The following is a 115,343-nucleotide window of genomic DNA, read 5'->3' as shown; positions in this document are numbered from 1 at the left end:
CAGCTACTAAAAAGAACAGCCATGATGTCATGGGCTGGCGCGTGACCAATGCTGGTCTTGAAGTCATCTTTTCAAAGCAGATTCCCGCACTCGTGCGGTCGTTCTGGCAGCAGCATATGACTACATTTTTACATAAATCACGGATTGAACCACAATCCATTCAATCGTACATAGCTCATCCTGGCGGCAAGAAAGTTCTTGAGGCTATGGCAGGCGTCGTGCAGGCGCCTTCTGATTTATTCAAGCATTCGTATGGTGTGCTCCAGGATCATGGAAATATGTCCTCTGCAACCATTTTATATGTGCTGGACAGATGGATGCAGGAGCCGGTCAGTGACAAGTTCCCGAGTATCTTATCAGCACTGGGACCGGGATTCAGTTCAGAATTATTATTATTGGAGTGGGATGAGAGATGACAATATGGATGTGGATTTTGTTAATAGCCATAGTAGGACAGCGGATTACAGAACTGCTGATCGCCAGAAGCAATGAAAAATGGCTTAAGCGATTTGGAGGCATTGAAAAGGGTGAAAAACATTATAAATGGTTTATTCTGCTTCATTGCAGTTTTTTTCTGGCAATCATCGCTGAAATATCACTGACGCAGTCACCCGCGCGTATTAATTTAACCCTGCTAAGTATCTTTTTGGCCGTTCAGGCCAGCAGGGTATGGTGTATTCAATCACTTGGCCGGTTTTGGAATACAAAGGTGATCGTACTCCCGGGAGTCGCCCGCATTAAAAAAGGTCCTTATAAATTTGTTAAGCATCCAAATTATATTATCGTGGCTGTTGAATTGTTTATTATTCCACTGCTCGTTGGAGCGCAAATAACGGCCTTTCTGTTTCCGGTTCTTCATTTATTATTAGTCCGCGTCAGAATCCCCCATGAAGAAGAAGCGCTGACCAGGACAACTTAACGGCCGTCTGTTTATTTTAAACGTGAGACAGTCAAATACAAAACGGCGGCAATCTATGTCAGATTACCGCCGTTATACAGAGACTCAGTCAGTTATTGTTTAGCAACGTTTGCAGCTTGAGGGCCACGGTCACCCTCAACAATATCAAACGTCACATTTTGGCCATCTTCGAGTGTTTTGAAACCTTCTTCCTGGATAGCGGAATAATGGACGAAGACATCATTTCCTTCCTCCACTTGAATAAAGCCATAGCCTTTTTCCGCATTAAACCACTTTACAACACCATTTTCCATTATTGAAATCCTCCTAAAGCATTCATGCAAAGCAGATAACCGGAATAAAAAACAGCCCCTGCAGAAGTGCTGGATCACGTTTACATCCAGTTTCATAGAAGCTGTTTGTCGTTAATGAATCCGCATCTTCTTTGCTTATATTTACTATAGCTCAATTAAATAGGGGAGTCAAGAAATGGAAATAAATTATGCCATATTTTCGCAATTAAACCATGATTACAAGAAATCATGCCTCATCGTTTTTAATCTAAAGGATGTTTTATATCATTGATTGCGTTACACTGGAACCAATAAAAGGCCCATGGCTCAAACAAACTTTAACAGGGCACATAGCACTCAGTTGAATCCCAGCTGAGAAGGAGTTGTCTTAATGATGGACAGACTGTTACTTATACGGAATTATGTGTTTAATTTATTTGACCGAGACGTGAGTGGTCATGATTTTTTTCACATGCAGCGGGTTGCCCAAATGGCCCAATCCATTGCGGTCCGGGAACAAGCTGATTTATTCATTACAGAAACGGCTGCATGGCTACACGACGCGGATGATCATAAGTTATTTACGGACGGCGAAAAACAGCAAAGGGAGATCACGGAACTGCTGCAATCAATTGCTTGTTCAAGCAACGAGATTAGTCAAATCAAAGAGGCTATTAGAGAGGTCTCGTTTACAAGAGGCGCGATACCAGCCTCATTGGAAGGAAAAATTGTTCAGGATGCAGACAGACTGGATGCGATCGGAGCGATTGGAATTGCCCGCGCTTTTGCTTATGGCGCAACAACCGGCCAAACATTTTGGGATGATCAGGAAACGCTGCAGCCATACACAACGATTCAGCATTTCTATGATAAATTACTCAAGTTAACAGACATGATGAATACGGATGCTGGTGAAGCGATAGCTGCTCAGAGACATCAGTTTATGACGCAATTTTTGCAGCAATTTTTCGCTGAGTGGCAGACATCGAATATCAGAATCGGGCAGCTGACGTAGGTCTGCCCGAACAATAACGGTAGCTTACCGGACGCTGCCTGCCCCTATATACCGTTCATTCCAATAAGAATTACTTAGTTTGCTTTTTTCCACGCCACGTGATTCGCCGGCGTGAATAAACTGATCGTTGCCAATGTAAATGCCCATGTGGGATGGTCCAGGTTTATATGTTTCAAAAAAGACAAGATCACCAATTGATGGACTGTTAACGTGTGCTGTAAAATTCCACATCTCGCTTACTGTGCGCGGTACAGACTTATCCTCCATTTGAAAAATGTATTGAATAAAGCCACTGCAGTCAAATCCGTCTGGTGATTCGCCGCCCCAGTCATACGGTGTCCCAATCTGGTTACGCGCCGCTTTGATAGCCTGCTGATGCTGATTATCCTGTCCCTTAACTTGTTTTGGTTCCTGATTCACTGTTTCTGCTGCTTTTTCTGACTTTTGATTTTTTTGTTCCTGTTCGTCTTGCGTTGACGTTGCTTTTTTCCCGTTGTTCGCGTTGTCATCTGGTTCACTGTTTTGGTTTTCTTTAGACAGCTCTTCCATAGCTTCTTGATCGATCAGATCCATATCAAGTTCTTCTTCAGCTGTTTTAACTGCTTTTTGAGTAAGCGGTCCATATAAACCATCAATGTTACCCTGGTAATAATCAAAATGATCAAGCGCCAGCTGAAGCGTTTTGACATCGGCTTGATCCATACTCGGCTGAACGGATCCCGACATGTTTTCTAACTGTGTTTTGTAGCGGTTGTCTTCGTTTTCAATAATCGTATTTAATATTTTTTGGTCTGCCTGTTCGGTGATTGTCAGGTCATGATGATCCTCGAAATTCTGCAGGGCACGTTCTGTCAAAGAAACAACATTACTTTCAATTTTCTGGTCAGAGGACGATGATTTGAGGCTTTTCTGCTGCAGCGTTATGGTTGCTTTATCATGATCAGCGTATTGCAGTTGTTCAGCTTCAGCCAGTTGCTCATGTTGCAGTGCAGGATATGCATCAGCATAAAAGGCGAGCGGCTGACTTAACACGCAGGTGTACAGGACCGATTGTTTTACAAAATGACGCATTGGCCCATTCAGCATGCAATAACCCCTTTCTTGTATGACTTTTTAAAGGTTTATGTCCTGTTCAGCGTGCTTATGCGGAACATGGGGGTTAAGATTGTGTTACAGTACATTAATTTGCTGTAATGTCGTATTTTATATTATTATTACTGGTGAGGTGGGAAAATGCTAACAGGTGAACAAAGTTATCTAAATTTATGTCAGGATATATTGAAGCACGGGACACAAAAAACAGACAGGACCAATACTGGTACCTATTCCGTATTTGGCCGGCAAATGCGGTTTGATCTATCCGATGGTTTTCCGTTATTAACAACCAAAAAAGTACCTTTCCGGCTTGTTGCCAGCGAGCTTCTCTGGTTTATGAAAGGGGATACCAATATTCGGTATCTTATCCAGCATGACAATAATATTTGGAACGAGTGGGCTTTTAAACAATGGGTGGAAAGCAGTGAATACGACGGACCTGATATGACAGATTTCGGAAATCGCAGGCAGAAGGATCATCAGTTTAGACAGCTCTATCAGGAACAGATGGCAATCTTTAAGAACAATATACTGAATGACCAGGCTTTTGCGGAAAAATTCGGCGATCTGGGTAACATTTATGGAAAACAGTGGCGTGCATGGCAAACAACGCGAGAGGAAACGATTGATCAGCTGTATAATGTTATTCAGTCAATCCAGCATAATCCGGATTCACGCCGTCATATTGTTTCTGCCTGGAATCCGGAAGATGTGCCATCTATGGCGCTTCCACCGTGTCACACGCTATTTCAGTTTGATGTCACGAATGGAACTTTATCATGCCAGTTGTATCAGCGCAGTGCCGATATGTTTATAGGTATTCCTTTTAATATCGCGAGTTACGCATTGCTCACGTATTTAATTGCCTATGAATGTGGTCTGGAACCAGGTGAGTTCATCCATACGTTGGGGGATGCTCATATTTATACAAACCATATTGAACAAGTGAAAACACAGCTCGGCCGCAGTCCCGGACCAATGCCGGCTCTCACGATCAACACTGATAAGTCATCGATTTTTGATTTCACGACAGATGACTTTTCACTTATTAATTACAACCCGCATCCTTCTATTAAGGCACCGATTGCGGTCTGATTAAAAAGGGGAGATAACGGATGATAGCACTGCTTGCAGCCATGGACCGAAACCATGTGATTGGTTACCAGAGTGAGATGCCGTGGCACTTACCGAATGATTTGAAATTTTTTAAACAAATCACGACTGGGCATACCATTATTATGGGACGGAAAACCTTCGAATCCATTGGTCGGCCGCTTCCCAATCGCAACAATATCGTTCTTTCCAGCCAAGTGAGATCCTTTCCTGAGGGAATTGAAATTGTTCGACGTCCCGAAACTGTCTTAAGCAGGCATGAACAGTCACTGACAGAATCGTTTTTTGTGATTGGCGGTGAAACGATTTTTAAACAATTTCTGCCATATGCAGACCGTATGTATATTACGTGGATTGATGATGTTTTTCCTGGTGATACATATTTCCCAGAATTTTCGCAACAGGAATGGCACTTGTCGTCTCAGGAAACTGGCGAGAAAAATGCCCGAAACCCGTATGATTATTACTTCCTGCAGTATGACCGGTATCAATCATGAAGCGCTGCTGGTTTCCCTGATCAGAAAATCCGGTCAGGCTGTACGAATATCTTTGTTCCTAACAGGACAAACTATGTGTGTGAACAGTCATGACATCCTGAGCACAGTTGATAAATAGTTGTTTTTACGTCGTTTGCCATGTTAAACTTGCCCTAGTATTAAAACTTTTTAGAAGTATGCCAGCAAGCGTGAAACGTTGTCCATACTTTGCCTTAAGAAGGTGTGTATTTGTGAATATCGGTTTTCCGGGATTGATCCTCGTATTGGTCATTGCTTTAGTCATTTTCGGGCCGAAGAAACTGCCGGAAATTGGCAAGGCCGCTGGCAATACCTTGCGTGAATTTAAGACATCAGCTCAGGACTTAACGCGTGACACATCTGATGGAGCAAATAAGACAGACAAAGATAAGCTGAAAAAATAAACATGTGGAGTGATAAATAATGGGTTTGGGCAGTATTGGTATCCCCGGTCTTATATTAATTCTGGTTATTGCTCTAGTCGTTTTCGGACCATCTAAATTGCCTGAAATTGGAAAAGCAGTCGGAAGTTCACTTAAAGAATTTAAAAATGCAGCGAAAGATATTGTATCCGATGATTCCGAGAAAAAATGACAATCAGCCAAAAGAGATGGGCAGATAAGAAAGGTGTAGGGGGCAGCCTTACATCTTCTTTATGCTTATATTAGGAGTGTGTACGCATGTCTGAGGATCAGCAAATCAGCGAAGATAAGGATATGGATGTGGTCGGTCATCTGTCCGAGCTCAGAAATCGTCTGATCGTTACAGCTGTTTTTTTTATTGTCTTTTTTGCCGTTGGCTTTATCTATATTGACAGGATTTATGGTTTCATTGAAGATGATCTGCCATTCAAATTAAGTGTGACCGGTTTAACCGATTTAATCTCAGTTTATTTAACTCTGGCAGGCGTTGCTGCGTTGATCGTGACGCTGCCGCTCCTATGTCTGCAGGTATGGCTGTTTATAAGACCGGGATTAACCAAGCCTGAGCGACGAACAAGTTTAATTTATATTCCAGTTATCTTTATTTTGTTTATTGCAGGCCTGGCTTTTGGCTACACCATTTTTGTGAAGCTGATTATCCCATTCCTTCTATCGTTAAATGACGGTATGTTCAATGAGATTTTTACATATGATCGTTACTTTAAATTATTATTCAGGATTGTCATTCCATTTGCTTTATTTTTTGAAATTCCGATTCTCGCGATGTTTTTAACCCGTTTAGGTATGTTAACACCGCAGTTTATGCGCAAATCAAGAAAGTATGCCTATCTAATACTTGTGATTGTCGGCGCATTGATCACACCGCCGGACTTCACCCTGCAGCTTGTAGCGATTGTTCCGCTCGTTTTATTGTATGAAATCAGTATTTATCTGTCCGGATTTGTATATCGCAAAAAGCTGAAACAGCACCAGGAATTCATGGAAGATAGTGATTCCTGACATCTAAACAGCATGGGGGATGGAAAATGCGTTCATTTTATCATTATGCGTTAACTTACCGAGGGGGAAAAGAGCCGAATGCCAAAAGCCGCTTGGCTGAGTGGCTCTTTTATGATCACAGCTTCCCAAAACAATCTACAGATTATTATGAAATTAGTAATTATCTGGAGTTTAATAGTCCTTTTCCCGATGCCTTAGCAGCATTTGATCAACTCTGGGAAGCCTATAAATTAGATAATCCGGATTAAGTCCTGAAAATCATTCTTTTCAGACAATATGGTCGTTTTTTCGTGATCATTTGCAGCAGAAGTGTCTTATTATGCTGACTTGCGCGGTTTCCCGGGCAATAATTTATCAGCGAAACTCAGGCTTATGTTTATATATGTTGGTCTGCACTTTCCTCTATATCACACGTACAATAACCTAAGTGATCAGTATAAGGGGAGGATATAAATGGTCTGGCCGATCCAACAGCAGCCAAATAATTTTATGACACCTAACCAAGGAGCGTTTCCTAATGGTATGCCTCAGCCTCCGCAAACGGAAGAAGGTGGTTTAAAACAGGTTTTTAAACCACAGGGGCAGGGCGGTCAAGGTCTTTTGTCGCCTGAACGAATCAGCGGTCTTTCACAAAAATTAGGAAATCTACAGCAAGTATTAAGTATGGTCCAGAGAACAGCCCCAATCATTCAGGAATACGGGCCCATGGTTAAAAACTTGCCGCCTCTCATAAAAATGATGCGAACATTAAGCAACGACAATAACGCTGATACAGGTGATCCAGAGGCAGAGGACGATGATGCAGATGACGTTATCCCCGATCTTCCTGAACAGGAGAATACCAGCATTGATCCTTTGGAAACAACGGCAGACACAGAAAATAGAGCAGAGACTTTTGATTCACCAGCTGCACCCAGAATTAAAACAGGTGAATCAACTCCTAAATTATTTATTTAATTCAAGCAGGCATAGTGGTTGATTTTTTTGGCTAAAAACGAAAAAATAGGGTTAGAGTGATCCTGAATCTATGGAGGTATTTTATGACGACCGAATTAGCGACATTTGCAGGCGGCTGTTTTTGGTGCATGGTCGAACCGTTTGATGAAAGACCAGGAATTGAAAGTATAGTTTCCGGTTATACGGGCGGACATGTGGAAAATCCGACATATGAGCAAGTCGCCTCAGATACAACAGGTCATGTGGAAACTGTTCAGATTGCATTTAACCCTGAGATAATGTCTTATGATGAGCTCCTTAATACATTCTGGCAGCAAATTGATCCGACCGATAGCGGTGGACAATTTAATGACAGAGGGGAATCTTACCAAACGGCTATTTTTTATCATAATGACAGGCAGCGTCAATTAGCCGAAAAGTCAAAAGAGCGATTAGCCGCAAGTGGTAAATTTTCCAAACCGATTGTGACACCCATACTGCCAGCTGAACCATTTTACCGGGCTGAAGAAGAACATCAGGATTATTATAAGAAACAATCATTTCACTATCGCCTGTATAAAAAGGGGTCAGGCCGTGAAGATTTTATCGAGAAGAATTGGCGCCAGACCCCCGATAAGGCTGAGCTGAAAGATAAGCTCACATCGACTCAGTATCATGTCACACAGGAAAATGGTACTGAGCGTCCTTTCGCGAATGCCTATTGGGACAATGAGGATGAGGGGATATACATCGATTTGATTTCAGGCGATGTTCTGTTTTCCTCACGTGACAAATTTGACGCGGCATGTGGCTGGCCAAGCTTCACGAAACCTGTAGATTCCTATCGCGTTGAGGAAAATACGGATACAAGCCATGGCATGGTTCGTACAGAAGTAAGGAGCAGGGATGCCGATTCACACTTAGGTCATGTTTTCGAGGATGGTCCAGAGGAAGCAGGGGGCTTGCGCTATTGCATGAACTCGGCAGCCATGAAGTTTATCCCGAAAGATGACATGAACGAACAAGGGTACGGAAATTATTTGTATCTGTTCGAATAAGGGTAACTATAATATGATTATGTAAACCAACACAGGAGCGAATAGCGTTGATACACTTGAATTGGGGAGACAGCAAACCCCTTAAAACAATTGAATGTGTCCATGCAACGGCTGACAAATTCATTGTTCATAATAAGCTAACACCAGGCAAACAGTACGCTGTGAAAAATGAAACAGATGAATTTTACTTTATTATTGATAACAGTCAGCGAGTCGGTGGATTTTACAAACATTATTTTAAAGAATTGGAGTAACGAGCCCCGCGAGGCCGGTTACTCCTCATCATGACTTGGGCATGATTGCGTGCCGAAGTCATGATACATATAAATTGGCCAGCATAATCCCCAAGGCTTCCTGATAAATGCTCTCAAACTGCTCAAATGATAGGGGATTGACACCAGCTCCCAGCTCTACGGTATAACCGGGACGTCTGAATTCCTGAATAAACCAGTCTTTAAAGCCTGCATAACTGTCTAAATTCTGTACTGGCCGGTATCCACTCACACGACAGTATTCTCGGGCTATGGCCTTCGCATCTGAGGGCTCCAAATCTGCAAATCCCCAATAAATTTCTTTGCCTTGCGTATGCAGCGCCGTAACACGTTTGAAATCGCGTTTCGCTGTCAACGCTTGCATTGCCAATGCTTCCGGCTCGGTTAGTGGATGGGAACCAGGGTAATCTCTTGGCTGGGGTGAATCTGGTTTTCGTTTTGCTTCTGTATCCCAACAGGCCGGGTACTGATTATTCAAATCAACGCCTGTTATATTTGCTTTCCAATTTGCAAAATCGTTACTCTGATTGTTTAAAGTGAGGACTTCGGTCTGGTAAGCACCGGCTGCTTCAACACCCTCTATAACCAGATCAACGCCATCTAAATTCACCATCGGGACAACTGATAAATGAGTTTGTAAAAAATAGGCGTGGAGGTTCATACCCCTAATGGGGAGCTGATTTGTCAAAGCTAGGAGATATTCATTTAAAAAACGCATAATAACAGCTGTTGTTATCCATTCATTAGCATGAAACGAACCATTGAGATGAACATGCGTTTCTCCGGTACCGATACCTAATTCAGGTATTGTTTTTCCCATGACCGTAGAACCGGCGGATTGTGAACGCATAAAAGGATAAACCGCCATAAGTTTCTGGATGTCACGCTCCAGCTTAGCCGATGTATAATGATCACAGTCAGTGATAATGAAATCGTTGACAGGTTCTGGTATAATAATCTGATCATAATGAGACAGTTCATCCGGGCTGACCAGCTGATTGGTTACTAATAGTTGATCAATGAGGATGTTTCGTTCAATAGCTATCGTTTTTAAGGTATGGCGTGGACTGGATTCAAAAAATAGGGCATAACCAGGAATCTGAACTGTTTGGCCACGCGGCAGCACCTCGGCATCGAATCCCTGATTGGCTTGTTCAAGCAAAATCAGAGGAACATCAAACAGCTTACTGTAATAGGTCAGCGTATCATTCGGGCGACTGACAATTTTCACATAGCATCACTCCTTGCTTTTATCGGCACATAACGATTATATGAACTAAAACAATTTTTATTAAAAGGGATGCCATGCATGTGGAGCTTATAGTGAAAAATTTTGAAAGCAGATTTTTTAAGCCGCTATCTGGCATATATGATAGCGGCTTAAATTTACTTTATAGAAAATCTGCGAAAACCCTGTTCTTTCTGCTGTGTTGTTACCTCGATGTCATGCACATGAATAGATGGACTGAACCCTTTTCTGAGTTTCTGCAGAAAAGATTCTACCTGACTATCTTCACCTTCTACTTCTAATTCGACGGAACCATCTGGCTGATTTTGCACCCATCCTTTTAAATTATACTGTTCGGCATGCTGTTGTGCCGTATATCGAAAGCCCACTCCTTGTACCTGGCCGGTAACAATCGCGTGTGCCAGCATCTTAAGTCACTCCTTTAAAAAAACGTTCTATCTTTGTATAACCGTTTAACCCCTTTTTTAAAACACATTAAACTGAATAAATTATCATTAGATGCCCAAAACTAAAAATCAGCATCTAAATTGTAGTGATACACGGAAGGATTGATATAAGATGGTTCAATTTCCGCAGTTTCCACAAGCACTCTGGCGAGATTCTGCAGAACTGCCTGATTTTCCAGACCTCAATAAATCAATTCAGACGGACATTGCCATCGTTGGGGGAGGCATCACCGGCCTGACAGCTGCTTATATTCTGACTAAAGAGGGCCGGAACGTAACGTTAATTGACGCCAGCAATGTATTAAACGGTGTTACCGGTCATACAACTGGTAAAATAACCGCTCAGCATGGTGTTATTTACGATGAACTCATCCAGCACTTTGGCGCGGAAAACGCATCTCTGTATTATGAGGCCTGCATGGATGCCAAACAATTTATTGCAGATACCATCAGCGCCCAAAACATCGCGTGTGATTATCAAGAGGAAGATGCTTATATTTTCACGAATTCAGAAGATTATACAGCTAAGCTGCAGGCCGAGAAAAACGCTTATGACAAGCTAAACATCTCAGGTGAACTAACTGACAGCATACAACTGGATATTCCTGTGAAATCAGTGCTAAAAATGAATGATCAGGCCCAATTCCATCCTGTGAATTATTTGAAAGGTCTCTTAAATGAAGCCATTCAAAATGGCTTGACTTTATACGAACAGACAACAGCAACCGATATCGAATACAATAAACATCCATCTATTGTGACACAAGACGGTCACCGGATTAACGCCAATTATATTATTCAGGCATCGCATTTCCCATTTTATGATGGGGAGGGTTTTTATCCGGTTCGCATGTATCCAGAACGTTCTTACGTCATTGCTGTTAAAGTGCCGGAGTCATTTCCAGGCGGTATGTATATAAGCGCTGAATCACCGGTGCGATCGATTCGGTCAGCCAGCATAAACGGCGAAACATTCTGGCTGATTGCCGGTGACAGCCATAAGACGGGACAGGCCGAATCAACAATTGAACATTATGATGCTTTACAAGCCTATGCTGAAAAACATTTTGGGATATCTGAATTTGTTTACAGATGGTCAGCACAGGATTTAACAACATTGGATAAATTGCCATATATCGGACCCGTCAGTAAACATGAGGAAAATGTATTTGTTGCAACCGGCTTCCGAAAATGGGGAATGACACACGGAACAATTGCAGCCAAAATAATTAGTGATCAGATTCTTCAATACGATAACCCTTATCAGGAGTTTTTCACGCCGTCACGATTCGAGGCAGATCCATCTGTTCGAGAATTCACAAAAATGACAGCGGACGTTGCTAAACATCTCATTAAAGGTAAACTTGAATACACCAATGATAATGTCAAGGATTTAAAACCAGATGATGCCGTCATAACTAGAGTTAGCGGAAAACGAACAGGCGTCTACAAAGACTCAGATAATCAGCTGTACGCTGTTGATACGACTTGCAAACATTTAGGATGCGAAGTTAACTGGAATTCAGGTGATCGGACATGGGATTGTCCATGCCACGGATCACGTTATGATGTTACAGGTGATGTTATTGAAGGTCCGGCAAAAGAATCATTAGATAAAGTTAATCTGGAATAATGAACATAAATCACGCTGCAACATATTAGATGCCAGCGTGATTTTTTGTCTTGTCTCACTATCACAAGCATACTTGTTATTGAGACGATGCTGACTTATTTTAATCATTACTTCCTATAATATATATTATGTAAACCCGGATATAAAACTCAGCGAGGCAATATCCTCGTTGCTGAACACGTGTATTGCCCCGCTCCATACCAATTCTACTCGCTTCCACCATAACTTTGCAACAGTCTATACTATTTAAATTTTATAACCCATTCGGATGAAACATGTTTTTGAACATTTTAGTTTAACTGCTTGCCTTTTTCATAAAATGTTTCCATATCATTTTTTGGTACAAGTGCTCCGCCAGTTGCCCAAGCGACATGTGTTACCTGATCCATAGCAATTTCCTGGTCACGGCAATATTCCAATACGTGTTCAGGACCGGTTATACCTGATGTTGCGGATGGTTCCAGCCAGATGTCTTCACTGTCAGCAAGCATTGACAGAAGACGGTATAACTCATCGTCATCAATTGTATAAATGCCGCTTACCAGCTGATCAGTAATCGGGGTTGCAAATTTAGACGGACGTCCTACTGCCATGCCGTCTGCCTCAGTCTTGTTATCAATGCCAAAATCCTGGACGCTGACATGGTCCATTTCCCCGGTTGCAAGGCCGATCAAAACCGATGGTGAATGCGTCGGTTCCACAAAAAAACAATGCGCATGATCACCAAAGATTTGTTTTAGGCCAAATGTCAGACCGCCTGGTGAACCACCGACGCCACACGGCAGATAAAAGAATAACGGATGTTCAGCATCAACCGGAATATTTTGTTCTTGTAACTGTTTTTCCAATCGCAGCGCTGCAACACTGTATCCTAAAAACAAATGTTTGGAATCCTCATCATCAACGAAGTAGCCCTTCGGATTGGCGTTTGTTTCTTCCCTGCCCGCTGCAATCGCCTTACCAAAATCACCTTTATATTCCAGAACATGGGCACCTTTTTCCCGAAGCAAGTCTTTTTTCCACCGTTTAGCATCTTCGGACATATAAACAGATACGTCAAAACCAAGTTTAGCACTCATGATACCGATACTTAAACCTAAGTTTCCGGTCGAACCAACACCAATCGAATACTGATTGAAAAACGTCTTAAATCGTTCGCTGCTGAAAACTGCATAATCATCACTCTTTTTTAGAATGCCTGCATCAAGTGCCAGCTTTTCCGCATGCTGCAGTACTTCATATATGCCGCCCCGCGCTTTAATTGACCCGGCGATCGGCAATTCATTATCACATTTCAGATAGAGTGATCCTTCTACTGCAGGCAGACGTCTTGCCTGCATATGAGGAATAGGCCGCAAAGGTGACTCAAGCACGCCATGTGTCTCATGCGTATCCGGGAATTCTTTTTCGATAAAAGGAGCAAAGCGCTGCCAAAGTTCTTCCGCAGCTTCTATATCATCACGCGTTATAGGCAGAGATGCTTCGTTTATACCTTTGAAATTTGGATTCGTCCAAAAGACAGGTTTTAAATTCAGGACATTTTTTAAGACCGGATACTCCCGTTGCCATTCAGCGATTTCTACTTGTGAATAAACGATTTAAATCACCTTCTTCAATTTAATAGAGACATTCCTAAATAAAAGTTTATCATGATATGCACGATTATGAAACTTAATTCTTACTTTCTATAAAAATTATGATAGCGTTTCAATTATTTTGACATAAGTCTGTCAAATGACAAATCAGCTAATTTCTGCCGCGCCGATTCCCCGTCATAATACCACTCAGCACGATCTGAGGCACATGCTACTGGAATATCACAATTGATTGCGGCAAGCTGCCGTGATAAATGCAGCATGCTTGCGTTTTGCTCTATCTTTGTGCGGCTGCCTTTTGGCAGCTCATCCAGATTTTCCAGCATTTGATCAACCGTTTCATATTCCTGTAATAGTTTAAGCGCCGTTTTTTCACCGATGCCCTTCACACCGGGATAGTTGTCCGAGGTATCACCCATTAGTCCTTTTAAATCAACAATTTGCTGTGGGTAGACGCCTTTTTTCTGAAAAAATGTTTGATAATCAAACATTTCATAGTTACCCACACCATTTCGCATGATCGCAACCTGGACACGATCATTAACAAGCTGCAGCAGATCCTGATCCCCTGTTAAGACCAGCACATTATGTTCTTCCGCGTATTGCTTTGCCAGTGTTCCAATGCAATCATCAGCCTCATAGTTTTCCAACCCGATGTTGGGAATACCAAACGCGTTAACGACTTCCTTAACAAGGTCAAATTGAGGCAGCAGGTCTTCCGGCGGTTCTGGCCGGTTTCCTTTGTATCCTTCATATAAGGCTGTTCGAAATGTTTTGCTTCCCATATCCCAGCAGCAAATAATATGCGTTGGTGAAAATCGATCAACGGCATCAAGAAAATAACGCATAAACTGATACACCCCATTGGCCGGGATACCACCAGGTGTTTTCATAACGCTGCCCCGGAATGCCGTAGCATAGAAGCCGCGAAAAAGCAAAGCCATACCATCAACCAGCATAAGTCTTTCATGTTGTCGGGTCATGTCTCCCCCTCCTTTTCGGCCTGGACAGTTGTAAGTGCATCATGCTTTTGTTCCAGCGTTTTAATATCTATCGAGGGATCATCGATCATTTGCAGCTGATTAGCGATGTAACTATCAATCTGCTGATAGATAAACTGTTTACTCTCATCTAATATATGAGACCACTGCTGCAGGTAAGCATCCCGCATTTTTTCCTCGTAAACAGCAATATAGTTTTGAGCATATGGATATAAGCGATTGAACAGCTCCGTCATCATTGTTTCTTTCTCGTTTTTAACAAAAAATGCTTTCGTTCCATTAAACTGTTTCAGTTCTTTAGCGAAATCAGAACTCTCAAGCTCTAGAAAAGCTTGCTGAAACTCTGGTGTCATCAATTCCGGCGGCTCAGCATCAGGCAGTATAAATGCTTCATCAATCGAGCTGCTTTGGGATTTATAATGCTCAAACAGTTCTTGCTGCATATCGCGAATCAATGATTCTATTCGAAGTGAGACGGCGCGTAATTCCTGTAATAAATCATAGCCCACGTCATCAAGCAGATTCATTAAATTATCAGCTAATTGCGTCTGCGCTTTACTGCCTGATTCAGTTATGGTCGTTGGATTAAATGAGTCCTTGAACCAGTCATGAAAACGAATGGACAGCCGTTCCAGAATATAGTACACCTGTTTTTGGAGTTTCTGGCTGATTTTTTGCTCATAAATGGCCGTTTCCATTGATTCAGTCGCTTGCTTGAGAGATTCTTGTTTACGTAATAAATCAGCACGGGCTTGTTCTTTTTCTGTTGCATCCATTTGCGCTGAATGGAGATAATGATCAACAGCTTGTTTAACCCGGCGTATATCCCGGTTCGCTGCCTGAACAGTCAGCGATGTGAGTTCATTATGAATGAATTGATTAAAGGATGCTTCAAATGCTGTCATCTGCTGATTTAAGGCATCGTTATTCATTTTATCTTTCAAAGATTGTTTGCTCGACACCGGAAATATACGCGGCATCCGAATACCAAGGCCTGTCAGTTGTTCTTTAATATATTGCTGCACCATGTTTTGTTCCGAATCATCTTCTGCTAAATCGGCTGCATTCATAATAAAGAACATTTTATCCAGATGGAACGCGTCCTTTACGCGGCCAAGCTGCATCAGAAAATGTTTATCTGCCCGGGAGAACGGATGATTGTAATAAGTGACATACAAAATGGCGTCAGCTTGTTTAATATAATCGAATGCGACATTTGTGTGCCGCGCATTGATCGAATCCGCGCCAGGTGTATCCACAAGGGTGATGCCTTCCCGGGTCAGTGAGCAGTCATAATAAAGATCAACAGATTCGAGATAACACGCTTTCTTCTCATCTGTCACATAATCCGCAAATTCCTCGAGGTGTGTCGTCAAAGACTCCCCAATGTATGGCTGACTGGCCTGATAGCCATCCAGCATCGCCCTCAGATAAGCTTGTTGGGTCTTCGCCAGCTGCTCATCCTGATATACAGCCTGCTCACGGATCCATGTCAACAAGGAATGCAGATCATTTGCTTGAGGTTTCAATGCACTAGTTATGGCTTTCAGATCATTCACCAGAGCTGCTTCATCTTTTAAATGCAGGACAACCGTCCCATGGGGGCAGGTCGATGTTACCGGTTGAATACGATTGATAGCAGCTGTTGTCGGATTGGGTGCTGATGGCAAAATATTTTCTCCAATCAGCGCATTGGCAAAGGTTGATTTGCCTGCGCTGAACGCACCAAATAACGCTATCGTATATGTGCGGTTCTTAAGCCGGTCACGCTTTTGCTGCAGATCCTCGATTAATGATTGAAAACCAGGCAAGCTGGAAACGGTTCTGATCGTCTTATCCAGATCATCCAGTATATGATCCCCCGTTATGACAGGCTCCTGGACTGGACGGTCATCAGTCTCAGTTGCCGCAGCTTCAGGTGATTCCAGGTTAGACAATTGTTCAGACGTACTAGCTCGTTTATATTTTTCTGCCGATGCACGCATCAATAGTTCCGGATCGTATGCTGCCGATTGAGGATCTTCTAAAAGATTAACCACTTCCTCCTCTTTTTCCTGCAAGGTATTCTGCCGCTGTTCTTCCTGCCTGTTCTTCTGACAAATTTGTTCTAACTGTTCTTGCTCTGGCGTATAGGCGGACAGTTCCTGTTGTGTCTTGTCAGCTATTTTAGCGTACAGGTCATCCCACAACCGTATAGCTTTTTGTTTGAATGATTGTTTCACATCAGAACTAATGTCTTCAGTGTAATGCAGAATATAGTCCCCTGTTACTTGAGCACCGGGTTTGATCAATTGTTTAAGAGAATCGGCATCATACGTTAGTGATAAATTCTGTATTTGCTGTGTCAACGCCTGGTCATGCAGATCATATTCCTGCAGCAATCGCAGCCATTTATCACGCACTTTCCATAAAATGGATGTCTCAATCGATTGCTGTAATTCAGTCAGGAACGTATTTGTCCGTTGTTCCCGTTCAGCCTCTGTCTTTTTCTTCGTGGCAAATAGACCTCGTTTAAAGTCGCGCTGCTGAGATTCTAAAAACGCTTGTGCTCTGTCACGTAATGCAGCCGGCATGACGTAGGCGTTTTTAAGCGTATTATTCAGTGTGTCGAAAAAATCCTGGCGCATTCTTTCAGGCTTTTGGTTTAAATCGTTTATTTGAGCATTAAGCTCTTCCAGCCTGGCCTCAGCATTAGCGAGTGATTCGTCTGCCGTCGCTTCACCGGGACTTTCCTCGCTCGCATAAGCTTCCTGTAAAAAAGTCTTGTGTTCATTAACGACTAAATGCACTGATTGACTGACCGAATCGACTTTATGCCAATCAGAGGCCATCATTGTCTGCAATGCCTGCTTAACATCAGTAAGCTGATTGTACGAGGCATGCAAATCCATAAGTGACGTATAATAGATTTCTCTTGGATTAATGTCCCATTGATCAAACGTTTGTTTAATTTTTTCGGTAAATGTCTGAAATGTTAATTCCTGTTCATCATGCTTATCAATCTGGTTAATGATTAAATAAACAGGTATCTTATAATCTTGCACTTTTTTCAGGAAATATAAATTAACATCCGACTGAACATGATTATAGTCCATGACATAAAACAGAGCATCTACAAGATGCAGCGATGATTCCGTGATCATTCGATCCGTATCATCAGCGGCATCAATCCCGGGCGTGTCTACAACAACAGCATCATTCACCAGCATCGTGTCTGGTGTATCAATCTCGAGTTCCTTAATCACACCCTTGTTTGTCGCATACGCTTTAACCATATCGATATTATAAGGCTCTTCATATTCCAGCAGCTGTCCATTATTCAAATAAATGCGGACCTTACCTTCGCCTGATCTGATTTTGACGATGTTCGCACTGGTTGGAATTGGACTTTTGGGCAATAGTGAACGATCCAGCAAATGATTAATCATCGATGACTTGCCCGCAGAAAAATGACCAGCAAAACTGATCATAAATTCCTGGCGCCGCCATTTTTCATAAATCTGCAAAATTTTATCAGCGCTGCTTGTATCACCATTTTTTTGCATCAGTTGATATAAACCGGCTAACTGTGCTCCATTCATTTCAGTTTGCATCATACTAGTCGTTTCCCTTCAATACGATCAATCATACTTAATTATACCAGAGAACAGTATCTGCGAACAGGTTAGCTGGCCTTATTGGTCGTTGTCATGTGTAATAATTTGATTAGAGATCATGCGCATAATATCGCCGCGGCTAACGACACCGACCACTGTATTGCTGTGATCAATCACCGGTATCTTTTTGAAGTGGTGACCAGCAAATATTGATAAAGCCTGCTCAATACTATCATCCGGGTAAACAGTGTAAATATTCTTTTTCATAATTTCCTGCACTTCTTGTTGCATGCGGGTTTCAACACTCTCTTCGAATGTCATTTTTTCATTAAAAAACACCATATAAAAAGCATCATAGATGTTACGCCCTTTTGGCTGCAAGTAACGTATAACGTCACCATCACTGGTCATTCCGGTTAAATAGCCATCCTGATCAATAACGGGCACACCACCAATATGATTCGTCACCAAGGTCTTTAGAAGTTCTTTTATTGCCGAGTCTTTTTTAACTGAAACGACATCTGTGATCATAACATTTTTAATTAGCATGGCTGCTCACTCCTTGTTAGCTGCGTTCTTAATTAGAATCGATTGTTTATCTTATCCCTTTGTTTAGTTTATCATATTTGGACCATTTCATTACACTCTTATCATTTTTAATTAACATAATATAATTATTGTTAAGTCTGTGGAATAAAAAAACTCTGGTCTATAAATTTAACCAGAGTTTTCAGCCCGTTAGACTGGGTATACACTATGTTTTCGGTCCGTGAATGTGATGTTTTTGGCTTCATAGACACGGAATCGTTTGACCAATTCATTTCTTAGATTATCAGGATTAATGACAGCATCCACAACCATTTCGGAAGCCAAACGATATATATCGATATCATCCTGATAGGCATCTTGTTTGTCTTTGATAAATTCAGCTCGTTCTTCTTCTGGCAATTCGGCTATTTTATTGGCATATACAGCATTTACAGCAGCTTCCGGTCCCATAACAGCAATCTGTGCTGTTGGAAGAGCCAGGCAGGCGTCAGGTTCAAAGGCAGGTCCCGCCATCGCATACAGACCGGCTCCATAAGCCTTGCGAACAACCACAGAGATCTTGGGAACCGTAGCTTCGCTCATAGCAGCCAGCATCTTGGCCCCATGACGGATAATGCCGGCTTGCTCAACTTGTGTACCGATCATAAAGCCTGGAATATCCATTAAAAATAACAATGGTATATTAAACGCATCACACAACTGGATGAATTTCGCTGCTTTGTCCGCTGAGTCAGCAAACAATACGCCGCCCTTCATTCGCGGCTGATTAGCTAAAATACCTACCGATTTTCCATTCATTCTCGCTAAACCGGTTATCAGCTCCGGAGCAAATTTCTTTTTAATTTCACAAAAACTATCTTCATCAATTATCTGATTGATTAAATCAGCCATATTGAAAGCAGCATTCTGATTTTCAGGGATCAAATCCGTTATGGATGTCTCGAACGACTTAGCATTCGCTGGCTCACCAGCAGCCGGTTTATGCCGAAAATTGGCTGGAAAATAAGTCAGATAACGACGTGTATAGGTGATGGCTTCTTTTTCAGATTTAACGAGAACATCACCAACACCTGAAACTGAGCAGTGCATATCAGCGCCGCCCATGTCTTCAAGACTCACCTGTTCGCCGATGACTTTTTCCGCCATTCGCGGTGATCCCAAATACATGGAAGCATTGCCCTGAACCATAACAACAATATCACAAAACGCTGGTATGTAAGCACCACCTGCTGCGGAAGGGCCAAAGAGCAAGCATACTTGCGGTACACGGCCGGACAGCTTAATCTGGTTATGAAAAATGCGGCCCGCTCCCCGCCGGCCGGGGAACATGTCAACCTGATCCGTAATACGTGCCCCAGCAGAATCCACTAAATAAAGCATTGGAATTTCGAGACTTAAAGCTGTTTCCTGTATACGGATGATTTTTTCCACAGTCCGTGCGCCCCATGAACCGGCTTTAACCGTTGAGTCATTCGCCATAACACAGACATCCTGACCATTAATGCGGCCAATCCCAGTGACAACACCATCTGCTGGCAAATTATCGTCCATATTATTGGCGAAAAAACCATCTTCTATGTCCATGTCATCGTCACATAATAATTCAAGACGTTTCCGGACAAATAATTTTCCTTTTTCACTGTTCTTTTGATGATATTTTTCTTTGCCACCCTGTCTGATTGTGTTGATTCTTTCATTTAAATCATCACTATAAGCCATTTGTCTCCTCCTTCCTCATCTTAGAAACCCTGATAAACAGGTTTTCGTTTGTCCCGGAATGCTTGAAGTCCTTCCAATCGATCGTCAGTCGTAATGGTTTCTTTGTAGCATAAATGTTCAATCGAAAGGGCTGTTCCTAAATCCGTCTGCGAGCCTTGATTAATCGCGGTTTTAGCCTGTTTTACCGCAACAGGACCATTTGCCGCAACGGCTCCTGCCATTTCCATAGCTTCGTCAAGCAGTTGAGCGGATGATGCAGTTTGTTCCACCAGACCCAGCTGTAATGCCTCAGCAGCAGTCATGCGAGCAGCGGTAAAAATCAACCGTTTTGTCTGTCCTGCTCCAATTAACCGCGTCATCCGCTGCGTTCCACCAGCCCCTGGTATAATAGCAAGAGACGTTTCGGTAAGGCCGAGTTTAGCATGGTCAGCAGCAATTCTGATGTCACAAGCCAGTGCCAGTTCAAGACCGCCGCCAAGTGCTGATCCATTCAAAGCTGCTATAACCGGCATTCCCATCATTTCGATTTTGCGCGCAACTTCACCAATCGCGGAAACAGCCGCAATGGTTTGCTGTTCACTCATACCTTTTCGCTCTTTAAGGTCTGCTCCGGCACAGAATGCTTTTTCACCGGAGCCTGTTATAATCGTGCAGCGAATTGAATCGGTTGCCTTGATATTATCAATGTGTGTGTTTAATTCATAAAGCAACTCTTCAGATAACGCATTCATGGCTTCCGGCCGGTTAAGTGTTAACACTGCTGTATGATCATACCGTATCTCATAGTTAACGTATTTCCCCACAATGATTCTCCTTTCTATGGCAAACAGGATAAAACATGTCCTCGCATGAAAGGATTTTACTCAATAACTGCTATAATATCACCCTGATTGACAAAGTCACCTTCAGCAACCTTCAGCTCTTTGACTATACCACTGTCTTCAGATGGGATGGGTATTTCCATTTTCATTGATTCCAGAATAACAATATCCTGATCCGCCTCAACCTTAGCGCCTTCACTGATTTCAATTTTCCATACACTTCCTGCCATTGATGCTTTTATTTCCGTCATGTCATCACCTCTGGTTTGATTTTTCGTTTGTCAAATAATAGTTTTCCACAAATGCTGTCGTCGTGTTGCCTTTCGCAAATTGCTCGTGGCCAAGAATCTCCATAAGCAGCGGAATATTCGTTTTAATGCCATCGACACGGTAGTCACGCAACGCTTCTTGTAATAGTTTGATAGCTTCCTGCCGGTCAGATCCCTTAGCAATCAGCTTCCCAATCAACGGATCATAGAAAGGGGTTACATCAAAATCTTTGGTAACTGTTAGTTCATTACGAATTTTCGAGCCTTCTGGAGGTTTAAATTCAGATATATAGCCTGGTGAAGGTAAAAAAGTGTCCGGATCTTCCGCATAGATACGCGCCTCAATCGCATGGCCATTCCTTGTGATAGAGTCTTGAGTGAACGGGAGCTGCTCGCCTTCAGCAATCAGGATCTGCAGCTTGACAATATCCAGACCAGTTATTTCCTCAGTTACCGGATGTTCTACTTGAATGCGTGTATTCATCTCCAGAAAATAAAAGTTTTCCTGCTCATCTACCATAAATTCAATTGTACCGGCACTGGCATATCCAAGTGTTTTAGCGGCTTTAACAGCAGCATCCCCCATTTTTTGGCGCGTCTGTTCAGATAAAACGGGTGATGGTGCTTCTTCAATCACTTTTTGATTCCGGCGCTGTATAGAACACTCACGTTCAAATAGATGGACAGCATTTCCATAGTTGTCTGCCAGCAGCTGTATTTCGATATGCCGCGCATTAGCCAGCTTTTTTTCCATAAACATCGCACCGTTACCGAAAAATGTGCGGGCACGTTTGGAATTACTCTCAAACGCCTTTGTTAATGCATCAGCAGAGTCGACAGCCTGCATTCCAATGCCACCGCCGCCGGCTGATGCCTTCAGCATGACAGGATAACCAATATCGCTGGCAGCCTGTATAGCTTCCTCTGCCGATTGGACAGCGCCATCTGTCCCCGGCACAACAGGAACGCCTGCTTGTTCCATCGCTTCTCTGGCAGCAATTTTATCACCCATTGTTTCTATAACGTTTCCTGAAGGCCCAATAAACCGAATTCCAGCTGCCTCACACTTATCAGCAAAAGCACCATTCTCACTTAAAAAACCGTACCCTGGGTGAATAGCATCTGCATGACTCTTTTCAGCAACTGACATAATTTTGTCTGCATTGAGATAACTTTCCTGAACACGCGATGGCCCGATGAAGTAACTTTCATCAGCCAGAGAAACAAATGGTGCCCCGCGATCAGCTTCTGAGTAAACAGCGACCGCTGTTATGCCCTGCTTATGACAGGTGCGGATAATCCGCGCGGCGATTTCGCCCCGATTGGCAATTACGCATTTCTTAATCATCTCATCCCCCCTAAATCGATAAACGTCACTTCCTGATTCGCACCGGATCGCAGAAGTTTCATCCATTCAGCAGCCTAATTGTCTGGCAATCACCATGCGCTGGATTTCTGATGTCCCCTCGCCTATTTCCAATAATTTAGCATCTCGAAGATACCTTTCAACTTCATATTCGCGCATATAACCGTAACCACCATGAATCTGAATGGCCTGATTGGCTGCCCTGACCGCTGTCTCAGTGGCATATAATTTCGCAAAGGCAGCTTCTTTAGAAAACGGCTTATCCTGGTCTTTCAGCCAAGCCGCCTTGTAGACCATATTCCGCGCAAGCTCTACTTCCATAGCCATATCAGCCAACTTAAATTGAATGGCTTGAAAATTAGAAATAGATTTGCCAAATTGGTTGCGTTCCGTAGCATAATTGAGCCCCTGATCCAGTGACGCTTGCGCAATTCCCAGGCCCAGTGCAGCAATCGAGATACGACCCCCATCCAATGTATACATAAACTGACTGAATCCTTTTTTCGGATCGCCCAATAAATTCGCTTTCGGCACGCGGACATTATCCAGTACAATTTCAGCCGTATCCGATCCGCGGACACCCATTTTGTCATAATTGCTCGTAATTTTAAGACCGTCCGTGTCAGAAGGGACAATAATGGCGGAGATAATATTTTTGTTATCATTTGTTTTTCCCGTGATAGCGGTTACAATAATAGTATCAGCGAAACTTGCATTGGTGATAAAACATTTCTCACCATTAATGATATAGTCATCACCATCTTCTGCTGCCGTCGTTGTCGTGCCACGGGCATCCGAGCCGGCATTTGGCTCCGTCAAGCCAAAGGATCCCAGCGCCTTGCCTTCAGCCATCGGTTTCAGGAACGTATTCTTCTGCTCTTCTGTTCCGAAATAATAAAGGGGGCTCGCACCGAGCGAAACAGTTGCTGCAAAGCTGAGACCAGTGCTTCCGCATGCCCTTCCCACCTCTTCAACGGCTATCGCATAAGAAACGGTATCACCGCCTGACCCTCCGTATCTTTCAGGGAATGGAATGCCTAATAAGCCAAGTTCTCCCATCTCGCGGAATGTGTCACGCGGAAACACAGCGTCGCGATCAATTTCGATTGCACGCGGTCTTATGGTGTTTTGAGCAAAATCATGCACCATTTCCCGTATCATCGCCTGTTCATTCGTCAGTTCAAAATTCAAGGCAGCTCTCTCTCCTTTATTTTTCGCTCTGATAAGACCGACTGGTTGGTCTGTTCAGGCGCTAAAAATTAGCCATCTAAATCCTTTTTAACACTCGCAAGCAGCAGATCCTGGTAGGTGCTTTCTGTCAGTGAATCCGGTTTCAAAACAGCGTGTAATATTAAATCAACATAAACAGAACCAATGTCATCAATCGACATCGCTCCAGATGGCTGATACCATTTATACGTCCAGTTGACCATCCCCAGAATGGCCATAGCTGTCATATCAACGGGGATACGATCCCTGAATTCACCAGTTTCCTGTCCTTCTTTTAAAACCTCTATAATGATTTGTTTAAACGAATCACGTTTCTCCCTTATGCGCCATTCATACTCATATTTCAAATAGATATCTTCCTGATAAAAAACCGAAATATAAGGTTTGTAAAGATCAAATGTTTTAACAAATTCCTTAACGATGGTCTGAAGTTTCTGAGTCGGGACGAAGTATGTTTTATTGGCAATCATCGCCTGTTCCAATGCATATGTGATGAACGTATCATGGATGACAAACAGGAGTTCATCTTTACTGTAAAAATGATGGTAAAAGCCACCTTTAGACGTGCCGGTTTGCGCTACAATCTCACTAACAGTTACCCCATGAAAACCATTTTTATCAAACAAGACTAAAGCCTCTTCCATAATCTTTTGTCTTAAGTTCGTCGTCAGCCTCCCTTCACTGTCATGATTAGTATAGCATATTTTTTTGAAAATACGAAGAAGTTTTAAAAACAAACAAGACAGGTCTGAATTTTGTAAACCTGTCTTGTTTAGCATCAGTCTTCAAAAGGTTTCTGATACGAAGCTTCCTTCCAAACCTCTGTTACCTCACCTTGATTGTCACTATTAATAACAAAGGAGCCATTGCTGTAGCGGGAACTCGCGGTCAGCTCAAGCGGATCTACATGGTGTATCTCGTCCTGGCTTGTCCGGAAATAAATCGTTTCACCACCTGTCACTGTATAAAGGCCCTTGAGACGGTGCGCCTTTGTTTTTAATTCTCGAAGCATAAGCTGGCCACGGCTGGCACGATCGAATTTGTCAAACTCACGCAGTCTCATCCGTTTAACAGCTCCACGTTGTGTTATCACTGCAATAGATGGTCCTTCCTGTTCTGCAAATATTTGTCCGCTGACAACTCTTTCGTTCTCTTTTAGCTTAATAGCTTTGACACCTGCAGCCCGCTGTCCAACGACAGATATTTCTGATTCATCATACCAAAGGCCAAATCCTGTATCAGTAGCAACAAAAACATGTTCCCGGCCATCTGTTTGCTGAACACTGACAACCTCATCATCATTCTTCAAATTAAGGGCAATCAGTGCCTTAGAATAACGTCTGGCCTTATATAAAGACAATTTACTGCGTTTAACCATACCGTTTTGAGTGAAAAAGATAAGATACTGGTTTTCTGTAAATGCCCGCACCGGAATAGCCTGGACAATCCGTTCGTCCTGATCGATCGAGACAAAGTTAGAAATATGCTGTCCCAGGTCCTTCCATCTGATATCTGGCAACTCATGGACAGGAATATAAATATATTTCCCCTTGTTTGTGAACAGGAGGATGTGGTCAGTTGTATTAAGCTCCAGTAACCCCGCAAGATGATCACCGTCTTTCATCCCGGGATCTTCCCCATTTGAAGCATTGTAGGAACGGGTGCTCGTCTGTTTCACATAACCATCACGTGTAACCGAGAAAACAACATCTTCTTTCGCGACTGTAACATCAATATCGAAGGTTAAGTCGTCAATCTCATTTTCTATAACGGTTCGGCGCTGATCAGTAAATGTGCGCTTGATCTGTTTCAAATCACGTTTGATATGCTGCAATAGTTTTTTGTCGCTGGCCAGCAATGTTTCGAGCTCCTGAATTTGTTTCGCTAACGTTTTTGCTTCTTCCTCAAGCTGTGAAATATCTGTATTCGTCAATCGATATAATTGCAGGGTTACAATTGCTTCCGCTTGTTTCTCAGAAAAATCATAATTAGCTATAATATGTTTTTTGGCATCCTTCTTGTCTTTAGATGCCCGTATTGTTGCAATCACATCATCAAGAATCGAAATAGCCTTAATCAGGCCTTCTACAATATGGGCACGATCGTTTGCCTTATTTAAATCAAAAACAGTTTGTCTTGTAACAACGTCTTTTTGATGTGCGATATAAGCATCAAGAATTTGCGGCAGCGACAGCTGTTCAGGCGTTTTTTCATGAATGGCTACCATATTGAAATGATAGGTTACTTGGAGATCCGTGTTTTTATAAAGATAATTTAGGATTCCGTCACTATCGGCACCTTTCTTTAGCTCCACAACTATCCGCAGACCAGTTCGGTCCGTCTCATCGCGTACTTCAGTTATACCTTCCACTTTACGGTCAATCCGCAATTCATCCATCTTTTTAACCATGGTTGCTTTATTAACATCATAAGGAATTTCATCAATCGCTAGCTGTTCGCGGCCGCCACGAATCGTCTCCACCGCTGTTCTCCCGCGGATTACAACCTTTCCTCTTCCTGTTTCATAGGCATTCCGGATGCCATCAGCACCTTGAATAATACCCCCGGTAGGAAAATCAGGACCTGGCATAACCTGCATTAATTCATCCACGGTAACAGCCGGGTTATCGATTCTTTTAACCACAGCGTCAATTACTTCACCCAGATTATGGGGCGGTATATCAGTTGCATAGCCTGCTGATATACCCGTCGATCCATTTATTAAGAGATTAGGAAATCTTGCCGGCAGAACGACCGGTTCTGAGATCGTATCATCAAAGTTAGGAATGAAATCAACGGTTTCTTTACCAATATCCCGCAGCATTTCTGAAGCAATTTCTGATAGTTTTGCTTCAGTATAACGCATGGCTGCAGGAGGATCTCCGTCAAGGCTCCCGTTATTGCCATGCATCTCTACCAGACTGCTGCGTTCCTTCCAGTCCTGGCTTAAGCGAACCATTGCTTCATAAACAGAACTGTCACCGTGCGGATGGTAATTACCAATAACGGTTCCGACTGTTTTAGCAGCCTTACGGAAATTCTTATCGTATGTATTGCCTTCTTCGTTCATTGCGTACAAAATTCTCCGCTGGACAGGCTTCAAGCCATCCCGGGCATCCGGAAGCGCCCGTTCTTGAATGATATATTTGCTATAGCGCCCAAACCGGTCACCCAGCACCTCTTCAAGCGGCAGATCCAAAAAATTTTCTGCTTTTGCCAAACCAATTCCTCCTGTGCACTTTATCCATTCCTTTGCATTATATTTCTATGAATGAATTTGATCATTTTCCAGTATGTTGGCATCGTCTTCCATTCCGAATTCGACGTGACCTTCAATCCATTTTCGCCGCGGTTCTACCTTATCACCCATCAGAGTGGTGACACGTCTTTCGGCGCGGGCCAGATCGTCAATGGTGACCCTGATTAATGTACGTGTTTCCGGATTCATCGTTGTTTCCCACAGCTGATCAGCATTCATCTCACCCAGACCTTTATAGCGCTGCACGGTATAGCCTTTTTTGAATTCATTAATCGTCTTTTGCATTTCTGTATCGTCCCAGGCATAAACAGTCTGCTCCTTATTTCCTTTTCCCTTGCTGATTTTATAAAGCGGCGGCAAGGCAATATACACCTTACCTTCCTCTACAAGCGGGCGCATGTACCGGTAGAAAAAGGTTAGGAGGAGCACTTGAATATGGGCGCCATCCGTGTCAGCATCCGTCATGATAACAATTTTATCATATTGGCTCTCGCTCAATGTGAAATCGCCGCCAACACCTGCGCCAATCGTATTAATAATTGTTGAAATTTCCTCATTTTTCAAAATATCCTGCAGTTTCGCCTTCTCCGTATTGATCACTTTGCCGCGTAATGGCAGGATGGCCTGAAATTTGCGATCACGTCCTTGTTTGGCCGATCCGCCAGCCGAATCACCCTCCACAAGATACAATTCATTATCCGCCGGGTTTTTGGATTGAGCCGGCGTTAATTTACCGCTTAAAAGTGTGTCTTTTCGTTTTTTCCTTTTTCCTGACCGTGACTCTTCCCGTGCCTTTCTGGCAGCATCACGTGCTTCCTTTGCCTTCATAGCCTTACGAATAAGGGTGCCGGCTGCTTCCGGATTCTCTTCTAAAAAGTAGGAGAGATTTTCCGATACGACAGCATCAGCGACCGACCTGGCATCTGGTGTACCCAGTTTATCTTTGGTCTGGCCCTCAAATTGCAGCTTTTCTTCCGGAATGCGAACAGAGACAAGCGCCGTCATTCCTTCCCTGATATCTGTACCTTCAAGATTTTTATCTTTTTCCTTCAGAAATGCATTTTTTCTGGCATAATCATTAAAGACACGCGTAATGGCCGTTTTTGCACCGGATTCATGTGTGCCGCCATCTTTTGTGCGTACGTGGTTGACAAACGACAGCATATTTTCCGCAAATCCATCGTTAAACTGAAAAGCAAAGTCCGTCTCAATACCTTCTTGCTCACCTTCAAACGAAACAACCGGATGTAATGCATCTTTTTCTTCATTCAAGTGTGTTACAAACGATTTTAACCCATCAGGAAATTGAAAAACTTCCTGCATATTGTCCCGCTTGTCTGTCAGTTCTATTTTTAAGCCTTTCAATAAAAAGGCCGCTTCTCTAAGCCGTTCCGATATTGTTTCATAGTTATATGTGGTCGTCGTAAAAATCGCAGGATCCGGTTTAAAGTGAATGATGGTTCCCTTTTTATTTGTTTGGCCTAATTTTTCCAAAGAACTGACAGGTTTGCCGCCATGTTCAAAACGCTGCTTATATCTATAGCCATCCCGAAAAATGGTTACCTCAAGCCACTCAGACAACCCGTTAACGACAGACGCACCAACGCCATGCAGACCACCGCTTGTATTATAGCCGCCCTGGCCAAATTTACCGCCGGCATGCAAGACGGTGAAAATAACTTCGGTTGTTGGTCTGCCGCTGCTGTGCAGACCAGTCGGAATGCCTCTGCCTGTATCTTCAACCGCAATACTATTATCATGGTGGATCGTCACTTTAATGACCGAACCATAGCCGGCCAGTGCTTCATCAACAGCGTTATCAACAATCTCGAATACTAAATGATGCAGACCACGCTGGTCAGTGCTGCCGATATACATACCAGGTCTTTTTCTAATCGCGTCAAGCCCTTCCAGAACATGGATCGACTCATCTGTATATTGTAATGGTTTGTTTGCCATGAAGCCCTGTCCCCTCTCTTTTACTTAATCAAGCATACACGTTATCCAATCAGTATTTCAATGATAGAACAAACGTTTCGGTTTGTAAACTGTATTTTAGCTTATGACCAATAGTAACGGGCATTTCAGCTATGCCGAAATGCTCATTAAGCCCACACCATGCGCTCTAGCTGCCGTTAATCGTCCAGCAAATCTTCTTGAGTCAAATAGTCACGGGCAACATCAGCCGGGTCCTTATCTTCATAATCCACACGGTAATTCAGCTGACGCATTTCATTATCTGTCATACGTCCGCCCAGTTTATTCAGAACGTCAGCAAGCTTCGGATGTTTCTTCAGCGTTTCATCACGTAATAACGGGGCGCCCTGGTAAGGGGGAAATAGATTTTTCGGATCGTCAAGGATCGTCAAATCCATATCAACCATATAACTGTCGGTAGCATAGGCATTAATCACATCAACTTCACCATTCTTCAGCGCTTCCTGTCGAATGCCTGGTTCCAGAGTCTGGACATCACTGATAGCAAGATTATAAACATCCTGCATGCCTGTATAGCCATCATAACGATCGTTAAATTCCAAAGTAAAACCGGCTGTTATATTACTTTCCACCTTTTTCAAGTCTCCGATAGATTCAAGATTATGCGTTTTAGCCAATTCCTGAGTTGTTGCAACCGCATATGTGTTATTATAGGTCATTGGTTTTAGCAGTGTCATATTGTATTGCTCTTCCATACCCTTCTTAGCTTGCTCATACACTTCCTTTTTGTCATTACTGGCCGGTTCTTGTTCCAGGTGAGTGACAATAGCGGTACCTGTAAATTCCGGATAAATATCAATACTGTTATTTTTAAGAGCACTGAAAACAAAGGCTGTTTTTCCCAAACCGGGTTCTAAATCAACTGTTAAGTCTGTTTCGTCTTCAATCAGCAGTTTATACATGTTAATTAAAATAGCCGGTTCCGCACCAAGTTTTCCGCCTATCGTAATATCTGCCTGTTTGGCAGGTGAATAGAAAAACGGTGCAGCTACAATTAAACCAGCTACAGTAAGCATAATAATAAATGATTTAAAACCCGCTCTTTTGGAAATGCGTTCAACGCCGCGCAAAATAACATCAAGCAATATAGCCAAAAGAGCAGCTGGAATAGCGCCGAGCAAAATGAGATTCAGATCGGCACCGCGGTCAATTCCAAGCAGGATAAGTTCACCGAGACCGCCCGCACCAATAAGTGCCGCGAGCGTCGTTGTCCCGACAATCAATACCATAGAGGTCCGGATGCCTGCCATAATTACCGGCATGGCAAGCGGCAGTTCTACTTTTGTCAGCCGTTTAAATGAGTTCATCCCCATACCGGTTGCTGCCTCTTTTAACGCGGGATCCACTTCTTGAATACCCGTATATGTGTTGCGTAAAATCGGAAGCAGCCCATAGATCGTTAACGCTATGATAGCAGGTGTCGTTCCTATTCCAAAAAACGGAATTAAGAACGCCAGGACCGCCAGACTGGGAATTGTCTGCAAGATGGCTGACAGCCCAATTATGGGTTCCGCAATCCGGTGATACCGGGTAAGAATCAATCCCAGCGGCACAGCAATGACAATGGCAATAATAAGTGATAATAGTGATATTTGCAGGTGTTCCCAGATCGTCTCTAAAAGCATATCCTGTCTGTTGCGAAAAACCGAAAGAAAATCTTTCATGACCGGACCACCCCATCTTTTCTCGCGGTTTCATGTTTCAGAAATGCCACGATATCAGAGTAGGTTAAGGTGCCGATAAGCTCACTGCCTTTCAGGACGGGATATACCGATTGCCGATTTTCCTGCAGTTTTACAGCCGCCTGATCCAGAGTCATATTATTTTCCAATGTTAAAATCGTATTCACTGTCTGACCATCGATGACAGCACCAGCAAACTGATCAGCCGTATCATATATGATATAGGTTCCTTTTTGCGGAAAGTCGCTGTTTTCATATGCTGCAACAGTTATCGAATGGTTCCCCGATCGATCGGCAATGACATCAATCGCTGTTTGCCATGGCGATTTGCGTTCACCAATAAAGGTTTTCACAAAATCGGTCTGAGGATTAAGAACCAGCTGCTGCGGTGTGTCAACCTGGACCACCTGCCCTTCTTTCATCAGACAGACTCGGTCACCGAGCGCCAGAGCTTCATCCATATCATGCGTTACAAAGACAATCGTTTTCTGAATTTCCTGCTGTATTTGCCGGATATCCTGCTGCAGCTGTTCACGGCTGATTGGGTCAAGAGCACTGAATGGCTCGTCCATTAAAATAATATCCGGGTCAGCAGCCAGAGCACGAATGACTCCTGCACGCTGTTGTTCACCACCGGACAGTTCACTTGGTTTGCGTTGTTTGTACACAGACGGATCCAGCCCAGCCATGTCCAGCAGTTCAGCTGTTCGCTGCCGAATGGATGACTGCCTCCATTTTTTCATTTCTGGTACAACAGCGATATTTTCCTCAATCGTCATATGCGGAAATAGGGCGATTTCCTGAAGCACATACCCAATATTCCACCTGAGTTCATGAATATGATAATCCTCTACGGGCGCGTCGTTTATGTATATTTTTCCTGATGACGGTTCCTTCAAACGGTTAATCATCTTCATCGCTGTTGTTTTGCCGCATCCGCTCGGGCCAATAAGCGTCATCAGTTCACCATCATTTATTTTTAGGGAAAAATGATTAAGTGCCTGCGTGCCATCCGAATAAACTTTTTGCACATCCTCAAATTGAATCATAGATTTCTCCTTCAGAGAGTTTTCTTATCATTATAGCACAATTTTTTGTGTCTTTGTCTGAAATATTTTGAATCTATGACGTATTAATGGTTCTATGTATCATGACTTCGTGGTAAAATAGTCTGGAGTTATTATTACTTGGAAAGTAGGTTTGCTATGGAATTTCTGGCTTACGCTGTTATCGCTTACTTATTAGGGTCCATACCCTCTGGCATTATTGTGGGGAAACTGGGCTACAATCTGGACATCCGACAGCACGGGAGCGGCAATCTTGGTGCTACCAACACGTTCCGAATCCTGGGTATAAAAGCCGGAATTATTGTCGTAACAGCTGATATTCTAAAAGGTACGATTGCAACAGCACTCCCGTTAGTGTTCGATGCCGGGATATTTCGCCTGGGAGTGGGCTTATTCGCGGTGCTTGGCCATACATATCCGTTGTTTGCCAGATTCAAAGGCGGAAAAGCCGTTGCTACATCCGGCGGTATTTTCCTTGGTATAAATCCAATTTTATTTGCTATTATGGTGGGATCGTTTCTTGTAACTTTATATATTTCTAAATATGTTTCCCTGGCATCAATGCTTACTGGCATTATCGCCACTATTGCTTCCGCTGCCTTTCACGACTGGACTTTGTTCATCGTCACAGCCATTGTAACTGTTTTTGTGTTTTATCGCCACTGGGAAAACATTAAACGCATTAAAAATAAAACGGAACCGAAAATTACCTGGATGTAATGATAAAGCCGATAAATTGAATCCTGCTTCATTTGTTTAGTATACTGATATTGTAATTTAGTTACGAATTGGAAGGGGTCACAGATCGTTATGGATAAAGCTAGACAATTTGCTCAAAAACAGCTGCCGGATAAAGCACAGCGTCATAAACTATTTGGTTCTGTCGAGCCCGGTCCCAGAACAAAACCAAACGAAAAAAGCGGCATGACTGATGTACAGAATACAAAAAAAGACTTTTTATTTGACCTTGATGCTGTCGGGATTGCGAATGTACAGCACCCAATCACCATTGCCAGTAATCTGGAACCGGAAACCCAAACAACAATCGCTTCATTCGAGTTTTCCTCAGCTATAGATAAATCCAGCAAGGGAACGAACATGAGCCGTTTCACAGAACAGCTGCAGACACTTCAGGAGAGTGGCTTCAGTATTAATATCGAAACGCTCAAGCATTTTGCAAGAGACTTGGCAATACGTCTGGATCAAAATGATGCTGAGATAAAAGTGAGTTTTCCCTGGTATTATGAACGCCGCGGTCCTCAATCAGGCCTCACTGGCATGAATCATGCAGACGCATCAATCCGGGTACACTATGATGCCGTCTCAGGCCATACCATTGATGTTTCCCTTGCACCGTTTGTTACGACACTCTGCCCGTGTTCTAAAGAAATTAGTGAATACGGCGCACACAATCAGCGCGGAGAAGTAAGCATGACTGTATCACTCGCAGAAGACTTTGATGAAACATCAATCGATTGGAAAGAACAGCTTCTGGAAGCGGCAGAAAGCAACGCCAGTGCCAGACTGCACCCCGTCCTCAAACGGCCTGATGAAAAGACGGTAACCGAACAAGCCTATGAAAATCCACGTTTTGTTGAGGATTTGGCACGTCTTGTAGCTGCAGATTTATATGAAATGCCGTTTGTCAACCGGTTTCAAATTCAATGCCGCAACGAAGAATCAATTCATATGCATGATGCCATTGCATCAGTATCATTCGACAAACAGAGCCAAAGCTGATCGCCTATGAAAAATATTGCGATCGGACTGATAACGTTTTACCGTAAAGTTATCAGTCCTATTAAGCCCCCAACGTGCCGTTTTTTTCCGACATGTTCTCAATACGGATTAGAGGCTTTTCAGCGTTTTGGCTTCTTTAAAGGCGGCTATCTGACCATCAAGCGTATCAGTAAATGCCATCCGTTTCACGCAGGCGGACTTGATCCTGTACCGGAAAAGGACGAAAAATAGTAAAAGGCGCTGATTGATGTCAGCGCCTTTTACTATAATTTAAAGCGTTTAATTTGGTCCCACTGTGCTTCCTGCCGCAGGATAAATGCCTGCTTATCCCCAAAAAGATCAAAATGCGGATAAGCATCATCCATATCAATCCACTCAGCCCGTAAACCATACTGGTTCCCCCAGGCTGTCAGTTTGTCTATATCACGGCAGCCGGCTTTTGTAACTGTATCACAGCCGGGAAATCGTTCATCGATCCAGTAATGCGTTAAAAAGCTGACCGTATCCTGCGAAACAGCTGTTTTCCACTTGTTTAATTCCTGTCTGTTAATACCAAATGCCATCACGCTTCACCGTTCAATTGCTTTAAATAAGCTTGATGCCATTCAGGATAAGCCTTACGCAATGGCATTGGACGGAAGGATACCTTATGTACAATCACATGTGTGGTTGTTCCAGTAACAGCTGTCTCACCATTTTCCTTCACAATTCGATAACCATAAACCGTTCGAACACCATCGTAAGCATCCAGCCATGTTTCAACAGCTGCTTCTTCACCGTAGCGAACGGGCTGTTTAAATTGAACCTGCGCATCAGTGACCGGGGATACAATATGATTGTTTTCCATATCCATATAAGTAAAGCCGAGACTCTCGATATATTTGGTGCGGCCAATTTCAAACCAGATGAGGTAATTAGCATGGTAAACGACACCCATTTGATCAGTTTCCTGGTATCTTACCTCGATTGGCGTATTTGTTTTATGCAATCTTGTTTCCCCCTTTTATGATGTCTAAAGCCATATTACCACATATCACTTTAAAACAGGAATCAAGCGCTTTGCCCGTAAGTGTTAAAAGCCCCAAGCCATTAAAGCATGACCTGAGGCAAGCATGTAGTCCTTATGCGGGTATTTGTCCATCATAATTGCTCCTGTTCCAGGGTTAGTAAGACCACATGTCACGTTTTCAATTTTTTACGAAAACCCAGGAAATATGTATACAGACAAAAACGCCATTTTTGCTCCTAATCAGGCGCTCTTTCATCGATTGGGGGATTCACGTTCGCTTTCATATTTTGCTCGATCTTCTCAAGCACTGATTCATCCTGCAACATTTGCTGACGATTTTCCTGTACAAGTTCATCAAAGGATAATTGTCTTTTTAAAGCCATTGATACCACTCCTCTTAAAGCTTTATTGAATGTTAAAAAGCATATATTAAGAATAGTGTTGCCATTTTTATAAAAATTTATTCAGAAGATGGCAGGCATTAAAGATTAAGACAGAATGGCCAAAACTTGTCATTCATTCAGAAATTAAAAAGGCCAATACACCAGAAATATCAGGTGTATTGGCCTTTTCTAATGACCGCTTATTGGGCAATGCTATCTGATTGCAGCTTATTCCGCAATACCATCTGCAGAATACCCCCGTGACGATAGTAATCAACTTCCACATCACTATCGAAACGCGCAATAACATGAAACTCAGTTTTGTTATCAGCTTCATCAATAGCCGTGACCTTAATGCGATCGTGCGGTTTGACATTTTCATCAACTTCAACATTAAACGTTTCTTTGCCTGTAAGGCCAAGTTTATCAGCGCTGTCACCCTGTTCAAATTGTAATGGGAGGACACCCATCATAACCAGGTTGGAACGGTGGATACGTTCAAAACTTTCTGCAATGACTGTCTTAATGCCTAAAAGATCCGTACCCTTAGCCGCCCAGTCACGTGACGATCCCATGCCATAATCTTTGCCGGCCATCACAAGCAGATCTGTGCCATCTTCCTGATACTTCATAGCTGCATCATAAAACGGCATCAGTTCACCAGTCGGCCAGTAAGTCGTATAACCGCCTTCCTGTCCCTGGGCCAGCAGATTGCGAATACGGATATTAGCAAACGTTCCCCGCATCATCACTTCATGGTTCCCCCGGCGTGAACCATAAGAGTTGAAGTTCCTTGGCGATACGCCTTTTGAGCGCAGGTACTGACCAGCAGGCATATCCTTAGGGATAGCGCCGGCAGGTGAAATATGGTCTGTTGTAACAGAATCACCAAACTTGCCGATTGCCCTAAGATTATTTAATGGCTTGACGCTTCCCGCCTCTTCTGGCAATCCTTCAAAAAATGGCGGATTTTGAATATATGTGGATTCACTGTCCCACGCAAACAAAGGTTCATCGGTAGTTTGAATGTTATTCCATTTCTCATTGGAATGAAAAACAGATTCATATTCTTTGCGGAAGATCTCTGGTTTTACAACAGTTTGGACCGTGCTCTTAATATCCTCCATTGAAGGCCAGATGTCTTTCAGATAGATTGGCTCTCCGTTACCATCGGTTCCCAGACGATCTTTTGTCAAGTCAATATCGACAGTTCCAGCAAGTGCGTACGCTACGACCAATGGAGGTGATGCCAGATAGTTAGCTTTAACAAGCGGATGGATACGCCCTTCAAAGTTCCGATTGCCGGATAGAACAGACGAAACCGTTAAATCTTTTTCTGAAATGGCTTCTTCGATTTCCGGGCGCAACGGACCGGAGTTACCGATACATGTCGTACAGCCATAACCCACCAGATTAAAACCAAGCTGATTCAAATATTCCTGCAGCCCAGAATCAGCCAGATACCGTGTCACAACTTTCGAACCTGGCGCAAGCGACGTCTTGACATATTCCGGAACTTTTAACCCTTTTTTGACTGCCTCTTTCGCAAGAAGTCCGGCACCAAGCATGACATAAGGGTTTGACGTATTGGTACACGATGTAATGGCCGCAATTGCCAGAGCGCCTGTTTTCATAACCGACGTTTTGCCATCAGGATGATTCACTTTAGCTTCTTTTGCAAATTCTGATTGATCAAGGCCTAATCCCTGGTTGCCTAATGGTGCTGTAACAGCTTGATTAAATGATTGTTTCATATCGGATAAAGCGATTAAATCCTGTGGACGCTTGGGACCCGACAGATTCGGTTCAAGTTCTGACAGGTTAATTTCCACAACCTCACTGTACTCAGGATCCGCCTGATCAGGCGAATACCACAGATCATTTGTTTTGCAATATGTTTCAACGAGTTCAATCTGTTCTTCACTTCGTCCCGTTAAGCGAAGATAGTTCAGTGATTCTTGATCAACTGGGAAAAAACCGCATGTAGCTCCGTATTCAGGAGCCATATTAGAAATTGTAGCGCGATCAGCAAGCGGCATATCTTGCAATCCAGGCCCGAAATACTCCACAAACTTTCCGACCACATTTTTTTCACGCAAAACTTGCGTTACTTTTAATGCCAAATCTGTTGCTGTGGTGCCCTGCGGAAAGCTGCCGGTAAACTTAACCCCGATCACTTCCGGTGCAGGGAAATAAGATGGCTGGCCAAGCATACCTGCTTCAGCCTCGATGCCGCCAACCCCCCAGCCAAGCACACCTAAACCGTTAATCATCGTTGTGTGCGAATCAGTACCGACCAGTGTATCAGGGAATGCATCATACGTTCCATCTGCATTTTCAATCCCGTGAACAACGTTTGCAATATACTCCAGGTTGACCTGATGCACAATTCCGGTGGCGGGCGGGACAGCACGATAATTATCAAATGCCTTTTGCGCCCAGTGCAGAAATTCATAACGTTCCATGTTGCGTTCAAATTCTAAATCCATATTAGCTGCTAAAGCGTTCTGTGTCCCATACTGATCCACTTGTACTGAGTGGTCAATGACTAAATCCACAGGCACTTCCGGATTGATTTTGTCTGGTTCACCGCCCATATCAACCATGGCTTTGCGTAACGAAGCCAGATCAACAACAGCCGGAACACCAGTAAAATCCTGCAAGATTATTCGTGACGGTTTAAACGGCACATCAGCTTCCTTACCGGTGTCTGCCCCCCATTTAGATAAACTTTCCACATGTTCGTCCTTAATAACATGCCCGTCTTGCTGACGCATGAGTGACTCCAACAGCACGCGAACTGAGAAAGGCAAACGGGATACGCTGCCTAATTGAGCATCTTCAATTGCTTTGAGCTGATAAAAATTATACGTTTTGCCATTAAGCTCAAACTGCTTTTTAGCATTAATTTTCATAAGGATGACCCCTTCCCATTACCATTTTGCCAATTCCATCCCTTTAAATATATCGTACTCGAAATCAATCTATAAGACAATTGATTTAAGAAAAATAAACCTATATAAAAAAATTATGATATCTGATAAGCAATCCTTATAAGTTACTAGTCTATCTGCAAACGTTTAGTTATTATTAAGCTTCTGGAATATGACGCGAAATGTACTGCCAATAGTGTTATTTCGGAAAATATCCAGACGTCCATTATGATTTTTGAGAATCTGCTGGGTAATCATCAGTCCAAGGCCCGTCCCATTTTGTTTCGTTGTAAAAAAAGGGTCCCCAAGTTTATGTATGACATCCTCATGTATGCCAGAACCTTCATCGATAACATCAATTATAATATTATCCTGATCCGATTGATCCTTTACAGTTATGTATCCAGGATTGTCCATGGCCTCAATGGCATTTTTAAATAGATTAATAAACACTTGTTTAATCTGGGAACGATCACATTCGATCATGCCTCCTGGATTCTGTTCTTGCAGAATAATAATATTTTTCAGCCCTGCCTGTGGTTTTAAAAGGGTTGCAACATCGTCTATCATTTCTGAAAGATTCTGTAGTTCCTGCTGATCAGTCATGGGTTTGGAAATAAACAATAACTCTGATGTGATAGTCTCCATCTTTTCAATTTCATCAATCATAATAGGATAAAACGCTTCTTCGTTCTTTACACCAGCTTGCAATAGCTGCAGGAAACCCTTCAGCGATGTAAGCGGATTCCGGATTTCATGAGCAATGCCCGCCGAAAGCTGGCCAGCCACGGACATTTTTTCTGAGTGAACCATCATATCTTCGGCTTCTTTTTTATCGGTCCTATCCTTGGTTGCAACTATATAAAACAATTTTTGGTTATCATCTTTTACAGACGTCAGCAAGTTAGCTGTTGACATACGTTTCCCTTCGCAAGTCTGCAGCTCGAGATTAAACGTTTTTTGTTCCTGCAGTGTCTTATCAACATTTGCTTCTAAATAGGTTGCATTTTCCTCCGAAACCCATTGATGCCATGTCGTACCTATCAGATCCTCTGCTGCAAGACCCAATATCGGCTCAACGGTTTTCGAAATATATCGAATAATACCGTATTGATCAAGTACTGTAATGAACCCACCCATATTCTGATCAATCCACTGGAGAATTGGTGCAGGTAACGAAGCCAGATTATTGAATATGGGTGATGGCGATAATGCCGAATGATGATAGTCTCTTGAATGGTGTCCTGGTGATTGCCAGTAGTAGCGATTAGTCATTCTATTGCCTCCTCTCTCGAATTTCGTCAGTTATTCATATGACAAAAATACGGAAAATATGCTAATATGTAATATAAAAGAGTTGTATGTATATAAACTTTGTACAGATAAAAATGTAGAAATTTTACACTTTATGGGAATATTTGCATACTCCTATCATATCCTACAAATACCAAAATATAAAGGGAAATAATATTATATATCAGATTAACAAACAAAAACAGGTGATAATATGGGTATTATTGGTGAGTATCTGATTGTTTTATGGGGATTTTTACTGATTATCCTGATGGGAATCGGCGGGTTCTTTATGTTCCGCAAATTCCTCAAGCAATTGCCAAAACAAGACGGTCATTCTAACATGGACTGGGAAACATATTATGTCAATGAAACAAAATATATGTGGGGAAAAGATCAAAAACTGCTATTAGAGGAATTAGTCAGTCCTGTCCCTGAGCTGTTCCGCGATGTAGCCCGGCATAGGATTGTCGGCAAGATTGGTGAGGTTGCGCTGGCCAAACAATACAATACAATTACGTCTGACATATTAATTGAAGGGTACATTTTAGCAACACCGAAACGTGATCATAAATTTTTAAGGAAAAAATTAAAAGAAAAGGAAATCAACGTTGCTCCGTATGAGCATTTATTCCCTCTGTCACGATCTGACTACGCTAAAAATTGGCGAAACCGTTATAACAAAAACATTTAAAAAGGCTGACCATACGGGGTCAGCCTTTTTAAATGTTTATGTCGACTCAGGTTGATTGAGTTTCTTTTCCAGCTTTTTATACTTATAGAGCATAGCCAGACGCCATGATATAATCATACCAAAGGCTAAAAGGAAGAACATGCCGCTCGTCTCCCCTACCGAAATCGTTGCGCCTATAATAACTTTAATAATAATTCTAACCAATAGTAAACCAATCAAAACAAAAACAAAAGCTTTTGACGGGATCAAATAAATTTGTTCACCTTTTATTTGAAATTTGGATGTCTTGATTAGGAAAACAGAAAAGATAATGCCAACTATGAGTGCTTCAGCAATCTCGGACAAATCCAGCCGAAAAGCTGGCACAAGATACATAAATGCTCCTGTACTCATAAATATCGGCGGCAATATGATTTTTTTAACGGATGCCGGCTGCTTGGAAGCTTTAAGTCGAAGAACCATCATAGCAGTTGCCATCATTGCTGCAACCAGCGTACTTGCTATTAACCAAAACATGATTAATCAACTCTTTCCTAAAGGCAAATTATTCAGCTTTGACAAGTTATCTAAAGAGACTTAAATTTACAGCCGGTTAACGATCGTCTGCAATAGTCAAAATAATGGTGATTGTTACGCCTAGAACAGTCAGATAAACACCAAAATCAAAAATTGTTGCAGTCGCAAGTTCCATTTCACCAATAACTGGTATATGCACTTCAGCAAATGTATGGGATAAAAATGGCTGTTTAAACAGAAAAGATCCCACCCCTGTTACAGCTGCAATCAACAGGCCGAGAGGCGCCATTTTAAGAAAGTTTACCGGTAATACCTTTTTCATGATATTGGAGCCATAAGCCATATACATAAGAACAATGGCAGCAGATGTCATTAAACCGCCTATAAATCCACCGCCTGGTGAATTATGGCCTGCAAACAGCAAATAAATTGAAAATCCTAATAATATGAAAGCAATAAGTGATGTCATTGTTCTCAGAATCAAATCATTCGGCTTATACATGTCAGATAAAACCTCTTTTCCATCATTTGCTTCACTAAATGGCTCTTACAATCCAGAAAAGCCAAATAAGCTGGCTAAAAACCGCGTCAGATCTCTCATCCAATCAAAGTACAAAGCGACGCCCATGAAGACCATAATATAACCGCCTATTTTAACAATCTTTGCACTGTGCCGTTTAATCCATGCCATCTTACCAACAAAAAATGACAGGATAAAAAACGGAATGGAAAAACCGAGTATATAACTAAGCATCATAACCATGCCGATATCCGGATTGGATGCCGCCAGCGATATCACAATGACCAGAATAGGACCCATGCAAGGCGTCCATCCCAACGAAAAAGCAAGACCTATAATAAAGGAACCTACATACCCAGCTGGGCGATTTTTAATGGTTATTGTCCGGTCTTTCATAAGAAATTGGAAATTAAAGACACCAACAACAACCAATCCAAAAAACACAATTAAAACGGCACCAATCTGCCTAATGACAGCCTGATTCGCTTTAAGAAACTCGGAAATAGCCGACGAACCGAAACCCAGCATAATAAACACAAGTGAAAACCCGAGCAGAAAAAAAGCAGTGTGCAGTAAACTTTTCCGTGTCAGCATTTTATTTTCATTGGTTAATTCATTAACACTCATACCGGTAATATAGGAAAGAAACGCCGGATACAACGGCAGGACACAAGGCGAAATAAACGACAAAAAGCCTGCACCGAATGCAATGAAGACATTAATCTCTTCTGACATGCCCATCCCCCCTTACAGTAGGAACTGCTTGCATTTTACCAAAAACAACCGCACATAATGTTCTTGGTTTTGACAACAATCCAACATTTTCACGTTAAACAATTAAAGATTGTGTTGCTGATTGAAGAGGAATGGTCGCTGTCGATATACAAGCATACGGGTTAAAACCCCTGCTATAACATCCTGCACAGGGGTTGTACAACTTATTATCTTATATAAATAAGTCCGATTATTTACCTTGCTGCTGATTGTTCATTTGACGCATCATCTGATTAATTTTCTTCTTGGATGGTTAACTTCTAAATTAACCATAAGCCTATCATATCAAGGTTGAACCGTTATATACAACACTCTTAACTGGTAGTGACAACTTTACCATACATGATATATTCTTGTCTAATATTGATATGTCATATTAAAATTTTGGTTTATCTTACATGGATTATCAATTCCGTCTGAAAATTAAATAATTAATAATTGTTATTAATCTATAGGTTACATAGATCATGCTCAAAGACTTTTTTATATTAAGTTAGACCAATTAGTCGTGAAAGTACAAAAAATCTCTCAGCTTGATCTGTGTAATCTGTGTGGATTACGGTTAAAATAAAAGGAAAATAGGGGCTAAATATACCCCTATTATACCTGCTTGCCGTATTTACCTGTTATGTAACCTAACTGACCATCGTATTTAACTTCCCAATAGCCACTAGAACTATTTTTACCTTTAACTGATCCATTAAGTGGCAATGTACTACCTAAACTAGCCGTACCTAAGTTATTACTATTATTACGATTAGGACTATCCATAACAATAGCTGCGTTACTTACACCGACAATTTTCAGCTTACCTGCATTACCAGATTTGCTATTATTAGATAATACATTACCATTTACAATCTCTGCATTCGTATCAGGAGCTACGTATATATTACGTTTACCTTTGCTGGTGTCGATTGTAACGACATTATTATAAGGCTCATCAAGTATTTTATATTCTAGTCCATCATACCTTGCAGGTGTCAAACTCCAGTCACTATTCTTAGATACAGGTTGTACATTTAATTTATATGTTTTCCACGTATCAGCACTAGCTGGTAGCTTAACCATTTTAGCACCACCATTATTATTGTCTGAATGATGATTAGATTTAGATGCACTATGTTTAACTGATACATCTTTACTGTCCATTGATGCTTTAACCTGATCAATCAAATCAGATACTGAGACACCATGCGATTTAAGATAAGCTACAGGGTCTTGATGATTTGTTCCACCTAGATTTTCTGACACATCTTGATGCGTATAGAATGTGCCTAGATGCTTAAATTTTAGATTACGTCTATTGAGTAGCCATGCTATTAATTGAGTATAATATTTCATAGACTGTTCAAATTCATCTTCATTTGACCGTCTACATAACTCTACATGGACTGCCATACTGTTAGCAGGTTGACCTGCGCCCCAAGCTTGATAATCTAATGAAGCACATTGCCATATACCAGTATGGTCTACAAAGAAATGTGGATATGCCGACATGTCCTGCCAGCCATTATTACCAAAAACCCCTTTATTGCGTTCAATTGAATCATCATCTACGGCTGTCTCATGAGCTACAACCATTTCATAATTACCTTTTCCATTTTCAAATGTATCTTCTGGTAGTCCTGTTAAGAAATCTTTATCAATATTAAGATTCATTTTAAACGTTTCCTTTCATATTATTTTGTTGTTGTTTATGTTTTCTTTTCTGTGCTTTCATCCAGTTATCAGCGTGTTGTGCTTCAGGTGTCATGTTATTATTTTTCCACCAAGTCCAGATTGTGCCAATAACTGTAGCTACACTAGATACACCTTCATAAATCTGATCTTGTGAAAATGGTAGTGAATCAAATCCTATTGTTGTAAGTATCTGATTAATTAATAAAATAGCTAATACAACTAATCTTATAATTGCTTTTTTCATATTATTATCTCCTTTTATTTCTATAAATTAACTATAAATCTAGATATTAATATACCTAGAGTGACTAGACTAAATATAACTGCACCCCAATCACGTATACCTTGTCCAACTGTTTTTTTACCCTTTTGTTCGGCTTTAATATTTTCAATTTGATTTTGTACATCATCAATTTTTTTACGTGTTTTATCTATTTCTGATCTTGTATTATTCACTTCATCTCTAAGACCGTTGTATTGTTTCATGAGTGCTCGTGTTTCTTTCATCTCAGTTCTTAAACTACTTACAGCGTCTTTCATGGATATCAATTGATCAAAAATTTCTCGTTTTGAATACCAATCATTGTTGTTATCCGACATTTAAATACCTCCAACATATATGTATATCTAGTCCTCCTTTAATTTCATAAAAAAAGACAACCCAATTTATGAGTTGTCTTGATTATTTGTTTGGTTTTGTTGGTCTGATTGACTAACTTCATTTTCATATTGTGATACCAATGATTGAAGCATAGCTTTTTCTTTTGTTAATTCCGATACCTGTTGTGATAAGCTATCAATTACCTGCTGTGCATCTACTTGCTTTTGTTGCATTAATTAGCCTCCTGATATTTGTTTAATTTTGTTTCAAGTGTTTCTATTCTGCCTGAAAGTTGCTGTACAGCTTTCCAAAGTATGCTTGATTTATCGCCGATACTAATGCTTGATTCATTTGAATCACTAACAGCTTTAGCTTCATTAGCCATTAAGCCAATTTTGAAGTCTTGGTTTTCGTCTTCATGATTGTATCTAAATCTGTAAACTTGTGAACTATTTACTATGTTAAGTGCATCTTCATCATATTTGCTGATATCTTTCTTAACATCAGGTGATGATCTCTCATGAAATCCTTCAGCGTGAATCCGTGTGTTAGCATTAACACCATCATCTGCATCAAGATGTAATGTGCCCTTCGCTACAAGTCCAATACTTCCGTTATAGTTGAATTTAATTCTTGATGTGCCACTGCTCGTAAGGTAACGCATATAGAAATATTTTGAACCTTTTTCCATTATCATTTTGTCTTTGCTGAGATTGTTACCGTAACCCCAGATCATGTAAGGTTTATTTGTTCTGCTTCCGTCTTCAGCTCGGAATCCAATGTGCATTTTATCTTGTTCTTCACTTAATAAACCTTCACCTTGATACAGTGTTATTTCTTGTTCAGTGACACTCATTCTTGCATCATATTTTGTGCCTGTCTTGATTGTGACACCTTCAATTTCACCGCCTTCAATATTACCTGCTTTAACAGTACCATCAAACGTTCCTGTTGCACCGTCAAGTCGTCCTGTGATCTTAGCGTTCCTAATGTCAGCATCAAGAATTTTACTTTTAGCAATTGTCGTATTTAAGAATTTAGCATCAACGCCTTTAATGTCACCAACAATGGTTGCATCTTTAATCGTTGCATTAAGTGCTCTCATATTTTTTGTAGTCAAGTCTTTAATTGTTGCAAGTTTACCCTTAAACTCACCTATGATTGTTGCATCTTTGATGAATGCATCAAACGCCCTCATATCTCGAACAGTTAAATCATTAAATGTCGCATCATCTGCATTAAAGTCACCTGTAACTGTTGCATCTTCAATTGTTGCATCAACAGCTTTCATGTTTTTCGTTTCAATATCCTTGAGTGTTGCATGATTTCCGTCTAATGTTCCAGATATTGTTGTGTCACGCATTGTTGCATTAATGGCAGTCATGTTTTGTGTTTTCAGGTCTTTGATTGTTGCTAATTTACCATTCAGGATACCTGTTATTGTGGCATCATGAATAGTTGCATCCTTAATTTTCGCATCAATTGATTCCATGCTTTCAGTTGTTATATCTTTAATAGTTGCATGTTTTGCACCTATCGTTCCAGTAACAGTTGTATCACCATTAATAATTAGATTTTTCCCAAGTATTCTTGAATTATTCTTGTTTATATCTTTGGCTGAATTTCCAACTGTGACTTTATTATCAAGTGCACGGTCTAAGTCATTCAATTCACTGTAAACATCATTAAAGTCGTCATCTCTGTTTGCCAAGTCTTTTTCAAGATCGTCAATGCTGCTTTCAGTTGAATTGATACGTTTTTCTGCATCTGTTAAGTTATGTTCAAGATTATTTAAATCACTTTTTGTTGATCTTATGTCTCTGTTAGCATCTGATAGATTATCATTTAAGTCGGATATGTCTGATTCTGCTGATGATAATTTACCTTTAGCTTTATCCAAGTCTTTATCAAGCTGGTCAAGTTGATCTTCAGCATCATCAATTCGTTTCTTGCCTTTAGCAACATCTTCAACCGTATCAGCTAATTCTTTTTCAGCTTGATCTAAATTGTCTTCAGCTTTATCAAGCCGTTCTGATGTTTCTTCAAGGTCATCATTAAGTTGTTTTTCTAAATGGTTTAAGTTGTCACCAACTTCACCAATATCAGCTTCAACTTCTTCTTTAATTTTGTCAGGTTTGTTTTCAAATTTACCCTTATTTTCGTTGTAGTCTTTTTCAACATCATTAACTCGTCCTGCTAGATCAAGAGCGTTACGAAAATGACCTAATTTAATTTTCGATTTACTCTTATCATTAAGATTATGTATATATTCAATGATCGTAGCTTTAGTTACAATATTTGGATAAACACTACGATTAATTACCTCTACGGTATCACCTAAATGTATATCATAGACTGAGACACCTAACATTTTAGCTAGATTAAGTACGTCAGTATCATAAGTTTTGTTCAGGCTGATTTTCTTTTGTAATTCTTGATAAGCATTAAACAATAAACTTGCAGGATCTTCTTCTTGTCCATCATAAAATCCAAACTTATGTTGCTTACCACCTTTACGTACTCTGCCCCATAATTGTAGAGCTTCGGGATCTCCTACGTATGGTTGTCCTTTTGGTTTGTCAACTGGATCACCATTATCTTTAGACCATTCTACATCTGCAAATGTGAGCCTATTGCCATCTGCATCAGCTTTACCTTTTGCATATAAAGCAGTTTTGATAGGTGTGGAATCTAATTCACGACTAGATGATACAATATCTACACCATCTTCAAATCTATGGCTTGTCTGTGCTTTACCACGACTTTTATAAACGTCTATATAGCGTCCTGTAATACGACTGCCTTTAGTATTGATACGATACTTAACTTCACCGTCAAATTTATTGACAATTTGAGTAACAGCTTTGCGTACAGACATGTTTTTAAGATCTAATGATCGTTGTTGTTTGAATACATCTACATGACCAACATTCCATCTTGTACCTTGTAACACAGTCTCTAAAGCATCTTTTAGGTGGGCTGATGATACTGTATAAGCCTCTAAGAAGTCGTCTATTAGATCGTATTCTCCACCTTCACCTTCAATTACTTTTGTTGACTTACCAGCTTTATCTTTATCTTTAACCTTACGTATAACATACTCTTTAAGATCACCGTCAGAATCTCTTGTAACTAATCTTCCCTCATTTTCGATTTTCTGTACATCTGGATTATTAGCTATTATCTCTAAACTAATGGTGACTGCACCATTTAATTCTTCTGGTGCTTCCGCTTTTTTGTAAGGTATTGTATCATCAGATAATACAAGTTGTAGCGTCTCATTCCTATCATAGATAAATACAGGTGCAGATTTAGTTATTTGTTGTGGTTTATGCTCAAATCTACGTAGATAAGTTAATAACTCGTTAGATTTTAAAGTCCATTCCGATTGTGCCAATGTGTCAATAGTTGAAAATTCTTTAGACTTAGTATCAATATTCCATAACCATGTTGATTGTGCCTTTGCTGTTTTACGTAATAATGGTTTAACTGATGATTGCCAATTAAAACTATCGTGTGTCATTGTACGCTTTACCAATAGATAATTAGACTGAGATTTCCAATCCATTGTAGACTTGGCAGTTGTTTGATACATCATTGTCGTTGTTACCTTTGCTTCTAATATCCACTTAGAATTAGTAGATATTTCACCGCCCTCTGATGCATTAAATGGTAAGGCATTAAACTTATTATTGTTAAAGATAAGGTGTCACCTCCTTTTTTGACATAAAAAATACGCCTTATGGCGTTAGTATTAATTTAATATTTTATACCTTTGTTCTACTTTTTTAACTGTGTTATCACTACTTGCTGTATAAATATTATCATTGCTATCAATAGCTACTGAATTTACTGAACTATCATGACCTTTAAATGTCCATTGCTGTTTTCCAGTGCTGTCTATCTTTTTAACTGTATTATCATCACTTGCTGTATATATGTTGCCATCTTTATCTATAGATATTCCATTTATAGTATCCGAATGTTGTGTAAATTCCCAAACTTCTTTGCCTTTATATGTCAGTTTCTTTACAGATCCACTAGCATCACCAACAAAAACATCACCTAAATTGTCTACAGCTATAGCAGTTATATCACTTGCACCGTTATCATAACTCCATACTTCATTTCCTGAGTTATCAATTTTTCTTACTGTTTCATCATGCCCGCCTTCATAAGCGTTACCATTTATATCAGCATCTACTGCATCAATAGTCCCTGTATTACCTGAAAATGACCATACTTCATTGCCTGATCCATCTATTTTCTTCATACTGTTGTCACGACTGGCAGAATAAACATTACCTTTATTATCAGCAGCCACATGCGTTATATGTAGAGAATGGCCAGTAAACTCCCATTCTTTGTTACCTAAGCTACTGATTTTAGTTACATTACTTTCGCTATCACCTACAAATATATTTGAATTATCATCTACTACAATATCTTCAATTCTTGTATCTGTAATGAGACCACTTTCAAAATCACTAAATGACCATAATTCATTACCATAACTATTTATCTTTTTTACTTTCCCATCAGCACTAGCAGTATAAGCATTTCCACTATTATCAATATCAACTGCTTCAACATTGTCTGTATGACCTGAAAATGTCCATACTTCATTCAGAATGAGTTTAATATTTGATGTAGGTAAAGTATCGCCAACACCATAATTGCCACCACTACTACTTGTTTCAATATTACCAATAGCATTGGCTAGTTGTTGAAATGAAGGACTACTAGGCACATAAACACTACTATCTTTGTCAGTAATGGCTGTGCCTATTTTGTCTTTACCACTACTGACAGATGACTTTAAATTATCCATCTCGCTTTGTACACTTTTACCGTTATTCATATCAATATCTGTAGCTTTGCTAGGAATAGAAGGTTTATTTGATAAATCATTATAATCTCCACTAAATAGTGAAGGCTTGTCTGTTAAATCATTATAACTACCACTAAAATCTGACTTATTATTCCACTTATTTTTTTCAGAAGATGTTACGTGAGTATTATCACCTACGTGGTTATCAAATTCGTTTTTAGTTGCTTGCTTATCGTTTGTTACATTTGATAAACCAATATCAGATTTATCTAAACTTATTTCACCTGTCTTACCATTTACAGATGCTACTTTACCTTCTACCTCATTGCCATTAGCATCAATAACTTTACCACTACTATTTATTTGAGCTACACCATTTTTAACTCCTTTGTCTGAAGAGGGGATAGCATAGCTTTTAGCACTAGACAAAGCAGTGTCAGCTTTGCTCTGTGCATCAGAAGGTGTTTCTTTATTGTCTAATTCGGTTTGTAAATCTGATATATCAGTAATATCGTGAGTATGACTTTTTGGTTTAAACTTACTAGGCTTATTAGGTATATTACTCCATGTTATATCAGGTAAATTATTATCAGTATAAGTTTTTGCATCAGATAATGCTTTGTTTGCCTTATTCTGTGCATCTTGTTCTGTAGCTAACTCATTATACATTCCAGCCGTCATATTTACTTCTACCAGAGTACCTTCATCGTAATCTTTAGCTGATACATCCTCTACATCACGTTTAACTGTTAATGTATTATCATTAATATCTGTTACTTCTACTACCTCTTTTTCATCTATTGTTAATCTAAAAGGTACATTAGGTAAGATAGATGCATATTTAACATCTATCTTAGTGTCATTAGCTTTAACGTCAGATGTTAATGTTGTACTCACATTGTTTTTTGCATTTAGTCTTGCCATCTATGTATCACCCTTTCTTTATTTTGTTGGTATTTCAATCTCATAGTCGCCCTCAGACAATCCAAACTGGACATTTTTATTGACTACAGGGTGTTCTTTATTACCGTCACTATCTTTAACATATGCTGATGCTCTATTTAATTCATTATCTTTATCGTCTAATAGAACATAATAATGGATTGTGCCCCAATCTTCCTGCGCTACTGGAAAATAGATGTCTGTATTGTTTACAGCCATATTGCTCGATTTCTTTTTAAATGTAACTTCTTGTCTTTGATAACTACTTGCTGATACCTCACCACTCGCTGTGTAAGCTGCTAAATATAACTTATTTGGTGGTGTATACGTTTCACCTAAGAGTACGTGACCTAATATATTTTTTGCTAAATATGTTGACATTCCCATTTATCATCATTCCTTTCCATAATAAAAAGACACTCGTGTGAGTGCCTTTGTGTTAAATATTTTAATTAAAGTTACTTATACAGTTGTTAATACATTGGAATCCAATCCTTAATCTCTTTTAATATTTTGTACCCTTTATTAGTCAATGTGTTTTCATCTAAATACTCAATACCTTTTAATGTTATTCTAGGATTGATAGCTTTATATTCTGTATATTGCCTGTCTGCAAAGTTAACAGGAGCTAATCCTGCTATTAGATTTTCTTCTAACATCATAGATAATACTTTACAGTATCTCGGATGTGTAACATTTAAAGATTCCTCGTTCACTTTACTAAAATCAACTTTTTCATCATCCATAGATTCGTCTAAAAATTTAAGTACAGCTAAAATAATATCATTAGTATCATTTGCCATTTAACCCCTCCTTGTCTATATAATACGACAATAAGGGGAGTTATAACCATTAAAAATATGCAAGTATGTGGACGTATGAAAATGCTTAAGATTTATAATTGATTCAATTTTCCTTGAATTTTCTTAGCCTGTTCTTCATGCTCAGAATTTAATAGTTTAGCTACTGAACTGAATTCAGATTTTTCTCCGACAAGCAAATTATCTACATTATCAACTGATTCCTCTACTTTTTGAAGAAGGACATCTACTAATCCACATTGCTTAAATTCCAAACAATTTCTTAGTGCGCTTAAATATGATTTATATGCATTAGCATACACACCTTGTTGAACGTGGAGGTCACCTTTTAAGAATTTAAGATCAATCTTAAGGCTTGTTATTTCTGTATTTTTATCTTCCACAGTGTTTTGCAAATTATATATTGAATACCATACAGAACTAAGTTCATTTCGAGTCAAACTTTTAGTTTCTGAACTTAATTCACTTTTTATTTGTTTAAGATCATCTTCTTTTAAGTCTGTAATTATTTCTTGCTTCACTTTTTCAATTTCCTTTTTTCTAAGCTTTTGCATCACAAAGAAATTTGCTGCTAGAAAAATAACAAGTATCGAAATAATACCGCTGATTGCCCATTGCAACATTGTTTTGTAATCTTCGTTCTGTTCCACTATAACTCTAATTAAATCATCTATCTCCAAACGATCACCTCTCCCTGTCCACATAATACGACAAGAAAGGTGATTTTTCTATAAAAAATACGCCGGTCAGGGCGTGGTGTTACTTCACATTAGACAAACAGTTAGTCGATTAATCCTTGTTCTTTCCATGATTCAAATTGGTTTTTCCATGTTGGTGTTGTTTTTTTGTGGTTGTATAACCATTCATAAGACAAAGAAGCACCGTTTCCATCAAATCGTTTAATAAAACCTTCGGGAGATATAAAACAATTGTATAATTCCATAACTACATTGTTGTCTTCGTCAGTTGGTAACGTATTAATAACCTTTTCTACGTTCATAATTTACCTCCTAAACATAGTGATTGATACATTATATTTAAGGTCTCCATCGCTTTTATTATCTACTTTAAATCTAAAACCATCTCCTACCACTTTAGTGCGATTAGATGTGGTCTTAAATCCGTTGTGATCTGTATTAGTTAGATTAAATAAACCTGCAGGAGTATCTTGGTCGACTTTTAGACTATAAGAATGATGTGTTTCTAAAACTTCAAAAAGAGAAACTGATATTTCGTCTACATCTTTGTACATATATACATTTGATTGTTTCGACGTACCTGCCATCACTATCTCTTCTTTCCATAGTTGTTCCACGACTTTACTCCCAGATAGTCTAGTAGTTGCTGGCGTATCACCACTCACAATACCGTCCAATTTATTTTCAATTTTAGATAAACGATCTTCCGTTTCAGGCTGACGTGTATTCATAGCTCTACTACCATCTTTTAATTTTGATATTAATTCTTTTACTTTAAATGTTGCCATTCATCAATCACTCCTTTATAAATATCTGTTTCTGTACGTCACTGTTCCTTTAATGTTATTTGATAATTTTAAATTATTAAGACCCTCAACTAATGAAAAATACTCTGCATCAAAATGCAATAAGTTAGGCTGAGGGTCTCCATTAAGCAATATTTTGTTGTTAGACATATCAATTTTAATTTTGTCACCCTGATTAAACTGAACAGGTGTTGTATCATCATCTAATAAGTAGTCAAACTCACCTATACTATCATACAATTTAATCTGTTTGATGCGATTATACATACGCATTGAACCATTATATTTTCGTATAGCTACCTGTATAGTCTTAAGTGGATTCCTATCTTGTGTTCCACCTTCAGCTATTGGTCTGCTGCGTAAAGATTTACGCTTAACATATTCACCGTTACCATTATCTACTGATGCTTCTACGATAAAGTCATCAGTATCTCTTTTGACGTACAACTTACCATCAAAATCATTCCAGCCTTTACGTGTAAAATCCCATCGTTTTTCACCTAAAGCATCGACACGACCTTTTTCAAACGCAGCTTTATTTTGTACTTTATTTCCGTAAGTATCACCGAATTGAATCTTGGCTATCATATTATCATTAATATCACGCATATAAATTTCCATAATACCTGTATGTGCTTCACCTACTGGACTTCCATCAGGATTTTTGTCGTTCTGGTTTTCAATTAAAGCTTCTAATGTGAAACTGTCTTGAATAGGATTATCTAAACTACGCTCTAAAGAGGGGCCAACCCAGTCACCTAAATTATTATCATCGCTCCAATGAGTATCTGATTTGCTACTTTCATCACCCCACTTATCAGCATAAAAACCATCCTCGTCAGTTGTCATATTTCCTGAGATTGATCCACTATCTATGTTTGATGCTTGAGTCCAGCCTGATGTTGATTGCATAGTATCTTGCATAACAAGTTTTTTTGTATTTACCTCTTTATCATCTGCTTCACTCTCTACACCAAGCACCATCTCTCTAGGCGTACCTTCTTCATCTTGATCATCATAGTTTTTAATTGATACGAGTGACGTTTGCTTAGTTACTTCTAGATCAAACACTGGATATGTTTCTACTGTACCTCCATTGGCTATTGTTGTATTTGATAGAGATTGTGTAATTGATCTGCCATATTTGTAAGGGTCAAGACAAAGGAACGTTAATGTAAACTGAGCTACATCATTGTATCCATCATTTGCATCTGCATTAGTAAATCTGCCGTAGTATGTACGATCAGGCTCGTCACTAAATGTGATAGGTACATCTTCAGTTCTATATAAAGCATTGTTCAAATTCTCTAATATTTTAAATAGAGATTGATTAGAGTCTACTGCATTAGCATCAACTTTAATTTCCCTCGACTTAATACCCATATCTGTATAATATTCTCTGCCAATACCAATATTTGTTGTATCATAGTCTACATCAGCAAATTGTCTGCCTTTAGTATTCTCTACGATAAACATGTCGCCACCTGATGTAGTGACGACATTCTCTAAGTCTTGACCATCATATGTTATTTTTATATTAGGAGACATTTACATATCACCCCTTCCCCTACTTTGTTTTACATCTCGTTCATTTCTGATTTTTTCTAAGTGTGGATCAACAGTTTCTGCTACCGCTTGTCCATCAATAACAATATCATGATCTTTAGTCAGTAGTTGTGTAAGTAGATTAATTTGTTGTTGCATCATATTTAACTGCTTGTCTTGTCGTTTAATTACATCGTCATTATCATTATTAACTACTACTTTACCGCCATCAGGTACACCTAATGCTTTCTTGGTTTTATTAAGTAGTGACACAGCTCGTGTACGTTTACCTTTATCTAATGGTATAATAGATTCAGGTTTGTCATTTTCTGAAATATGTGCTAATTTCTCTGTGCTTGAAAAGCCACCATCTGCATACTTAGTAGCACCTGTTGGTGACCAACCTGACTTACCGTATGGCAAGTCTTTACGCCAATTGGTATTATTAAAGAAAGCTAATAGCTGATCAAATCCTGAGTAGATATCATGATGACCAGGTACTTGATAGGCACTAAATGTTTCGGGTATGTACTGGAGCAATCCGCGTGCAGGATTCCCTTGCGCGATATTAATATCGTAAACATCCGAACTCTGAACAGTGTCTTGATTACCGCCAGATTCTAAAGCAATCTGAGATATAATACCATTAATTTCAGATCTTGTTGGACTTGTATGTAGTAATTTTGCAGCTTCTTTTATCTGTGGTCTCCATGCTGATGCAGATTGGCTAGCAGGTGAATACTCATTTAAATGTTTATTACCAGTACGCAACATTTCTCGCATCGTATCTAAAGAATCTCTGGTTACTTTTGCAATGGTATCACCTATACCACCTGAGATAAGACCATCACCTAATCCCATCATGCCTAATTTCTTAAAGATAAAGCTACCATCGACATGATTATCAGTACCGTTAGCATACTGTGGGAACATTTGCTTAGTTTCTTTTGCAGGTGTAACCTGAGTACCTTTAGGTAGATTCATTAGGGTATCAGTAGGAGGTGATAAAAATGGTTTACTTTTAGGTGGTGTAATAAGTTCTCTACCTGCGTTACTACCCTTACCATCACCAACTAAAGCTGCGCCATCGTATGGATGACCTTTTGTACCTTTAGCGTGTGCGAGTAGAGGGAAAGCCATTTGAGTATTATTAGGCTTGGCACTTAGATTTACAGTCTTATTAACTGGTTTGCTTACATCATCATTTAAATTTGCCAATGCAGAACTTTTATTGATACCTACAGGTTTAGTCTGATACTGTTTAACCTTATTATTAAAATCGAGTAGAGTTGGAGTAGGTAACACATCGACATTTTTATTAACGTCTTTACCAGCTTCGGCTGTCCTGTCTTGTTCCAAACCGATACCTGTTCTGGTCTTATCATTAACCTTTTGTTCCTTAGATTTCTGTACTTCAAGATTACTATTAGTATTTTTGACACTATTGCCTTTTTTATCTTCCTTATTCTTGCCTTTTTGTATTGCGTTTTTAATGTCATTCCAAAGACCATTTTCTTTGAGAATATCTTGGATATTTTGATTGTTGGCTTTTTTCTTATTCTTCAACTTATTAATTTGCTTTTGTATTTCGTCCTTATTAGCTCCCTCTTTTTTCTTTTTCTTTTTGAGCTTTTGAATCTCTTTGTCGTGTTCTTTATTCTTTTTAACAGATTTCCTTATACTTTTCTTTTCACTATTATTTAGTTTGTCAGATTCAAGGACTGATTTAGCTTGTTTGTTTAGTCTTTCTTGTAACTTATCATTTCCTTTTTGTATCAGAAAATTGATATCAGAGTACATATTTGTGTTTTCTTTAATATTCTTTCTAGAATCTTTTTCTTTTTTAAGTTGATTATTTAAGTATTGAAGTCTATCTTTGTCTTTCTGATTGAGATAACCTTGTTCTCTCCTCTTTTGCTGTAATTTCGTTCTTTCTTTTTCGTGTTTCTTAATAGTATTTTCGAGAACTTTTAGACCTTCTACACCTTCTTCTTTGATGCCTGCATTCTTAAGATATATATTAGACATTTGACTGTCTATTTCATGTAGCTTGTTAAGCCTATCATATTGGTCTTGAATTATTTCCTTGTTTTCTTTATGTTCTTTTTCTAAATCCTCAATCGTATCACCAATAGTATCTCTCTTAATAGCTAACAGGTCATTTAGTTTAGCATCTAATTTTCTACCTTTTTCTGAATGATGATTGACATCTTTAAGTTTTTCTTTAGTATCTTCTATTTTATTATTAAGTTCTTCTTTGCTGTCATTCCTATGGTCAGCAAGAAAGTTTAACCTTTTTTCCGTCTGCTTCTGATCTTTTTTAGCTTTGTTAAGTTTATCTTGAGCATCTTTTTCTTTTTGAAGAAGCTTTGATTGTTCATTAATTAGCTTAGTTTCTGACCAGTCTCTCATAGCCTTTATGTCATCACGTACTTTATCTGTATGTTCAACAAACTCATTACCACTTTCAGATACAGCAGTTTTTACATTTGGGGCTTGCTCAATAATGTCATCATTAGCATTAACGAACTCATCAAGTTGATCTTTACTCAAACCTGATTTATCAGCCAATTCATTATACCTATCTTTTAATTCTGCTATTTCATCAGGATTAGACGAGTTAGATATTCTGTGGTTTAGATCATTAATTTCTTTTAATTCGTCATTAGTTAAATCAGCTTTACTCTTTAATTTGTCAAATTTATCTGTTGCATTTTCTAATTGATATGCTTCGTCAGATAATGATTTAGCGTTATCAAGGTTTACTTCTTTTGATTCTTTATTTTTGTCAATAAGTTTTTTGATACCATATGTAAGTCCACCTACTGCACCAATAGCTAAACCTACAACGCCCATACGTGTAAGTCCTGTTAGTGATCCGAGTAGACCTTTACCACCTTTAGATCCTAATCCAGACACTAAACTACCTGATACTTTGGCTACACCGCCAATACCTGAAGCTAAATGTCCTAATGTACTTACAGCGGGACCGCCTACAGTTGATATAGCACCAATTAATTTAACGGCTTTTTTAGTCTTAGGATTTAAGTCTTTATATCCTTCTACTAAATCTTTAACACCATTAATAATATTGTCTGTAGTATCTTTTACTTTTTCTTTTATTTCGGGTAAATGATTTTGTACCCAATCCAGTCCATCTTGCATATAAGGCATTAACTCTAAGCCTATCTTACTTGCTACGCCACCTATCGATGATTTGATTTTATCAAAAGACTGTTCAAATTTAGATGAAGCATCTATCTGTTCATCAGACAAGACAACTCCCATATCATGAGCTTGTTCCTTTGCTTCTTCCATTGAAAGAGATCCATCACTTAGCGCAGGTAGTAATTCTCTTGAAAGTTTCGTGCCAAATAATTCACTGGCTTTGGCTGATTTCTCTTGCTCATCATCCATCTCACTAAGTGTCTTAATTGTCTGTGCAAATGCTTCTTCAGTATCTAATGTACCTTTTTTAACCTTATCCATATCAACATTTAAGTCTTTTAAGGCATCAGAATACTTGTCATTTCCATCTGCTGCTCGACCCATACGTTGGTTAAGTCGTTCTACAGCTTTCTGGAAGCTTTCATTCGATACACTATTCTGTTGTGCCCAATAGTCCATCTCTTGATAAAAATCTGTAGATACACCCATCTTTCTTGATTGTTCATCGATACTATCTGCATTTTCCATTACTTTCTGAGTTAAACCTACAATAGAACCAGTAAGTCCACCAATAGCACCTACACCAGCAGCAGATGCTTTAGTCCACTTACTACCAAAACTTTTAACCTTACCAGATGTATTCTGTATATTATCTCCGACTTTATTTAATTTGTCGGCAGTTCCAGCCATCTTCTCATTAAGATTTCCATATTGATCTTGAATAGACTCAATACTACTACCTAATTGAGTATACTGTGAACGAGCTTCTTCTAATGCTGTCTCTTGTTCTCTTACTTCTGATGAGTTTTCACCGTATGTCTGCTTTAATTCTTCTAATTTATCTTTCTCATTTTCAACTACTTGTTCTTGCAACTCATGGCTTTCTTTTAAACCTTTCAACTTAGAAGCGTTTGCTTGATAAACGTCACCCTGAGATTCATGAGCTTTAACCTGTGCATTAATTTTTCTAGTCGATTGTTTGATACGTTCTTTATAATCTTCAGTACCTCTAGACAAATCACTCATTTTAGTCTTAGTATTGTCTAATTGTTTCTGGTAAGATGATTGTTTACGTATAGCATCGTTTAACTGCTTGGCATATTTTTGTGCTTGTTCTGAGTTTTCTCCATATGTATTAGCCATCTCATCATACTTAGACCTGAGTTGATCTATATTCTGTCGATTGGCTGACATAGTATCATTTAAGCCATTTACTTTAGCTTCTAACGCACCGTATTGATCACCAGCACTTGTTAAGACAGAGATGTTGGCTTTCATGGCTGATTGGGATGTCTTGATTTGTTTCTGGATACCTTTTAAAGTTTTACTAAAATTAGTACCATCTAAAGACATACCAACAGTCATCTCACCTAAAGGTTTACCGCCAGTTGCCATAACATCTCACCTACCTTTTTTCATAAAATTTAAATTATTTATTACGTAAAAAAATAGGATACCGCTATGAAGTACCCTATATTGATTTAAACCATTCTTCTACATCATCTTTTTTCTTATTATTGCTATTACCTTTATCATCTTCTTTATTATTCATGATCCTTAGAAAATGGTTAATATCCATATTGTCTATGTCAACATGTTTCCAGCCATTATTTATGATAAGATCCCTGTACATCTCATCTAGACTGTCTAGTGACTCTTGGTATGTTCGGCTTTCTGCTTCCCCGACTCATCGTCTTCGTCGCTTCCGCCAAGAATTTGAGTCATAATCCCATCTAGTGTTTCATTTAACTTATTTGAAGAAAGTCCATCAAGGATTGAATCATATGTAACATTTTCGCTGCTAAATGCAGAAGCTACAATGGTAATCATTTCATCCAATTGTTCTACTTCGTTCAATTCACCTTTTTCTGTCTTAGTACCAAATTCAACTACTTCACGTAAATGCCGAGAAGATACAAACGTTTCAGTATATGTATTGTTTTTCCCTGTCTCTGGATTACGTAGTGTCAATTTAATCATCTATATTCCACCTTTGTTTTATTTTAATTAATTAATTAGTTTTATACTTGATCAAATATAAAAAAAGTTAAGCCCTATTAGACTTAACCTGTATTTCCCTTATTCTTTTAATCACCGTATGCTATGTCGTGAATTTCTTTCACATCATCTACTGTTGCATCACCTGAGCTATAGCTAGATTTGAGAAGGTATGCATTAGTAACTAATTTTTCTTCACGATCATTTTCTGCCATTTCCTTATTTTTATCATAGTCAAAGTTATCTATTCTTTTTTCATTTATAGATTTATCATTTTTTCTTGTGTCTTGTTCAGTCATATCATTTTGCACTTCGTCTTTGACTGCATTAGCCATACTCATTACGTTACCTCTTAATTGGCTATCAACTTCCATGTCTGCCATTTCTGCTTTATGTTCTTCAGTCTCTTTTTTATTTATAGTATCGGCAATTGGATCACCAAAAAATATTAAAGTAAGCATTATAGCTAATGTTAGTGCTGTAAAAGACACAAATATAATTCGTCTATACTTTTTAAACATTATAATAAACCTCCTGTAAGTTTAATCCTGATATGTATATTAAAGGGAAAGCAGTCAGGATACTGCCTTTCGGGAGCTACCCTATCCCTTATGTTATATTATATCAGATTTTGTTAAATTCTTCATGTCAGTATATAAACATAAAGTAAGGTTAGGTATGTCTCGTCATATCTAATCCCACTTTACCAAAAAAGCTCATTAGTTCCTCGTTTTCATCTATAATAGTCTCGTCATCTATAATAGTCTCATCATCTATTAAGCTGTTCCCCCTGACTTTTTTGGGAGTGCAAAATCCCTAAAGCTACTTTCACTAAAGTTTGTATTAGATGAGCGCGTCTTTGCATATACATAACCATCTGAGTTACGACTAACACCATTAAATGTAATTGTATCTTCTGATGGCTCTGCGCCGCTATCATTAACTGTACTCATGGACTGGTCTGGAAATTGAAACTTACCTTTAAGCAACGATACATAAATATCGTCACCGCCCATGCCTTGTGTTTTAAGTACAACCGCAGCAAATGGTGGTTGTGTCTTATCCCCTAGCTTCATGATACCGTCTGCGTCTTCATCTGCACCACTAATTTTGGATAGTACATCGTCTGGGATATCTGCTACTTGTAATTCTAGTTCTGGCTGCCCTGTACCTAAAGCTGAGATATAAAATGGAGCATTAGATGCATAAACGGTTGACATCTCAGCGCCAAGTCCAGAGATAGATGCGTTAATTGCACCGCCCGACTGCTTATCTAGTGTATACGTATCTGTAATATTTTCATCCTCGTCCATGATCCCGATATCAATTGATTCAAATCCGATTGTACTCATAATTTAATCATCCTTTTCTATTTATTATTATTATTTATTTGCTGTATTGCTCTGTACCGTCTATATAATCTTGGAGTATCAATATCTGGATCAATATCAATACTACCGCTATATTGCACCCATTGATTAGCAGCCATATAGCTATCCAATTTAGACTGTATAGTATCTAATTTACTATAATCATTCGACCATACATCTACTTGTACAGTCATCTGAATGGAGTTAGGCATGTTAGATGCAAAAGCATTTTGTTTATCATTGATCTCATTAATCCTAATTATAGGAAAATGATCTACCCTTCGATTATCTTCTGGTACATCAAGCATAAAAATATGATCTGAGTCTACGACACTTGTTAAATCTGGACTGTCTAACAGTAAGTCATAGACCATTTTAATAGGCAGTGTCATAGACCTAGACCTCCTTTAATTTCATTTTCCATAATATTCTTAAATTCACTTTCAAAATTTTCTTGCGTCTGTTGCATAAATCCTTGTGGTCTAATATTGATAGTACCTGTTTCTACAAAATGGACTCTAGGTGCTGTGTCACTACCATATCCAACTGTTACCTCACCGTCACTATCTACACCACTGTAGACTACATCATCTTTCATGTGCTTCTTATTTCCACTTTCAGGATCATAAGGTGTATTATCCTCTAGACTACTTGCAAACTCTTGTGACGCTTTTTTTAATGCTTTATTACGTACTTTCTTTTCTTTAGCTGCCATCTGTTTAAGATTTTTCTCAATACTTTTACTATCTATATCTACACCCATCAAGACACCTTCTTAGCAATAATAGTTGTAAACTTTTTGTCTTGTATATCAGGTGTAATTTTAGTGATCTTATATGTATCCTCACCATGCTTAACTGTCATATCATTTGTAATGTCCTTATTGGTGTATCGAATGATAAAGGTTATAGTGTCTTCCAAATCAGTGCCTATTGATGATTCAATGTCTTGTAAATATTGTGAACGTATTTCAGACCAACATGAGTATATTGTTTCTTCTTTATCAACTACTTGACCATAATCATTTTTGCCATGAGTTACTTTGTTAAAATGTATACGTTGGTTCATCTTACCTGCACTACTTAATTCAGCCATCAGTATCACTTGGCTTACTTGTAAGTGCAATTTGATTCATAATACTTTCAACACTAAATTCCATTGGTGCACGACTCTCTAGATCCTTTGCCCCTCTATTTTCATACCAATGTACACACAAAATTTTAACAACTAATTGGTGTAAAGCATCAGACTCATCAGGTTTAATACCTGTAGAATTGAGTATATATATTTTAGCAGCTTCAATTAGAGATGAGATAAATTGATCATCTTCATCACCATCTATTCGCATATAATGTTTTACATCTTCGATATCCATATATCATCACCTTACTTTAAAATGGATAGGTGGTAAGGACTACTAAGAGTCCTTATTAGGATTTGCCACCGCCACCAGATCCTTTCTTCAGTACCGAAAATGCTTGTGAGTCAAGAACGCCTGAGTCCACGATACTGTACGCAACCATATCTGTAGTACGCTTACGAGCATGTTGTTCAGTTACGATTTCAAATGGACGATTAGTATTAAATACCATTCCATCTTTTGCAGATCCGATAATAATATAGTTATCAGGTACTCCAGCGTCTGCGAACACACGCTTACCGAAAATTCTGCCAATAGAAGATTCGCTTGGCTCAGGAATAAATAGTGGACGACCATTGCCATCCGTGATATTTGCCAGTTGATTCCATACAGTAGCATTATTTGCATAGATACCTACATCATTTAGATAAGTGCTATGTACTTTACTGATAGCATTTGTTACGTCTTGATATGTAATTTCATCAGTATACTTAGTAATTTGTGGAGTCTTACTTTCTGCTTCAAGTTTTGTAAGTAATCCTTCTGGTTCTGTTTCATCGCCTTTACCATTAATAACGGCTGTTCCTAGAGCCATCCCTACGCGTCGACCTAGTTCATCAGTGAGAAAATTCATAAAGTTTTGAATACTCATTGTTTGAAGCTTCCATGATACTTGAACGGCTTTAGAAATCTCTTTACCTGTTAGATTCAATGTACCAAATTGATTTTCTTCAAGTTCTGTTTCTGTATCTTCATCATAGAACTTAGCGTCACCAGACTTAACAGCATCATGTTTGTTTAGTGTCAAATGACCTTCTACAGCAAACTTTTTAACTGCTTCTAGGAAAGGATATTGCTCTTGAGCTTTTTGGAATATACCTTGCGCTACGGTCTCTGGAATAAGCGTAGAAGTATTTCCTGTATCATGCGTATAAGCATTATTCATTTCATTGAATACTTGTTGCTCTTGTTCATTAAGAGTTTGATTCATCATGTGTTTAGCCCATGCTGTCTTATAATCTACTTGCTCTCCTGCATAATTTGTATTATCTAGATTAGCCATTTCTTTTCCACCTTTTACATTCTCTGTTTTATTGTCAAAATTAACTACTTGCTCATTATCTTTAAGAGCATTAAGATCTGCTTGTTTAGCTTTAGCTTGTTCATAGTTATCATCAAGCTGCTTAACCTCATTCATTTTTTCTTCAGATTCTTCAATCTTTTGCTCACCAATAAGCTGTTCTGCTTCATTCATTAGCTGGTTACGTTGTTCAATATAATTGTTATAATCCATTTAAATCTTTCCTTTCAATATTATTTTAATTTTAGTAAATTTAATTTTGCTTGAGCTTGTTGTTGCTCAATTGTTACATCATTTGTTGTATTATCTTCTTCTTGTGACTTATCATCTGTCACGCCATATTCCATGACCTGATCTAATCTATCATTTTTAACTTTATCAATGACTGCTTGCGGTAAAATAGTTGCATTGTTACTAGCGACAAGATTCATATTTTGATTATTATCATCTTCAAACATAACTTTATCAATAAAACCTTGTTCCTTAGCTTGCTGTGCAGTAAGCCATGTTTCTTTGTCCATCAGATTTAAAATCTCTTGCTCACTTTTACCAGTCTTATTAACATAAGCACTAGCGATTGATTTATTATAATTTTTGATAACATCTGATTCGTGTTTCAATTCTTTATAGTCACCTTGAGCACCACTACTTACATTATGTATCATGATTTGAGCCGTTGGAGACATTTGTACTTCATCTCCTGCCATAGCTATTACACTAGCCGATGATGCACCTATCCCTGTGACTTTAACTGTGACTTTATGATTACTATCTTTAAGTGCAGTATAAATTTCACTACCTGAGAATACGTCACCACCACCAGAGTTAACAATAACTTCTATTTCGTCACCATTATTATCAATCACATCATTGATGTCATTAGGACTTGTACTATCAATATCGAATAAATCATAAATAAATTTAACATCATTAGGAATAATTGTTCCCTTAACATTTACTTGCTTTGTCATTAGTTATCACCCCCATTTCCAGAATTATCTTCTTGAACTGGTCTTGTATCCAGCCGTCTGACATATTCATCACCATGAGCCACAGGTGGCATATTAAGTATTCTTCTAAACTCATTAATACTCATAGCACCTCTATCAACTAATTCAGTTAATCCTAATTTAGTTTCCATGCTTGCGAATGACAGACTTTCACTATTAAATACAATCTTATGTCCTCTTGCACGTTGTCTACGATTAAATAACTTACGTGTATATTCTTCTGACATTTGTTTTAATACTGGTACAATATTAGACTCACTATATGCTACCCATTGATCCTCAGTATATTGACCTGTAACAATATTTTTATTGGTATTAAAAAAAGCATAGATACGATTTACAAATATATCTATACTTTCATGCTCTGGAACATAAGAATCGTTTGTAACTCTATGCGCCTCTGTCTTGCTATCAATCCCAGCTGCACCTACTGCACCATCTTCATTATCAATATCCATAAAGTCATTTATAAATTGCTTAGTATTCTTTTTGATATCCTCTTGTCGCATAGCTGTATTGAACTTCAAAAGCCACTGGATAACGTTACTATTTTTTACAGCTTTGGTAACACCTTGATCGGTTGTATTAACTACTTCCATCAGGTTAGCTAATGCTTCACCATTAGATGATCCAAACAACTCATCACTATTAAAATCTTTACGTAAATGTATAATGTCACTATATTTAAATGTTACAACTTGTCCATTATCTCGTGTAAACCTTAGATACAGTACATTATTTTCATCGGTAACAACTTGTACACCCATAGGTACAATAGGATATAATTCTATTGGAGTACCATTTTCATCTCTATTTATGTATGCAAAAGCATTATTATTAAGCTCAAGTTGCGTTATAAGCTTCTCTTGCAAAACTTGACCTGTCATGTATGGATTAGGTTCATCCAATAAAAATCTAATATGAGCATGTGGATTATGCTTATCACCATCACTACGCTCTTGTACATGAGTGCCAGTAGCTTTACCTATCGCTTGTACCTTTGGTCTAATAGCACTACGTACAATATCTGATTTATATAAGTTACCATTCCAATTAAAGAATCCATTTTGATTAGATGTAATCATTTTAAAATTTTCAGTTGTTTTTACTTTGTCATCTTTTCTTTTAAACATATCTTTAAATCCCATAAGTCACCTCCTGACTGTTTAGATTAACGATAAGTATTCATCATAGTTATTTTCTAAAGCTACATATGCGTTTAACATTGAAGCAAATCCATCAATTCTGCGTCTTTGGTTATTGCCTTTACTCGGCTGTATATTGCCATTCTTATCTTGTTCATAGCTAACGTTACTTAAATTCCATTTCATGATTGGATTGTTATTATAATTTATTTGTTTCTTCTGAAGAGAAGCACCGAGGTTCTGCATAGGTGAGCTTAATGTTTTCTTTCCCTGTATGATTGGAAGTAATGCAGGTTCACCAAACGTATCTTTAGCTCTTTGCACAAATAAATCTGTGCCCCAACTATCGTAAGCCACATAAGGTAACATTATATCTTTATCTTCCTGTACCTCAATAAGCCAATTTATAACATCATTAGAATCAATCTTATTACCTTGAGACAATCTTAGTAATCCTTGTTTATACCATTGGCTATAAGGGATCTTATCTTCTGTCTCTTTTTTACTGACAAGATCCCGTGGCAAGAAGAAACAACTTTCTACGAATATTCGATTATCATTAGGTATCATAAATAGTACACTAGCGGCAGTTAAATCTACTGATTGTGACATATCAACACCTGCTATACCATATCTAGGTTGTAGTTCATTAATATCAAATGTATCTGTATTATTAAGATCTTCAAAAGATAGCCATGTTTCTGTAGATGTTTCACGTATGTTAAACTCTTTACATACTAAGTTTTTGATTAACATACTATTATGTTTAGCTTGTTCAACTTTAGTTTGTAATTGGCTATACTGTTTAATACTACCAAGACCTGGATTTGCTTTGTACCACATATCAGGATTAGTCCATTCTTTTTTCTCATCAAGTTCATAAATTATCGGTAGTATAGATTCATTTTTATATCCGTCAGGGTCTTCATATCCATTGATAATACTTGAAGCTTCATCGAATAAAATGTCATACACGCTATTTCTCACTGTACCTGCTGTACTGGTTAAAAATATCATAGGTTGTTCACGAGCCGTTGTACTATCACTAATCACATCAAATAACTCTTTAGTCTTCATAGCATGTATCTCGTCTATAAGTGCTCCATTAAGGTTTAAACCGTCAAGAGAATCGCTATCCCTACCTACAGGTTTAAATGTGTGATCTCCACTAGTTAAATCTGCTACTCTAGTTTTAATACGCCTCTTTAGTACAGGTGATTTTTTAACCATACTCTTAGCTTCTTCAAAAATAATCTTAGCCTGTTCACGTTTAGTTGCCACGCTCACAATCTCACTTCCAGATTCACCATCAGCGACCATAAGATATAATCCTACTGCGCTACTCAAAGCTGACTTACCATTCTTCCTACCTACGATTAACATTACCTGTCTGTATTTACGTAGTCCTGTTTCTTTACTTACGATACCAAACATAGACGCTACTAATGCTTTCTGCCACAATTCTAAGATTAATGGCTTACCACCCATAGCACCTTTTGAATGTTTACAGAATCGCTCAATAAACTCAATAGCATGACTAGCTTTGTTATGATCATATTCATAATTAGAGTCAGGATTATTAACAATATCTTCAACTAAATGCTCATACACTTTTCTAACTTTTTTAGATACAGTTACATCACCTGATTTAATCTGTTGATAATATGTAATGATTGGATTGTCTTTTAGATATACTTTACTCATTTCTTATCAAGGAAGCTATCAAAGCCGTCATCTTCCACTTTCGACTGTTGCTCTTTAGATAATAAATTAAATAACTCTTTGCATGCAGCAGTATATCTATTTACTAAAGTTGAATAAGATTTCTGAGAAGGATTCTCTATGATCATCTCTTGTTTACCATTTTGAAATTTATATGTAGCACCTTTACTCTTGATATCATTCTCTAAATTCTTCAATGTCTCAGACATAAAAGCTATACGATCAATTAATTTCTCAGCTACTGCCATTTGATCTTCTGGAAGGATATCTGTAAATATATCCATAAGCTTTTGTCGTTCTGCATTTATAGATTCATTTTGTTTTTTAACACTAGGTTTAACCATTTTGCATAAGATCCTCCTAACTTTTATTATATTTTTGTTAAATTTATATTTAATATACTTAACCCCCCCATCCGCGAATTGCTATGCTAGCAGAGCTAACGTTCCGCGCCGGTGTAGCGGGCTTTGGTTATCTTAAGTTTTCAGGGGGGACTTTTATTTTTTAAATTTTTTATTTTTTATTTACAATAAATTGGATAAGTAGCTAATGGAATTAAAAATATTACTAATTGAATAAACAAAAATATTCCTACCATTTATACCTTCCTTTCCTTATTATATCTCTATACTCTGCACAACTTACACATAAGCTGCACAATAAATTATATGTATTTCACGATCTAACACTCTCGATATCAATAAAAACATCTCACAGATACATCTATGTAATCTATCTTACAAATCATATCGATACAAACTATATCAATCACCTATCATTAGTTGGTACTAAGTCACCATTATCATACTCTTTCATTTATGATATCCATCGTCCAATGCAAATGCTGTTATCATCATCGTTACTATAAGTAGTATAAAAATCATGACATATTGTCTCCATCCTTCTTAGATACTAAATCTCGCTGTAAATATATCTATACTCTCCATGATACTTATGTTCAGCTTCAACTCTATGTTGTCTTGCTTCTTCAAATGTTTTATAATATCCTAAGTGTATATGCTTACCATCAATAGTTATCCTTGCTACATAAGGTTTACTCAATGGTCTATCAGTTATCTTAGCAACACCATTACCTTGTCTGTTCCATGTGTTCTGTATATGTGTACACACTCTCATATTACTCTTTCTGTTGTCTGTCTTGTCTAGATTAATATGGTCTACTTCCATATACCCTGGAGGATTCATTATCATTCTATGTAGATACTTAGTTGTTTGATTGATTTTTGTTAAGATATATCCTTTATCATGTAGTAACCACTTGTACCTACTAATCATTGGTACATCTTCTTTATCGACTTTAACTGTTTCAACAATTTCTATACCTTGTCTTATGATTAGTTCTGAATATTCTTCATGTTCAACTATTTCATTCGGATCATTGTCAGTTCTGAAGTTATATCCATATTTCCTGTACTGATCATAATGTCTTCTACATCTTTTATTGTAGTAACCATTTCCGCTGTTATGTCTACTATTATTACACCACTCAACTATACATTCTTTATTACTTTCTACCATATATTCATCTCTCCTTAGATATTAAGTCACCATTTTCATCAAAAGTAAGTCCTTCTCTCACTACATCTTCTGTTTTAAAATGTTCTTGGTTGTGGCATGTAATATCTAATAGCTCTAAATTATCCCAGTTAAGACTTACATCAGGATCATTAATATTCTCAGGTGTCAGATATATTTTATGGTGAACGATTTGACCCTCACTTAATATTCCATTCTGATAACAACGTTCACATAACCAATACTGTGACTCTGCATATGCATCTCTTGTCTTGCGCCAAACACGAGAATTGTAAAAGCTCTTAGCATAATCATGTGCCATCTACATCACTAACCTCTATCAATATTAATCTGTTCAACAGTTTGCTTTACCTTTTCAGTTAAATCATTTTCTGCTAAATACCTAGCCAATGGCTCACCAGTAACTGTAAACTCTAAAACAAACTTACTTGTATTATCACCTGATACTTCATCGACATTTGTTAAGTAATCTTCTAATTTGATTTCACTCATTTATATCTCTCCCTTTAAATTGATTAGTTATTATGTTAAATTTGAAATGACTATTTACCATTAACTATACGACTTAGACTACGCCTACTAATACCAACTGCAAATGCTACTTGATTTATAAATACACTTGCTTTACCATTATAGATGTGATAGGCTTGTAGTATCTCTTGTTTTTCAGGTTTGGTTAGACGTTTGTTACCACCCATCTTTTGTCTAACATATGTATCATATTGTTGCTTACGAGTTACTAACTCTAAGTTATCTATGGTATTATTAGATTTGTCGTGATCAATATGGTTTACCTCTAGATCGTATGGAATCCACGACTTAGGTTGAACGTTGTAGTAAGCTGCCATTACTACTTCGTGTAAGCCTATGGTTCTCATTTGACCATCATTATCTCTTAAACCTACTAATACATATCCAGTTTGCTTAGTTGGATTAGCAATTAGATATTTACCTGATGTTTTGTTCCATACTCGACCATTTACAATATCTACTAAGTAGTTACTGTAATTTTCTAACTCTCTAAATTTACTATCCTTATTTATCACAAAACTTAAATAACTTTTATCTTTAACTTCCATTCCTTTCATTTGAATCTCTCCTTTTATTTTTTTAACTAAAGTATACTTTCCTGATTTGTACACTTTTTGCGTCATTCTTCCATATAAACTTAAAGCATTTTCTTAATTAAAAAGCCCGCCCAGATATGGACAGGCTAATCAAAATATACTTTAGTGGGTTAAAGGAAGAGATAAAACCCAAAAAATGTACAAACTATTATCATTTATACATTGACTTTCAATATCAACTATGTAATAATAATTATGTATGTACATTTCCTTTTAAAAACAATTTTAAATATCTCTTATGATTCGAATATATATAGGAGGAATCATATAGGGAGAAGACAGTTGACACCTTGCTTGTAAATAGAGCTACCTGCCCTCTCCCCTAAAGGCATATTATCTTTTAACAACTTTTAATGTCTTAATATTCCTATAAATAAAGTGAAAATTTAACTTTATTCGACAAAATTTGTACCACCTTTACTTAACTTACCTTCTTATTACGATTCTTGCTGCGTTTTTTGCCTTGACACTTAGGACATCTAACCTGCATTTTTGTCTTCATCCGATATGTAGACTTACAATCCTCACAACTACCTGCATTATTTTCTATATTGTTATTTATGTTATGTACAATCTGATCCCCAAAACATTCCCATAATGTTGTTTTGTTTTTAGTCTGTTTGCTATATAAATATTGTACTAATACATCAGTTACATATTCCTGATCACCAAACTTGAGCAACTCATCTTTAATAACTTGATGGACATATGGACTGTTACCATGATCATCATCACTGTTATTACTTAACATCCATTTTTTATTTTGGTTTAACCTTTTATACTCTTTAATTAACTCGTCATTCTGATTAACTTTTTTATTATACATCATCATGGCTGGATCTAACTCACCAACCTCTTTTTTAAAGTATATCTTTTTATCTGGAATAATGTCATACAGGCGATTAACAGGACTGTTATTACTTGCTACTACTTTATGTTCTTCTTTGTCTTTAGCATATGTAAAGAAATATGGTAATTTTTGATTCTCATGATTTTTAATACGTTCGTTAATCCGATCTGGTCTCTTAGTACGTACAAGGGTTTTTGCATAATCAATCTCGAAATTATTTTCAAATGACAACCATTTTATAGCATCAACATCAACATTATTACTATTCCATATCTTACTGATGTTATTACTAATCACACCAATATTCGCCTGATATGCTTTAACTAAGCTATCATAGATATTATCCTTTGTTATGTATTGAGGTTGAGCTGTTGCCATCTCATAATGCAGCGGTACTGTATCTTGAGTATTACGTTCAGCTGCGTTTACGATAGTTTGATCTGCTACTACTAATAGTTGATCACCGTCCCAGTCAGCGGCTAACAACTGGCTAATCGGATCATGGATACTCGAATATATACCATTTGTAATAAACCATTTACTCAACTCATCACCTTTTACATTGTTACGTACAGCATGCTCACGATACAAATGTGGGCTACGTAGTACATCTAATTTATCTTCATCATAAAGATTCGTGAATACCTCACCATTTGCTAATAGTCCAGTAACATCTAATCCGAATAAATACTGACAAAATGCATATAGATCTGGATGAGCGTAGGTAAACTTACCTTCAATATCAAACTTACCTGATCTAGCTTCTTTAACTAATGATTTCTTCTTGTCCTTAACTACCTCTTTACTATATACATCATCTAATAGCTCTGGCAATTTATTTAAGGCTTGCTGATATGGTGTGTTAGCTTTATGAGCACCCATAATTTTTAGCATAGTATCTTTGCTACCCATATTTTTTATATCGTTTGCAGTATGCTTTGTGATATCTTTGAGTTCATCATCTGTAATATCTGTTAATGTTTGTAGCATTTGGTAGTTGAACCTTGCTGTACGACTTGTATCTTCAACATTCATCACAGCAGCTTGACATGACCACTTAGAAAATCTAGTTTGATAATCAGCCCAATTCTCATAATATTTATGTAACTTAAACTGGCTTTTAGTGAATACTACATCTACATCACGAATATCATGTTGATCTCCATAGATATCTGTAATAATGTATGTATTAGCTTTTTCTTGTGCAAATTGTTTGAACGGCATGGGTATCAATGAACCTTTAATAAATGGTAGACGTACCATCATTGCTTTATCAGATATATCGGGATTGATCATTCCTGCGCCATCTGTATGCTCTATATTTACATTCATGTTTTGTCTATTAATTGAATAATCATCCATGTCTATATGATCAAAATCACTATTTACGTTATATTCTAAGTCATCTACAACAACTGTACGGTTAATATCAAAATCAATCCATTCATTACTACTACTAGCTGTTAATGCTTTATAAGCTAAAAATTTATTTGTATTAATACCGCCTTTATCGTTAATTTCCTTCTCAGTCATTCCGCACATCAAAGCACCTTCATGCTTATTATAGACTGATTCCTTGATAAAAATGGATCTCTTATTACGTGTCTGACCTGCACTAGCACTGAAAAATATGTAATGCTCACCATTATAATAAAATCCATCATTAATTAAGTCTTGCAATATACCTTCAAAATACGTCTCAACTATAATCAAATCAGTAGTTAATTCATTTTCATTAATTTGCAATGTCCTAGTCAATACACTATCAAATAAACTAATAACAGCATTATCAGTCATAAAGCTATCATCTAACTCTCTGACGCTTGTATTTTTATCAATAGTATCTTTAATATATTGTTTTAGATATTGATTACGCTTATTTGCAAATTTAATACGATTATCTACATTTTCTAATTTTTTAAGATAATTGTTGTATCTGATTGTTTTCATTCTTCTATTATGTATAGATTGCTCCTTATTAGTATAGAAAGCATCCGTTGTTAGATTATAAATATGTACCTGACGATTAGCATCATTCATGTTAAACATTTAAATTCTCTCCCTTTGTTTTAATATATTTTGATTTAATTTAATTAATAATACTCGATTCTTTGTTTCTTTCTTAATCGACTGACACAAATGGTTTGTATTTGTGGAAGTTGGTTTTTGAAAGAAAGTATTATATAGTTAGGGTCTTAACCATCTAGTCTATTTTTCCACTGCGTTTCAAAATAAACTACCTTTGCCCGACCCTAAGACCCGACAAAAGTTTAAATAAATATGTAATTAATCTTTGGGGTCAATTTATGGAATGTTCTATATTATAGGGAGATTCCACTTTTTGACCCCAAAATTATAACGATTATTTTTGTATGCAATTTTATGCAATTTGTTATTAAGGGGTTACTGCATTTTTTTGCATACACTTTTAATATGTAATTTTACCAACTATCCAGTATGTAAATGATTTTGTCTTTCCATTTTCTCTTTTACTAGATCTTTTAGAACTTATTACATACGACATATCATTGTCTTTTAAATAACCATTTAATGTATTAATTCCTAGTGATCTTGCATTCAATCCATTAGATTTGAACGCTTCTTTGAGTTCATTTTGTTCACTTTTATATAATTGAACACCAACAATACTATCTAAATATATACTTAATGCTTGTCTATTTTGTTCATCCTCAACTACAACATAGGGGGCGTCAATAATTTTGTGTAAATGACCCTATCCCTTTTGAATTTAGTTAGCCAGTGTTTTAGTCGTTTAAAACTTGTTCCTCCAGCGATTCAAACATCTGCAGTAATTCAGGCTTTGCTTTTTTGAAGCCTCTGTGGCACCGCATACCGAACTTATGGTTATAATCTAAAAACTGGGTCACCAGGAAACGTTCCAGGGCATCTTCATTTGGAAATTGTTCTTTGCGTTTGACGTAGCGTTTGATTTCCTTGTTAAATCCTTCGATGAGGTTTGTTGTATAGATGCTGGATCGGATGGATGCCGGAAAATCATAAAACGTTAATAAGCGATCCTGTTTCATCACGGCATCGACAGCACGTGGATACGTCTTATGCCATTTATTCTGAAATTGTTCCAGGGCATTTAAAGCATCCTGGCGGCTTTCAGCCTCATAGACAGCCCTGAAATCATCCAGAATGACGGCACGATCTTTCACACGTACTTTGTTAGCGATGTTGCGGGAAACATGAACGCAGCACACCTGATGTTTAGCCTTGGGATAGACGCGATGCAGCGCATCCGTCATGCCGTTCAAGCCGTCCGAAATGAAAAGAAGGACGTGTTCAACACCGCGATCATATAAGCGCTGAACGAGCTCCTCCCACACCTCGGCGGATTCCGTTGGGGCGATGGTGAAGTCGAGCACTTCTTTGCCGCCATCTTCCGCAATGCCAATGGCGATATAGACCGATTCCTTTTCAACGCTTTGACGCCGGATTGGAATTTGCGTGGCATCCAGATAAATGCAGACATAACGCTGTTCCAGCGTTCGCTCATGAAAAGCCTTAACATCTTCTGACACAAGCTGTGTCAGGTTGGATACAGTTTGTTTGGAATAGTGCTGACCATACATTTTTTCGATCAAATCGGCGATTTCATCCGTTGTGATGCCCTTTTCGTACAGGTGGATGATAAACTGTTCCAGTGTGTCGTTGGAACGTTTATAGGGTGCCAGGGTTTGTTGCTGAAAGGCACCGTTGCGATCTCTGGGAATATGCAGCTCAAGGTTGCCGTATTCTGTCTTAAACGTACGGCCATAAAATCCGTTACGGGAATTACCAGAGTTAACGCCAGCCTGCTCATAAGGCTCATAGTCCAGAAAAGCTGTTAATTCGTGTTTTAAAAGCTGATTGATCGCTGTTTCCAAGTGATGGCGAAAAACTTCTTCAATATCCTGTTTTTGGGCTAGTGATTCAAGCAAATCTGTAGTAAGATTATAATGGACCCAAGATTTTAGACACGAAAAAAGGAGATGTTAAGGTAGGTATATGAAACGCAAAAGATATACACCAGAATTCAAATCACAAATCGTGTTGGAAATCTTGAAGGAAGAAAAACCAATGAGCCAAATTGCTTCGGAAAACGGAATCCATGTGAACCAACTTCATAAGTGGAAAACACAATTCCTGCAAGAAATGCCGAAGCTCTTTAACAAGCAGAATGAGGACCAGGAAAAAATGAAAGCCGACTATGAAGAAAAGCTTGAAAATCTCTATGCAGAAGTCGGAAAGTTAACCACGCAATTGTCGTGGATCAAAAAAAAATCTGGCATATACCACGACTAGACGGGAACGGATGGAGATGGTGGACTGGGTAGATCCGGAACTGCCTATCTCCCAGCAGGCTAAACTACTCGGAATCAATCGTTCAAGCCTTTACTATAAGCCTGTTCAACCGTCACCGGAAGAGGTTGCCATGAAACATTGGATTGATGAGATTTATACCAAATATCCGTATTTTGGTTCACGCAGGATTGCTGAAATACTAAAGAAAAAAGGAGTGAATATCAACCGTAAAAGAGTGCGGCGTCACATGCGTGAAATGGGTATACAAGCCATTTATCCGGGTCCTAATTTGAGTAAACGCAATCTACAGCACCGTATTTATCCATATCTGCTGAAAGGAGTGAATATTACTCGGCCCAACCAGGTTTGGAGCATTGATATTACATACATTCGCTTGCATAATAGCTGGATGTATCTAACGGCCATTATCGACTGGTATTCCCGTTACATTATCAGTTGGGAACTGGATCAGACGTTGGCAATTGACTTTGTCCTGGATGCCGTACAACACGCATTCACGCACGGTACACCTGAAATATTTAACAGTGATCAAGGCAGTCATTTTACCAGCCCAAAATACATTAATCTTTTAAAAGAGCATCCATCCGTACAAATTAGTATGGACTCAAGGGGGCGGGCATTGGATAATATCATGATTGAACGCTTTTGGAGAAGCCTTAAGTACGAAGAAGTCTATTTAAAGGACTATGGGTCACCAAGAGCGGCAAGAAGCAATATAAGGGATTATATGAACCTTTATAATCATGAACGGCCTCATCAATCATTAGATTATCAAACACCGGCATCTATTTATTTCGGGTAGCCCGTACCGTTATCCTTTCCATCTTGGGCAATTATCTTTCCTGTGCCAGAACCTGTCAAGGGAAAATACGCCCTTGACAGAACCTGACACAAGAAAGAGCTAGTTAGTAAGATGGGAAAGGGAAAACAATGATAACTCACCCCCCACCTTATTTTTATAAAATATGTGTCTTGACAATGGGGTCCACCTTAGATGGCTCATAGGGAAGACCTCCTGTGGGTGTGTTTTGGCTAACTCTATTCTACAGGAAAGGGTCTTCCTTTTTCTATGACCATTATTGAGTCATTGCGATTTACACAAACTATTTTACGCTCTCACAACATAATCACCAGTACGATCTAACACTGTACTTATATAATAGTTATATCCATATTCCATCATTTCAGATAGTTCTTCTCTATCTAATTTATTTTTGAAATAATTAAGCTTATGTATCTTATGTACTGGTGCATTAGCTTGTTCATCCCATTCTGTGTAGATCATTGTTCCATCGATGTCATCTCTGTAAAATCTATCTAGATAAGCATGATCACCGTTGAAATCCAATATATCCATTTTGTTTTTTGCATTTTCAACATTTCTTCTATAACTTTCAATTGACTTTTTGTTTCTTGATTTTATGTAAACGTCTATGTAATCTTGATCATCGGTAAATCTTTTACGACCAAGACATTGAATAATGTTAGATGCGCTAACAACGTCAATTACTACTTTATGCAGCTCAGGATCTTCAATGTTTATACCAGTATCAATAACCCTGGTTGTGATAAGTATCAGATCATCGAATTTGTTATTATCAAGCATATCTTTTATTTTTTTCTTGTTTACGTATTTATAATATTTACTGGATTCTGAGCAATTGAACATTGTATGATTCGGATATTTTCTATGTAATTCGCAAGCTTTTTCTGCCGATTCAACAAAGAATATAGCTTTTTGATTGTTATTTATTGCTTTTTCAATGAAACCTTCTATCGTATTTTCTTTATAAAAGAATCTTAAATTTCTTATTTTGTCAAAGTTGAATGGTAAGCTATAATTTTTTGTATTTACATGATTTTCACTGAAATATCTAACTACGCTATCACCTGTTGCTGACATAAATATTTTAATGTTATTTGTGCTATTCATAATCTTGTCAAATGATAAATCAATCCATTTATTAAAATCATCATTTAAGAAATAATGAAACTCGTCACAAACAATATAATCATATTTTGATAGATCATAATCTATATCGTGTACAATTGATTGTTCCAGTTTTTGATATGTATCAATGTCAATATTAGTTTTACCTTCTATGTCTTTTTTGAAGTTATTGATTATCTGCTTACGACTAACCAACATTAATATGTTTTTGTCATTATTTTTTGCATAATCGTATAAGTCATTTTTAATAAAATAACTTTTACCTGCACCTGTACCTGCCTTAATTGTGATAATATCTCCATTATTCCAACTTTTAATTTCATTATTTGTTATTACGTGAGCGAATTTCATAATTCATAGCCCTTGCGGCGCAAGGACTTAAAAACGTAAAAAAGGAAGTACCTCCCCAAATCTTGTATAATGGTAGTTGAACTAAAACATCCATAGAGATTGGAGGAATACTTCCTATGACTATTATACGACAACCAAGCTTATTTAGCATCCAAGAACTTTATGACATGGAACCTACCCAAAAGTATGAGGCGATCATTTCCGCCGTTGATTTGGATGCCATTTATCACGACATGGCTAAAAAATCCCGTTTGGGCGCGCCTGAAGAGCTGAATGTTGCAGCGATGATTATTTCCGTTTTCATTCGGTATGTTGAACGCATCCCAACCATAAAAGACCTGAAAAAACGCTTAGATGATGATATTGCCTTCAAATTGAATTGTGGATTTCTGGTTTCAGACAAGATTCCTTCGGAAGCTTCCTATTCCCGCCTTTTAACCAAGCTGAGCGAGTCAGATGCATTGGAAAAGGCCCAGGAAAAAGTTGTTCTTCAAGCCATTGCCGAAGGCTTTATCGCTGATGATACAGTCGCCATCGATGCGACTCATTTCGAAGCACGTGATCAGGCCCCGCCTAAAGAAGAAAAGGCAAAGCCGGAACCGAAAAAACGCGGCCGTAAATCCAGGGAAGAGCGTGACCAATGGCTCCAGGAACAAGCTGAGAAAGAAGCGAATCTGCCTCTTTATGACAGGAAAATCGAAGCTCAACTGGATGCATCTTTAACAGAACTTCGAGACGGTGTTCCCCGGGATCCCCAATGGGGGATCAAGAAAAACAGCGAAGGCAAAAATACATTCTGGTTTGGCTATAAAGGACATCTGGCTGTCGGCACATCAAGTCAATACATTTTACAGGCCCTTTTCTCATCAGGAAATCTAAATGATGGAAAAGCCGCAATTCCTTTATTGAAGGGGATGAATGAACGCTTGCCTCTTTCAAACTTGCGTTATCAGACGATGGATGCGGGTTATGATTTTGAACCGATTTACACGCAGGTCTATCGAATGGGCCAGCAATCTATCATTGCCTATAATAAACGCAATGAATCGGAACCCATAGGGTTTGATAAATATTTTGCCCCAACATGTTTCCGTGAACATTCGTACCGTTATGAAAGTTACGATGCCAAACATGAAACCCTGAAGTACACAAACCCAAAGGAATGCAAAGACTGCCCTTTAGCCCATGAAGACATATGCCAGAAAGTATTCAAGATGAAAATCACTAAAGACCTCAGGCGATACACAGCCCCGGCACGGGGCTCTAAAGCTTGGAACACCATCTACAAGCGCCGATCAGCCGTTGAACGTGTCAATGCCTATTTAAAGGAATTCTTTCAGCTCAACAATGTTCGCCATCGTTCAGGGAAACGCGCTCAGATCCATTTTGATATCGTTACGTTGATGTATAATGCATCGAAATTAGCCGCAGACCGCATTGATGCCGCGTTAAAGCAGCAGCAGGCTGCTTAGAGGAATTTTAAAAAAATACACATTAGAAATTCTGCAGGTCTTTGCGTTTTTAATAAGAGCAATTATGAAATTGATTCACGTCTGATACTTTTTCCATTTTTTATACCACCTTTTGTTTAATTTATTTGAGTTTAATTTATTGTTTAATTATTCTGCTTCCATTAATTTATAATCTTTAACGTGCTTTAATACTTCGTCTGTATTCGGAAAATAATATACATTTTTATCTGGTATATCCCGATTAGGACACATTTTAAGCAGCTTACATCCTTTAAACATAAGATAACCTGCCATTCTTTGACTGAATACCACATAGTCTCTTTCGTCAATTTGTTTATTCATTCGATTACCTCCATTTTTTATTAAAATATCTTCTACTATTTAGTATACTCAAAATCAATGTTTTATTTCAGGGTGATACTATAATTTTTTAAATATCTTTATAATTATCTATGTAGTCTTTATATTTTTGTATTGTTGATTGTTTAGGATCTCTTACACCAGTTTCATAGCGAGATAATGTAGCATGACTTATACCAATCACATCTGCAATTTGAGTCAATTTAATACCTTTTTCTCGTCTAAGTATGTTATATAATTGTCTATCTTTTATCATTTTTTATCCTCCCTTTTGTAAATATGTGCTAAAAAAATATCCCTTCCAATTACGTATCAATTTACGCGACCTAAATGCCCTGTACATGGGTATGTTTATTAAAATAGTGTGTCATCACAATTGGTATTTGAACATTTTTTAACATGTTAAAGTATCTGCTTTTCCACTAAACGACCAGTACGTTTTTTAAAAGATACCTGTATGAGTGTTTTAAAAGTATATTAAAAATCGTCTGCATTAAAATTTGAATCCATTTTGATAACTTTATCATGTTAAAGTATGATCTTCTCCACTAGGAGACCAAAAAATGAGGCTTAAAAACCGTCAATTCAGTAAAAATTTTTTAAGGGCGTCTCTTCACAGTTAGTTATCGAACATTATACTTTAATATACTAAAGCATCTGCTTCTCCATTAGCGTAGTTTCAGATGGCATTTAAATACCTATGTACAGGTGACGTTATCATTAGTACCGTTGGCTCAAAAGTCCAAATTGGACGATTTTTAACATCTTTAATATTTAATTTTTTATATAAATTTGCTCCCCACCACTAGCAAATAGTTTTATGGCATCAAAACTCCTGTATATAAATAAGTTTTATTTTATTGCGTTACAACAAAAGATCTATTTTGACCCCTTCTCCACTAGAGGACTTTCAGATCGAACCTGAACTCCTATGTATGTTGAAGTTATATATAAGCTGTATGTGAAAGCGTAAAGCGTGTATTCTTGACAGTATCAAATTTACTTTAAATTAGAATAAAATCTAGGAGTTATTAGGGGTTATAACCTTCACCACTGCGGTGAGCGTTGTCATGACTACTTTTTCCCAAATCGAGGAAAAAGTTTTACTCAAAAATAAGTAATGCTGCACTCACCATTTAGATGAGTGCAGCATTGCTTAGTGATATGATATTACCTTGATGTCATCTTCCAATATAATTTCTTCATTATCATTTAAATATGGATTAGGTGACATCCTATTTGTTACAGCTAAGTACATACTTACATATGGATCATCGGTCTCTAATTCTTCTACAACTGTAATTTCCTCACCAATTAGATCAGCATATTCACCTTCTGCTGTATCTTTAATTACCTTTACTTGATTAGGTAATTGTTCCATTTTAATACCTTCTTTCTTTATATTATAATAGTAGTTAGAGAGCGTAAAATAGTTTGTGTAAATCGCAATGACTCAATAATGGTCATAGAAAAAGGAAGACCCTTTCCTGTAGAATAGAGTTAGCCAAAACACACCCACAGGAGGTCTTCCCTATGAGCCATCTTACTACAGATTTGCTTGAATCACTAGCCCAAAAACAGGATATTGAAGAAGTTTTTCGCCATCACTTGGAAACAGCGATCAATCAGCTTTTAAAACACGAATTAACAGCTTTTCTGGACTATGAGCCTTATGAGCAGGCTGGCGTTAACTCTGGTAATTCCCGTAACGGATTTTATGGCCGTACGTTTAAGACAGAATACGGCAACCTTGAGCTGCATATTCCCAGAGATCGCAACGGTGCCTTTCAGCAACAAACCCTGGCACCCTATAAACGTTCCAACGACACACTGGAACAGTTTATCATCCACCTGTACGAAAAGGGCATCACAACGGATGAAATCGCCGATTTGATCGAAAAAATGTATGGTCAGCACTATTCCAAACAAACTGTATCCAACCTGACACAGCTTGTGTCAGAAGATGTTAAGGCTTTTCATGAGCGAACGCTGGAACAGCGTTATGTCTGCATTTATCTGGATGCCACGCAAATTCCAATCCGGCGTCAAAGCGTTGAAAAGGAATCGGTCTATATCGCCATTGGCATTGCGGAAGATGGCGGCAAAGAAGTGCTCGACTTCACCATCGCCCCAACGGAATCCGCCGAGGTGTGGGAGGAGCTCGTTCAGCGCTTATATGATCGCGGTGTTGAACACGTCCTTCTTTTCATTTCGGACGGCTTGAACGGCATGACGGATGCGCTGCATCGTGTCTATCCCAAGGCTAAACATCAGGTGTGCTGCGTTCATGTTTCCCGCAACATCGCTAACAAAGTACGTGTGAAAGATCGTGCCGTCATTCTGGATGATTTCAGGGCTGTCTATGAGGCTGAAAGCCGCCAGGATGCTTTAAATGCCCTGGAACAATTTCAAAACAAATGGCATAAGACGTATCCACGTGCTGTCGATGCCGTGATGAAACAGGATCGCTTATTAACGTTTTATGATTTTCCGGCATCCATCCGATCCAGCATCTATACAACAAACCTCATCGAAGGATTTAACAAGGAAATCAAACGCTACGTCAAACGCAAAGAACAATTTCCAAATGAAGATGCCCTGGAACGTTTCCTGGTGACCCAGTTTTTAGATTATAACCATAAGTTCGGTATGCGGTGCCACAGAGGCTTCAAAAAAGCAAAGCCTGAATTACTGCAGATGTTTGAATCGCTGGAGGAACAAGTTTAAACGACTAAAACACTGGCTAACTAAATTCAAAAGGGATAGGGTCATTTACACAAAATTATTGACGCCCCCAGTAGTTATAGTAGTAATAATAATAAATAGTAATATACCATAAAACCATACATAATCAGATACTGGTATATGTTCGTCTTCATCAGCAATAAAGTAGTTGTTAAGTGCCCTGATTACTTTAATATGATTACCTCCCTTATGTATAACTATTTAAGTTTAACTAGTTTCGTTACATTGATAATTATATATCGCTATTCGTTAAACGTCAATAGATATATCTATATTCGTTAAACTTTTTCTGTTATAATTATTTTAGGAGGGATATAAATATGAAGAAAATTAAATGTACTTTAAGTAACACGCTATCTGAATTACATATAACCAAAAATAAATTAGCTGTTGAATCAAAAGTAAGACCTAATACAATTACTGATATCGCCAATAACAAAGCACAAGCTGTCAATTTTGATACGCTGGTTAAGATTCTTGCTGCACTTGAGATAATTGCCAATGATAATAATATCAATCGTGATTTTAATGTCACTGATGTATTTATTTATGTAGACGAATGACTATACATTAAAATGATGGAAAGTAGGGATATGTTACAAGACTTATCTATATAAAAATAGCCACACTGTTTTATGTGTGGCTTGTATAACTTATGCAGCTTAGTCTATATCAGGAAATAAATCATCAATTTGTATGTCTAAGGCTTTTGCTATTTTAAATATGGCATTTTGTTCTGGAGCGTTTGTTCCACTTTCATATGAAGATATCGTATTATGTTTAACACCGATTAAATTACCTAGTTCTTTTTGTGTTACGTTCTTCTTCTTTCTCTCTTGTTTTATTCTTTTACCTATAGCTTCATTCATTTCTTTATTATCCATTTAGATTTATCTCCTGTATTATTTAAGAAGAGCCTTAATACCAATAGTATCAAGGCTCTCATCACAGTTAATGACCTACACTGCTTGTTTTTGTTGGCTGTTATTATTTTTAATAAATAATCCCATGATGCCACCAATACCTAACAAGACAACTGAGACAATGTAGAACATAGATACACTTACGACTCCCCAAACTGCCGATATTAGCATCAGAATGCTACCAACTTTAGGCTTCCCTTTTACTAAGGCAGAACCAACAATACCAAGTATAGAAGCAAATAAAGCTGATATTCCTAATCCGATCATTGAGCCTGATCCTTCTGCCTCAAATGCTGAACCGACACCACCAATGAACATAGCTAGGAATGAAGCTATAATACCAATAATTCCACCAATCAGTCCTAGCGTAAATGAAGTTGTTTTCATAATAACCCCCTTAGTCATTATTCTCCTAAGTTAACTTTAATTTTATCCTCACTGAGCCAATCATCTTCTATTAATAGAGTTAAATCTCCGTTGTCATCATCTTCTGGTGCTTGAAAAACAACGGAACCTTCTACTTTACCGTCTGGAACCAGTTTACCAGAGTCTAACTGATTATCCTGATCAACCATACTCATACCTGAGTCTTTGATTTGACCTTTTGAATTTTTAAGTGAGTAATCAAATGGGTTATAAGAAACTTCATCGTCACTCTCATTCTCAATTTTAATGTTTACAATAGCAAAATCATTACCATCATCTGGGTCTTCAAATTCAGTACCGTTGGATCTTTCAACATTAGTTACAGTTGTAATTACACCATCTTTTTCGATGTTGTCACCAGCAGAGAACTCTTTTTGTTCCTCCTCTTCCCCATTATTATCATCACTGTCTTCCTGTTGTTCTGCATCGTTGTCTGAATCAACCTTTTTAGCTTCTGAATCATCCTCACCGCATGCAGATAATACAAGTGCTAGTAATCCAACTAAAAGTAAAACTATACTCTTTCTCACAAAATACTTCCCCCTTAAAATTAAATATATAAGGCACTCTGAAACTTCACATAATATGAAGTATACAAGGTACTTTTTGCATAATACACCATATTCATCCTTTTCGTCTAGTATATTATTCTGATAACCAATCATAATATATACCTGATATAGCCATCTCGCGCATATGTAATTGCTCACATGTACGCTTAAACGCACCATATAAATACCCTAAGTAATCACCCTTAATATTTCCATTTTTATACTTGTGTATCGTTTCTTTAAACGTTTTGATGTAATCATCGAGATTTGTAACAAGACTGTCTGTATAGCTCTTTGTTGCTAATGTGAGTCGTCTGTATATTGAATATATATCCTCAGCTTTATCAAAAAATGGAGATATGTCTTGAACTAGTTTTTGTGGTACATTACTAGATACGTAAGTATGGTCTAGGTGACGCTCATTACGTGCGTTTATATTATTAGTTTTATATAGATTGCTAGTTTCTTTTGATACGTCAATTGTCTCGTCATTTGATACATCTTTATCAATATAAGGGTTAAAGACATAGACATTATGCCCTTTTCGTCCATACTTAAATGTATGATACATAGTGATAATACCTGATTTTGTAGCCTTGTTTAGCATACGTTCAAACGTGGATCTGCTTATACCTATTCCATCATTATGTGTAGCTGATACAATCGTTTGTATTTTGGCATAGCAAACACCAGCATATTTAGCTGAGTATCGTACAAGTCTTTTAAATGCTACTGTTTGAGCTTTAGTAAATGGACTATCAATTAGCCATTTTTCTACGGCAGAGTTAAACTGTTTTAAATTATCAAATTGTGATAGCTGCTTAAATTGATTGATGTTTCCGCTTGTCAGCATAAGTATCCCCTTGAATCTTGATTTATAGGGATCTAACATGCTATAATAAACATGCTTATCCCCTGCTTTAGTCGGTAGTGGTAAGCTTTTTGCTCCAGATGGTGTAGTGACCTCTGGGGCTTTTATTATGTCAAAAATTGCTTAATGGACTTACAGACAATGCTTTCTTGAGTAACTCATCATTGCTCAATGACTCTAAATACCTTTGTGTCGTACTTATATCACTGTGACCCAGTAACCTAGACAAGCTGTAAATATCAATGGGATTGTCACCAGATATAGCCTGTACAGCATAGTAATGACGTAGTTTATGTGGATGTACATCGTTTACACCAGCTTTAGAAGCTACATGTTTAACTAATATGTGTAATGCTGTATGTGACATCATTTGTCCTTGATACGACAAAAAATAATACTCTTGAGTTTGTTTACTTTTAAAGTATTTACGTTTAAATCGTTCATATTTAAGCAAAATACGCTTTAACTCTGGCGATATAAATACCATACGATCTTTGTTACCTTTACCTGATACAAGTATGGCATTATCCTTAATACTGTTATTTTTTAATTGTCTAACCTCATGTGACCTCAATCCACAATCTGCCATAATTGCTATAATAGCTTTGTTACGTGTCTCCATATAACTGTTACCATTCGTTGCTTTTAGAAGGGATTTAACCTCACTCTGAGTTAACCCTTGTGACAACCTCTTAGGTAGTTTTGGTAATACAACTCCGTAAAATGGATTAGATGATATATACTCCTCTTGTACACACCAATTTAAAAATGCTTTAACTTGTTTTGCTGTTGATACAATGGATTGAGCTTGTAATTGTCGATCTTGTTGCTTATATCTAATATAGGCTTGCAGATCATGTTTTGTTATATCTTCTATGTTTTTTATACCTCGTTTATCTTTAACAAATTGTGAAAATTGCTTATATTCCTGTTGCTTATTTTTCATGGTCTTAGCTGTAAATTCTTTCGATAAGCAATAGTAGTAATAATCCTCAATAGCATCAGCTAATAGCATTAAAAAAACACCCTCTCTGGTTTAGCTTCCCCAGACAAGAGTGTTCTCGTGTAAGATTAACCAAATATGATATTGATGCATTTAGAATCTTAATCAAAGCCCGTCATATGACAATCCTGTATAAATAAGTCCGATTATTTACCTTGCTGCTGATTGTTCATTTGACGCATCATCTGATTAATTTTCTTCTTGGATGGTTTTTGTCCCATCTGCATCATAAGTGTACGCAGCATTTGCTCATTAATCGGCGGGTTCTTCTTTAAGTAATTCATCATATATTTTCTGGCAATAAAAAATCCGAGCGCAAGGCCGGCTAATAAGGCAACAATGCCAATTAAAACAACCCATATGACGTTCATTAAAGCTTTCCTCCTTCATGTAGCACTCCTTATACAGTATAGTAAATCAAAAATAAGAATACAATACTTGTTCATGCTTGTCCTTATTCTGCGCCAGCGTAACTGGTGCAATCCAACCAGAATTATAAACGTTGTCTCCTGCGACAAAAAAATAAGGGTGAAACAATCGTAAAACCGGGAAAAACAAGTCTTCGGCAGCATGAACGATGTCACCCCAAAAGTTTATATGTTTTTCCCCGATATGTAAAGAAATAGAGTGTCTGTTATTGTAGATTTTCACGGTATTATAGCCTCTGGCCATGTGTATATGAGACGGCAGAAATCGATTAATATGTGATAAAACAGACGTTTCGGCAAGTTCTATCGTTATAAAATCAAATTGACGGGCAAATACATCATATTTCTCACCTTGTTCATAACTTTTTAAAAATCGATATAATACATCACTCCTGAAGTAAAAGAAATGAGCAAATTCTTCCTTAATTGCGTAAATGGTATATTGATTCAACAGAAGCCCTCCTTCTTTTACATCCTATTATACCGATTACCTTTTAAAAGGTTGTCACACTGCGCCGTAAATGCAGACTAATTTTGTCAAAACAAAAGAAAAGGTGACGCTTCTGTGTTGGAAGTGTCACCTTTTCACATTTATTCAGATTTAATTCAATAAATCGACGACACGATTGACGACATTGTTAACATGGAAGCCATATTCTTCAACAACCTTGCCGCCCTGTGCTGATGCGCCAAATTGTGAAATAGCCATAACATCGCCTTCGTCACCTGTGTATCTTTCCCAGCCAAATGGAGAGGCCATCTCAATTGCAAGCCGTTTCTTAACATCAGGTGGAAGCACCTCTTGCTTATAGGCTTTATCCTGTTCATTGAACCGGTCCCATGATGGCATACTGACAACGTTGACGCCAATACCCTTATCGAAAAGTGCTTCTTTAGCCTTAACCGCAAGCTGAACTTCTGAGCCTGATGCAAGCAGGAGTGCATCCGGTGCTGATTTATCTGTGCGGCTGACAACATAAGCACCCTTTTGGATACCTTCAGAAGCATTTTCCTTGGTACCCTCCAATACCGGCAATCCTTGTCTGGTTAGGACAAGTGCTGTCGGCTTGTCGTTTGTTTTCAGGGCAGTCCGCCAGGCTTCACGCACTTCATTTCCATCAGCTGGCCGGATCACGGAAAGACCAGGCATTGCTCTTAGTGATGGGAGCTGTTCAATCGGCTCGTGCGTCCGCCCGTCTTCACCAACAGCAATCGAATCATGCGTGAACACATATGTTACAGGGTTATTCATAATAGCTGACAGTCGTATGGCCGGTCGCATGTAATCACTAAAGACAAAGAAAGTGCCCGCATAAGGCTTAATTCCCCCATGTAACGCCATGCCATTAGCCGCAGCCGCCATGGCAAACTCACGAACACCAAACCAAATGTTTTTCCCTGCATAATGACTACTGGAAAAATCATCCTGACTTTTGATGGCTGTTTTATTGGAACCGGCCAAATCAGCGCTGCCGCCAAATAGATATGGAATCGCCGCAGATAGTTCATTCAGAACCTCGCCCGATGTTGCACGGGTTGCTTTTGCGTCATCTTCCACATCGTATACAGGAAGATTTTGCTCCCAATTATCCGGCAATTCACCATTAATAGCATGCTCTAACTCATCGGCTGCTTCCGGATATTTCGTACGGTAAGATGCAAATAAGTCATTCCAGTCCTGTTCTGCTTTTTCTCCAGGATCTGCAACTTTCTCCCGGAAATGCGCATAAACGTCATCCGGAACGTAAAAGTCATCATGTGTCCATCCGTATTGCTCTTTGGTCAATTGAACTTCTTCTTCACCCAGTGGTGCACCGTGCGAAGCAGCTGAGGCCGATTTATTAGGAGACCCGTAGCCAATAACAGTTTTTACTTCAATCAGAGTTGGCTGATCCTGATTCGCCTTGGCTTCCTGAATAGCTTTGCGGATTTCTTTCAAATCGTTTCCATCTTCAACATGAATGACCTGCCAGCCATATGCTTTAAATCTTTCTCCGGTATTATCTGAGAAAGCCCGGTTCAGATCACCATCAAGTGAAATATTGTTGGAATCATACAGAGCGACCAATTTACCAAGTTTCAAATGACCGGCAAGGGAAGCCGCTTCATGGGATATGCCTTCCATAAGGTCGCCGTCGCTCACAAGTGCATACGTATTATGATCAATAATTTCACTATCATCTTTGTTATAGGACGCTGCCAGATGCGCTTCAGCCATCGCCATGCCGACTGACATCGCAAGTCCTTGGCCAAGCGGTCCTGTCGTAGCCTCAACGCCATCTGTATGATGAACTTCCGGGTGTCCTGGTGTTTTTGAATCCCATTGACGGAAAGACTTCAAATCATCAATGGTGACATCATACCCTGACAGATGCAAAAGGCTGTATAGCAGCATTGAGCCATGCCCGGCTGACAAAACAAAACGGTCGCGGTTAAACCATGCCGAATGAGCCGGATTATGCGTCATAAACTCTGTCCATAATGCATAAGCCATTGGGGCAGCCCCCATCGGCAACCCGGGGTGGCCGGAACTGGCATTTTCAACCGCATCAATAGACAGTGTCCGGATTGTATTAATCGATAATTCTTCAATTGATTCAGACATATAGTCACACACCTTCCTCTGCTAGCATTCATATCCAATTTAATTCTATAACGAAAACGCAGATAGAACAAGTTATACTTGATAATGCTGACTATTCTTTTTTATTTTTCTTCTGCAGATCCCGAACCTTTTGCGGTGTGACATCATTTCCGGCAGGATCTCTTACCGACATAGACTTGAGTTCATTTTTAAAAGATTTCCGTACATTTTGCAGATATTCTTCACGCAGTTCTTTTTGTTCTTTTTTTTCACCGTCCGTCAGTCCGTCTTCTTTTGCTTTATGTGCTAATTCATTTATTCGATTCAATTTTTCTTTTTCAATCATTTGTAAACCTCCTGAATGACCTATAAAAAAGACAGGAATTGCATAGATTCCTATCTTTTTTATACTACATGTCCAGCATTTGTTATTCAAGTATTGTGATATTCCTGATACCTGCGGTGCACCGTCGCCTTCGAAACTGAATAGCCCAACCCGTTAAGTGTATCAGCAATGTCACGAAACGTCATATTATTTTGCCTCAGACGAACAACTTCTTGAATCGGGAACGACTTGCGGGTCTTCCCGGGAGCCAGATCACGATTGCTTAAATTCTTCTCCGGATTAAAGCCACCATCCACTGCCCGTTTCATCCCGCGCTTAATTTTCGTATTATGAATCTGCCGCTGATATTCCTCAACAATACTCAGGATCTTCAGCACCATAGAATCTGACTCGGATAATTCAAGTTCGCCATTTTGCTGAACTGTATATATAGAGACACCCAGTTTTTGCAGCTGATGAAACAAAGCAATTTTAGAATTACCCCGCCCCAGCCGTGTTTCATCCTGTATCAGCAAGCTGTCAGCCTGATGATCTGAAAAATAGTCAAGCATGCGAAAGATGCCATCACGGTTAATATCATAGCCGCTTGCCTGTTCCTGTATACAATCTGCTATGATAAATTGATAGTTATCAGCTAGTTTAATAAGTTCTTCTTTTTGCCGGTGTAAGGACGTTTCCTGTGTTTTTTTATCTGTACTCACTCTGCAATAAATAACAGCTTTCAATCTACCGTCTCCCTGCTCTATGAACTTGTTACCATGGAAACATAGAGAAAAATCAATGACAAAGCAAATGCCGTTAAGTAGAATAAGTCCGTTTTCGTCAGCTTGTCAAACATTGTAACAACCTCCGCTAAATTAGAACTTTTGTTCGCACTGTCTACACTTATTATAGACGAACACACGATCCTGTCAAGCTTTTATTCGAACGAATGTTTGTCTCAGGGGGCATGTCCATGATATACTGATATCAATAAATACTATGTGCGAGGTGTTTAATAGATGACAAAACTGTCTAAACGACAGCAAGCTATCATAGACTATATTAAAGAGCAGGTAACTGAAAAAGGCTACCCGCCATCAGTACGGGAAATTGCAGAAGCTGTGGATCTTGCTTCCAGCTCAACCGTTCATGGCCACTTAGCGCGATTAGAAAGCAAGGGTTACATTAGGCGTGATCCTACAAAACCACGGGCAATTGAGGTTCTGGATCAGTCCGAAGAAAGCCATATACCACGAGAAGATCCCCGGTATGCACCGGTTATCGGTAAAGTAACAGCCGGTATCCCCATTACTGCAGTGGAAAATATCGAGGAATTTGTACCACTGCCCGGTTCATTAACAGGGGTTGACGATAACTTATTTGTTCTGGTCATTGAAGGAGAAAGTATGATTGAAGCAGGGATACTTGATGGGGACATGGTCATTGTCAAACAGCAAAATACTGCTCAGAACGGTGACATCGTCGTTGGGATGACAGATGAAGATGAGGCAACCGTTAAACGATTCTTTAAAGAAAAGGATCATATCCGTCTGCAGCCGGAAAATGCAACGATGGAGCCGCTCATTTATCAGAATGTGACCATCCTGGGCAAAGTGATGGGGTTATACCGGCATATAGATTAAAAAACAAGGCTTTCGTCAGCAATATGATGAAAGCCCTGTTTGGGATCGCACGAACACAACTTTCCATTAAGTGTCGTTTCATTATATATAATCAGTCAGTTCCTCTGACTACCTTTCCGCTTCCTTACCACGAGAGTACCTCTCAAAGATTCTATTTCTCTTAAATAAGACTCTATTGCTGAACCAGCTTACTGCTGCACTCAACTATTCATTGACATCAAGTTTTGTTCAAGCAGTTCATTCATCGCTGCCTCAAGCGCAATTTTCACATGGGCATATGTAAGTCCGCCCTGGACAAACGCCGTGTATGGTTCTCTGATTGGTCCATCTGCCGTTAATTCCAGGCTCGCACCTTGAATAAATGTGCCCGCTGCCATAATGACATCGTCTTCGTAGCCAGGCATACCGCTCGGATATGGTTTGACAAAAGCATCAACCGGTGAGTTTTTCTGGATAGCCTGACAAAAGGCGATCATTTTTTCCTCACTGTGCAATGTTACTGTCTGAATCAGATCTGTCCGGCGAGCGTCGAAACGCGGACTTGTCTGGAAGCCGGTCAATTCCAGAAATCTTGCTGTTAGAACAGCACCCTTTAATGCTTCACCTACCACATGCGGGGCAAGAAACAATCCTTGAAACATCTCCTGCAGCATATTAAAAGTAGCGCCTGTCTCTTTGCCAAGACCCGGTGCTGTCAAACGGTTGGCACACCGTTCTATAAGTTCCGTTTTGCCAACTATATAGCCACCGGCCCGAGCCAGTCCGCCGCCCGGATTTTTAATCAGAGATCCCGCGATGATTTCGGCTCCAGCCTGCAGTGGCTCATATGCTTCAACGAATTCACCATAACAATTATCAACAAAAACGATCGCGTGCTGATTAATTGATTTCACAAATTGAACCATTTCTTTTATATCATCGATGGTAAATGAAGGCCGGTCATCATAGCCTTTTGATCGTTGAATGCCGATAACTTTTGTGTTTTCAGACATTTGACTCCTTATATCGGAAAAGTTCACAGAACCGTCTTCCAGCAAATCACTCTGTTTATAAGTAACGCAGAAATCATGTAATGAACCACTGTTCTGATTATTGATGCCAATAACTGACTCAAGGGTATCATAGGGCTTCCCAGTGATGTACAGCAGTTCATCTCCTGGCCGCAAAAGTCCAAAAAGAGCTGTAGAAATAGCATGTGTGCCGGAGACGATCTGCGGTCTGACAAGGGCATCTTCACCTCCAAACACATCCGCATAAACAGCTTCTAATGTCTCACGGCCCAAATCATCATAGCCATAACCAATCGTCGATTGAAAATGACTGTCACTTACACGGTTCGCTTTAAATGCATCAAGTACTTTTTTTTGATTCTGTTCAACTAAGTCAGCTATTTTGGCGTGCTGTTCTGTACAATCCTTCTCTGCCTCGGTTATTAGATCTTTCAGCATGTCGCTTTATGACTCCTTTACTAAACGCTGCAGTTCATGATCAGGACGCATGTACCCATTTACAATGAAAGCATTTGCATCTTCCTGAAAAAATCGCTGCGTTACAATCGTCTCTGATTCAAGCCTGTACAATAATTTCCCCTGATCAGGGGGCACTTGGATGTTATACCAGTCCCAGTCCTGTTTTAAAAGTTCTTCTATCTTCTCAAGGATCCCGCTAACAGCACCGGATTCAAAAACGCTGACTAAGATACTGGGGTGACGCATCGGTATAAAATCCTCACTCAGCTTATCCAGCTTATTATAGACCATAAGCTGGGGGACTGTATCCGCACCAAGTTCCTGAAGCAGGTTGTCGACCGTTTTCTGCTGCTGCATAACATCATCGTTCGCCGCATCAGCAATATGCAGTATGAAATCAGCCTCCGTTACTTCTTCCAGCGTTGATCGGAAGGAAGCTACCAATGTTGTTGGCAAATCCTGAATAAAGCCAACTGTGTCCGTGACCAACGCCTGTAAGCCTGACGGAAGATGAATATGCCGTGTTAGCGGATCGAGTGTTGCAAACAACTGGTTCTCGACTTTTGTTTCTCCTTTGGTCAGTTGATTAAACAATGTTGATTTCCCTGCATTCGTATAGCCAACAATTCCAATTTGAAAAACGTCATTGGCCTTTCTGCGCTTCCGGTATTGTTCACGCTGCCGAACAACTTGCTTCAGCTGATGTCTGATATCGTCAATCCGCCGTCTGATGTGACGTTGATCAATTTCCAGCTTGGTCTCTCCGGGGCCGCGTGTGCCAATTCCCGCCCCTAAACGGGACATTTCCTCACCTTTACCACGGAGGCGCGGCAGCGTGTATTCCAGCTGGGCAAGCTCAACTTGCAGCTTGCCCTCTTTTGTGTGAGCACGCCGGGCAAATATATCTAAAATTAACTGACTGCGGTCAATCAATCGCACCCCGATCGCGTCATTTAGATTTCGCATTTGACTGGGTGAAAGCTCATCATTGGAAACAACCAGATCAATTTCCAGATCACGGACCAGCTCCCCTATTTCAGCCGCTTTACCTTCACCAATATAATAGGCAGGGTGGATACGCTGCCGGTTTTGGATAATCGTTCTTTCAACTGAGCCACCAGCCGTTTCAGATAACGATGCCAGCTCAGTCAGTGATGATTCAAATTGATTGTCATCAGCCCCGGGCATTTTTACAGCCAGGAGAAGTACCCGTTCTGTCATATCAAACCTTCTTCCTAATTTACGTATTAACGTTTTTCCCAAGTTTATCATAGCAAAGAAATACCGCCTGGGCAATTCGGTGCATTCCTATCGTCTCTCACCGATCAAACGAAAGATCTTCTTCTGTCAAAAACATCAAATCATTAACCGAGAACATCTCCTGATTCAGAAGTCTGACAGCGTGATGCCGAATAGATCGCTCAACTATATTTCGGATATAGCGAGCATTAGAAAAATTGGCTGTTGTCGTCTGTTTCTGTATATTTATATGTGATCGTAATTTCCATACCGCTTCTTTTGTCAAAGCATACTCACGATCTTGAACCATTTGTTTGGCGATCATTATAAGCTGATCAATTTCGTAGTCCTGAAAATCCATGATAAATGGAAAACGAGATTTTAAACCAGGATTAAATGTTAAAAACCGTTCCATCTCTTTAGGATAGCCAGCCAGTATGAGAACAAAATCGCTATGATAATCTTCCATATGTTTGACCAGCGTATCAATGGCCTCCTTGCCAAAGTCTTTCTCCCCGCCTCGTGCTAATGAATAGGCTTCGTCAACGAATAGAATGCCTCCCATTGCTTTTTGAATGATACGCCGTGTTTTTTGGGCGGTTTGACCAATATACTCACCAACAAGATCAGCACGCTCCGCTTCAATTAAATGACCTTTCGAAAGCAGATTCATATCATAATACATCTCAGCCAGTTTTCTGGCGACGGTTGTTTTACCCGTGCCAGGATTCCCTTTAAACAGCATATGGAGAACTTGTCTGGATTTGGTCATACCCATTTCATGCCGTTTGTCATTGACGACAATGGTTGCATAAATTTCTTTTATCGTTTGTTTTAGCTGATTCATACCAATAAAAGCAGAGAATTCTGTGTCAATATGTGAGAATGGATTGTGTGACGTAATACCATGATTGTCTTTTTGAACGGTTCTGCTCTGTTCATCTTGCAGTATAATATTTATTTGCCCATTTTTGTTACGAAGCTTTTGCGTATCCACATAATCACCCTTTCGTCACGATAGCATACGCGGCTCAGGGAAGCGGTGTGACAAACGCCTAATGGGCTGCATTGGCAGAAAAAAACGGGCGCACTCGGGCGCCCGTTTTTATCATTCTTTGTCCAGTGGTATATTTCTAACTGGAGCAAAAGTTGAAATAGCATGCTTATAAATCAGCTGTTGTTTACCATCCGTTTCAACTAACACGGTAAAGTTATCAAAACCTTTTACAACGCCGCGCATTTGAAAGCCATTTGTCAGAAATAACGTAACGGAGACATTATCCTTTCGTAGTTTATTCAAATACTGATCCTGAATGTTAACCGACTGCGCCATCGTGTTTCCTCCTCTTTTGAAACTCTGGCTTAATACTTCTAGATCCTTGCAAGCATTCCTGCCAGGTCGTCAAAAATTTTTTCAAAAGTACCGTCGATTGCATCGGGTGTTACATGATACCAATTTACCTGCATCTTATTTTTAAACCAAGTGTACTGCCGTTTGGCATAACGTCTCGAATTTCGCTTGAGTAATTTTATGGTGTCATCAAAGGTCTGCTCTCCTTTAAAATAAGGGATAAACTCCTTGTAGCCGATACCACGCAGCGCCTGATGATTCTCATATCCCTGATTATAAAGCAGTCTCACTTCTTCCACAAGCCCTTGCTCCAGCATTTGCTCGACCCTGGCATTGATACGCTGATACAAAAGCTGCCGATCCATCTCGAGACCAAGCAAAATCGGACTATAGGGTGAATTCTCAGGCTGATCCTGCTGATAGTCTGACATCGTCTTCCCTGTTGTTTCGTAGATTTCGAGGGCTCGAATGAGGCGCTGGTGATTGTTCGGATGTATTTTGACCGCCTGATCCGGATCGATAGCTTTCAGGTTCTCATATAACTTATCAGCCCCCAGCGTTTTGAGCTCCTCTTCCAAACGGCGGGTGACGTTCTCATCCCGGGGCTTTTCGGCAAAATGATAATTATACAGGGCAGCCTGGATATAAAGACCGGTTCCGCCAACAATAACAGGCAGTTTGCCGCGTCTGTTGATAGCTTCAATCGACGCTTGCACCATCTGCTGGAAATCCGCAGCTGAAAAGGGTTCTGACGGATGTTTAATATCCAGCATATGATGAGGGATTGATTGCTTATCGTTCTGCGTTATCTTATCCGTTCCAATGTTCAATCCTCTATACACCTGCAGCGAATCTCCGTTTATAACTTCGCCATCAAAACGGTGGGCTATATCAATGCTTAACCGCGTCTTCCCTACTCCGGTCGGTCCAACAATTGCTACGACTGGCTGTATCATCTGCATTCCCCTATCACATTCTTACACATTGAGCACAAACAACAGTAAGTTTAACGTGTTCCTAATAGCTTAAGCAAATCTTATTATCTCACAATCATCATCCGCAAACAATTATTAGCGGGTTTATCATACTCATTACGCCCATTTCAGCAACAAACGCTACAGCTCATAAATGGTGCTGGCAGTCAGACGATACCGGTAAAGCCAGTCCAGGTGCTGTCCTTGATTATTTAACTTAAGTCTGTCTTCAATCATACTCATAATGATCAGCAGATTTTTCATACTTTGATTGCTTGCTTCACCTCTAAATTTGGCACTTAACTCCTGAAGCAAGGTAGGTATACTGCATAGAGCGGATTTTTTAAGTTGAAAATCAGCAAGTAACTGATCACAAACATAGCTATAAAATTAATCGGAATACCAGTTCAAATATTCAAGCCCGCCAAATAGACATCAGCATGGCTGTGATTGTGGAAATCCCAATTAAAATGTTTTCTGATCCGAACAAAGCCATAAAGGCAAAAATAAATGCCATAATGCCGACAAATAGCAGGTTGTTGGAAATAATGGTTTTTTGTTTATTTTCATACGTACCATCTTTTTTAATATGTTTTCGCATTTAATGTTTTAATATTAAAGTTTTAAATGCAAAACTAAAATGCTCACTATTTCACACATGATATTAAATCAATTTCCTTCACTATAACCAAACAGCTTGTTCTGGAGCTAACCAATCAAAAATGAGGCAGGTGTCTCACATCCACTTCCTGCACACATTTAAAATTGACCAGCTTTAAGAATAATGGATTTCGTTATATCCCAGCCTTAGACCAATAACTACATAACCCGCTTAAACATTTTTTCCAGCTCATAGGATGAAAAATGGATGATAACCGGCCTTCCGTGCGGGCATGTGAAAGGATCCGCTGTCGCCCGCAAATCTTCCAGCAAACGGAACATATCATCAGAATTTAAATAGTGATTGGCTTTAATAGACCGCTTGCATGACATGAGTGCTGCAGCACCTTCTCTGATGGATGCCACATCCACTTGTTCATCCTGCATAATCTGATCAATCATTTCCCGGATAACCTCTTCTTCATAGCCTTTTGGAAACCAATTAGGGTGAGACCGGATAATGTAGGTTTGGTTTCCAAACGGTTCAAAAAACAAACCAACTTGAGCAAGGTCTTCTATATGATGATCAATAAAAATAGCTTCCTGTTTGGAAAAGTCAAACGTTAATGGAATCAACAGTTCCTGTACTTCATTGGCCGTTTGACCTAATTTGCGTCTGAACTGTTCAAATTTAATACGTTCCTGAGCTGCATGCTGATCGATCATATACAAACCAGTTTCGTTTTGTGCCAGAATATAGGTCCCCTGAACCTGACCAATTGGGTGCATAACGGGAATCCGCTCTTGTGTCTCAGGTATTTGAGCCGTTGTATCTTTATCATCCAACGAGGCGGCTGAACTGGCTAAAGGGGCTTTCCAATACCTGTCTTGAGATGGAACCGGATATACATCGGGTTCGGTGTCAGCAGAAACCACATTTGGCTGAGATTCATTGACCTGTTGTGTGAACGAGGTATTGGTTTCTGTTTTGGGTTCCGGAAAGGTCATTGTATTTTGCAGTGATTGCCTCGTGTTATCCGGCTTAGGCTGTTCCTCTTCCATCTCCGGTATGAGTGATATCTGCCGGAAAGCATCACGAATAGCGCCTTCAATCGCTGTGAAAAGTTCTTTGTCTTTACTAAAACGAACTTCAAGCTTTGTGGGGTGCACATTCACATCAACTAAAACCGGATCCATGTCAATGTTCAAAACAACAACTGGGTAACGGCCCACCGTAAGCAGTGTATGATAGCCTTTAATAATTGCCTGTGATAGCTGCATACTCCTGATATAGCGACCATTAATCATGGTCGATACATAATTCCGGGAAGCTCTTGTCACTTCCGGTTTGGCAATATAACCATTAATCGAGAAATCAAGCGTATCACGGTGAATCGGGATCATTTTTCTGGCAACACTCATGCCATACACCTGGCTGATAACCTGCAGCCGATCACCAGTACCGGCAGTCGCAAACAGCTGGTTGCCATTATGAACAGCTTCAAACCGAATACCCGGATGGGACAAGGAGAGCCGGTTAAGCAAATCAGTTATATGTCCCAGTTCCGTATGAATGGTTTTCATATATTTCAGGCGCGCCGGCGTATTGTAAAATAAATCGTCTACAATAATCTCCGTTCCCTGGCGTGCATCACTTTTAGACCGGTCTGATATCTCACCGCCTTCAATTGACAGCCATGTACCGGCCCCATCTCCCTGCGACGTTTTAATCTTTAACCGGCTGACCGCCGCGATACTGGCTAAAGCCTCTCCACGGAAACCTAATGTGGTCACCCGAAACAGATCAGATTCCTGTGTGATTTTACTTGTCGCATGACGCAGAAAAGCCTTTTCAGCATCTGTTTCAGACATCCCTCTCCCATTATCAACGACTTTAATTGATTGCAGCCCAGCTTCTTCGACTTCCACCCGAATCCACGAACTATTCGCATCGATACTGTTTTCAATCAGCTCTTTGACAACAGAAGCTGGACGTTCCACAACTTCCCCGGCCGCTATTTTATTAGCCAGTGTATCCGGGATTTGCCAGATTTCCATGGAAACACCCCCCTCTTTTTATTCCTCTTCTGTCTGTTTTTGCAGCCGATATAATTCATTCATAGCTTCTATTGGGGTCATCTCAAATAGATTGACAGCTTTAAGTTCATCCACGATGGTATAGTCTTTTCGGCTTTCCTGTACTGATTCATCGTGTGTCTCCCCGGTCTGGTCGAAAAGCGATAATTGACCAGTGTCGGCCACAGGAACTTCACTATGTTGTTCCAGCTGCCCCAAAATGGCACGGGCCCGTTTTATCAATGGTGCCGGCAGATCAGCCAGCTTAGCTACATGAATCCCGTAGCTTTGATCCGCGGCCCCGTCCTGAATTTGATGCAGAAAGACAACATTCCCATCATGTTCCTCAGCCCGGACATGAATGTTTTTCAGCTTGTCCAGTGAATTCTCCAACGCTGTCAGCTCGTGATAATGTGTCGATAGGACGGTTTTAGCATGAATGTGATCATGAATGTGCTCTACAATCGCCTGCGCCAGAGCCATCCCATCATACGTGCTTGTACCACGGCCAATTTCATCCAGCAGAATTAAACTATTTTCCGTTGCGTTTGTAATCGCGTGATTGGCTTCAAGCATTTCAACCATGAATGTACTCTGACCCGAAACAAGATCATCAGCCGCTCCAATTCGTGTGAAGATTTGGTCGAAGAGAAGCAGTTCAGCATCTTCACAGGGAACAAAGCAGCCAATCTGCCCCATAATAACAATAAGTGCAAGCTGGCGCATATAAGTGCTTTTACCAGACATATTTGGACCCGTTATCAACAAAATATCGGTTTCCCTGTCAAGCTGGATATCATTCGGAACAAAGGCATGATCCTTCACGACTTGTTCAACCACCGGGTGACGACCGTTTTTAATCGACAGCAACTGATCCGAAAACCGGGGACGCTGGTATTGATTTGCCTCACTTACCGCTGCAAAACCCTGAAGAACATCGATTTGACTCACAACTTCTGCTAAATACTGAATAGCCGGAATATGCTCTTTAACCTGGTCACGAATCGTCATAAATAAGTTATATTCCAGATCAACACTTTGTTCTTCGGCCTCCAGGATCAGCTGTTCTTTTTCCTTCAGTTCCGGTGTAACATAACGCTCGGCATTGGCAAGCGTCTGTTTGCGTTCATATCTGTCCTCAGGCAATAAGTGCAAATTAGCTTTTGTAACTTCAATATAATAGCCAAAGACCCGGTTGAATCCTATTTTCAATGACTTTATACCCGTTTCCTGACGCTCTTTTTGTTCCAGTTCAGCAATCCATTGTTTCCCGTCTGTTGAGGCACTGCGATACGTATCCAGTTTAGTACTGTAGCCATCTTTAATGATGCCGCCTTCTGTTACAGATGCAGGCGGATCATCTTTCAAGCCGGCATCAAGCAATGTCATAAGATTTTCCGGAAATTGAAGCTGACTGCTTAAGTGTGTGATTCTTTGCTGCTCAAATTGCGTTAAAATGGTTTTAAGGTCAGGAATCTGGCCCAATGATTGTTTCAGCTGGATCAGATCCCGGGCATTAACATTACCGTAAGCTATTCTGCCGGCAAGACGCTCCAGATCATAGACAGATTTCAGTGTTTCACGCAAAGTATCGCGTTCCATAAACCCGCGTAAAAACCCTTCCACTATATCAAGCCTTGCTTCAATCTGCTGCTGATTTAACAAGGGACGATCAAGCCACTTTTTAAGCATGCGTGACCCCATTGGTGTTACAGTCTGATCGAGCACCCATAGCAAGCTGCCCTGTTTTCCTTTTTTCATAAGCGTTTTGGTCAGTTCCAGATTTCGCTTGGAATACATATCCAGAGCCAAATAATGATCCAATTCAATTAGTTTAACAGGCTGCAGATGATCGAGTGACCGTTTTTGGGTGGTCATAATATAGTTAAGCATCCTGCTGAGACCATGTACGAGTCGTTCATCATTTAAATTGGCGCACAAATCCCGAAACTCAGCATCAAATGACACATCATCCTGATAGGATAAGGTGAGCTGCAGCTTTTCAGCTAAAGTTTGCTGTATCGACTCCGGCAAGTCAGAGCCAATAACCATCTCCTTAATCGGCTGATTATACAATTCATGCATGACCGCATCCCAGCCATCTGTGATCAGCGCAATACTGTTTTCGCCAATCGATAATTCACTATAGACAATCACATAGGAACCATCTGGAAAATAGGTGAGACTGGCAATATAGTTATGGTCACGTTCCTCCAGCATATTGCTTTCCATGACCGTTCCCGGGGTAACCAATTGGACAACTTCCCGTTTGACCACCCCTTCGGCATCTTTAGGATCCTGAACTTGTTCGCAAATCGCTACTTTATAGCCTTTTTCAATTAAATTTTTAATGTAATTACTAGATGAATGATAAGGTACACCACACATTGGCGTCGGGTTCTGCTTGCCGCCGTCCCGCTTCGTCAGTGTGATTTCCAGCTCTCTTGCTGCCAAAGTGGCGTCATCAAAAAACATTTCATAAAAATCACCAAGCCGAAAAAATAAAAAAGCATCCTGATAGTCATTCTTGATGCTCATATATTGCTCCATCATTGGTGTGTATTTAGCCATCACGAATCCTCCAAAACATACATATCGATTATTATATTATAGCATATATAACCGTATTAAAACGACTGATGAAAGTTGATCAAGAATTTAAGTCATTTCTGGAATATGATGGTGCAGTAAAGGAAAAAACTTACGAGAGTATAAACTCTCGTAAGCAGCTCAGTCACTGAAGTTACTGCCGCTGTCAACAAAATCCGGTTCAACATCATTTAATTCATCGTCCGTAATATCAGCACCCCAGTCATCGTCGTCAAATGCCAGACCTTTCTGATCTACTTTGACGGCTACTTTCGTCTCGCCAATGATTTGTACGCCAAACTCGCGTTCAACTTCCACAGCAATTTTCTGGCCATATTCCGTAATTTCACATTCCAGGCAGTTTGGCTGCTGTACTACTTTGGCAATAACATCATAGTCATCATTCAAACTGTTATCGTCCTTCACAGACAGTGGAACTTTGTCGGTATACGTGACGCGTTCGGTAACGACTTCGGTTCGGGTATTATCGTTGTAGGAGTACCAAATGTTAATGTCATAGCTGCCGCTTATCTCAACAGTGTCTTCTGATTTTTTCTTAGCATTATATAAGTGGTTGATCACCCAGCAGCCAAGGATACTGGACGGATTATGTGATGGTGATACATGGTGGGTTGCTTCCGTAAACTTTCTGCCTTTGCCGCAGACCGCTTTTGTAATAATCTCTCTGTACTCATGATCAAGATAGGACATAAATTGTTACCTCCTTTTTCTCATAGCATCGTATGCAAGACAAATACCTAAAGTGCATAGCTGACTTGGAAAAGGAAGCAATGACGCCTGCCACGCTTCATACTAAAAGCCAGGCAGTTTCCATGCCTGGCTTCATTTCGCGCGCTATTCATCAAGGTGAACGATAGTCTCCATGACCAGCAATGGAACTAAATATTAACGGCTGCTGGCTGACTCGTCAGGGAATTCTTTTCCTGTTTCACCGGAAAGAAGATCACCGCCTGTAGATGTGATGACATTGTTGGTCACCTCACGGGAAATCGTTCCCGATACAAGCTGCAGAACATCATTGACAACACCCTGTGTCTCTTTAAATTCCTGAACAATAGGAATGGCATCGACTTCTTCATGCAGACGGTCAATTTCTTCTTCAACTTTTTTCAAGGCTTCTGTTTTGCCGTATGCCTGAAAATTAACAGCTTGTTTTTGCAGTGTCTTGATTTTTTGAATTAGACTTTGCACCTTTTGATTGTTGTTGATTTTAGCCTCAACCTGCTTAAAGCGGTCAATTTCTTCTGTATCGGCAAGCATACCCGCTAATGTTCTTGCCTCATCCATTATTTGCTGGCGTGTATATTCTGCCATATTATTTCACCTCAGCTGGCGTTTCGGCCATAACACCATTTAATGACCATGTTCTGGCTTCTGTGATTTCAACATCGATAAGCTGGCCGATTAATGATTTTGGTGCTCTGAAATTAACTAATTTATTCCGTTCCGTATAACCTGCGAGAACGTCAGGATCTTTTTTACTTTCACCTTCAACAAGCACTTTAACGATTTCACCTTTATACTGTTGCATCGATTCAGCAGATTGTTTATTAACCAGTTCATTCAGCCGATAGAGACGCTGTTTCTTAACGTCTTCAGGAATGCTGTCTTCTTTTCGGGCTGCCGGCGTTCCTTCACGCGGTGAATAGATGAATGTAAACGCCGACTCAAAACCAACTTCTTCGACTAGGGACATTGTTTCTTCAAACTGCTCTTCCGTTTCATTCGGGAATCCGACTATAATATCTGTTGTCAGAGTCGCATTCGGCATGGCTTCGCGAATCTTTCTGACCAGCTCCAGATAATCCTCCCGGGTATAGCGGCGGTTCATTTTCTTAAGAATCCGGCTGCTTCCTGACTGGACCGGCAGATGAATATGATCAAGCAGATTGCCGCCCTGGGAAAGAACCTCGATTAAGCGATCGTCGAAATCTCTTGGATGCGACGTGGTGAAACGGATTCTTGGGATATCGATTTTATGAAGATCGTCCATCAAATCACCCAGACCATAATCCGACTCGTCAAAATCCTTGCCATAAGCGTTAACATTTTGGCCGAGAAGGGTGACTTCCTTGTAGCCTTGCGCTGTTAAATGGCGTACTTCCTGAATAATATCCTCTGGATGACGGCTGCGTTCTTTACCTCGAGTCATCGGTACAATGCAGTAAGTGCAGAACTTGTCGCAGCCATACATAATATTCACCCAAGCCTTAACGCTGCCTTTACGGGCTTTGGGAAGGTTTTCGATAATATCGCCTTCTTTGGACCACACTTCAATTACTTTTTCCTTGCCAAAAATGGCATCTTTGATAAGCTGTGGCAACCGATGAATATTATGCGTTCCAAAGATGAGATCAATTTGCGGGTGTTTTTTCAAAATCCTGTTGACGACCCCCTCTTCCTGGGACATACAGCCACATACACCAAGAATCAGGTCGGGATTCTCGCGTTTTAGAGCCTTCAAATGGCCGATTTCACCAAATACTTTATTTTCCGCATTTTCGCGTATGGCACACGTATTCAGCAAAATAACGTCTGCTTCTGTTTTATCATCCGTTGATGTATAGCCCATTTCCTCCAGAATACCAGCCATTACCTCTGTATCGTGTTCATTCATCTGACAACCATATGTACGTATCAGGAACTTTTTATCCTGGCCAATGTTTTCCATATCTTCCGGGATGCCGAAATCATAGTGTACTTTGATATCGTCACGACCGCGTTTTCTGGCTTTGCTTAAATTAGGCGGTTCATAGGATGTCTCAAAGTACTTGGAAATCAAATCGTCGCTTGATGTATTCTGCAGCCGTTCCATATTATTCGCAGCAGATTTTACGTCTGAGGAATTCTCCGGCTGCTTAATTTGAGCTTGCTGTTTCCGTTCATCTTCGTTCATATCCAAACTCCTTTCAGCTATACCTCAAGTTATAGCTATAACCATCCATAATGTCATTATAAAGGCTCAGGACAAATTAAACAATACATGACCCATTACAGCTGGGCAACCAGACGCTAACCTGAACATGGGCGCCTGACTGCTGAAACAATAAAAATAGTGCTGCGCAAAAGCACAACACTGGTAGTAAAAAATATGATATTATCTCGGTTCGACAATTAACTTAATGGCTGTCCGTTCTTCTTCATCAATCATAATATCCGTAAATGCCGGTATGCAGATTAAGTCAACGCCGCTTGGTGCCACAAATCCTCTGGCAATCGCAACTGCCTTAACAGACTGGTTCAGAGCACCGGCACCTATTGCCTGCATTTCTGCTGATCCTCTTTCTCTTAATACGTTTGCAAGTGCACCTGCTACTGAATTTGGATTTGATCTGGCTGATACTTTTAATACGTCCACTCCTAGTACCTCCTTCATGTGCTATTGTCATTCTACTGATACTATATTCTTATAATTGCTAGCTTATAACCTCATTATGCAACAATATTTCTAAACATTCAAATAAAGCGAATCGATTTAAGTGAAGAAGGGATGATCATCATTTATCATAATCCGTTCAGCAGCCGTTGCTTTTCCTGTCTTTTCATTAATTGTTATCAACAGACCGTTCAGTTGTGCCCGGCCTTTTTTATCCACTTCAAAACGCCCTGGCAAACCTGTTAAGAACGTTTTCATAACCGCTTCCTTTTCCATGCCTATAATTGAATCATACGGACCGGTCATGCCAACGTCCGTTATATAGGCTGTTCCGTTCGGAAGCACGCGTTCATCAGCTGTCTGAACGTGCGTATGGGTACCAGCTATCGCTGTCACTTTTCCATCCAGATACCAGGCCATAGCCTGTTTTTCACTTGTTGCTTCGGCATGGAAATCAACAAAGATGATGTTGGTCCGCTTTTTAGCCTCCGAAATCAATTCATCCATTTTACGAAAGGGATCATCAAGGGCAGATAGAAATGTTCGGCCTTGTGCATTAATAATAGCAACTTCTGTGCCGTTCAAGTTAACAAACGTCATCCCTTTCCCCGGCGTTCCCTCAGGAAAATTGGCTGGCCTGACTAGATTTTTAGCATCATCTATGAATTCAAATATCTCTTTTTTATCCCATGTGTGATTCCCCATGGTAATAGCCTGTGCTCCAGCTTCCAGCAGCTGTTTGTAAATTTTCTCAGTTATCCCTTTGCCAGCTGCAGCATTCTCGCCATTAATGACCGTTATGTTTGGGTGGTAGACTTCCTTTAACTTGGGTAAATACTGTTGAACCATTTCTCTTCCGGGTGACCCTGTTACATCACCTACAAATAATAATTTCATTGTGCTCCATCCTTCTATCTGCGTAATTAAATATAGTGTTGCATAGTATCTGAGTATTGTAAAGTAACTAAAAATAGAAGCGGCCGGTTATGGCCGCTTGTCCTATTTTGCATATTCAACTGCCCGTGTTTCCCGAATAACCGTCACTTTGATATGACCTGGGTAATCAAGTTCACCTTCAATTTCTTTACGGATATCACGTGCAATTCGAACTGAATCAATATCATTAATTTCGTCTGGTTTAACCATAATTCGAATTTCTCTTCCGGCCTGAATGGCAAAGGATTTTTCAACTCCAGCAAACGACTCAGAGATTTCTTCGAGTTTTTCAAGACGTTTAATATAGTTCTCCAGGGATTCACTTCTGGCACCTGGTCTGGCAGCTGACAACGCGTCGGCCGCTGCGACCAGAACTGAGATAATTGATGTTTGTTCCTCATCACCATGATGGGACGCAATCGCATTAATAACAACGTCATGTTCCTGATACTTCATGCCCAGTTCTTTACCAATTTCAACGTGACTTCCCTCGACTTCATGATCAATCGCTTTTCCAATATCATGAAGCAGACCAGCCCTTTTTGCCAGTGTCTGGTCTTCGCCTAATTCTGCTGCAAGCAGCCCGGCGAGATACGCAACCTCGGTCGAATGCTTCAAGACATTCTGCCCGTAACTTGTGCGATATTTTAAGCGGCCAAGTATTTTGATAAGATCTGGGTGTAACCCATGTATGCCGACTTCGAATGTCGTTTCTTCCCCAACTTCACGAATCTGATCGTCAACGTCACGTCTGGCCTTATCAACCATCTCTTCAATTCTGGCAGGATGAATCCGGCCATCCTGTACAAGTCTTTCCAGAGCCATTCGGGCAATTTCGCGACGAATTGGGTCAAATCCGGACAATACGACCGCTTCCGGTGTATCATCGATAATTAGATCAATACCGGTCAGTGTTTCCAGTGTCCGTATATTACGGCCTTCACGACCAATAATTCGCCCTTTCATGTCATCACTTGGGAGATTGACAACAGACACAGTTGTCTCGGCCACATGATCCGCAGCACAACGTTGCAAAGCCAGTGAAAGAATGCTTTTAGCCTTCTTATCTGCCTCTTCCTTGGCTCGGTTCTCTGCTTCCTTAACTTTCAGAGCGGTTTCGTGGTTGACTTCCTGCTCAACCCGGTCCAGAATAACCTGTTTTGCCTGGTCACTCGTATAGCCCGAAATCCGCTCAAGCTCTGTCTGCTGTTCGTTAAGCGTCGCTTCCACTTTGCTTTCCATTTCTTCAATTTGTTGTTGTTGTTCTGCTAATGATGCTTCCCTTCCTTCCAGCGTTGTTTCCCGCTCATCCAGCGTTTTTGTTTTTCCGTCCAGATTATCTTCTTTTTGCAACAGGCGATTTTCCTGTTTCTGTACTTCAGATCGCCGTTCACGTAACTCATCTTCTGTCTGCTGGCGTAAATTATAGGCTTCATCTTTCGCCTCGAGAAGTTTTTCTTTTTTAGCAGCATCCGCATTCCGATGTGCTTCATCAACTATTTGTTTAGCTAAAGTCTCCGCACTGGAAATTTTAGCTTCACCAATCGATTTACGAATTAGGTAACCAACAACAATACCGACGATCAGGATTACGGCAAGCAAAATGGAGATGACTAAAGGATTATCCATGATTTCACCTCCTCTTGCTATAAAATTGTACAATTCATTCATTATTGTCGGCGTGTAAAAGGTTCAATAATAAACAATTTATTGTATAATAAAATAAGTAAATTATACAGTTTAATTTTACTGTGCTGTGTCATTTATGTCAAGAAAACGTAATAATTTGCAAATCAATAAGAAAAAAGTCCTTTACCGCATGCCAGCAAAGGACTTCTCATCATCTGATTCGTTTATACATCTGTTGTTTCCTGATCAGTTTGTTCGTCATTTTCTTCCTGATCAGCCTGTTCCTCTTCCGGTTTATCATCCAAATGATAATGTTCGCGAATTGCTTGATGAATTTCCATTTTAGTTGCTTCATTTTCTTTCAGGAACTGTTTAGCATTTTCTCTTCCCTGTCCCAGGCGTTCACCATTATACGAATACCAGGCACCGCTTTTTTGAACGATATCCAAGTCTGAACCAATGTCCAGGATTTCACCTTCTCTAGAAATCCCTTCTCCGTACATGATATCAACTTCAGCCTGCTTAAATGGTGGAGCAACTTTGTTTTTGACAACTTTTAAGCGCGTTTTATTCCCAACCATATTATTGCCTTGTTTAAGTGTTTCTGCACGGCGTACTTCCAGTCTGACAGATGAATAGAATTTAAGTGCGCGGCCGCCAGGCGTTGTTTCCGGATTACCGAACATAACACCGACTTTTTCTCTGATCTGATTAATAAATACAGCCGTTGTTTTTGATTTGTTAATAGCACCGGACAGTTTTCTCAGCGCCTGGGACATCAGGCGTGCTTGAAGTCCAACGTGTGAATCCCCCATTTCGCCTTCGATTTCGGCTTTTGGCACCAGAGCTGCTACCGAGTCTACAACGATAATATCGATGGCACCGCTGCGTACCAGCGCTTCAGCAATTTCCAGTGCCTGTTCTCCGGTATCCGGCTGTGACAAAAGCAATTCATCGATATCAACACCCAGCGCTTTCGCATAAGTCGGATCAAGCGCATGCTCAGCATCGATAAACGCGACCTGTCCACCCTGCTTCTGTGCTTCAGCAATGGCATGCAGCGCCACCGTTGTTTTACCGGATGATTCCGGTCCATAAACTTCTACCACACGGCCCCTTGGATAACCGCCAATGCCAAGAGCGACATCCAAAGCCAGTGAGCCGCTTGGAATCGTCGCCACATTCTGTCCTTCCTGTTCACCAAGTTTCATAATCGAACCTTTGCCAAATTGCTTTTCAATCTGTTTCAACGCCGTATCCAGAGCCTGATTTTTATCTCCCAATGAGCGTACCTCCCTTATAAGTGAAACAATTCTAGTTTTATCATACGCCCTTTTGAACATTTTCTCAATAGAAAGGCGAATAAGTGTTCTTGTATTTTAGTGAATGAACAACAGGTGAAAAGGAAATTTAACGGGGGCTTAGAAAAATAAAATTGTATTTCACCATTTAACAGTGTGGTTATATAGTCATTTTAACAGATTAAACAAAAGTTCATAACCCTTTAGAACAGCACGTTCGCGCACCGTTTGCCGGTCACCCTGAAACGTATATTTTTCCACCGTTTGTTTTCCAGACTTGTCATAAACACCGATAAAAACAGTTCCGGCAGGCTGTCTTTCACTGCTGTCCGGACCGGCTGCACCTGTAAAACTGATGCCAATATCTGAATCAAGACGCGACCTGACATTTTCTGCCATAGATGATGCACACGCTTCACTGATCGTACCATGCTGCCTAATAAGCTCAGAGGAAACATTGAGTACTTGCTCCTTCACTTGAGTGCCATAGCAGACAATGGCGCCAGTACACACATCCGAAGCACCCGGAATAGCTGTTAGTCTTTCTGTAAACATACCACCCGTTAAACTTTCGGCAGCCCCAAGTGTATAACCCTGCTGTTTCAGCAAACTGTAAACACTCTCCTCAAGTGTCTGATCATCGGTTCCATGGAAAAATTCGCCGACTCTTTCCATAACTGCCGCTCGGCTCTGTTTAATTAAACGATCTGCCTCCTGATCAAATTCTGCCTTGGCTGTCAGCCGGATAGCAATCCCCTGGTCCTGTGCCAAAGGAGCAATTGTTGGATTCGTCTGCTGCTGAATTAAGTCCAGCAGCTTATCCTCGACCTTCGACTCACCAATTCCTGTGAAACGGAGCATGGTGGATTTAATCACTGTATCCCGGCCAATGACCTGCTGCAGGCGAGGAATTACCCTGTCAGTCATCATGCGTTTCATTTCCCTCGGAACGCCTGGCAGGAAAACCCATGTTTTATCGTTGTGTGTCACAATCATTCCCGGAGCCATGCCTGTATTGTTAGTCATAACATCCGCTCCAGTAAAGACGCGTGCTTGTTTTCTATTGTTAGATGTCATCGTTTCCTGCTTTTCAGCAAAGTAAGCTTCAATTTTTTCCATAGATGACTTGTGCTCGATAATAGGGATGCCAGTCAGTTGCTGGAATGCTTCACGTGTAAGGTCATCTTCGGTCGGTCCCAGTCCGCCGGTGACAATAATGATATCCGCCCGCTCACCGGCAATCCGGAACTGCTCCTCAACCCGCCGGAGATTATCCCCGACAACTGAATGATGACGAACATTAATGCCAATCGATGCCATAGCCTTCGACAGCCATTGTGCATTCGTATTAGGAATCTGGCCTAATAGTAATTCTGTGCCTACAGCAACAATCTCTGCGTTTTCCTGTTTCATCATTTGGAATCCCTCATTACATGCCAATTTTTAACAAAGTAATCAACGCCTGATATAATTGTAAAAATCAGCGATAGATATAGCATCATTAAGCCAAATGGTATGCCGGCATATGAAAAGGGAAAGTTATGCAGCAGCAAAACAGCAATTGCAATCATTTGTGTGGCTGTTTTCAGTTTCCCCATATTTCCAGCGGCCAGAACAATACCTTCACCGGCTGCCACCAGCCGAAGACCCGTCACTGCAAATTCCCGGCTGATAATAATAATGGTTATCCATCCCGGGGCAAGCCCCTGTTCCACCAGTAAAATCAATGCAGCAGCAACCAGCAGTTTATCAGCAAGCGGATCAAGAAATTTCCCGAGATTTGTTATTAAATTATATTTTCTTGCATAATAGCCGTCAACCCAGTCTGTTGCAGCCGCTACAATAAATAATAAAGCTGCGGCGAAATGGGAAACGGGCAATACCGCTTCACCAATAGACCACTCACTCCAATTGAAGGGAATGGCCAGCAAAATCATGAAAATAGGAATTAGAAGAATGCGTGACAGTGTCATCTGATTTGGAATGTTCACAGTTTTCTCTCCTTCTGTGTACGTAAGCAGCTTTTCTTATTTGCCCGAGTCTTGTTCTTTATTAAGGTTAACCCAGATTTTTTGATGAAACACTTCGTTGTCCGGATCGACCGGATAATCAAGTGCTGCACCATCTACAGTAATATCAAGTGCTGGCGCATTGCCAACATTGAACCTTACCCGATCAGCCCCTGATACATCCAGTTCAATCGGTGAATCTTCAGCTGTTGCCGTATCTTTAAACAGCACGTCACCGTCACCATTATCTACTTCGAGCCAGGAATCATCCGTTGCTTCAATTGTTACAGAAATCTTATTACTGGCATGTTCCAATGTCAGTGTCGATTCAGGAGGATTTCCGGTACTCTCTTCGTCCACCGTCAGCGCTGGATCTGGACTCTCTTCCTGTGAATCAGTGCTTTCCGCATTGGCTTTGTTGTCTTCCTCAGCATCCGAACTGTCGTCATCCGCCGGCTCATTTCCGGACTCGTCATCCTGCTCGCGGACAACTTCATTATTTTCAGTTTGCGGCTGTGTCTGTGCTGAATCCGTGCTGTCCTCTGTCGACGATTCCTGCAAAAAAAACCATACGATAAAAACGATACCGATTACCAGCAGCACGACAATAACAGTCGGTATAAATGAAAAAACGTTTGTGCTTTTATTGGGACTGTTATCCTTGCGTGACCGGTGAACTTGTGAATAATGTGCTGAATTGTCCTCTTCTGTCTGGGGGACCTCTGCGTTATATTCTTCAAGAAGTTCATTGGGATCCAATCCCACAGCAGTCGCATACTCTTTAATAAAAGCACGCGCATAAAATGTTCCTGGCAGAATACTGAAATTCTCGTTCTCAATTGCCTCCAGATATCTCTTCTGTATTTTTGTTGTTTCCTGCATCGTCTCGAGCGACATGTTTTGTTTTTCTCTTGCCTCTCTCAGCTTTTCACCGATCGCCATGCGTAACACCATCCATCATTAAGAATCAAAACATTGAAAAGCCATCTCCCTGACCAAACATGCTGTCCTCAATTGGTCCATAAGTGATCTCTTCGTTCTCATCACTGCGGAGTTCAATAATATATTCAAAATCCTCCAGTTTGTATTCCGTGAATTGTACGAACATATCCGGATGTTCCACAACCTTGACCGCTGGAAGCTGCATAATTTTCCGGATAAGCTGCCAGTGTGTTTCATTAGCCTGACGTTTGGAAACAATCCCATCAATAATGTAAAGATTGTCACGATTGTACTCACCCTGGATCAGCTCATTCCGGATGGTCTGTTTAAGCAAGGTGCTTGATACGAACAGCCAGCGTTTATTGGCGGACACACTGGCAGCCACAACCGACTCAGTTTTTCCAACACGCGGCATGCCGCGTATTCCAATGAGTTTATGACCGTCCTCTTTAAACAATTCCGCCATAAAATCAACCAGTATTCCGATTTCATTCCGGACAAACCTGACAGTTTTTCGCTCATCCTCATCATTTTGGATATAGCGTCCGTGTCTTACAGCAAGTTTATCACGTAACATCGGTTTACGCATTTTAATAATGTTAATCGTATCCATTGTTTCCATAATGGATGTCATTCTCGTGATCTGTTCCTCATTCCGACACAATAAAAGCATTCCCCGCCTTGATTCGGCTACGCCATTAATGGATACAATATTAATGGAGAGCATACCTAACAGGGAAGAAATGTCACCTAATAATCCCGGGTGATTATTTTGAATTTCATATTCAAGGTACCACTCTGTCTTCTCCATCGTAAACCCCTTTTCATACATACTTAATACTATAATAAAGTATTTGCATAAAGAAGAAAAGATGTTTCTTAATTAAGACAAAAATAAAGAAGCTGCATAGTAATGCAGCTTCTTTATAAAGGCAGGCCGTTTAAGCGTTCCCTTGATTCTGCACGAGTTTAACCATCGCGCTCGCCATTGATTGTCTTTCCTCTTCAGATGCAGCACTCCAAATTTCCTGCAGTACAGCCTCTTCATTATTTTGAGCATTTGTATTAGAAGCCAGGTAATCGCCTACTTCATAAGCCATATTGTCAATCGTTTCCTGGCCCATGCCTTCGGATTGAGCCTGTTCCAGTTTATCAGCCAAAAAAGTTTTCCATGAATCAAAGTTGTCAAGAACTGACATGTCAATATGCCTCCTTCATGTTGGTTCATGACTAGCATTTGATTGATGAGGCTTGTTTATGCAACGGCATTTTCATAAATGCCAGCCGCCGCTGATATTTATGATCTCACCATGAACGTAATCACTTTTTTCCCTCATTAGAAAACGGACCATTTGGGCAACATCATCAGGGGTGCCAGCACGTCTGGCAGGAATATCCTTAATAATTTCCTCCTTTTCCTCAGATAATAAAGAAGCATTCATTTTGGTATCGATAAACCCGGGACTGACAGCGTTAACCGCTATACCAGATGGTGCTGTTTCCTTATCCAGGGCCTTTACAAAGCTGTTTTGCGCCCCTTTAACAGAGGAATAAATGACTTCATCGCCAGCTCCGGCTTCTCCCCATATAGACGTAATCAAAATAATTCTGCCCTGTTTTTGCTGGATCATCGAGGGCAATAAATTTTTCGTAATTATCCATGGCGTCTTCACATGCAGTGTAAGCATAGCGTCCATTAATGTTTCGTCGGTATTCTGAAACAGCCCATAATGTGCTCTCCCTCCAGCAAAAACAACCGCATCAACTGGGAAAACCAGCTGGCGGAGAAGATGGCTGATTCCTTCTGTCTTACTTAAATCAGCTTGTATAGTCAGGAGAACAGCTTCCTCATCCAAGCCCGTTCTGCCTTTATCCAGAAAGTGTTTATTTTGATAATAATGCAGCATCAATTGATGACCTTCCCGGCCAAGCTGCGTGACAACAGCCTGGCCGATATCGCCGCTTGCACCAATAATCAATACGTTTTTCCCCATTAAAATCACCTATTCGTTCACTGTTTTGGCAGCCGTTAAACCTAATCATCGCGTTATACAGCTTAACATAGCCATTACAGGACGTCGCAAATATCGCTTTTGGCATAAGCATTTTCGGCTCAAGTCATTTAAAGCTTATCGTGTGCCTTTAATGTAGGGTTCACCATTAGCCTTAGGTGCTTCAGCCCGGCCGATAAAACCTGCCAGGGCCAGTATTGTCAATACATATGGGGCAATCAGCAGAAACACTTGCGGTATGTCCTCCAAAACCGGAATACCACCACTTATAACACTCAGGCTCTGCGCAAAACCAAAGAATAAAGCAGCGCCCATCGCGCCTAACGGATGCCATTTTCCGAAAATAACAGCAGCCAATGACATAAATCCCTGCCCGACAATCGTCGCATGGGAAAAGTTTAAAGCTATGGTTAAAGCAAAGACTGATCCGCCCAGACCGCCAAGGACACCGGACAAAATAACAGCTGTATAACGCATTTTGTAAACGCTGATGCCATTTGTATCAGCTGCCATCGGATGCTCCCCAACTGAACGAAGCCGCAGCCCAAACGATGTTTTATAAAGAATGTACCAGACAATAAATGCTAAAATGATTGCCAAATAGGATGTTAAGTAAATATCCTGAAAGAAGATCTTCCCGATGATTGGAATATCAGCCAAAACTGGGATATCACGGGAAAAAAACTGTTCAGATACCATTTCCGTCTGGCCTTTGCCATACCATTGTTTTGTCAGGAAAACACCCAGACCCAGTGCCAGAAAATTAATGGCAACGCCGCTGACAACCTGATTGGCGCGGAAAGATACGGCAGCCACTGCATGAATCAGGGAAAAAACGCCCCCTATCAACGCGGCAGCGATAATGGAAATCCAGGGTGTCCAGGAACCAAACATATCGGCAAATTTGAGATTAAAAACAACTCCGACAAACGCACCCATCACCATAAGGCCTTCCAGCCCGATATTGATAACACCCGAACGTTCGCTGAATACACCGCCCAAAGCCGTAAAGATCAGAGGGGCTGAAAAGAACAAGGCCGGTGGAATAATTGACTGTAATAAATCGATAAACCCCATTTATTTTTCCTCCTTTTTAAAGCGGCGTATAACCCAGCGAATAATGTAGCTTGAACCAACAAAGAAAATAATCAGAGCGATAATAACGTCAACCAGCTCAGTCGGCACACCTGCTTCAGTGGGCATGTTTAAAGCACCGACCTTAAGTGCCCCAAACAGGATAGCAGCCAGCACCACACCAACAGGTGTATTAGAACCCAAAAGAGCAACGGCAATTCCATCAAATCCCAGATTATTGAACCCTGACTGTACTGACATGTACCCAAATGTTCCCAAGCCTTCCATAGCACCAGCTAAGCCTGCAAAACCACCGGAAATTACCATTGATAATACAAGATTTCGTTTAACGCTCATGCCAGCGTACTTTGAGGCATATTCATTCAGGCCAACTGACTTAAGTTCAAACCCCAGTGAGGTCCGTTCAATGATAAACCACATAATCACAACAGCAAATAAAGCGATGAATATACCATAATGCATACGCGAAAAATACGTTATATTCTGGAACCATTCAGATGCCAGTGAAGCTGTTGAGGCTACATCAGGCGTTTTATCTTCGTTATCTGACAGTACACTCCGGATGATCGCATTAGCCGAATACAAAGCTGTATAATTTAACATAATGGTTATAATAACTTCATGAACACCACGCGCAGCTTTCAAAATACCGGGAATAAATCCCCAAAATGCACCAGCCAGCGCCGCAGCAATGACGGCCAGGGGCAGATGAATGAACATGGGCGCTTCCACTGTTGTACCAATCCATACGGCTGCCAGCCACCCAACTGTCACTTGACCTTCAGCACCAATATTCAATAAACCGGCTCTGAAAGCAAACGCCACAGCCAGCCCCGTTAATATGTAGGGCGTTACCTGACGAACTGTTTCACCAATATAATAAGCATCTCCAAACGCACCATTCCAAAGAGCAACATAGCCTGTTACAGGATTGTAGCCAAATCCAAGCATCAGGAGTGCACCCGCCAATAAACCAATCAGGACAGATATGAGCGGGACCAGAATGTTAAACATTCTATTTGAATTCATGATTGGTCACCTGCCTTGTCCGCATGACTTCCTGCCATCAGCAGGCCTAATTCATTTTCATCCGTTTCCCCGGGGCTAACTTCTGCAATATTCCGGCCGTCAAACATAACAGCAATCCGGTCGCTGATATCCATGATTTCATCCAATTCAAACGAAACAAGCAGCACAGCTTTGCCCTTATCCCGTTCTTTTATTAATCGGTTGTGAATGGATTCAATAGCACCAATATCCAGTCCTCGCGTTGGCTGCGCCGCTATGAGCAAATCCGGTGAACGATCGATTTCTCTCGCAATAATAGCTTTCTGCTGATTACCGCCTGATAAAGCTCTTGCCTTGGTGTAAACGCTGGGCGTCCGAACATCATATTCATCTATAAGTTCTGAAGCTTTTTTATAGATTTCTTTATAATTAAGTGTTTTATATGTGGCATACG

General features: G+C 39.7%; 118 protein-coding genes (2 of these 118 only partly in view). 22 read left to right on the top strand and 96 right to left on the bottom strand.

From position 1 onward, the window contains the following. Both ACZ444_RS08030 and ACZ444_RS08025 read left to right on the top strand, forming a co-directional pair. Positions 1-416, top strand: partial view of a type III polyketide synthase gene (locus tag ACZ444_RS08030; RefSeq protein ID WP_382361468.1) — the 3' end only. The gene continues 673 nt to the left of window position 1, outside the view; only the last 416 of its 1,089 coding nucleotides appear in the window; its start codon lies beyond the left edge, outside the window; the stop codon is at positions 414-416. Beyond that, positions 413-919, top strand: a complete 507-nt coding sequence (locus ACZ444_RS08025) for an isoprenylcysteine carboxyl methyltransferase family protein (RefSeq protein WP_382361471.1) — start codon at positions 413-415, stop codon at positions 917-919. The genes ACZ444_RS08030 and ACZ444_RS08025 overlap by 4 nt, the downstream gene beginning before the upstream one ends. Before the next feature lie 92 nt (positions 920-1,011). Here the strand turns inward: ACZ444_RS08025 and ACZ444_RS08020 are convergent, their stop codons facing one another. Continuing rightward, positions 1,012-1,212, bottom strand: a complete 201-nt coding sequence (locus ACZ444_RS08020) for a cold-shock protein (RefSeq protein ID WP_382361474.1) — start codon at positions 1,210-1,212, stop codon at positions 1,012-1,014. Positions 1,213-1,582: 370 nt separating this feature from the next. On the opposite strand from ACZ444_RS08020, the gene ACZ444_RS08015 reads away from it, so the two are divergent. Then, positions 1,583-2,206, top strand: coding sequence for an HD domain-containing protein (locus ACZ444_RS08015; RefSeq protein WP_382361477.1), 624 nt, complete (start codon positions 1,583-1,585; stop codon positions 2,204-2,206). A 24-nt stretch (positions 2,207-2,230) separates the two neighbouring features. Here the strand turns inward: ACZ444_RS08015 and ACZ444_RS08010 are convergent, their stop codons facing one another. Further along, entirely contained in the window at positions 2,231-3,277 is a 1,047-nt protein-coding gene (locus ACZ444_RS08010) for a C40 family peptidase (RefSeq protein ID WP_464433248.1), read from the bottom strand. A 162-nt stretch (positions 3,278-3,439) separates the two neighbouring features. Between ACZ444_RS08010 and ACZ444_RS08005 the strand changes: the two genes are divergently transcribed. The 9 genes from ACZ444_RS08005 to ACZ444_RS07965 all read left to right on the top strand — a co-directional run bounded on the left by ACZ444_RS08005 (position 3,440) and on the right by ACZ444_RS07965 (position 8,619). Further along, a complete protein-coding gene (locus tag ACZ444_RS08005; protein ID WP_382361483.1) occupies positions 3,440-4,396 on the top strand; it encodes a thymidylate synthase in 957 nt (318 codons plus the stop codon). A gap of 20 nt (positions 4,397-4,416) precedes the next feature. Continuing rightward, a complete protein-coding gene (locus tag ACZ444_RS08000; RefSeq protein ID WP_382361486.1) occupies positions 4,417-4,911 on the top strand; it encodes a dihydrofolate reductase in 495 nt (164 codons plus the stop codon). Positions 4,912-5,141: 230 nt separating this feature from the next. Next, positions 5,142-5,333 carry a twin-arginine translocase TatA/TatE family subunit gene (locus ACZ444_RS07995; protein WP_464433247.1) on the top strand — a complete coding sequence of 64 codons (192 nt, stop codon included), beginning with the start codon at positions 5,142-5,144 and terminating at the stop codon, positions 5,331-5,333. Between the two features lie 19 nt (positions 5,334-5,352). After that, positions 5,353-5,523 (top strand): twin-arginine translocase TatA/TatE family subunit, encoded by a 171-nt coding sequence (locus ACZ444_RS07990; protein ID WP_382361492.1) that lies wholly within the window; start codon positions 5,353-5,355, stop codon positions 5,521-5,523. 86 nt (positions 5,524-5,609) lie between these two features. Then, complete coding sequence (gene tatC / locus ACZ444_RS07985) at positions 5,610-6,371, top strand: twin-arginine translocase subunit TatC (protein ID WP_382361495.1); 762 nt, start codon at positions 5,610-5,612, stop codon at positions 6,369-6,371. Between the two features lie 26 nt (positions 6,372-6,397). Continuing rightward, positions 6,398-6,619: a YozE family protein gene (locus ACZ444_RS07980; protein ID WP_382361498.1), complete on the top strand. Its 222-nt coding sequence runs from the start codon at positions 6,398-6,400 to the stop codon at positions 6,617-6,619. A 205-nt stretch (positions 6,620-6,824) separates the two neighbouring features. Then, complete coding sequence (gene vrrA / locus ACZ444_RS07975; protein ID WP_382361501.1) at positions 6,825-7,328, top strand: VrrA/YqfQ family protein; 504 nt, start codon at positions 6,825-6,827, stop codon at positions 7,326-7,328. Positions 7,329-7,411: 83 nt separating this feature from the next. Beyond that, positions 7,412-8,365, top strand: a complete 954-nt coding sequence (gene msrA / locus ACZ444_RS07970) for a peptide-methionine (S)-S-oxide reductase MsrA (RefSeq protein ID WP_382361504.1) — start codon at positions 7,412-7,414, stop codon at positions 8,363-8,365. 47 nt (positions 8,366-8,412) lie between these two features. Then, entirely contained in the window at positions 8,413-8,619 is a 207-nt protein-coding gene (locus ACZ444_RS07965; protein ID WP_382361507.1) for a DUF6501 family protein, read from the top strand. A gap of 58 nt (positions 8,620-8,677) precedes the next feature. On the opposite strand, the gene ACZ444_RS07960 is transcribed toward ACZ444_RS07965, so the two are convergent. Next, positions 8,678-9,868 carry a M14 family metallopeptidase gene (locus ACZ444_RS07960; protein ID WP_382361510.1) on the bottom strand — a complete coding sequence of 397 codons (1,191 nt, stop codon included), beginning with the start codon at positions 9,866-9,868 and terminating at the stop codon, positions 8,678-8,680. A 155-nt stretch (positions 9,869-10,023) separates the two neighbouring features. Continuing rightward, positions 10,024-10,293, bottom strand: a complete 270-nt coding sequence (locus tag ACZ444_RS07955; RefSeq protein ID WP_382361513.1) for an acylphosphatase — start codon at positions 10,291-10,293, stop codon at positions 10,024-10,026. Positions 10,294-10,444: 151 nt separating this feature from the next. Between ACZ444_RS07955 and ACZ444_RS07950 the strand changes: the two genes are divergently transcribed. Then, on the top strand, positions 10,445-11,965 hold the full coding sequence (locus tag ACZ444_RS07950) for an FAD-dependent oxidoreductase (RefSeq protein WP_382361515.1): 1,521 nt from the start codon (positions 10,445-10,447) through the stop codon (positions 11,963-11,965). 290 nt (positions 11,966-12,255) lie between these two features. Here ACZ444_RS07950 and ACZ444_RS07945 read toward each other — a convergent pair whose 3' ends face one another. The 14 genes from ACZ444_RS07945 to ACZ444_RS07880 all read right to left on the bottom strand — a co-directional run bounded on the left by ACZ444_RS07945 (position 12,256) and on the right by ACZ444_RS07880 (position 32,099). Beyond that, positions 12,256-13,563: a D-serine ammonia-lyase gene (locus ACZ444_RS07945; protein ID WP_382361712.1), complete on the bottom strand. Its 1,308-nt coding sequence runs from the start codon at positions 13,561-13,563 to the stop codon at positions 12,256-12,258. A 113-nt stretch (positions 13,564-13,676) separates the two neighbouring features. Then, entirely contained in the window at positions 13,677-14,543 is an 867-nt protein-coding gene (locus tag ACZ444_RS07940) for a 5'-3' exonuclease (RefSeq protein ID WP_382361518.1), read from the bottom strand. Continuing rightward, on the bottom strand, positions 14,540-18,157 hold the full coding sequence (locus ACZ444_RS07935) for a dynamin family protein (RefSeq protein ID WP_382361521.1): 3,618 nt from the start codon (positions 18,155-18,157) through the stop codon (positions 14,540-14,542). Before ACZ444_RS07935 ends, ACZ444_RS07940 begins: the two co-directional genes overlap by 4 nt. Before the next feature lie 78 nt (positions 18,158-18,235). Further along, positions 18,236-18,706 (bottom strand): CBS domain-containing protein, encoded by a 471-nt coding sequence (locus tag ACZ444_RS07930; RefSeq protein WP_382361524.1) that lies wholly within the window; start codon positions 18,704-18,706, stop codon positions 18,236-18,238. A 189-nt stretch (positions 18,707-18,895) separates the two neighbouring features. Continuing rightward, positions 18,896-20,425: an acyl-CoA carboxylase subunit beta gene (locus ACZ444_RS07925; RefSeq protein WP_382361527.1), complete on the bottom strand. Its 1,530-nt coding sequence runs from the start codon at positions 20,423-20,425 to the stop codon at positions 18,896-18,898. Positions 20,426-20,445: 20 nt separating this feature from the next. After that, the gene (locus ACZ444_RS07920; RefSeq protein ID WP_382361531.1) at positions 20,446-21,228 is read right to left on the bottom strand and encodes an enoyl-CoA hydratase-related protein; all 783 of its coding nucleotides are present in this window, start codon (positions 21,226-21,228) and stop codon (positions 20,446-20,448) included. A 56-nt stretch (positions 21,229-21,284) separates the two neighbouring features. Then, the gene (locus ACZ444_RS07915) at positions 21,285-21,497 is read right to left on the bottom strand and encodes an acetyl-CoA carboxylase biotin carboxyl carrier protein subunit (protein ID WP_382361534.1); all 213 of its coding nucleotides are present in this window, start codon (positions 21,495-21,497) and stop codon (positions 21,285-21,287) included. A 4-nt stretch (positions 21,498-21,501) separates the two neighbouring features. Further along, positions 21,502-22,863, bottom strand: coding sequence for an acetyl-CoA carboxylase biotin carboxylase subunit (locus ACZ444_RS07910; protein WP_382361537.1), 1,362 nt, complete (start codon positions 22,861-22,863; stop codon positions 21,502-21,504). A gap of 66 nt (positions 22,864-22,929) precedes the next feature. Next, positions 22,930-24,072: an acyl-CoA dehydrogenase family protein gene (locus ACZ444_RS07905; RefSeq protein WP_382361540.1), complete on the bottom strand. Its 1,143-nt coding sequence runs from the start codon at positions 24,070-24,072 to the stop codon at positions 22,930-22,932. Positions 24,073-24,140: 68 nt separating this feature from the next. Continuing rightward, the gene (locus ACZ444_RS07900; RefSeq protein WP_382361543.1) at positions 24,141-24,755 is read right to left on the bottom strand and encodes a TetR/AcrR family transcriptional regulator; all 615 of its coding nucleotides are present in this window, start codon (positions 24,753-24,755) and stop codon (positions 24,141-24,143) included. Between the two features lie 134 nt (positions 24,756-24,889). Continuing rightward, positions 24,890-27,331 (bottom strand): DNA topoisomerase IV subunit A, encoded by a 2,442-nt coding sequence (gene parC, locus ACZ444_RS07895; RefSeq protein WP_382361546.1) that lies wholly within the window; start codon positions 27,329-27,331, stop codon positions 24,890-24,892. A gap of 45 nt (positions 27,332-27,376) precedes the next feature. Further along, positions 27,377-29,329: a DNA topoisomerase IV subunit B gene (gene parE, locus ACZ444_RS07890; RefSeq protein WP_382361549.1), complete on the bottom strand. Its 1,953-nt coding sequence runs from the start codon at positions 29,327-29,329 to the stop codon at positions 27,377-27,379. Positions 29,330-29,505: 176 nt separating this feature from the next. Continuing rightward, a complete protein-coding gene (locus ACZ444_RS07885; RefSeq protein WP_382361552.1) occupies positions 29,506-31,032 on the bottom strand; it encodes an ABC transporter permease/substrate-binding protein in 1,527 nt (508 codons plus the stop codon). Then, positions 31,029-32,099 carry an ABC transporter ATP-binding protein gene (locus ACZ444_RS07880; protein ID WP_382361555.1) on the bottom strand — a complete coding sequence of 357 codons (1,071 nt, stop codon included), beginning with the start codon at positions 32,097-32,099 and terminating at the stop codon, positions 31,029-31,031. The genes ACZ444_RS07885 and ACZ444_RS07880 overlap by 4 nt, the downstream gene beginning before the upstream one ends. A gap of 156 nt (positions 32,100-32,255) precedes the next feature. Between ACZ444_RS07880 and plsY the strand changes: the two genes are divergently transcribed. The 3 genes from plsY to yidD all read left to right on the top strand — a co-directional run bounded on the left by plsY (position 32,256) and on the right by yidD (position 34,088). Then, positions 32,256-32,837, top strand: coding sequence for a glycerol-3-phosphate 1-O-acyltransferase PlsY (plsY, locus tag ACZ444_RS07875; protein ID WP_382361715.1), 582 nt, complete (start codon positions 32,256-32,258; stop codon positions 32,835-32,837). A gap of 90 nt (positions 32,838-32,927) precedes the next feature. Further along, the gene (gene folE2, locus ACZ444_RS07870; protein ID WP_382361558.1) at positions 32,928-33,857 is read left to right on the top strand and encodes a GTP cyclohydrolase FolE2; all 930 of its coding nucleotides are present in this window, start codon (positions 32,928-32,930) and stop codon (positions 33,855-33,857) included. 6 nt (positions 33,858-33,863) lie between these two features. Further along, on the top strand, positions 33,864-34,088 hold the full coding sequence (gene yidD, locus ACZ444_RS07865) for a membrane protein insertion efficiency factor YidD (RefSeq protein WP_382361561.1): 225 nt from the start codon (positions 33,864-33,866) through the stop codon (positions 34,086-34,088). Between the two features lie 32 nt (positions 34,089-34,120). On the opposite strand, the gene ACZ444_RS07860 is transcribed toward yidD, so the two are convergent. The 5 genes from ACZ444_RS07860 to ACZ444_RS07840 all read right to left on the bottom strand — a co-directional run bounded on the left by ACZ444_RS07860 (position 34,121) and on the right by ACZ444_RS07840 (position 39,457). Then, the gene (locus ACZ444_RS07860; protein WP_382361564.1) at positions 34,121-34,420 is read right to left on the bottom strand and encodes a hypothetical protein; all 300 of its coding nucleotides are present in this window, start codon (positions 34,418-34,420) and stop codon (positions 34,121-34,123) included. Next, complete coding sequence (locus tag ACZ444_RS07855; protein ID WP_382361567.1) at positions 34,420-34,845, bottom strand: acyl-CoA thioesterase; 426 nt, start codon at positions 34,843-34,845, stop codon at positions 34,420-34,422. Before ACZ444_RS07855 ends, ACZ444_RS07860 begins: the two co-directional genes overlap by 1 nt. Positions 34,846-35,102: 257 nt before the next feature. Further along, entirely contained in the window at positions 35,103-35,249 is a 147-nt protein-coding gene (locus ACZ444_RS07850; RefSeq protein ID WP_382361570.1) for an FbpB family small basic protein, read from the bottom strand. Between the two features lie 200 nt (positions 35,250-35,449). Further along, positions 35,450-38,164: an aconitate hydratase AcnA gene (acnA, locus tag ACZ444_RS07845; RefSeq protein WP_382361573.1), complete on the bottom strand. Its 2,715-nt coding sequence runs from the start codon at positions 38,162-38,164 to the stop codon at positions 35,450-35,452. Between the two features lie 165 nt (positions 38,165-38,329). Beyond that, the gene (locus tag ACZ444_RS07840; RefSeq protein ID WP_382361576.1) at positions 38,330-39,457 is read right to left on the bottom strand and encodes an ATP-binding protein; all 1,128 of its coding nucleotides are present in this window, start codon (positions 39,455-39,457) and stop codon (positions 38,330-38,332) included. A 232-nt stretch (positions 39,458-39,689) separates the two neighbouring features. Here ACZ444_RS07840 and ACZ444_RS07835 point away from each other — a divergent pair, with 232 nt between their 5' ends. Next, entirely contained in the window at positions 39,690-40,169 is a 480-nt protein-coding gene (locus tag ACZ444_RS07835; protein WP_382361579.1) for a DUF2621 family protein, read from the top strand. Between the two features lie 36 nt (positions 40,170-40,205). On the opposite strand, the gene ACZ444_RS07830 is transcribed toward ACZ444_RS07835, so the two are convergent. The 34 genes from ACZ444_RS07830 to ACZ444_RS07665 form a co-directional block, all read right to left on the bottom strand. Then, on the bottom strand, positions 40,206-40,685 hold the full coding sequence (locus ACZ444_RS07830; protein WP_382361582.1) for a CcdC family protein: 480 nt from the start codon (positions 40,683-40,685) through the stop codon (positions 40,206-40,208). A gap of 76 nt (positions 40,686-40,761) precedes the next feature. Next, on the bottom strand, positions 40,762-41,187 hold the full coding sequence (locus ACZ444_RS07825; RefSeq protein WP_382361585.1) for a Na(+)/H(+) antiporter subunit B: 426 nt from the start codon (positions 41,185-41,187) through the stop codon (positions 40,762-40,764). Between the two features lie 45 nt (positions 41,188-41,232). Next, on the bottom strand, positions 41,233-41,940 hold the full coding sequence (locus tag ACZ444_RS07820; protein ID WP_382361588.1) for a cytochrome c biogenesis CcdA family protein: 708 nt from the start codon (positions 41,938-41,940) through the stop codon (positions 41,233-41,235). 639 nt (positions 41,941-42,579) lie between these two features. Continuing rightward, positions 42,580-43,641: a peptidoglycan recognition protein family protein gene (locus ACZ444_RS07815; protein ID WP_382361591.1), complete on the bottom strand. Its 1,062-nt coding sequence runs from the start codon at positions 43,639-43,641 to the stop codon at positions 42,580-42,582. 1 nt (position 43,642) lies between these two features. Continuing rightward, entirely contained in the window at positions 43,643-43,906 is a 264-nt protein-coding gene (locus ACZ444_RS07810) for a phage holin (RefSeq protein ID WP_382361594.1), read from the bottom strand. A gap of 20 nt (positions 43,907-43,926) precedes the next feature. Continuing rightward, on the bottom strand, positions 43,927-44,262 hold the full coding sequence (locus ACZ444_RS07805; RefSeq protein WP_382361597.1) for a hypothetical protein: 336 nt from the start codon (positions 44,260-44,262) through the stop codon (positions 43,927-43,929). Between the two features lie 66 nt (positions 44,263-44,328). Then, positions 44,329-44,496 carry a hypothetical protein gene (locus tag ACZ444_RS07800; protein WP_382361600.1) on the bottom strand — a complete coding sequence of 56 codons (168 nt, stop codon included), beginning with the start codon at positions 44,494-44,496 and terminating at the stop codon, positions 44,329-44,331. After that, positions 44,496-47,861 carry a phage tail protein gene (locus ACZ444_RS07795; protein WP_382361603.1) on the bottom strand — a complete coding sequence of 1,122 codons (3,366 nt, stop codon included), beginning with the start codon at positions 47,859-47,861 and terminating at the stop codon, positions 44,496-44,498. Before ACZ444_RS07795 ends, ACZ444_RS07800 begins: the two co-directional genes overlap by 1 nt. A gap of 156 nt (positions 47,862-48,017) precedes the next feature. Next, positions 48,018-50,018 (bottom strand): WD40 repeat domain-containing protein, encoded by a 2,001-nt coding sequence (locus ACZ444_RS07790; RefSeq protein WP_382361606.1) that lies wholly within the window; start codon positions 50,016-50,018, stop codon positions 48,018-48,020. 18 nt (positions 50,019-50,036) lie between these two features. Then, complete coding sequence (locus ACZ444_RS07785; protein ID WP_382361609.1) at positions 50,037-50,423, bottom strand: phage tail fiber protein; 387 nt, start codon at positions 50,421-50,423, stop codon at positions 50,037-50,039. 86 nt (positions 50,424-50,509) lie between these two features. Next, positions 50,510-50,839 (bottom strand): YjcQ family protein, encoded by a 330-nt coding sequence (locus ACZ444_RS07780; RefSeq protein WP_382361612.1) that lies wholly within the window; start codon positions 50,837-50,839, stop codon positions 50,510-50,512. Positions 50,840-50,931: 92 nt separating this feature from the next. Beyond that, positions 50,932-51,537: a hypothetical protein gene (locus tag ACZ444_RS07775; protein WP_382361615.1), complete on the bottom strand. Its 606-nt coding sequence runs from the start codon at positions 51,535-51,537 to the stop codon at positions 50,932-50,934. A 101-nt stretch (positions 51,538-51,638) separates the two neighbouring features. Next, positions 51,639-51,857, bottom strand: coding sequence for a hypothetical protein (locus ACZ444_RS07770; protein WP_382361618.1), 219 nt, complete (start codon positions 51,855-51,857; stop codon positions 51,639-51,641). Positions 51,858-51,860: 3 nt separating this feature from the next. Continuing rightward, the gene (locus tag ACZ444_RS07765; protein WP_382361621.1) at positions 51,861-52,343 is read right to left on the bottom strand and encodes a hypothetical protein; all 483 of its coding nucleotides are present in this window, start codon (positions 52,341-52,343) and stop codon (positions 51,861-51,863) included. 15 nt (positions 52,344-52,358) lie between these two features. Continuing rightward, positions 52,359-53,909 carry a distal tail protein Dit gene (locus tag ACZ444_RS07760; RefSeq protein ID WP_382361624.1) on the bottom strand — a complete coding sequence of 517 codons (1,551 nt, stop codon included), beginning with the start codon at positions 53,907-53,909 and terminating at the stop codon, positions 52,359-52,361. Continuing rightward, the gene (locus ACZ444_RS07755; RefSeq protein WP_464433243.1) at positions 53,910-58,439 is read right to left on the bottom strand and encodes a hypothetical protein; all 4,530 of its coding nucleotides are present in this window, start codon (positions 58,437-58,439) and stop codon (positions 53,910-53,912) included. It abuts the gene before it with no gap. A 282-nt stretch (positions 58,440-58,721) separates the two neighbouring features. After that, complete coding sequence (gene gpG / locus ACZ444_RS07750) at positions 58,722-59,054, bottom strand: phage tail assembly chaperone G (protein WP_382361630.1); 333 nt, start codon at positions 59,052-59,054, stop codon at positions 58,722-58,724. 107 nt (positions 59,055-59,161) lie between these two features. After that, a complete protein-coding gene (locus ACZ444_RS07745; RefSeq protein WP_382361633.1) occupies positions 59,162-59,593 on the bottom strand; it encodes a hypothetical protein in 432 nt (143 codons plus the stop codon). Between the two features lie 255 nt (positions 59,594-59,848). Next, entirely contained in the window at positions 59,849-60,424 is a 576-nt protein-coding gene (locus ACZ444_RS07740) for a major tail protein (RefSeq protein ID WP_382361635.1), read from the bottom strand. A gap of 17 nt (positions 60,425-60,441) precedes the next feature. After that, entirely contained in the window at positions 60,442-60,834 is a 393-nt protein-coding gene (locus tag ACZ444_RS07735; protein ID WP_382361638.1) for a hypothetical protein, read from the bottom strand. Continuing rightward, entirely contained in the window at positions 60,831-61,205 is a 375-nt protein-coding gene (locus ACZ444_RS07730; protein WP_382361641.1) for an HK97-gp10 family putative phage morphogenesis protein, read from the bottom strand. Before ACZ444_RS07730 ends, ACZ444_RS07735 begins: the two co-directional genes overlap by 4 nt. Next, positions 61,205-61,537, bottom strand: coding sequence for a phage head closure protein (locus ACZ444_RS07725; RefSeq protein WP_382361644.1), 333 nt, complete (start codon positions 61,535-61,537; stop codon positions 61,205-61,207). Before ACZ444_RS07725 ends, ACZ444_RS07730 begins: the two co-directional genes overlap by 1 nt. Beyond that, entirely contained in the window at positions 61,530-61,817 is a 288-nt protein-coding gene (locus tag ACZ444_RS07720) for a head-tail connector protein (RefSeq protein WP_382361647.1), read from the bottom strand. Before ACZ444_RS07720 ends, ACZ444_RS07725 begins: the two co-directional genes overlap by 8 nt. A 55-nt stretch (positions 61,818-61,872) precedes the next feature. Next, complete coding sequence (locus ACZ444_RS07715) at positions 61,873-63,096, bottom strand: phage major capsid protein (protein WP_382361650.1); 1,224 nt, start codon at positions 63,094-63,096, stop codon at positions 61,873-61,875. Positions 63,097-63,116: 20 nt separating this feature from the next. Continuing rightward, positions 63,117-63,854 carry a head maturation protease, ClpP-related gene (locus ACZ444_RS07710; protein WP_382361653.1) on the bottom strand — a complete coding sequence of 246 codons (738 nt, stop codon included), beginning with the start codon at positions 63,852-63,854 and terminating at the stop codon, positions 63,117-63,119. After that, positions 63,854-65,041 carry a phage portal protein gene (locus ACZ444_RS07705; protein ID WP_382361656.1) on the bottom strand — a complete coding sequence of 396 codons (1,188 nt, stop codon included), beginning with the start codon at positions 65,039-65,041 and terminating at the stop codon, positions 63,854-63,856. Before ACZ444_RS07705 ends, ACZ444_RS07710 begins: the two co-directional genes overlap by 1 nt. An 18-nt stretch (positions 65,042-65,059) precedes the next feature. Next, positions 65,060-66,742, bottom strand: a complete 1,683-nt coding sequence (locus ACZ444_RS07700; RefSeq protein WP_382361659.1) for a terminase large subunit — start codon at positions 66,740-66,742, stop codon at positions 65,060-65,062. Further along, the gene (locus ACZ444_RS07695; RefSeq protein WP_382361662.1) at positions 66,739-67,104 is read right to left on the bottom strand and encodes a hypothetical protein; all 366 of its coding nucleotides are present in this window, start codon (positions 67,102-67,104) and stop codon (positions 66,739-66,741) included. The genes ACZ444_RS07700 and ACZ444_RS07695 overlap by 4 nt, the downstream gene beginning before the upstream one ends. Before the next feature lie 568 nt (positions 67,105-67,672). After that, a complete protein-coding gene (locus ACZ444_RS07690; protein WP_382361664.1) occupies positions 67,673-68,299 on the bottom strand; it encodes an HNH endonuclease in 627 nt (208 codons plus the stop codon). 4 nt (positions 68,300-68,303) lie between these two features. Further along, positions 68,304-68,618: an HNH endonuclease gene (locus ACZ444_RS07685; RefSeq protein WP_382361666.1), complete on the bottom strand. Its 315-nt coding sequence runs from the start codon at positions 68,616-68,618 to the stop codon at positions 68,304-68,306. 8 nt (positions 68,619-68,626) lie between these two features. Further along, the gene (locus tag ACZ444_RS07680; protein ID WP_382361668.1) at positions 68,627-68,809 is read right to left on the bottom strand and encodes a hypothetical protein; all 183 of its coding nucleotides are present in this window, start codon (positions 68,807-68,809) and stop codon (positions 68,627-68,629) included. A gap of 50 nt (positions 68,810-68,859) precedes the next feature. Continuing rightward, positions 68,860-69,471, bottom strand: a complete 612-nt coding sequence (locus ACZ444_RS07675) for an HNH endonuclease signature motif containing protein (RefSeq protein ID WP_464433241.1) — start codon at positions 69,469-69,471, stop codon at positions 68,860-68,862. Positions 69,472-69,865: 394 nt separating this feature from the next. After that, on the bottom strand, positions 69,866-72,343 hold the full coding sequence (locus ACZ444_RS07670; protein WP_382361674.1) for a hypothetical protein: 2,478 nt from the start codon (positions 72,341-72,343) through the stop codon (positions 69,866-69,868). A gap of 716 nt (positions 72,344-73,059) precedes the next feature. After that, a complete protein-coding gene (locus ACZ444_RS07665; protein ID WP_464433238.1) occupies positions 73,060-74,241 on the bottom strand; it encodes an IS256 family transposase in 1,182 nt (393 codons plus the stop codon). Between the two features lie 67 nt (positions 74,242-74,308). On the opposite strand from ACZ444_RS07665, the gene ACZ444_RS07660 reads away from it, so the two are divergent. Next, a protein-coding gene (locus tag ACZ444_RS07660) for an IS3 family transposase (RefSeq protein ID WP_138919703.1) occupies positions 74,309-75,428 on the top strand; the annotation gives its coding sequence in 2 pieces (ribosomal slippage) (positions 74,309-74,577 and positions 74,576-75,428; 1,122 coding nt in all). A gap of 306 nt (positions 75,429-75,734) precedes the next feature. Here ACZ444_RS07660 and ACZ444_RS07655 read toward each other — a convergent pair. Next, positions 75,735-76,928, bottom strand: coding sequence for a DEAD/DEAH box helicase family protein (locus ACZ444_RS07655; RefSeq protein WP_464433237.1), 1,194 nt, complete (start codon positions 76,926-76,928; stop codon positions 75,735-75,737). Between the two features lie 116 nt (positions 76,929-77,044). On the opposite strand from ACZ444_RS07655, the gene ACZ444_RS07650 reads away from it, so the two are divergent. Beyond that, complete coding sequence (locus ACZ444_RS07650) at positions 77,045-78,400, top strand: IS1182 family transposase (protein ID WP_464433229.1); 1,356 nt, start codon at positions 77,045-77,047, stop codon at positions 78,398-78,400. Between the two features lie 147 nt (positions 78,401-78,547). Here the strand turns inward: ACZ444_RS07650 and ACZ444_RS07645 are convergent, their stop codons facing one another. The 3 genes from ACZ444_RS07645 to ACZ444_RS07635 all read right to left on the bottom strand — a co-directional run bounded on the left by ACZ444_RS07645 (position 78,548) and on the right by ACZ444_RS07635 (position 80,141). Beyond that, entirely contained in the window at positions 78,548-78,742 is a 195-nt protein-coding gene (locus ACZ444_RS07645; RefSeq protein ID WP_464433236.1) for a DUF5659 domain-containing protein, read from the bottom strand. An 88-nt stretch (positions 78,743-78,830) separates the two neighbouring features. Then, positions 78,831-79,016, bottom strand: coding sequence for a helix-turn-helix domain-containing protein (locus tag ACZ444_RS07640; RefSeq protein WP_464433235.1), 186 nt, complete (start codon positions 79,014-79,016; stop codon positions 78,831-78,833). Positions 79,017-79,916: 900 nt separating this feature from the next. Further along, positions 79,917-80,141 carry a hypothetical protein gene (locus ACZ444_RS07635; protein WP_464433234.1) on the bottom strand — a complete coding sequence of 75 codons (225 nt, stop codon included), beginning with the start codon at positions 80,139-80,141 and terminating at the stop codon, positions 79,917-79,919. 152 nt (positions 80,142-80,293) lie between these two features. Between ACZ444_RS07635 and ACZ444_RS07630 the strand changes: the two genes are divergently transcribed. Both ACZ444_RS07630 and ACZ444_RS07625 read left to right on the top strand, forming a co-directional pair. Continuing rightward, a complete protein-coding gene (locus tag ACZ444_RS07630; RefSeq protein ID WP_464433219.1) occupies positions 80,294-81,487 on the top strand; it encodes an IS256 family transposase in 1,194 nt (397 codons plus the stop codon). Positions 81,488-81,825: 338 nt separating this feature from the next. Continuing rightward, positions 81,826-82,068, top strand: coding sequence for a helix-turn-helix domain-containing protein (locus ACZ444_RS07625; RefSeq protein ID WP_382357357.1), 243 nt, complete (start codon positions 81,826-81,828; stop codon positions 82,066-82,068). Positions 82,069-82,167: 99 nt separating this feature from the next. Here ACZ444_RS07625 and ACZ444_RS07620 read toward each other — a convergent pair whose 3' ends face one another. From ACZ444_RS07620 to ACZ444_RS07575, 10 genes are all read right to left on the bottom strand, one after another. Further along, entirely contained in the window at positions 82,168-82,389 is a 222-nt protein-coding gene (locus ACZ444_RS07620; protein WP_382357356.1) for a helix-turn-helix domain-containing protein, read from the bottom strand. 75 nt (positions 82,390-82,464) lie between these two features. Next, positions 82,465-82,815: a DUF4064 domain-containing protein gene (locus ACZ444_RS07615; protein ID WP_382357355.1), complete on the bottom strand. Its 351-nt coding sequence runs from the start codon at positions 82,813-82,815 to the stop codon at positions 82,465-82,467. Positions 82,816-82,832: 17 nt separating this feature from the next. Further along, positions 82,833-83,384, bottom strand: coding sequence for a DUF4352 domain-containing protein (locus ACZ444_RS07610; RefSeq protein ID WP_382357354.1), 552 nt, complete (start codon positions 83,382-83,384; stop codon positions 82,833-82,835). 115 nt (positions 83,385-83,499) lie between these two features. Next, positions 83,500-84,258 carry a hypothetical protein gene (locus ACZ444_RS07605; protein ID WP_382357353.1) on the bottom strand — a complete coding sequence of 253 codons (759 nt, stop codon included), beginning with the start codon at positions 84,256-84,258 and terminating at the stop codon, positions 83,500-83,502. 130 nt (positions 84,259-84,388) lie between these two features. Further along, the gene (locus ACZ444_RS07600; RefSeq protein WP_382357352.1) at positions 84,389-85,291 is read right to left on the bottom strand and encodes a tyrosine-type recombinase/integrase; all 903 of its coding nucleotides are present in this window, start codon (positions 85,289-85,291) and stop codon (positions 84,389-84,391) included. Positions 85,292-85,425: 134 nt separating this feature from the next. Beyond that, positions 85,426-85,650 carry a YneF family protein gene (locus ACZ444_RS07595; protein WP_382357351.1) on the bottom strand — a complete coding sequence of 75 codons (225 nt, stop codon included), beginning with the start codon at positions 85,648-85,650 and terminating at the stop codon, positions 85,426-85,428. A gap of 46 nt (positions 85,651-85,696) precedes the next feature. Continuing rightward, on the bottom strand, positions 85,697-86,158 hold the full coding sequence (gene sirA, locus ACZ444_RS07590) for a sporulation inhibitor of replication protein SirA (protein WP_382357350.1): 462 nt from the start codon (positions 86,156-86,158) through the stop codon (positions 85,697-85,699). A 150-nt stretch (positions 86,159-86,308) separates the two neighbouring features. Continuing rightward, positions 86,309-88,312 (bottom strand): transketolase, encoded by a 2,004-nt coding sequence (gene tkt / locus ACZ444_RS07585; protein ID WP_382357349.1) that lies wholly within the window; start codon positions 88,310-88,312, stop codon positions 86,309-86,311. Positions 88,313-88,403: 91 nt separating this feature from the next. Beyond that, complete coding sequence (locus tag ACZ444_RS07580; protein ID WP_382357348.1) at positions 88,404-88,637, bottom strand: DUF896 domain-containing protein; 234 nt, start codon at positions 88,635-88,637, stop codon at positions 88,404-88,406. An 86-nt stretch (positions 88,638-88,723) separates the two neighbouring features. Beyond that, positions 88,724-89,362, bottom strand: coding sequence for a YneB family resolvase-like protein (locus ACZ444_RS07575; protein ID WP_382357347.1), 639 nt, complete (start codon positions 89,360-89,362; stop codon positions 88,724-88,726). Positions 89,363-89,638: 276 nt separating this feature from the next. On the opposite strand from ACZ444_RS07575, the gene lexA reads away from it, so the two are divergent. Further along, entirely contained in the window at positions 89,639-90,262 is a 624-nt protein-coding gene (gene lexA, locus ACZ444_RS07570) for a transcriptional repressor LexA (RefSeq protein ID WP_382357346.1), read from the top strand. A gap of 200 nt (positions 90,263-90,462) precedes the next feature. On the opposite strand, the gene ACZ444_RS07565 is transcribed toward lexA, so the two are convergent. The 25 genes from ACZ444_RS07565 to ACZ444_RS07445 form a co-directional block, all read right to left on the bottom strand. Then, positions 90,463-91,710 (bottom strand): methionine gamma-lyase family protein, encoded by a 1,248-nt coding sequence (locus ACZ444_RS07565; RefSeq protein ID WP_382357345.1) that lies wholly within the window; start codon positions 91,708-91,710, stop codon positions 90,463-90,465. Positions 91,711-91,716: 6 nt separating this feature from the next. Further along, positions 91,717-92,952 (bottom strand): GTPase HflX, encoded by a 1,236-nt coding sequence (gene hflX, locus ACZ444_RS07560; protein WP_382357344.1) that lies wholly within the window; start codon positions 92,950-92,952, stop codon positions 91,717-91,719. Between the two features lie 97 nt (positions 92,953-93,049). Next, positions 93,050-93,967 carry a stage V sporulation protein K gene (gene spoVK, locus ACZ444_RS07555; RefSeq protein WP_382357343.1) on the bottom strand — a complete coding sequence of 306 codons (918 nt, stop codon included), beginning with the start codon at positions 93,965-93,967 and terminating at the stop codon, positions 93,050-93,052. Positions 93,968-94,078: 111 nt separating this feature from the next. Beyond that, positions 94,079-94,303, bottom strand: a complete 225-nt coding sequence (gene hfq, locus ACZ444_RS07550) for an RNA chaperone Hfq (RefSeq protein WP_382357342.1) — start codon at positions 94,301-94,303, stop codon at positions 94,079-94,081. Positions 94,304-94,341: 38 nt separating this feature from the next. Then, entirely contained in the window at positions 94,342-95,277 is a 936-nt protein-coding gene (miaA, locus tag ACZ444_RS07545; RefSeq protein ID WP_382357341.1) for a tRNA (adenosine(37)-N6)-dimethylallyltransferase MiaA, read from the bottom strand. A gap of 159 nt (positions 95,278-95,436) precedes the next feature. Beyond that, positions 95,437-95,559, bottom strand: a complete 123-nt coding sequence (locus ACZ444_RS07540; protein ID WP_464433232.1) for a hypothetical protein — start codon at positions 95,557-95,559, stop codon at positions 95,437-95,439. Positions 95,560-95,710: 151 nt separating this feature from the next. After that, positions 95,711-95,896 (bottom strand): DUF1129 domain-containing protein, encoded by a 186-nt coding sequence (locus ACZ444_RS07535; RefSeq protein ID WP_382357339.1) that lies wholly within the window; start codon positions 95,894-95,896, stop codon positions 95,711-95,713. A 218-nt stretch (positions 95,897-96,114) separates the two neighbouring features. Continuing rightward, the gene (gene mutL / locus ACZ444_RS07530) at positions 96,115-97,953 is read right to left on the bottom strand and encodes a DNA mismatch repair endonuclease MutL (protein WP_382357338.1); all 1,839 of its coding nucleotides are present in this window, start codon (positions 97,951-97,953) and stop codon (positions 96,115-96,117) included. An 18-nt stretch (positions 97,954-97,971) separates the two neighbouring features. Beyond that, complete coding sequence (mutS, locus tag ACZ444_RS07525; protein WP_382357337.1) at positions 97,972-100,542, bottom strand: DNA mismatch repair protein MutS; 2,571 nt, start codon at positions 100,540-100,542, stop codon at positions 97,972-97,974. A 159-nt stretch (positions 100,543-100,701) separates the two neighbouring features. Next, complete coding sequence (locus ACZ444_RS07520; protein ID WP_382357336.1) at positions 100,702-101,271, bottom strand: outer spore coat protein CotE; 570 nt, start codon at positions 101,269-101,271, stop codon at positions 100,702-100,704. A gap of 195 nt (positions 101,272-101,466) precedes the next feature. Further along, complete coding sequence (locus ACZ444_RS07515) at positions 101,467-101,895, bottom strand: YlbF/YmcA family competence regulator (protein WP_382357335.1); 429 nt, start codon at positions 101,893-101,895, stop codon at positions 101,467-101,469. A 1-nt stretch (position 101,896) separates the two neighbouring features. Continuing rightward, the gene (gene miaB / locus ACZ444_RS07510) at positions 101,897-103,477 is read right to left on the bottom strand and encodes a tRNA (N6-isopentenyl adenosine(37)-C2)-methylthiotransferase MiaB (RefSeq protein WP_382357334.1); all 1,581 of its coding nucleotides are present in this window, start codon (positions 103,475-103,477) and stop codon (positions 101,897-101,899) included. Between the two features lie 201 nt (positions 103,478-103,678). Continuing rightward, a complete protein-coding gene (locus tag ACZ444_RS07505) occupies positions 103,679-103,939 on the bottom strand; it encodes a stage V sporulation protein S (RefSeq protein WP_382357333.1) in 261 nt (86 codons plus the stop codon). A 117-nt stretch (positions 103,940-104,056) separates the two neighbouring features. Next, positions 104,057-104,854, bottom strand: coding sequence for a TIGR00282 family metallophosphoesterase (locus tag ACZ444_RS07500; RefSeq protein ID WP_382357332.1), 798 nt, complete (start codon positions 104,852-104,854; stop codon positions 104,057-104,059). Between the two features lie 102 nt (positions 104,855-104,956). Beyond that, positions 104,957-106,522: a ribonuclease Y gene (rny, locus tag ACZ444_RS07495; RefSeq protein ID WP_382357331.1), complete on the bottom strand. Its 1,566-nt coding sequence runs from the start codon at positions 106,520-106,522 to the stop codon at positions 104,957-104,959. 224 nt (positions 106,523-106,746) lie between these two features. Next, positions 106,747-107,805, bottom strand: a complete 1,059-nt coding sequence (recA, locus tag ACZ444_RS07490; RefSeq protein WP_382357330.1) for a recombinase RecA — start codon at positions 107,803-107,805, stop codon at positions 106,747-106,749. 186 nt (positions 107,806-107,991) lie between these two features. Further along, entirely contained in the window at positions 107,992-109,236 is a 1,245-nt protein-coding gene (locus tag ACZ444_RS07485) for a competence/damage-inducible protein A (RefSeq protein WP_382357329.1), read from the bottom strand. Further along, the gene (pgsA, locus tag ACZ444_RS07480) at positions 109,236-109,814 is read right to left on the bottom strand and encodes a CDP-diacylglycerol--glycerol-3-phosphate 3-phosphatidyltransferase (RefSeq protein ID WP_382357328.1); all 579 of its coding nucleotides are present in this window, start codon (positions 109,812-109,814) and stop codon (positions 109,236-109,238) included. The genes ACZ444_RS07485 and pgsA overlap by 1 nt, the downstream gene beginning before the upstream one ends. Positions 109,815-109,850: 36 nt before the next feature. Further along, positions 109,851-110,774 carry a helix-turn-helix domain-containing protein gene (locus tag ACZ444_RS07475; protein WP_464433231.1) on the bottom strand — a complete coding sequence of 308 codons (924 nt, stop codon included), beginning with the start codon at positions 110,772-110,774 and terminating at the stop codon, positions 109,851-109,853. 25 nt (positions 110,775-110,799) lie between these two features. After that, on the bottom strand, positions 110,800-111,585 hold the full coding sequence (locus ACZ444_RS07470) for a DUF3388 domain-containing protein (protein WP_382357326.1): 786 nt from the start codon (positions 111,583-111,585) through the stop codon (positions 110,800-110,802). A 130-nt stretch (positions 111,586-111,715) separates the two neighbouring features. Next, positions 111,716-111,973: a DUF3243 domain-containing protein gene (locus ACZ444_RS07465; RefSeq protein ID WP_382357325.1), complete on the bottom strand. Its 258-nt coding sequence runs from the start codon at positions 111,971-111,973 to the stop codon at positions 111,716-111,718. A 72-nt stretch (positions 111,974-112,045) separates the two neighbouring features. Then, positions 112,046-112,768 (bottom strand): elongation factor P 5-aminopentanone reductase, encoded by a 723-nt coding sequence (gene ymfI, locus ACZ444_RS07460; protein ID WP_382357324.1) that lies wholly within the window; start codon positions 112,766-112,768, stop codon positions 112,046-112,048. A 135-nt stretch (positions 112,769-112,903) separates the two neighbouring features. Then, entirely contained in the window at positions 112,904-113,863 is a 960-nt protein-coding gene (locus ACZ444_RS07455; RefSeq protein WP_382357323.1) for an ABC transporter permease, read from the bottom strand. Then, positions 113,864-114,910, bottom strand: coding sequence for an ABC transporter permease (locus ACZ444_RS07450; RefSeq protein WP_382357322.1), 1,047 nt, complete (start codon positions 114,908-114,910; stop codon positions 113,864-113,866). Next, a protein-coding gene (locus tag ACZ444_RS07445) for an ABC transporter ATP-binding protein (protein ID WP_382357321.1) crosses the window boundary here: on the bottom strand, positions 114,907-115,343 show its 3' portion. Its footprint extends 1,093 nt past the window's final position; 437 of the gene's 1,530 nt are visible here — the last part of the coding sequence; its start codon lies beyond the right edge, outside the window; the stop codon is at positions 114,907-114,909. The genes ACZ444_RS07450 and ACZ444_RS07445 overlap by 4 nt, the downstream gene beginning before the upstream one ends.

The sequence above is a fragment of the Lentibacillus kimchii genome (assembly GCF_055381965.1).
The sequence above is the reverse complement of the archived record's forward strand: the minus strand, read 5'-3'. Positions and strand labels throughout refer to the sequence as shown.

Coding starts and splice junctions, on each gene's coding strand:
- ACZ444_RS07565 (WP_382357345.1), bottom strand. CDS start 91,710: ATGCTGAAAGATCTAATAACCGAGGCAGAGAAGGATTGTACAGAACAG.
- ACZ444_RS07770 (WP_382361618.1), bottom strand. CDS start 51,857: ATGAACGTAGAAAAGGTTATTAATACGTTACCAACTGACGAAGACAAC.
- ACZ444_RS07700 (WP_382361659.1), bottom strand. CDS start 66,742: ATGAGTAAAGTATATCTAAAAGACAATCCAATCATTACATATTATCAA.
- gpG (WP_382361630.1), bottom strand. CDS start 59,054: ATGATTAAATTGACACTACGTAATCCAGAGACAGGGAAAAACAATACA.
- ACZ444_RS07470 (WP_382357326.1), bottom strand. CDS start 111,585: ATGGAGAAGACAGAGTGGTACCTTGAATATGAAATTCAAAATAATCAC.
- parE (WP_382361549.1), bottom strand. CDS start 29,329: ATGGCAAACAAACCATTACAATATACAGATGAGTCGATCCATGTTCTG.
- ACZ444_RS07485 (WP_382357329.1), bottom strand. CDS start 109,236: ATGAAACAGGAAAACGCAGAGATTGTTGCTGTAGGCACAGAATTACTA.
- ACZ444_RS07735 (WP_382361638.1), bottom strand. CDS start 60,834: ATGACACTGCCTATTAAAATGGTCTATGACTTACTGTTAGACAGTCCA.
- ACZ444_RS07540 (WP_464433232.1), bottom strand. CDS start 95,559: ATGAAAAATCTGCTGATCATTATGAGTATGATTGAAGACAGACTTAAG.
- vrrA (WP_382361501.1), top strand. CDS start 6,825: ATGGTCTGGCCGATCCAACAGCAGCCAAATAATTTTATGACACCTAAC.
- ACZ444_RS07455 (WP_382357323.1), bottom strand. CDS start 113,863: ATGGGGTTTATCGATTTATTACAGTCAATTATTCCACCGGCCTTGTTC.
- ACZ444_RS07645 (WP_464433236.1), bottom strand. CDS start 78,742: ATGAATAAACAAATTGACGAAAGAGACTATGTGGTATTCAGTCAAAGA.
- ACZ444_RS07680 (WP_382361668.1), bottom strand. CDS start 68,809: ATGAGTGAAATCAAATTAGAAGATTACTTAACAAATGTCGATGAAGTA.
- ACZ444_RS07910 (WP_382361537.1), bottom strand. CDS start 22,863: ATGATTAAGAAATGCGTAATTGCCAATCGGGGCGAAATCGCCGCGCGG.
- ACZ444_RS07710 (WP_382361653.1), bottom strand. CDS start 63,854: ATGACAAAGCAAGTAAATGTTAAGGGAACAATTATTCCTAATGATGTT.
- ACZ444_RS07740 (WP_382361635.1), bottom strand. CDS start 60,424: ATGAGTACAATCGGATTTGAATCAATTGATATCGGGATCATGGACGAG.
- ACZ444_RS07690 (WP_382361664.1), bottom strand. CDS start 68,299: ATGGTAGAAAGTAATAAAGAATGTATAGTTGAGTGGTGTAATAATAGT.
- mutS (WP_382357337.1), bottom strand. CDS start 100,542: ATGGCTAAATACACACCAATGATGGAGCAATATATGAGCATCAAGAAT.
- ACZ444_RS07860 (WP_382361564.1), bottom strand. CDS start 34,420: ATGGCATTTGGTATTAACAGACAGGAATTAAACAAGTGGAAAACAGCT.
- ACZ444_RS07820 (WP_382361588.1), bottom strand. CDS start 41,940: ATGTCAGAAGAGATTAATGTCTTCATTGCATTCGGTGCAGGCTTTTTG.
- ACZ444_RS07760 (WP_382361624.1), bottom strand. CDS start 53,909: ATGTCTCCTAATATAAAAATAACATATGATGGTCAAGACTTAGAGAAT.
- ACZ444_RS07595 (WP_382357351.1), bottom strand. CDS start 85,650: ATGAACGTCATATGGGTTGTTTTAATTGGCATTGTTGCCTTATTAGCC.
- ACZ444_RS07980 (WP_382361498.1), top strand. CDS start 6,398: ATGCGTTCATTTTATCATTATGCGTTAACTTACCGAGGGGGAAAAGAG.
- ACZ444_RS07655 (WP_464433237.1), bottom strand. CDS start 76,928: ATGAAATTCGCTCACGTAATAACAAATAATGAAATTAAAAGTTGGAAT.
- ACZ444_RS07500 (WP_382357332.1), bottom strand. CDS start 104,854: ATGAAATTATTATTTGTAGGTGATGTAACAGGGTCACCCGGAAGAGAA.
- ACZ444_RS07450 (WP_382357322.1), bottom strand. CDS start 114,910: ATGAATTCAAATAGAATGTTTAACATTCTGGTCCCGCTCATATCTGTC.
- ACZ444_RS08000 (WP_382361486.1), top strand. CDS start 4,417: ATGATAGCACTGCTTGCAGCCATGGACCGAAACCATGTGATTGGTTAC.
- ACZ444_RS07765 (WP_382361621.1), bottom strand. CDS start 52,343: ATGGCAACATTTAAAGTAAAAGAATTAATATCAAAATTAAAAGATGGT.
- ACZ444_RS07515 (WP_382357335.1), bottom strand. CDS start 101,895: ATGGCAGAATATACACGCCAGCAAATAATGGATGAGGCAAGAACATTA.
- ACZ444_RS07805 (WP_382361597.1), bottom strand. CDS start 44,262: ATGTCGGATAACAACAATGATTGGTATTCAAAACGAGAAATTTTTGAT.
- ACZ444_RS07630 (WP_464433219.1), top strand. CDS start 80,294: ATGAGCCATCTTACTACAGATTTGCTTGAATCACTAGCCCAAAAACAG.
- lexA (WP_382357346.1), top strand. CDS start 89,639: ATGACAAAACTGTCTAAACGACAGCAAGCTATCATAGACTATATTAAA.
- ACZ444_RS07535 (WP_382357339.1), bottom strand. CDS start 95,896: ATGCGAAAACATATTAAAAAAGATGGTACGTATGAAAATAAACAAAAA.
- ACZ444_RS08020 (WP_382361474.1), bottom strand. CDS start 1,212: ATGGAAAATGGTGTTGTAAAGTGGTTTAATGCGGAAAAAGGCTATGGC.
- ACZ444_RS07835 (WP_382361579.1), top strand. CDS start 39,690: ATGGGTATTATTGGTGAGTATCTGATTGTTTTATGGGGATTTTTACTG.
- ACZ444_RS07815 (WP_382361591.1), bottom strand. CDS start 43,641: ATGAATCTTAATATTGATAAAGATTTCTTAACAGGACTACCAGAAGAT.
- ACZ444_RS07915 (WP_382361534.1), bottom strand. CDS start 21,497: ATGACGGAAATAAAAGCATCAATGGCAGGAAGTGTATGGAAAATTGAA.
- miaA (WP_382357341.1), bottom strand. CDS start 95,277: ATGATACAGCCAGTCGTAGCAATTGTTGGACCGACCGGAGTAGGGAAG.
- ACZ444_RS07600 (WP_382357352.1), bottom strand. CDS start 85,291: ATGCTATTAGCTGATGCTATTGAGGATTATTACTACTATTGCTTATCG.
- ACZ444_RS07615 (WP_382357355.1), bottom strand. CDS start 82,815: ATGAAAACAACTTCATTTACGCTAGGACTGATTGGTGGAATTATTGGT.
- ACZ444_RS07990 (WP_382361492.1), top strand. CDS start 5,353: ATGGGTTTGGGCAGTATTGGTATCCCCGGTCTTATATTAATTCTGGTT.
- ACZ444_RS07950 (WP_382361515.1), top strand. CDS start 10,445: ATGGTTCAATTTCCGCAGTTTCCACAAGCACTCTGGCGAGATTCTGCA.
- ACZ444_RS08005 (WP_382361483.1), top strand. CDS start 3,440: ATGCTAACAGGTGAACAAAGTTATCTAAATTTATGTCAGGATATATTG.
- ACZ444_RS07780 (WP_382361612.1), bottom strand. CDS start 50,839: ATGGCAAATGATACTAATGATATTATTTTAGCTGTACTTAAATTTTTA.
- ACZ444_RS07720 (WP_382361647.1), bottom strand. CDS start 61,817: ATGGATATCGAAGATGTAAAACATTATATGCGAATAGATGGTGATGAA.
- ACZ444_RS07465 (WP_382357325.1), bottom strand. CDS start 111,973: ATGTCAGTTCTTGACAACTTTGATTCATGGAAAACTTTTTTGGCTGAT.
- ACZ444_RS07940 (WP_382361518.1), bottom strand. CDS start 14,543: ATGACCCGACAACATGAAAGACTTATGCTGGTTGATGGTATGGCTTTG.
- ACZ444_RS07930 (WP_382361524.1), bottom strand. CDS start 18,706: ATGCTAATTAAAAATGTTATGATCACAGATGTCGTTTCAGTTAAAAAA.
- ACZ444_RS07800 (WP_382361600.1), bottom strand. CDS start 44,496: ATGCAACAAAAGCAAGTAGATGCACAGCAGGTAATTGATAGCTTATCA.
- hfq (WP_382357342.1), bottom strand. CDS start 94,303: ATGGCGCAGTCGGTTAACATTCAGGATCAGTATTTGAATAAACTACGA.
- mutL (WP_382357338.1), bottom strand. CDS start 97,953: ATGGAAATCTGGCAAATCCCGGATACACTGGCTAATAAAATAGCGGCC.
- tkt (WP_382357349.1), bottom strand. CDS start 88,312: ATGTCTGAATCAATTGAAGAATTATCGATTAATACAATCCGGACACTG.
- ACZ444_RS07795 (WP_382361603.1), bottom strand. CDS start 47,861: ATGATGTATCAAACAACTGCCAAGTCTACAATGGATTGGAAATCTCAG.
- ACZ444_RS07755 (WP_464433243.1), bottom strand. CDS start 58,439: ATGACTGTTGGTATGTCTTTAGATGGTACTAATTTTAGTAAAACTTTA.
- ACZ444_RS07900 (WP_382361543.1), bottom strand. CDS start 24,755: ATGGAAGAGGCTTTAGTCTTGTTTGATAAAAATGGTTTTCATGGGGTA.
- hflX (WP_382357344.1), bottom strand. CDS start 92,952: ATGACAGAACGGGTACTTCTCCTGGCTGTAAAAATGCCCGGGGCTGAT.
- plsY (WP_382361715.1), top strand. CDS start 32,256: ATGGAATTTCTGGCTTACGCTGTTATCGCTTACTTATTAGGGTCCATA.
- ACZ444_RS07650 (WP_464433229.1), top strand. CDS start 77,045: ATGACTATTATACGACAACCAAGCTTATTTAGCATCCAAGAACTTTAT.
- ACZ444_RS07640 (WP_464433235.1), bottom strand. CDS start 79,016: ATGATAAAAGATAGACAATTATATAACATACTTAGACGAGAAAAAGGT.
- ACZ444_RS07695 (WP_382361662.1), bottom strand. CDS start 67,104: ATGGTTAAACCTAGTGTTAAAAAACAAAATGAATCTATAAATGCAGAA.
- acnA (WP_382361573.1), bottom strand. CDS start 38,164: ATGAAAATTAATGCTAAAAAGCAGTTTGAGCTTAATGGCAAAACGTAT.
- ACZ444_RS07810 (WP_382361594.1), bottom strand. CDS start 43,906: ATGAAAAAAGCAATTATAAGATTAGTTGTATTAGCTATTTTATTAATT.
- tatC (WP_382361495.1), top strand. CDS start 5,610: ATGTCTGAGGATCAGCAAATCAGCGAAGATAAGGATATGGATGTGGTC.
- msrA (WP_382361504.1), top strand. CDS start 7,412: ATGACGACCGAATTAGCGACATTTGCAGGCGGCTGTTTTTGGTGCATG.
- folE2 (WP_382361558.1), top strand. CDS start 32,928: ATGGATAAAGCTAGACAATTTGCTCAAAAACAGCTGCCGGATAAAGCA.
- ACZ444_RS07825 (WP_382361585.1), bottom strand. CDS start 41,187: ATGTATAAGCCGAATGATTTGATTCTGAGAACAATGACATCACTTATT.
- ACZ444_RS07745 (WP_382361633.1), bottom strand. CDS start 59,593: ATGTTTAAAAAGTATAGACGAATTATATTTGTGTCTTTTACAGCACTA.
- ACZ444_RS07840 (WP_382361576.1), bottom strand. CDS start 39,457: ATGACTAATCGCTACTACTGGCAATCACCAGGACACCATTCAAGAGAC.
- ACZ444_RS07635 (WP_464433234.1), bottom strand. CDS start 80,141: ATGGAACAATTACCTAATCAAGTAAAGGTAATTAAAGATACAGCAGAA.
- yidD (WP_382361561.1), top strand. CDS start 33,864: ATGAAAAATATTGCGATCGGACTGATAACGTTTTACCGTAAAGTTATC.
- ACZ444_RS07880 (WP_382361555.1), bottom strand. CDS start 32,099: ATGATTCAATTTGAGGATGTGCAAAAAGTTTATTCGGATGGCACGCAG.
- ACZ444_RS07715 (WP_382361650.1), bottom strand. CDS start 63,096: ATGGATTATAACAATTATATTGAACAACGTAACCAGCTAATGAATGAA.
- ACZ444_RS07520 (WP_382357336.1), bottom strand. CDS start 101,271: ATGTCCTATCTTGATCATGAGTACAGAGAGATTATTACAAAAGCGGTC.
- ACZ444_RS07830 (WP_382361582.1), bottom strand. CDS start 40,685: ATGTTTTGGTTAATAGCAAGTACGCTGGTTGCAGCAATGATGGCAACT.
- ACZ444_RS07790 (WP_382361606.1), bottom strand. CDS start 50,018: ATGGCAAGACTAAATGCAAAAAACAATGTGAGTACAACATTAACATCT.
- ACZ444_RS07730 (WP_382361641.1), bottom strand. CDS start 61,205: ATGGGTGTAGATATAGATAGTAAAAGTATTGAGAAAAATCTTAAACAG.
- ACZ444_RS07675 (WP_464433241.1), bottom strand. CDS start 69,471: ATGACGCAAAAAGTGTACAAATCAGGAAAGTATACTTTAGTTAAAAAA.
- rny (WP_382357331.1), bottom strand. CDS start 106,522: ATGGATAATCCTTTAGTCATCTCCATTTTGCTTGCCGTAATCCTGATC.
- miaB (WP_382357334.1), bottom strand. CDS start 103,477: ATGAACGAAGATGAACGGAAACAGCAAGCTCAAATTAAGCAGCCGGAG.
- ACZ444_RS07705 (WP_382361656.1), bottom strand. CDS start 65,041: ATGGGATTTAAAGATATGTTTAAAAGAAAAGATGACAAAGTAAAAACA.
- ACZ444_RS07605 (WP_382357353.1), bottom strand. CDS start 84,258: ATGCTGACAAGCGGAAACATCAATCAATTTAAGCAGCTATCACAATTT.
- ACZ444_RS07475 (WP_464433231.1), bottom strand. CDS start 110,774: ATGGCGATCGGTGAAAAGCTGAGAGAGGCAAGAGAAAAACAAAACATG.
- ACZ444_RS07885 (WP_382361552.1), bottom strand. CDS start 31,032: ATGAAAGATTTTCTTTCGGTTTTTCGCAACAGACAGGATATGCTTTTA.
- ACZ444_RS07685 (WP_382361666.1), bottom strand. CDS start 68,618: ATGGCACATGATTATGCTAAGAGCTTTTACAATTCTCGTGTTTGGCGC.
- ACZ444_RS07670 (WP_382361674.1), bottom strand. CDS start 72,343: ATGTTTAACATGAATGATGCTAATCGTCAGGTACATATTTATAATCTA.
- ACZ444_RS08010 (WP_464433248.1), bottom strand. CDS start 3,277: ATGCGTCATTTTGTAAAACAATCGGTCCTGTACACCTGCGTGTTAAGT.
- ACZ444_RS07725 (WP_382361644.1), bottom strand. CDS start 61,537: ATGGCTGAATTAAGTAGTGCAGGTAAGATGAACCAACGTATACATTTT.
- ACZ444_RS07785 (WP_382361609.1), bottom strand. CDS start 50,423: ATGGGAATGTCAACATATTTAGCAAAAAATATATTAGGTCACGTACTC.
- ymfI (WP_382357324.1), bottom strand. CDS start 112,768: ATGGGGAAAAACGTATTGATTATTGGTGCAAGCGGCGATATCGGCCAG.
- ACZ444_RS07935 (WP_382361521.1), bottom strand. CDS start 18,157: ATGATGCAAACTGAAATGAATGGAGCACAGTTAGCCGGTTTATATCAA.
- ACZ444_RS08025 (WP_382361471.1), top strand. CDS start 413: ATGACAATATGGATGTGGATTTTGTTAATAGCCATAGTAGGACAGCGG.
- ACZ444_RS07620 (WP_382357356.1), bottom strand. CDS start 82,389: ATGGATAATAAAGAAATGAATGAAGCTATAGGTAAAAGAATAAAACAA.
- ACZ444_RS07625 (WP_382357357.1), top strand. CDS start 81,826: ATGAAGAAAATTAAATGTACTTTAAGTAACACGCTATCTGAATTACAT.
- ACZ444_RS07850 (WP_382361570.1), bottom strand. CDS start 35,249: ATGGCTTTAAAAAGACAATTATCCTTTGATGAACTTGTACAGGAAAAT.
- ACZ444_RS07955 (WP_382361513.1), bottom strand. CDS start 10,293: ATGCTGGCACACGCGATTGTTACCGGCCAGGTACAAGGAGTGGGCTTT.
- ACZ444_RS07580 (WP_382357348.1), bottom strand. CDS start 88,637: ATGATTGAAAAAGAAAAATTGAATCGAATAAATGAATTAGCACATAAA.
- ACZ444_RS07925 (WP_382361527.1), bottom strand. CDS start 20,425: ATGGCTTATAGTGATGATTTAAATGAAAGAATCAACACAATCAGACAG.
- ACZ444_RS08015 (WP_382361477.1), top strand. CDS start 1,583: ATGATGGACAGACTGTTACTTATACGGAATTATGTGTTTAATTTATTT.